This window comes from Streptomyces sp. NPDC055140, from assembly GCF_053607285.1.
On sequence record NZ_JBSGTG010000001.1, the window covers coordinates 111095 to 222700 of the forward strand.

Annotated in this window: 108 protein-coding genes and 1 pseudogene (2 of these 109 only partly in view); 44 read left to right on the forward strand and 65 right to left on the reverse strand. The window is 70.5% G+C overall.

Features of this window, described 5'->3' with window-relative positions; all coding sequences use genetic code 11:
* Window positions 1-1551, reverse strand: the 5' portion of a protein-coding gene (locus ACWFR4_RS00545; RefSeq protein ID WP_453650055.1) for a SpoIIE family protein phosphatase. 804 nt of this gene lie to the left of the window's left edge; only the first 1551 of its 2355 coding nucleotides appear in the window; its start codon is at window positions 1549-1551; the stop codon falls past the left edge of the window.
* Window positions 1552-2040: 489 nt separating this feature from the next.
* On the opposite strand from ACWFR4_RS00545, the gene ACWFR4_RS00550 reads away from it, so the two are divergent.
* Complete coding sequence (locus tag ACWFR4_RS00550; protein ID WP_399683262.1) at window positions 2041-2202, forward strand: hypothetical protein; 162 nt, start codon at window positions 2041-2043, stop codon at window positions 2200-2202.
* A 98-nt stretch (window positions 2203-2300) separates the two neighbouring features.
* Here the strand turns inward: ACWFR4_RS00550 and ACWFR4_RS00555 are convergent, their stop codons facing one another.
* The gene (locus ACWFR4_RS00555) at window positions 2301-2978 is read right to left on the reverse strand and encodes a GAP family protein (protein ID WP_453461962.1); all 678 of its coding nucleotides are present in this window, start codon (window positions 2976-2978) and stop codon (window positions 2301-2303) included.
* Window positions 2979-3759: 781 nt separating this feature from the next.
* Here ACWFR4_RS00555 and ACWFR4_RS00560 point away from each other — a divergent pair.
* The 3 genes from ACWFR4_RS00560 (at window position 3760) to ACWFR4_RS00570 (ending at window position 7007) form a co-directional block, all read left to right on the forward strand.
* Window positions 3760-4350, forward strand: coding sequence for a hypothetical protein (locus ACWFR4_RS00560; protein ID WP_372565385.1), 591 nt, complete (start codon window positions 3760-3762; stop codon window positions 4348-4350).
* 117 nt (window positions 4351-4467) lie between these two features.
* Window positions 4468-5820: a Dyp-type peroxidase gene (locus tag ACWFR4_RS00565; protein ID WP_453650057.1), complete on the forward strand. Its 1353-nt coding sequence runs from the start codon at window positions 4468-4470 to the stop codon at window positions 5818-5820.
* Between the two features lie 56 nt (window positions 5821-5876).
* Window positions 5877-7007: a catalase family protein gene (locus tag ACWFR4_RS00570; RefSeq protein WP_453650059.1), complete on the forward strand. Its 1131-nt coding sequence runs from the start codon at window positions 5877-5879 to the stop codon at window positions 7005-7007.
* A 245-nt stretch (window positions 7008-7252) separates the two neighbouring features.
* Here the strand turns inward: ACWFR4_RS00570 and dapD are convergent, their stop codons facing one another.
* The 3 genes from dapD to ACWFR4_RS00585 are packed head-to-tail and all read right to left on the reverse strand — an operon-like array spanning window position 7253 to window position 9234.
* On the reverse strand, window positions 7253-8254 hold the full coding sequence (dapD, locus tag ACWFR4_RS00575) for a 2,3,4,5-tetrahydropyridine-2,6-dicarboxylate N-succinyltransferase (RefSeq protein ID WP_116502754.1): 1002 nt from the start codon (window positions 8252-8254) through the stop codon (window positions 7253-7255).
* Between the two features lie 54 nt (window positions 8255-8308).
* Window positions 8309-8914: a TetR/AcrR family transcriptional regulator gene (locus ACWFR4_RS00580; RefSeq protein ID WP_453461969.1), complete on the reverse strand. Its 606-nt coding sequence runs from the start codon at window positions 8912-8914 to the stop codon at window positions 8309-8311.
* On the reverse strand, window positions 8914-9234 hold the full coding sequence (locus ACWFR4_RS00585) for a DMT family transporter (RefSeq protein WP_453650061.1): 321 nt from the start codon (window positions 9232-9234) through the stop codon (window positions 8914-8916). The genes ACWFR4_RS00580 and ACWFR4_RS00585 overlap by 1 nt, the downstream gene beginning before the upstream one ends.
* A gap of 112 nt (window positions 9235-9346) precedes the next feature.
* On the opposite strand from ACWFR4_RS00585, the gene ACWFR4_RS00590 reads away from it, so the two are divergent.
* On the forward strand, window positions 9347-10426 hold the full coding sequence (locus ACWFR4_RS00590) for a DUF7847 domain-containing protein (RefSeq protein WP_453461974.1): 1080 nt from the start codon (window positions 9347-9349) through the stop codon (window positions 10424-10426).
* Between the two features lie 83 nt (window positions 10427-10509).
* Here the strand turns inward: ACWFR4_RS00590 and ACWFR4_RS00595 are convergent, their stop codons facing one another.
* From ACWFR4_RS00595 to ACWFR4_RS00635, 9 genes are all read right to left on the reverse strand, one after another.
* Window positions 10510-11904 carry a hypothetical protein gene (locus ACWFR4_RS00595; protein WP_453650063.1) on the reverse strand — a complete coding sequence of 465 codons (1395 nt, stop codon included), beginning with the start codon at window positions 11902-11904 and terminating at the stop codon, window positions 10510-10512.
* A 159-nt stretch (window positions 11905-12063) separates the two neighbouring features.
* Window positions 12064-12396 (reverse strand): metal-sulfur cluster assembly factor, encoded by a 333-nt coding sequence (locus tag ACWFR4_RS00600; protein WP_100592412.1) that lies wholly within the window; start codon window positions 12394-12396, stop codon window positions 12064-12066.
* Window positions 12393-12854: a Fe-S cluster assembly sulfur transfer protein SufU gene (gene sufU / locus ACWFR4_RS00605; RefSeq protein WP_100592411.1), complete on the reverse strand. Its 462-nt coding sequence runs from the start codon at window positions 12852-12854 to the stop codon at window positions 12393-12395. Before sufU ends, ACWFR4_RS00600 begins: the two co-directional genes overlap by 4 nt.
* 16 nt (window positions 12855-12870) lie before the next feature.
* On the reverse strand, window positions 12871-14127 hold the full coding sequence (locus ACWFR4_RS00610) for a cysteine desulfurase (RefSeq protein ID WP_453461979.1): 1257 nt from the start codon (window positions 14125-14127) through the stop codon (window positions 12871-12873).
* Entirely contained in the window at window positions 14124-14888 is a 765-nt protein-coding gene (gene sufC, locus ACWFR4_RS00615; protein WP_100592409.1) for a Fe-S cluster assembly ATPase SufC, read from the reverse strand. Before sufC ends, ACWFR4_RS00610 begins: the two co-directional genes overlap by 4 nt.
* Window positions 14889-14895: 7 nt before the next feature.
* Window positions 14896-15228, reverse strand: coding sequence for a non-heme iron oxygenase ferredoxin subunit (locus ACWFR4_RS00620; RefSeq protein WP_116502749.1), 333 nt, complete (start codon window positions 15226-15228; stop codon window positions 14896-14898).
* The gene (sufD, locus tag ACWFR4_RS00625; protein WP_453650065.1) at window positions 15228-16409 is read right to left on the reverse strand and encodes a Fe-S cluster assembly protein SufD; all 1182 of its coding nucleotides are present in this window, start codon (window positions 16407-16409) and stop codon (window positions 15228-15230) included. Before sufD ends, ACWFR4_RS00620 begins: the two co-directional genes overlap by 1 nt.
* 60 nt (window positions 16410-16469) lie before the next feature.
* Window positions 16470-17894: a Fe-S cluster assembly protein SufB gene (sufB, locus tag ACWFR4_RS00630; RefSeq protein WP_453461984.1), complete on the reverse strand. Its 1425-nt coding sequence runs from the start codon at window positions 17892-17894 to the stop codon at window positions 16470-16472.
* Entirely contained in the window at window positions 17891-18652 is a 762-nt protein-coding gene (locus ACWFR4_RS00635; RefSeq protein ID WP_453461987.1) for a helix-turn-helix transcriptional regulator, read from the reverse strand. Before ACWFR4_RS00635 ends, sufB begins: the two co-directional genes overlap by 4 nt.
* Window positions 18653-18813: 161 nt before the next feature.
* On the opposite strand from ACWFR4_RS00635, the gene ACWFR4_RS00640 reads away from it, so the two are divergent.
* From ACWFR4_RS00640 to ACWFR4_RS00655, 4 genes are all read left to right on the forward strand, one after another.
* On the forward strand, window positions 18814-18966 hold the full coding sequence (locus tag ACWFR4_RS00640) for a hypothetical protein (protein WP_453461989.1): 153 nt from the start codon (window positions 18814-18816) through the stop codon (window positions 18964-18966).
* A gap of 11 nt (window positions 18967-18977) precedes the next feature.
* Window positions 18978-19901: an ABC transporter ATP-binding protein gene (locus ACWFR4_RS00645; protein ID WP_453461992.1), complete on the forward strand. Its 924-nt coding sequence runs from the start codon at window positions 18978-18980 to the stop codon at window positions 19899-19901.
* An 88-nt stretch (window positions 19902-19989) separates the two neighbouring features.
* Complete coding sequence (locus ACWFR4_RS00650) at window positions 19990-20760, forward strand: ABC transporter permease (RefSeq protein WP_453650067.1); 771 nt, start codon at window positions 19990-19992, stop codon at window positions 20758-20760.
* A 78-nt stretch (window positions 20761-20838) separates the two neighbouring features.
* A complete protein-coding gene (locus tag ACWFR4_RS00655) occupies window positions 20839-21843 on the forward strand; it encodes a COX15/CtaA family protein (RefSeq protein ID WP_453650069.1) in 1005 nt (334 codons plus the stop codon).
* A 22-nt stretch (window positions 21844-21865) separates the two neighbouring features.
* On the opposite strand, the gene ACWFR4_RS00660 is transcribed toward ACWFR4_RS00655, so the two are convergent.
* The 3 genes from ACWFR4_RS00660 to ACWFR4_RS00670 all read right to left on the reverse strand — a co-directional run bounded on the left by ACWFR4_RS00660 (window position 21866) and on the right by ACWFR4_RS00670 (window position 24488).
* Window positions 21866-22996, reverse strand: coding sequence for an amidohydrolase family protein (locus ACWFR4_RS00660; protein WP_453462000.1), 1131 nt, complete (start codon window positions 22994-22996; stop codon window positions 21866-21868).
* Window positions 22997-23091: 95 nt separating this feature from the next.
* Entirely contained in the window at window positions 23092-23439 is a 348-nt protein-coding gene (locus ACWFR4_RS00665) for a hypothetical protein (protein ID WP_266565591.1), read from the reverse strand.
* 95 nt (window positions 23440-23534) lie between these two features.
* Window positions 23535-24488: a heme o synthase gene (locus ACWFR4_RS00670; RefSeq protein WP_453462006.1), complete on the reverse strand. Its 954-nt coding sequence runs from the start codon at window positions 24486-24488 to the stop codon at window positions 23535-23537.
* 311 nt (window positions 24489-24799) lie between these two features.
* On the opposite strand from ACWFR4_RS00670, the gene tkt reads away from it, so the two are divergent.
* The 5 genes from tkt to pgl are packed head-to-tail and all read left to right on the forward strand — an operon-like array spanning window position 24800 to window position 31438.
* Complete coding sequence (gene tkt / locus ACWFR4_RS00675; RefSeq protein ID WP_453462008.1) at window positions 24800-26887, forward strand: transketolase; 2088 nt, start codon at window positions 24800-24802, stop codon at window positions 26885-26887.
* Between the two features lie 34 nt (window positions 26888-26921).
* Window positions 26922-28040 carry a transaldolase gene (gene tal / locus ACWFR4_RS00680; protein WP_453462011.1) on the forward strand — a complete coding sequence of 373 codons (1119 nt, stop codon included), beginning with the start codon at window positions 26922-26924 and terminating at the stop codon, window positions 28038-28040.
* A gap of 4 nt (window positions 28041-28044) precedes the next feature.
* Window positions 28045-29577 carry a glucose-6-phosphate dehydrogenase gene (gene zwf, locus ACWFR4_RS00685; RefSeq protein WP_453650071.1) on the forward strand — a complete coding sequence of 511 codons (1533 nt, stop codon included), beginning with the start codon at window positions 28045-28047 and terminating at the stop codon, window positions 29575-29577.
* Window positions 29574-30659, forward strand: a complete 1086-nt coding sequence (gene opcA / locus ACWFR4_RS00690) for a glucose-6-phosphate dehydrogenase assembly protein OpcA (protein ID WP_453650073.1) — start codon at window positions 29574-29576, stop codon at window positions 30657-30659. The genes zwf and opcA overlap by 4 nt, the downstream gene beginning before the upstream one ends.
* Window positions 30659-31438 carry a 6-phosphogluconolactonase gene (gene pgl, locus ACWFR4_RS00695; RefSeq protein ID WP_453462020.1) on the forward strand — a complete coding sequence of 260 codons (780 nt, stop codon included), beginning with the start codon at window positions 30659-30661 and terminating at the stop codon, window positions 31436-31438. The genes opcA and pgl overlap by 1 nt, the downstream gene beginning before the upstream one ends.
* Window positions 31439-31502: 64 nt before the next feature.
* Here the strand turns inward: pgl and ACWFR4_RS00700 are convergent, their stop codons facing one another.
* The 12 genes from ACWFR4_RS00700 to uvrC all read right to left on the reverse strand — a co-directional run bounded on the left by ACWFR4_RS00700 (window position 31503) and on the right by uvrC (window position 46516).
* Window positions 31503-31982 carry a DUF2087 domain-containing protein gene (locus ACWFR4_RS00700; protein WP_453650075.1) on the reverse strand — a complete coding sequence of 160 codons (480 nt, stop codon included), beginning with the start codon at window positions 31980-31982 and terminating at the stop codon, window positions 31503-31505.
* Window positions 31983-32069: 87 nt separating this feature from the next.
* Window positions 32070-33722 (reverse strand): glucose-6-phosphate isomerase, encoded by a 1653-nt coding sequence (pgi, locus tag ACWFR4_RS00705; RefSeq protein WP_453650077.1) that lies wholly within the window; start codon window positions 33720-33722, stop codon window positions 32070-32072.
* A 156-nt stretch (window positions 33723-33878) separates the two neighbouring features.
* Entirely contained in the window at window positions 33879-34166 is a 288-nt protein-coding gene (locus tag ACWFR4_RS00710; protein ID WP_007448238.1) for an RNA polymerase-binding protein RbpA, read from the reverse strand.
* A gap of 252 nt (window positions 34167-34418) precedes the next feature.
* Window positions 34419-34649 (reverse strand): preprotein translocase subunit SecG, encoded by a 231-nt coding sequence (gene secG, locus ACWFR4_RS00715; protein WP_100592391.1) that lies wholly within the window; start codon window positions 34647-34649, stop codon window positions 34419-34421.
* Between the two features lie 269 nt (window positions 34650-34918).
* A complete protein-coding gene (gene tpiA, locus ACWFR4_RS00720) occupies window positions 34919-35695 on the reverse strand; it encodes a triose-phosphate isomerase (protein WP_453462029.1) in 777 nt (258 codons plus the stop codon).
* Between the two features lie 5 nt (window positions 35696-35700).
* The gene (locus ACWFR4_RS00725) at window positions 35701-36912 is read right to left on the reverse strand and encodes a phosphoglycerate kinase (protein WP_453462032.1); all 1212 of its coding nucleotides are present in this window, start codon (window positions 36910-36912) and stop codon (window positions 35701-35703) included.
* A gap of 107 nt (window positions 36913-37019) precedes the next feature.
* Complete coding sequence (gap, locus tag ACWFR4_RS00730) at window positions 37020-38030, reverse strand: type I glyceraldehyde-3-phosphate dehydrogenase (RefSeq protein ID WP_266565571.1); 1011 nt, start codon at window positions 38028-38030, stop codon at window positions 37020-37022.
* 236 nt (window positions 38031-38266) lie between these two features.
* Window positions 38267-41227, reverse strand: a complete 2961-nt coding sequence (locus tag ACWFR4_RS00735; protein WP_453650079.1) for a M14 family zinc carboxypeptidase — start codon at window positions 41225-41227, stop codon at window positions 38267-38269.
* A 243-nt stretch (window positions 41228-41470) separates the two neighbouring features.
* A complete protein-coding gene (gene whiA, locus ACWFR4_RS00740; RefSeq protein ID WP_453462037.1) occupies window positions 41471-42460 on the reverse strand; it encodes a DNA-binding protein WhiA in 990 nt (329 codons plus the stop codon).
* Window positions 42451-43488: a gluconeogenesis factor YvcK family protein gene (locus ACWFR4_RS00745; protein WP_453462040.1), complete on the reverse strand. Its 1038-nt coding sequence runs from the start codon at window positions 43486-43488 to the stop codon at window positions 42451-42453. The genes whiA and ACWFR4_RS00745 overlap by 10 nt, the downstream gene beginning before the upstream one ends.
* Complete coding sequence (gene rapZ / locus ACWFR4_RS00750; RefSeq protein ID WP_453462042.1) at window positions 43485-44480, reverse strand: RNase adapter RapZ; 996 nt, start codon at window positions 44478-44480, stop codon at window positions 43485-43487. Before rapZ ends, ACWFR4_RS00745 begins: the two co-directional genes overlap by 4 nt.
* The gene (gene uvrC, locus ACWFR4_RS00755) at window positions 44477-46516 is read right to left on the reverse strand and encodes an excinuclease ABC subunit UvrC (RefSeq protein WP_453462045.1); all 2040 of its coding nucleotides are present in this window, start codon (window positions 46514-46516) and stop codon (window positions 44477-44479) included. The genes rapZ and uvrC overlap by 4 nt, the downstream gene beginning before the upstream one ends.
* Window positions 46517-46714: 198 nt before the next feature.
* Here uvrC and ACWFR4_RS00760 point away from each other — a divergent pair, with 198 nt between their 5' ends.
* Entirely contained in the window at window positions 46715-47665 is a 951-nt protein-coding gene (locus tag ACWFR4_RS00760) for a hypothetical protein (RefSeq protein WP_453462047.1), read from the forward strand.
* A gap of 35 nt (window positions 47666-47700) precedes the next feature.
* Here ACWFR4_RS00760 and ACWFR4_RS00765 read toward each other — a convergent pair whose 3' ends face one another.
* Window positions 47701-48126, reverse strand: coding sequence for a Rieske (2Fe-2S) protein (locus ACWFR4_RS00765; protein ID WP_453462049.1), 426 nt, complete (start codon window positions 48124-48126; stop codon window positions 47701-47703).
* 328 nt (window positions 48127-48454) lie between these two features.
* On the opposite strand from ACWFR4_RS00765, the pseudogene ACWFR4_RS00770 reads away from it, so the two are divergent.
* From ACWFR4_RS00770 to ACWFR4_RS00780, 3 genes and pseudogenes are all read left to right on the forward strand, one after another.
* Window positions 48455-49487 (forward strand): annotated as a pseudogene (locus ACWFR4_RS00770) (LacI family DNA-binding transcriptional regulator).
* A gap of 43 nt (window positions 49488-49530) precedes the next feature.
* Window positions 49531-50535 carry an oligosaccharide MFS transporter gene (locus ACWFR4_RS00775; protein WP_453650628.1) on the forward strand — a complete coding sequence of 335 codons (1005 nt, stop codon included), beginning with the start codon at window positions 49531-49533 and terminating at the stop codon, window positions 50533-50535.
* Between the two features lie 77 nt (window positions 50536-50612).
* Window positions 50613-51539, forward strand: a complete 927-nt coding sequence (locus ACWFR4_RS00780; protein WP_453650081.1) for a carbohydrate kinase family protein — start codon at window positions 50613-50615, stop codon at window positions 51537-51539.
* 42 nt (window positions 51540-51581) lie between these two features.
* Here ACWFR4_RS00780 and ACWFR4_RS00785 read toward each other — a convergent pair whose 3' ends face one another.
* Complete coding sequence (locus ACWFR4_RS00785; protein ID WP_453462055.1) at window positions 51582-52445, reverse strand: helix-turn-helix domain-containing protein; 864 nt, start codon at window positions 52443-52445, stop codon at window positions 51582-51584.
* Window positions 52446-52546: 101 nt separating this feature from the next.
* Here ACWFR4_RS00785 and ACWFR4_RS00790 point away from each other — a divergent pair, with 101 nt between their 5' ends.
* Window positions 52547-53128, forward strand: coding sequence for a YceI family protein (locus ACWFR4_RS00790; protein WP_453462058.1), 582 nt, complete (start codon window positions 52547-52549; stop codon window positions 53126-53128).
* 78 nt (window positions 53129-53206) lie between these two features.
* Here ACWFR4_RS00790 and uvrA read toward each other — a convergent pair whose 3' ends face one another.
* Window positions 53207-56272, reverse strand: a complete 3066-nt coding sequence (gene uvrA / locus ACWFR4_RS00795; RefSeq protein ID WP_453462061.1) for an excinuclease ABC subunit UvrA — start codon at window positions 56270-56272, stop codon at window positions 53207-53209.
* A 221-nt stretch (window positions 56273-56493) separates the two neighbouring features.
* Between uvrA and ACWFR4_RS00800 the strand changes: the two genes are divergently transcribed.
* Both ACWFR4_RS00800 and ACWFR4_RS00805 read left to right on the forward strand, forming a co-directional pair.
* A complete protein-coding gene (locus ACWFR4_RS00800; protein WP_453462064.1) occupies window positions 56494-57183 on the forward strand; it encodes a maleylpyruvate isomerase family mycothiol-dependent enzyme in 690 nt (229 codons plus the stop codon).
* Window positions 57184-57192: 9 nt separating this feature from the next.
* Entirely contained in the window at window positions 57193-57849 is a 657-nt protein-coding gene (locus tag ACWFR4_RS00805) for an MBL fold metallo-hydrolase (RefSeq protein ID WP_383992767.1), read from the forward strand.
* A 58-nt stretch (window positions 57850-57907) separates the two neighbouring features.
* Here ACWFR4_RS00805 and aroQ read toward each other — a convergent pair whose 3' ends face one another.
* The 7 genes from aroQ to ACWFR4_RS00840 all read right to left on the reverse strand — a co-directional run bounded on the left by aroQ (window position 57908) and on the right by ACWFR4_RS00840 (window position 66845).
* Window positions 57908-58381, reverse strand: a complete 474-nt coding sequence (gene aroQ / locus ACWFR4_RS00810) for a type II 3-dehydroquinate dehydratase (RefSeq protein WP_227294089.1) — start codon at window positions 58379-58381, stop codon at window positions 57908-57910.
* 85 nt (window positions 58382-58466) lie between these two features.
* The gene (locus ACWFR4_RS00815; protein ID WP_326713564.1) at window positions 58467-59567 is read right to left on the reverse strand and encodes a calcium:proton antiporter; all 1101 of its coding nucleotides are present in this window, start codon (window positions 59565-59567) and stop codon (window positions 58467-58469) included.
* A 192-nt stretch (window positions 59568-59759) separates the two neighbouring features.
* Window positions 59760-60776, reverse strand: coding sequence for a TerC family protein (locus ACWFR4_RS00820; RefSeq protein WP_453467095.1), 1017 nt, complete (start codon window positions 60774-60776; stop codon window positions 59760-59762).
* A 243-nt stretch (window positions 60777-61019) separates the two neighbouring features.
* Entirely contained in the window at window positions 61020-63020 is a 2001-nt protein-coding gene (locus ACWFR4_RS00825; protein ID WP_453650083.1) for a TerD family protein, read from the reverse strand.
* 48 nt (window positions 63021-63068) lie between these two features.
* On the reverse strand, window positions 63069-63671 hold the full coding sequence (locus ACWFR4_RS00830; protein ID WP_227294093.1) for a TerD family protein: 603 nt from the start codon (window positions 63669-63671) through the stop codon (window positions 63069-63071).
* A gap of 179 nt (window positions 63672-63850) precedes the next feature.
* On the reverse strand, window positions 63851-65998 hold the full coding sequence (uvrB, locus tag ACWFR4_RS00835; RefSeq protein ID WP_453467091.1) for an excinuclease ABC subunit UvrB: 2148 nt from the start codon (window positions 65996-65998) through the stop codon (window positions 63851-63853).
* Between the two features lie 40 nt (window positions 65999-66038).
* Window positions 66039-66845 carry an MHYT domain-containing protein gene (locus ACWFR4_RS00840; RefSeq protein ID WP_453467097.1) on the reverse strand — a complete coding sequence of 269 codons (807 nt, stop codon included), beginning with the start codon at window positions 66843-66845 and terminating at the stop codon, window positions 66039-66041.
* A gap of 267 nt (window positions 66846-67112) precedes the next feature.
* On the opposite strand from ACWFR4_RS00840, the gene ACWFR4_RS00845 reads away from it, so the two are divergent.
* The 3 genes from ACWFR4_RS00845 to ACWFR4_RS00855 all read left to right on the forward strand — a co-directional run bounded on the left by ACWFR4_RS00845 (window position 67113) and on the right by ACWFR4_RS00855 (window position 70067).
* The gene (locus ACWFR4_RS00845) at window positions 67113-67988 is read left to right on the forward strand and encodes a glycerophosphodiester phosphodiesterase (protein WP_453650085.1); all 876 of its coding nucleotides are present in this window, start codon (window positions 67113-67115) and stop codon (window positions 67986-67988) included.
* A 78-nt stretch (window positions 67989-68066) separates the two neighbouring features.
* Window positions 68067-68663 (forward strand): methylated-DNA--[protein]-cysteine S-methyltransferase, encoded by a 597-nt coding sequence (locus ACWFR4_RS00850; RefSeq protein ID WP_453467087.1) that lies wholly within the window; start codon window positions 68067-68069, stop codon window positions 68661-68663.
* 51 nt (window positions 68664-68714) lie between these two features.
* On the forward strand, window positions 68715-70067 hold the full coding sequence (locus ACWFR4_RS00855) for an MFS transporter (protein WP_453650087.1): 1353 nt from the start codon (window positions 68715-68717) through the stop codon (window positions 70065-70067).
* Window positions 70068-70115: 48 nt separating this feature from the next.
* On the opposite strand, the gene ACWFR4_RS00860 is transcribed toward ACWFR4_RS00855, so the two are convergent.
* The gene (locus tag ACWFR4_RS00860) at window positions 70116-70481 is read right to left on the reverse strand and encodes a cupin domain-containing protein (protein ID WP_382511843.1); all 366 of its coding nucleotides are present in this window, start codon (window positions 70479-70481) and stop codon (window positions 70116-70118) included.
* Window positions 70482-70631: 150 nt separating this feature from the next.
* On the opposite strand from ACWFR4_RS00860, the gene ACWFR4_RS00865 reads away from it, so the two are divergent.
* From ACWFR4_RS00865 to ACWFR4_RS00875, 3 genes are all read left to right on the forward strand, one after another.
* On the forward strand, window positions 70632-70931 hold the full coding sequence (locus ACWFR4_RS00865) for a GlsB/YeaQ/YmgE family stress response membrane protein (RefSeq protein ID WP_453467084.1): 300 nt from the start codon (window positions 70632-70634) through the stop codon (window positions 70929-70931).
* A 241-nt stretch (window positions 70932-71172) separates the two neighbouring features.
* A complete protein-coding gene (locus ACWFR4_RS00870) occupies window positions 71173-72078 on the forward strand; it encodes a pseudouridine-5'-phosphate glycosidase (RefSeq protein WP_453650089.1) in 906 nt (301 codons plus the stop codon).
* Window positions 72075-73046 carry a carbohydrate kinase family protein gene (locus ACWFR4_RS00875; RefSeq protein ID WP_453650091.1) on the forward strand — a complete coding sequence of 324 codons (972 nt, stop codon included), beginning with the start codon at window positions 72075-72077 and terminating at the stop codon, window positions 73044-73046. The genes ACWFR4_RS00870 and ACWFR4_RS00875 overlap by 4 nt, the downstream gene beginning before the upstream one ends.
* Window positions 73047-73266: 220 nt before the next feature.
* Here the strand turns inward: ACWFR4_RS00875 and ACWFR4_RS00880 are convergent, their stop codons facing one another.
* Window positions 73267-74064, reverse strand: coding sequence for a methyltransferase domain-containing protein (locus ACWFR4_RS00880; protein WP_453467077.1), 798 nt, complete (start codon window positions 74062-74064; stop codon window positions 73267-73269).
* A 165-nt stretch (window positions 74065-74229) separates the two neighbouring features.
* Here ACWFR4_RS00880 and ACWFR4_RS00885 point away from each other — a divergent pair, with 165 nt between their 5' ends.
* Window positions 74230-75375: a magnesium and cobalt transport protein CorA gene (locus tag ACWFR4_RS00885; protein WP_453467076.1), complete on the forward strand. Its 1146-nt coding sequence runs from the start codon at window positions 74230-74232 to the stop codon at window positions 75373-75375.
* An 83-nt stretch (window positions 75376-75458) separates the two neighbouring features.
* Here the strand turns inward: ACWFR4_RS00885 and ACWFR4_RS00890 are convergent, their stop codons facing one another.
* A complete protein-coding gene (locus tag ACWFR4_RS00890; protein WP_453462652.1) occupies window positions 75459-75878 on the reverse strand; it encodes a CBS domain-containing protein in 420 nt (139 codons plus the stop codon).
* Window positions 75879-76008: 130 nt separating this feature from the next.
* Window positions 76009-76659 (reverse strand): uridine kinase, encoded by a 651-nt coding sequence (locus tag ACWFR4_RS00895; RefSeq protein ID WP_453462649.1) that lies wholly within the window; start codon window positions 76657-76659, stop codon window positions 76009-76011.
* 83 nt (window positions 76660-76742) lie between these two features.
* Here ACWFR4_RS00895 and ACWFR4_RS00900 point away from each other — a divergent pair, with 83 nt between their 5' ends.
* The 3 genes from ACWFR4_RS00900 to ACWFR4_RS00910 all read left to right on the forward strand — a co-directional run bounded on the left by ACWFR4_RS00900 (window position 76743) and on the right by ACWFR4_RS00910 (window position 79627).
* Window positions 76743-77465, forward strand: coding sequence for a DUF2293 domain-containing protein (locus ACWFR4_RS00900; protein WP_453462646.1), 723 nt, complete (start codon window positions 76743-76745; stop codon window positions 77463-77465).
* A gap of 97 nt (window positions 77466-77562) precedes the next feature.
* Entirely contained in the window at window positions 77563-78042 is a 480-nt protein-coding gene (locus ACWFR4_RS00905; RefSeq protein ID WP_453462643.1) for an anthrone oxygenase family protein, read from the forward strand.
* Window positions 78043-78136: 94 nt separating this feature from the next.
* Window positions 78137-79627, forward strand: a complete 1491-nt coding sequence (locus ACWFR4_RS00910) for a glutamate synthase subunit beta (RefSeq protein ID WP_453462641.1) — start codon at window positions 78137-78139, stop codon at window positions 79625-79627.
* Window positions 79628-79653: 26 nt separating this feature from the next.
* Here ACWFR4_RS00910 and ACWFR4_RS00915 read toward each other — a convergent pair whose 3' ends face one another.
* Window positions 79654-80154 carry a carboxymuconolactone decarboxylase family protein gene (locus ACWFR4_RS00915; RefSeq protein ID WP_453462638.1) on the reverse strand — a complete coding sequence of 167 codons (501 nt, stop codon included), beginning with the start codon at window positions 80152-80154 and terminating at the stop codon, window positions 79654-79656.
* Between the two features lie 47 nt (window positions 80155-80201).
* On the opposite strand from ACWFR4_RS00915, the gene pdxR reads away from it, so the two are divergent.
* The gene (pdxR, locus tag ACWFR4_RS00920) at window positions 80202-81623 is read left to right on the forward strand and encodes a MocR-like pyridoxine biosynthesis transcription factor PdxR (protein WP_453650093.1); all 1422 of its coding nucleotides are present in this window, start codon (window positions 80202-80204) and stop codon (window positions 81621-81623) included.
* A gap of 64 nt (window positions 81624-81687) precedes the next feature.
* Here the strand turns inward: pdxR and ACWFR4_RS00925 are convergent, their stop codons facing one another.
* Both ACWFR4_RS00925 and ACWFR4_RS00930 read right to left on the reverse strand, forming a co-directional pair.
* Window positions 81688-81960 (reverse strand): DUF397 domain-containing protein, encoded by a 273-nt coding sequence (locus ACWFR4_RS00925; protein WP_405482087.1) that lies wholly within the window; start codon window positions 81958-81960, stop codon window positions 81688-81690.
* Window positions 81961-82830 (reverse strand): helix-turn-helix domain-containing protein, encoded by an 870-nt coding sequence (locus ACWFR4_RS00930; RefSeq protein ID WP_453462633.1) that lies wholly within the window; start codon window positions 82828-82830, stop codon window positions 81961-81963.
* A 342-nt stretch (window positions 82831-83172) separates the two neighbouring features.
* On the opposite strand from ACWFR4_RS00930, the gene ACWFR4_RS00935 reads away from it, so the two are divergent.
* Together ACWFR4_RS00935 and ACWFR4_RS00940 are read left to right on the forward strand one after the other, a co-directional pair.
* Window positions 83173-83820 (forward strand): ATP-binding protein, encoded by a 648-nt coding sequence (locus ACWFR4_RS00935; RefSeq protein WP_453650095.1) that lies wholly within the window; start codon window positions 83173-83175, stop codon window positions 83818-83820.
* A gap of 11 nt (window positions 83821-83831) precedes the next feature.
* Window positions 83832-84260, forward strand: a complete 429-nt coding sequence (locus tag ACWFR4_RS00940; protein WP_453650097.1) for a hypothetical protein — start codon at window positions 83832-83834, stop codon at window positions 84258-84260.
* A 17-nt stretch (window positions 84261-84277) separates the two neighbouring features.
* Here the strand turns inward: ACWFR4_RS00940 and ACWFR4_RS00945 are convergent, their stop codons facing one another.
* Together ACWFR4_RS00945 and ACWFR4_RS00950 are read right to left on the reverse strand one after the other, a co-directional pair.
* The gene (locus tag ACWFR4_RS00945; RefSeq protein WP_383085761.1) at window positions 84278-84457 is read right to left on the reverse strand and encodes a hypothetical protein; all 180 of its coding nucleotides are present in this window, start codon (window positions 84455-84457) and stop codon (window positions 84278-84280) included.
* 172 nt (window positions 84458-84629) lie between these two features.
* Complete coding sequence (locus ACWFR4_RS00950; protein WP_453462624.1) at window positions 84630-85313, reverse strand: DUF899 domain-containing protein; 684 nt, start codon at window positions 85311-85313, stop codon at window positions 84630-84632.
* Window positions 85314-85526: 213 nt separating this feature from the next.
* Here ACWFR4_RS00950 and ACWFR4_RS00955 point away from each other — a divergent pair, with 213 nt between their 5' ends.
* On the forward strand, window positions 85527-86372 hold the full coding sequence (locus ACWFR4_RS00955; protein ID WP_453650099.1) for a S1 family peptidase: 846 nt from the start codon (window positions 85527-85529) through the stop codon (window positions 86370-86372).
* Window positions 86373-86381: 9 nt separating this feature from the next.
* Here ACWFR4_RS00955 and ACWFR4_RS00960 read toward each other — a convergent pair whose 3' ends face one another.
* The gene (locus ACWFR4_RS00960) at window positions 86382-88247 is read right to left on the reverse strand and encodes an FUSC family protein (protein WP_453650101.1); all 1866 of its coding nucleotides are present in this window, start codon (window positions 88245-88247) and stop codon (window positions 86382-86384) included.
* Between the two features lie 217 nt (window positions 88248-88464).
* On the opposite strand from ACWFR4_RS00960, the gene ACWFR4_RS00965 reads away from it, so the two are divergent.
* Window positions 88465-89094, forward strand: coding sequence for a 2'-5' RNA ligase family protein (locus tag ACWFR4_RS00965; RefSeq protein WP_453462615.1), 630 nt, complete (start codon window positions 88465-88467; stop codon window positions 89092-89094).
* Here the strand turns inward: ACWFR4_RS00965 and ACWFR4_RS00970 are convergent.
* From ACWFR4_RS00970 to ACWFR4_RS00980, 3 genes are all read right to left on the reverse strand, one after another.
* Window positions 89049-89828, reverse strand: coding sequence for a nucleotidyltransferase domain-containing protein (locus tag ACWFR4_RS00970; RefSeq protein ID WP_453650103.1), 780 nt, complete (start codon window positions 89826-89828; stop codon window positions 89049-89051). The two genes, ACWFR4_RS00965 and ACWFR4_RS00970, sit on opposite strands and share 46 nt — an antisense overlap.
* A 61-nt stretch (window positions 89829-89889) precedes the next feature.
* Window positions 89890-90102: a DUF397 domain-containing protein gene (locus tag ACWFR4_RS00975; protein WP_453462609.1), complete on the reverse strand. Its 213-nt coding sequence runs from the start codon at window positions 90100-90102 to the stop codon at window positions 89890-89892.
* The gene (locus ACWFR4_RS00980) at window positions 90099-90929 is read right to left on the reverse strand and encodes a helix-turn-helix domain-containing protein (protein WP_453462606.1); all 831 of its coding nucleotides are present in this window, start codon (window positions 90927-90929) and stop codon (window positions 90099-90101) included. The genes ACWFR4_RS00975 and ACWFR4_RS00980 overlap by 4 nt, the downstream gene beginning before the upstream one ends.
* Window positions 90930-91198: 269 nt before the next feature.
* On the opposite strand from ACWFR4_RS00980, the gene ACWFR4_RS00985 reads away from it, so the two are divergent.
* Both ACWFR4_RS00985 and ACWFR4_RS00990 read left to right on the forward strand, forming a co-directional pair.
* Window positions 91199-91630, forward strand: coding sequence for an ATP-binding protein (locus tag ACWFR4_RS00985; RefSeq protein ID WP_453650105.1), 432 nt, complete (start codon window positions 91199-91201; stop codon window positions 91628-91630).
* Window positions 91631-91736: 106 nt separating this feature from the next.
* Complete coding sequence (locus ACWFR4_RS00990; RefSeq protein WP_453462600.1) at window positions 91737-92150, forward strand: (2Fe-2S) ferredoxin domain-containing protein; 414 nt, start codon at window positions 91737-91739, stop codon at window positions 92148-92150.
* Window positions 92151-92180: 30 nt separating this feature from the next.
* On the opposite strand, the gene ACWFR4_RS00995 is transcribed toward ACWFR4_RS00990, so the two are convergent.
* The gene (locus ACWFR4_RS00995; protein ID WP_453462597.1) at window positions 92181-93713 is read right to left on the reverse strand and encodes a YfcC family protein; all 1533 of its coding nucleotides are present in this window, start codon (window positions 93711-93713) and stop codon (window positions 92181-92183) included.
* Entirely contained in the window at window positions 93710-95071 is a 1362-nt protein-coding gene (locus tag ACWFR4_RS01000) for a M20/M25/M40 family metallo-hydrolase (protein ID WP_453650107.1), read from the reverse strand. The genes ACWFR4_RS00995 and ACWFR4_RS01000 overlap by 4 nt, the downstream gene beginning before the upstream one ends.
* Window positions 95072-95203: 132 nt before the next feature.
* Here ACWFR4_RS01000 and ACWFR4_RS01005 point away from each other — a divergent pair, with 132 nt between their 5' ends.
* Complete coding sequence (locus ACWFR4_RS01005; protein WP_453650109.1) at window positions 95204-95782, forward strand: RNA-binding S4 domain-containing protein; 579 nt, start codon at window positions 95204-95206, stop codon at window positions 95780-95782.
* 38 nt (window positions 95783-95820) lie between these two features.
* Here ACWFR4_RS01005 and ACWFR4_RS01010 read toward each other — a convergent pair whose 3' ends face one another.
* The 3 genes from ACWFR4_RS01010 to ACWFR4_RS01020 all read right to left on the reverse strand — a co-directional run bounded on the left by ACWFR4_RS01010 (window position 95821) and on the right by ACWFR4_RS01020 (window position 98007).
* Window positions 95821-96279, reverse strand: coding sequence for a DoxX family protein (locus ACWFR4_RS01010; RefSeq protein ID WP_453650111.1), 459 nt, complete (start codon window positions 96277-96279; stop codon window positions 95821-95823).
* Window positions 96280-96376: 97 nt separating this feature from the next.
* A complete protein-coding gene (locus tag ACWFR4_RS01015; RefSeq protein ID WP_266565484.1) occupies window positions 96377-97054 on the reverse strand; it encodes a class I SAM-dependent methyltransferase in 678 nt (225 codons plus the stop codon).
* 29 nt (window positions 97055-97083) lie between these two features.
* Complete coding sequence (locus tag ACWFR4_RS01020) at window positions 97084-98007, reverse strand: acyltransferase domain-containing protein (protein ID WP_453462657.1); 924 nt, start codon at window positions 98005-98007, stop codon at window positions 97084-97086.
* A 248-nt stretch (window positions 98008-98255) separates the two neighbouring features.
* On the opposite strand from ACWFR4_RS01020, the gene ACWFR4_RS01025 reads away from it, so the two are divergent.
* Window positions 98256-98519, forward strand: a complete 264-nt coding sequence (locus tag ACWFR4_RS01025; RefSeq protein WP_453650113.1) for a DUF6343 family protein — start codon at window positions 98256-98258, stop codon at window positions 98517-98519.
* 45 nt (window positions 98520-98564) lie between these two features.
* Here ACWFR4_RS01025 and ACWFR4_RS01030 read toward each other — a convergent pair whose 3' ends face one another.
* The 4 genes from ACWFR4_RS01030 to ACWFR4_RS01045 all read right to left on the reverse strand — a co-directional run bounded on the left by ACWFR4_RS01030 (window position 98565) and on the right by ACWFR4_RS01045 (window position 101015).
* Complete coding sequence (locus tag ACWFR4_RS01030; protein ID WP_116502684.1) at window positions 98565-98933, reverse strand: tetratricopeptide repeat protein; 369 nt, start codon at window positions 98931-98933, stop codon at window positions 98565-98567.
* A gap of 102 nt (window positions 98934-99035) precedes the next feature.
* Window positions 99036-99419, reverse strand: a complete 384-nt coding sequence (locus ACWFR4_RS01035; RefSeq protein ID WP_453650115.1) for a hypothetical protein — start codon at window positions 99417-99419, stop codon at window positions 99036-99038.
* Between the two features lie 13 nt (window positions 99420-99432).
* Complete coding sequence (gene coaE / locus ACWFR4_RS01040; protein WP_453650117.1) at window positions 99433-100035, reverse strand: dephospho-CoA kinase; 603 nt, start codon at window positions 100033-100035, stop codon at window positions 99433-99435.
* 41 nt (window positions 100036-100076) lie between these two features.
* Window positions 100077-101015: a PAC2 family protein gene (locus ACWFR4_RS01045; protein WP_453650119.1), complete on the reverse strand. Its 939-nt coding sequence runs from the start codon at window positions 101013-101015 to the stop codon at window positions 100077-100079.
* A gap of 214 nt (window positions 101016-101229) precedes the next feature.
* On the opposite strand from ACWFR4_RS01045, the gene ACWFR4_RS01050 reads away from it, so the two are divergent.
* Window positions 101230-102195 carry a right-handed parallel beta-helix repeat-containing protein gene (locus ACWFR4_RS01050; RefSeq protein ID WP_453650121.1) on the forward strand — a complete coding sequence of 322 codons (966 nt, stop codon included), beginning with the start codon at window positions 101230-101232 and terminating at the stop codon, window positions 102193-102195.
* Window positions 102196-102295: 100 nt separating this feature from the next.
* Here ACWFR4_RS01050 and rpsA read toward each other — a convergent pair whose 3' ends face one another.
* On the reverse strand, window positions 102296-103804 hold the full coding sequence (rpsA, locus tag ACWFR4_RS01055) for a 30S ribosomal protein S1 (RefSeq protein ID WP_383085710.1): 1509 nt from the start codon (window positions 103802-103804) through the stop codon (window positions 102296-102298).
* Window positions 103805-104155: 351 nt separating this feature from the next.
* Here rpsA and ACWFR4_RS01060 point away from each other — a divergent pair, with 351 nt between their 5' ends.
* Window positions 104156-104971: a class I SAM-dependent methyltransferase gene (locus ACWFR4_RS01060; protein WP_453462655.1), complete on the forward strand. Its 816-nt coding sequence runs from the start codon at window positions 104156-104158 to the stop codon at window positions 104969-104971.
* A 68-nt stretch (window positions 104972-105039) separates the two neighbouring features.
* The gene (gene hrpB / locus ACWFR4_RS01065) at window positions 105040-107559 is read left to right on the forward strand and encodes an ATP-dependent helicase HrpB (protein WP_453462574.1); all 2520 of its coding nucleotides are present in this window, start codon (window positions 105040-105042) and stop codon (window positions 107557-107559) included.
* Here hrpB and ACWFR4_RS01070 read toward each other — a convergent pair.
* The 3 genes from ACWFR4_RS01070 to ACWFR4_RS01080 all read right to left on the reverse strand — a co-directional run bounded on the left by ACWFR4_RS01070 (window position 107549) and on the right by ACWFR4_RS01080 (window position 110607).
* Entirely contained in the window at window positions 107549-108550 is a 1002-nt protein-coding gene (locus ACWFR4_RS01070; RefSeq protein ID WP_453462571.1) for a DUF3068 domain-containing protein, read from the reverse strand. The two genes, hrpB and ACWFR4_RS01070, sit on opposite strands and share 11 nt — an antisense overlap.
* A 21-nt stretch (window positions 108551-108571) precedes the next feature.
* Entirely contained in the window at window positions 108572-108706 is a 135-nt protein-coding gene (locus ACWFR4_RS01075; RefSeq protein WP_107489191.1) for an SPW_0924 family protein, read from the reverse strand.
* A gap of 173 nt (window positions 108707-108879) precedes the next feature.
* The gene (locus ACWFR4_RS01080; RefSeq protein ID WP_453650123.1) at window positions 108880-110607 is read right to left on the reverse strand and encodes a lytic transglycosylase domain-containing protein; all 1728 of its coding nucleotides are present in this window, start codon (window positions 110605-110607) and stop codon (window positions 108880-108882) included.
* Between the two features lie 215 nt (window positions 110608-110822).
* Here ACWFR4_RS01080 and ACWFR4_RS01085 point away from each other — a divergent pair, with 215 nt between their 5' ends.
* Window positions 110823-111606, forward strand: the 5' portion of a protein-coding gene (locus ACWFR4_RS01085; protein WP_453650125.1) for a DUF4184 family protein. The gene runs 92 nt beyond the window's last position; only the first 784 of its 876 coding nucleotides appear in the window; the start codon lies at window positions 110823-110825; the stop codon falls past the right edge of the window.

The window sequence follows — 111606 nt, forward strand, 5'->3', positions numbered from 1 at the left end:
CGGACCTTCCGCGCTGCCCAGGAGAGGCCCTGGGGTGCTGTCCGGGACCTCGGTGCTGCTGTCGGGGCGGATGATCACGGGTGTGGTGTGCCCGGCCCGTGCGAAGGTGCACGTGCGGGTGACCGGGTCGTAGACCGCGTAGACGCAGTTCGCGGAGAGCGGTTGCGGGTGCAGGGGGTCGCTGGGGTGAAGAGCCGCGCGCTCTGCTGCCAGGAACACCGCGGTGTCGTTGAGGCGCGCGAGGAGCTCGTCGGGTTGCAGGTCCAGCGCGGCCAGAGAACGGATGACGGTTCGCAGTTGTCCCATGGTGGTGGCGGTTTGGATGCCGCGGCCGGTGACCTCTCCGACGACCAGGGCGGTGCGGGCGCCGGACAAGGGAATCGTGTCGTACCAGCCTCCCCCGCCGCTGGCTCCGAGCACGTGCAGGTGGGCGGTTTCGACGGTGCTGTGTGAGGCGGGATAGCGGGGGAGCTGGTGGCGCTGGACTGTCGCGGCGATGGTGTACTCGCGGGTGAATCGGCGGGCGTTGTCGATGCACAGGGCGGTGTGGGTGGCCACATCGACAGCAAGGCCGGCATCGTCCTCGTCGTAGGGATCGGACCCGCCGGCGCGGATGAGGCTCAGCACTCCCAGGGCCGTTCCGCGCAGAGCCAGCGGCGCCACGATGAGTGTGTGCGCTCCGGCTGCGCGGACCCCCCTGGCCCTGGAGGCGTCGAGCCACGAGCTGTCCGGACTCAGAGCCAGGAGGCGGGGACGAAAGTCGCTCATGGCCTGCGCGTAGGGGGTCAGCAAGTTGAGACTCCGCACGTCACTCACCGGATGGTCCTGTGCTTGCAGGCCGTCGCGGGCGCGGTAGGCGGCACGGCGCAGAGCAACATCCTGAGCCAGTGTCCCTGTCGGGGACTCCTCGCCGTGTACCACGGCATCCACGATGTCCACCATGGCGATGTCGGCAAAGCCGGGCACCAAGGCCTCCACCAGCTCCTGGCAGGTGGCGATCACGTCCAGGGTCCGTCCCACACGCTCGCGCACGGTGGTCAGGACACGCTTCCGGGCACGCGCCTGTTCCTGTTCCGTGACGTCGACCACCGTGACAGCCAGTCCCAGGACCGTCCCTTGCGGGTCCTGCAGGCGGAACACCGACACCGACCCGCATTCTTCCCGCCCCTGTTCGGAAGCCATCCGCGCGCGGACCAGATACTCGCGCACGGGCACACCGCTTTCCAGCACGCCACGGAGCATTGTCTCCACCTCGTCGGGCGCGGACAGACCGGCATACGCCTCGGCGAAATGCAACCCGACCAGACCTTCGACCGACACACCATGCATGCTCCGCGCGGCGGAGTTGACCCGCACAACCCGCAGCCCCGTATCCAGAACGTGCAGCCCCACCGGCGACCGGGTGAACAAGGCATCCAAGATCGCCCCACCCACCCAGTCCACCGCGTCCCCACCCGCCGGCGTTCCGCGCATCGGGTCCTTGTCCGCCACAAAGATCACCTCCACCACCCAGATTGCCCGGCGCAGCGTGCCGATAGACGGCCACGCCACGCCGGGTACCCGAACAGCCCCCAGCACGACTGCGGACCGCCAGACGGGTGGTGTTCCTACGGCGCTTCGCTCCCGCCACCCGCGTTGATCGAAGCCACTCATGGGCTTCGACCAGGGATAACCCCAGGTGCCCAGCTGTCCGCCTGTCCGGTTTGGGCGCTGACCTGCGACAACCGCCCGGACAGTCAAAATGAGAGCTGTCCGGGGTGCCCGGTTACAGACGGGTTTACGGCCGCAGTCAGCGTCATCCCAGCCCTCACGCCGCTGATCATCGAGCTGATGTAAGCGTGCCCGCCGCGTGCCCGAACCAGAGGAACACAGCGGGGAACCACGGGGACTTGCGGGGACCTGGCAGCTCAGCCGCAGCTCAGCGTCTCCGCAGGTCAGACCCCGTCCGCATACGGGGCCTTCCGAACTGGGGCTGGTCATCCACGCGACCACCACCAGGGGTAGCCTTCCAGTCCGTTCGAAGGTCCCTGGAGGCTCCCTGTGAACACCACCGCTTTCCTGCTGCGGAGCGCGTTGGGCCTCAGTGGCGGTCTGGTGGGCATCTGGGAACTGACCCGCCAAGCTTCGGGACCGGGCTGGAGGAAGCTGCGGGTCTTCTTTGCGGTGGCGGCTTTGACGCTCGCCGGGCTGCTCGCCGTCTAGCGAGGCCGGTCGACGCGCCCTCCCGTGCCCGTTCGGTCGGAAAACAGCGGGGAACAGCGGTCGCTGGCGGACCACACCGTCACGCGTGAGCAAGCCCGTCAGGAGGTGAGGATGCCGATGCCGTCTCCGAGCAGTTTCACCCCGAGGACGAAGAACAGGACCGCCATGACGGCGACGTTGTGCTGCGCAGCCCAGTCTTTCCAGTTGCCCAGCGTGGTCTTCGCTCGCTCTCCCCCGAGCAGGAAGACTCCCAGTGGGGCCAGCAGGCCGAGAGTGGCGATCAGGACGAAGATGGCCAGCGATGCGATCTGCTGCCCGACCGGCAGTCCGGCTGAGCCAATGGAGGCGGCCGCAGCGATGGTCAGCGGGGCGTTCTTGGCGTTGAGCGCGGCCAGGGCCAGTCCGAGTCCGAGGACCTTGACCGGCGTGAGGCGGTCTATCGCGCCCATCCATTTCGGCAGCTGGGCTTGCGAGGGATCTCTCGGACGCCGGTGCCACAGCCGGGCGCCGAAGAGGACGAGGAACACGCCCAGAGCGAGCTTGACGGCTCCCACCCAGGTGGCCGGCTGATTGTGGGCGGAGGCACCAGCGGGGGAAGCGATCGCCAGCATCACCGCCCCCAGCGCCGAGAGTCCCAGAATCCAGCCGACGGTGAAGAGGAGTCCGTTGAGACGTCCCCGAGGCGTCGCCAGGATGAGGATGATTGCGATGATCGGGAGCGGGCTGATCGCGACGGCGGCCGCAAAACCCAGCACGTCACCGAGAACTGCGCCCATGGTTGCCTCCAGAGGGGGATCAGGGCGGCGATCCGGTTGAGCAACGCTTGGGTCGGTGCCCCTGACGGCCCTGCGCCCATCGTGGGCCTGCCGTGGAAGTGCCCGGGTCTGCAGACGGACCCAGGACCGTGGATCGCGGCCTCTCCCGAAGCGGCCGTTCTGAACGGCCGCTTCCCTCGGCGGTCAACGCCTGTCCGGCACCTTTCCCAGGCGTTTCACTGCTGAGCGTCTCGTTGCTCAAGTCCGCTTACGGTGCAGCTTGGACGGCGCCTGGGCGGAGCGACGGGTTGTTGTGCGTTCGACGCGCCGCTGTCTCCATGGCCACGCTGAAGCGGCTGCCCGAGAGCGTGACGGCGACGTGGTCGGCACTTCCCGATTCCATCTTCCTGCGCCTTTCCGGATCTGTCCTCGGGAGCTCCTCAGGACGAGGAGACCCTGGCCGTTGCCTGACGGCCACCGCGTTGCTGCCTTCCCGGAACTGGACGGCAAGTCGGCAGCCGAGGCGGCCTTCTTCCTCGGCATCGTGACGGACGAGGTACGGCCCTGCGATCCATCGGGCACGGACCGTAGCCCGACATTGTGGGGGGGGAATCGTGAAGTGATCAGGCTGGATCCCGCTGTGGCGGAGCGTCGCGAGAATCCGCCCACGGGTGATCACATGACCCGTGGCCGGGAGTGCGAGGCGGTGCGTGCGGAGTAAGGATTGAAGGTGAGGGCGATGGCGCCTCATGTCTGAGCGCTTGGCGACCCTCGGACCGATCCGTGGCAGGAGAATCTCACGATGACTGCGACGACAGGTGCAGCCCAATCGGCTCACCCCGAGCGCCCGGGCAGGTCGGATGGGGTCTGCAGCGAGTTCACCGTCTTTACCAAGATCAAGCCGGGCCATGCCGATGCGTTGCGCGAGGATCTCGCCGCGATGGCCGACGCGGCGGCTGACGAGAACGTCCATGCGGCGGTGCGCCAGATCGGCACCCTGCATGACGCACGGCACGTGATCTTCGACAACGACACCCGGTTCATGTTCGCCAGTGTCTTCGACGGCTCCTGGGACACCTACATCGACGACTTCGCCCAGACGGTGGTCGGGGCCCGCTTCGACAAGGTCTTCTCGCACTGTGAAGGGTTCCCCGGCGTCACTGACCCAGGGGCGAAGGACTGGTTCGTCTCCCAACAGGAGCCCGCAGGGGTCTTCGTCAGCGCCTATCCCGATCTGACCGTTCAGCAGATCTACAAGGACCAGCGCGTGGACGACGCGTTCCAGGCGGTGCTGGACACCGCCGAATTCCGGGCGATGCTGGACAACCCGGCCAACGCGGAGCTGGTGGGCACGCCGACCTTCCAGAAGCTGCTGGAGGAAGCCGCGGCCTAGAAGTCGGACACAACCAACCCTCAGAGCCGACCCAACATCGGCGGACCGCGTCGGAGGGCGCGGGCCGGCCACTGCAGGGCTGCCCAGGCGGAGACCGATGTGGAGGCACAAGCGAGCATGAACACGGCGGCAAGTAACGGCGCAGCCAGCGTTGGCGTCGAGATCGACGACGTCCAAAGCGGGGCACTGCGTCCACGGCCCGTGCCGTACGAGGGAAAGTTCGTCTTCCTGCGGGTCGATGACCGCCACGCCGGGCGCGCCCTGCTGCGGCGGCTGCTTCCGGTGACGGCGAGCGGTCTGCCCAGCGTGGACCGAAGCCAGGATGCCTGGGTGGCTGTGGCGTTCACCTACCAGGGACTGAGGGCCCTGGGGGTGCCCCAGGAGTCGCTGGACAGCTTTCCGCGGGCGTTTCGTGAGGGCATGGCCGCTCGGGCGGAGCTGATCGGCGATGCGGGCGAGAGCTCCCCGGCCCGCTGGGAGGCACCGTTTGGAACGGGCGATGTTCATATCGCGCTGAGCGCTCTCTCCTCCGATGCGGCGCAGCTGGACAAGGAGCTGGAGCGGGCCCGCGTCGCCTACGAGGACACTCCCGGTGTCCAGGTCATCTGGCAGCAGGATGTTCACCAGCTCCCGACCGGGCGCACCACCTTCGGATTCCGCGACGGCATCAGCCATCCGAACATCGAGGGCGTCGGACTGCCCGGCTCGAACCCGCAGGAAGCCCCCATCAAGGCGGGCGAGTTCATCCTCGGCTACCCCGACGAGACCGGCAATCTGCCGCCCATGCCCAGCCCCGATGTGCTGGGGCGCAACGGGACCTACGCGGCCGTTCGCAAGGTCCACACCAACGTGGCGGCCTGGCGGCAGTACCTGCGCGCGAACAGCTCCGGTGCCGAGGAGGAGGCACTCCTGGCGGCGAAGATGGTCGGGCGCTGGCCCAGCGGGGCGCCGCTGACGCTGGCGCCGGAGCACGATGATCCGGAGCTGGCGGCCGATCCGCACCGCGTCAACAATTTCCTGTACCGGGAGAACGACGATCGCGGCTTCCGGTGCCCCGCCGGTGCGCACATCCGGCGCGTCAACCCCCGCGATTCCACCATCATCGGCGACGCACGGATGCACCGCCTCATCCGCCGCGGCACCACCTACGGCCCACCGCTACCGGAGGGCGTCCTGGAGGACGACGGCGCCGACCGGGGCCTGGTCGGCGTCTTCCTGGGGGCCCACCTGGAACGGCAGTTCGAGTTCATCAAGGCCGAGTGGGTCAACGACGGCAACTTCATCGGCTATCCCGGCGAGAAGGACCCGGTGGCCGGGCATCACAGCGGAACCGGCAGCGTCACCATCCCGGAGAAGCCGGTCCGGCGCCGTCTGCAGAATCTGCCGAGCTTCGTGGTCACCCGGGGCGGTGAGTACTGCTTCGTGCCGGGTCTGCGTGCCCTGCGCTGGCTTGCCGAACTGGAGGACTGACGGCAATTGCTGCCCCCCTGAGGTCCCATCACGGTCTCCGAGGAGAGGTCGCAGTCATGGCAACACAGTTCGTCCCCTACACGCCTGATGTCGAAGACGATGACCCGAACTTCGAACGCAACCTGCACACGGTGATCGAGAAGACAGAGAGCTACATCGCCGAGTCGGTCAAGGCCGGTGGCACCGGCCGGGCCCTCCGCGACGCCCACGCCAAGGGCTACGGGCTGGTCCGAGGGGAAGTGGAGATCCTGGACGGGCTTCCGCCCGAGTACGCCCAGGGAATCTACGCGACTCCGGGAACCCACGGTGCGCTCATCCGCTTCTCCAACGGCTCGCCTCACGCGGGAGCCGACGCGCGACTGGGCGCCGCCACCGGGCTGGCGCTGAAGATCTTCGACATCCCCGGCCCGACCCTGCTGGAAGACGAACCGGACACGGGCACATTCGACTACGCCAACATCAACGGGCCGATCTTCTTCTGCAACACAATCGAGCACTACCTGTTCATCCAGGAATTGTTCCTGGACGCGCCGGCCTACTTCTCCCAGGGCCGACCCGGTGCGCGTCGCTTCTTCACCGAGTTCGTGACCGGCAAGGGAACGCTGGACCAGGACAACTGGGCGTGGGACGAGTTCCTGGCCTTCCTGCGGCTGTCGAAGACCCCTCCGGCGAACCTGCTGCTGTCGAGCTACTGGACGATGGGCGCGGTCCGGCACGGGGACTACATCGCCAAGGTACGCATCACCCCCGATCCGTCCTGCGCCGCCGCGGTGGTCCGGCGCACCATCGACCCGACCTCCGCGCAGGAGGTCTTCCGACCGGCCCTGCAAGCCGAGCTGCAGGAGCGGCCCTACGCCTTCGACATCCAGGTCCAACTCTGCACCGACCTGGAGCGCATGCCGGTGGAGGACACCACCGTGGAGTGGCCCGAGCAGCTCTCGCCCTCCGTCACCGTGGCCAGACTGCGGCTGCCGCAGCAGGACATCTCCGGCCCGGAAAACCTGGAGAAGATGGACTCACTGTCCTTCACGCCCTGGCGGGTCACCGCCGAACACGCACCCCTGGGCAACATCATGCGGGCCCGTAAGGAGGTCTACCGGCGATCCTCCATCGAGCGCCACAAGCTCAACCAGCAGCCGCGCACAGAGCCCCGCAGCGCCGACGAGGTACTCGGCCCGGCCCTATGAAGCCGACTGCTGTGACGGCACGCGCCCACGCCGGTCAGAATTCCTGCTGTACAGCACGGAAGTACAGCAACCTCGGCTACCAGACATTCTGTAGGTGTCTTCGCCCATGCGCGGAGCGCCCTCCCGGGCCGTCCTCGGGCCGTGGAAGGGCGCTCAACGATGACCAGCGTCGACAACTGCCGACAGCTCAACGGCAGGTCAGAACGGTGATCGATTAGGCAACCGCAGGTCACGGCCGCCTGTGATCAGTTGTGGCTGTGCAGAACCTCGTTCAGGCCGCCCCACACCGCGTTGTTCGGGCGGGCCTCGACGGCGCCGGTGACCGAGTTGCGGCGGAAGAGGATGTTCGAGGCGCCGGACAGGTCGCGGGCCTTGACGATCTCGCCGTCGGGCATCGTGACGCGCGTACCGGCGGTGACGTAGAGACCGGCCTCGACGACGCACTCGTCGCCGAGGGCGATGCCGACGCCCGCCTCCGCGCCGACGAGGCAGCGCTCGCCGATCGTGATGCGGACGTTGCCGCCGCCGGAGAGCGTGCCCATGGTGGAGGCGCCGCCGCCGATGTCGGAGCCGTTGCCGACGACGACACCGGCGGAGATGCGGCCCTCGACCATCGACGTGCCGAGCGTGCCGGCGTTGAAGTTGACGAAGCCCTCGTGCATGACGGTGGTGCCCTCGGCGAGGTGCGCGCCGAGGCGGACGCGGTCGGCGTCGGCGATGCGGACGCCCTTCGGCGCGACGTAGTCCGTCATGCGGGGGAACTTGTCGATGGACGTCACGGCGAGGTGCAGGCCCTCGGCGCGGGCGTTGAGGCGGACCTTCTCGACGTCGTCGACGGCGACCGGGCCGAGCGAGGTCCAGGCGACGTTGGCGAGGAGGCCGAAGACGCCGTCCAGGTTCTGCCCGTGCGGCTTGACCAGCCGGTGGGACAGCAGGTGGAGGCGCAGGTAGGCGTCGTGCGCGTCGAGCGGCTTGTCGTCGAGCGAGGCGATGACCGTGCGCACGGCGACGGTCTCCACACCGCGGCGGGCGTCGGTGCCGATGGCCTTCGCGGCGCCCTCGCCGAGCAGTTCGGCGGCGCGCTCGGCGGAGAGCCGCTCGGTGCCGGCCGGGCCCGGCTCGTCCTGGAGGGACGGGGCGGGGAACCAGGTGTCGAGGACGGTGCCGTCGGCGGTGAGCGTGGCGAGGCCTGCGGCGACGGCGCCGGTGGTGCGCTGAGCGGTGGTGCTGGCGGGAGAGTCAGACATGGGTGAAACCTAACCGGAGGTGCGCCGCGGGGGCGAACCGGTGCGGCCGGTGTCTCAGGTGCCGGGCGCGCCGCGCTCCCCCGACGGGTCGGCCGCGGCACCGTCCGGGTCGTCGCCGGGGGCTCCGTCGATGACCCGCGCTAGCATGTCGCGCGCGTACTCCTCCTCGTAGACGGCGTCCGTGAGCAGTACCTGGAGGCAGATTCCGTCCATCAGGGCGACCAGCGCGCGGGCCGTGACCGGGTCGGTGCGGCGGGCGAGTTCGTCGGCGACGTCCTCGCCCCACTCGGCGGCGACGGGCCGCAGCGCGGGCCTGCGCAGGGCGGCGAGATACAGCTCGTACTCGAGCTCGACGCCGGTGCGTTCACCGGCGAGCCACTCGCCGAGGACCGCGGCGAGCCCGGCGGCGAGCCGGGCGCGCGGCGCCTCGAAGACGGCGCTGCCGGCCAGGGCCTTCGCGAACCCCTCATTGGCCTGGCGCAGCGCGGCGACCAGCAGTTCGTCGAGGGTCTTGAAGTGGTACGTCGTCGAGCCGAGCGGCACGTCGGCCTCGGCGGCGACGCTGCGGTGGCTGAGCCCGCCGATGCCCTTCTCGCCCACCACGCGGATCGCGGCGTCGATGATGCGCTGCCGCCGTTCGGGGTCGTAGCGCCGCGCCATCAGTGGGCGCCGCCCAGGTTGAGCAGCACCACGCCGCCGATGACCAGGGCGATGCCCGCGAGCCGGGCCGCGGTCAACGCCTCGCCGAGGAAGAGCATGCCTATCCCGGCAATGACGGCCGTGCCGACGCCGGCCCAGATCGCATACGCGGTCCCGACCTGCACGGTCTTCAGCGTCTGGGCGAGCAGCGCGAACGCGATCAGATAGCCGGAGACGGTGATCAGGGAGGGCCAGAGCCTGCTGAATCCCTCGCTGTATTTCATGGCGGTGGTGGCGGCCACTTCCGCCGCGATGGCGCCGGAAAGCAGTACGTATCCCATGTGTACGAGTGTACGCAACACTGTGTACGGGCGTACATAGCGCGGTCGGGCTATGGTGTCGCGATCACTGTGGGGGGCCACAGGGACGAACTACTCCCGGGAGTGCGGCGAGATGACGGACATGTGGGGACAGGGGCCGGGTCAGGGACCCGGATACGGACCGGGCGGCTACGGCTGGGGCGGTGCGTGGACCCCGCCGCCGCCCCCGCCGCAGCCGGGCGTCATCCCGCTCGCCCCGCTCGGCGTCGACCGGATACTCGGCGGCGCCTTCACCACGATGCGCCGCCACGCGAAGCCGCTGTTCGGCACCGTCCTCATCGTGTACGCGGTGCTCGCCGCGCTCATGGCGGGCGCGCTGGCGCTCGCCTATACGGCCGTCTCCGACGACGTACGGGCACTCCTGGACCGGCACAGCGAGTTCGAGTGGAGCCACGCGCGGCCGGTGTTCACCGCGTTCGGCGTGGTGTGGGCCGTCGGCATGCTGGCGCTCACGGTCGGCACGGCGTTCATCCAGTCCGCGTGCACCGTGGTGCTGCGCGAGGCGGTGCTCGGCCGTCCCGCACGCTTCGGAGCGGTGTGGCGGCGGGCCTGGTCCCGCACCCCTTCGGTGCTCGGCGTGGGCCTGCTGATGGGCCTGATCGCGCTGATCCCGGCGAGCCTGGCCGTGGCGTTCCTGGTGTCGATCTTCGTCATGCTGCTCACACAGTCGGTCGCGCCGGTCGGCATGCTGTTCCTACTCATGGCGGTGACGGTGCCGCTCGTGGTCTGGGTCTACGTCCTGTTCCTGTTCGGCCCGGCGGCCGCCACGCTCGAGGAGGCGGGACCGATCCAGGCGCTGCGCCGCTCGGCGCGCCTGGTGCGGGGCGCCTGGTGGCGCACGTTCGGCATCTCCCTGCTGGCCGGCGTGATCATGATGGTGGTGTCGCTCGCGGTGCGGGTGCCGCTCCAGGTCGCGATGCCCGACACGACTCCGCAGGCGTACCAGCCGGGTCAGAGCGCGTCCGACGTGTTCGAGGCGATGCTGCCGAAGCTGGGCTTCGTCATGGCCCTGTCCATGATCGGCAACCTGCTTGTACAGCTGGTGAGTTCGGTGTTCCTGCCCCTGGTCACCGCGCTGCTCTACATCGACCAGCGCATCCGCAGGGAGGGACTCGCCCACACGCTGGAGCTCGCGTCCCGGTCGGACGCCTAGCCTCGGGCGGCCACAGCTTCTGTCTCTGTCGAGAGTCGGGTCGGCGAGGACGGCCCACGTCCCGTCCTCGCCGTGCCCACGGACTAGTTGGTGACGCCGAACCAGGCGGCCCTGGACTTCTTCCACTCCGGGTGCGTGAGGTCCTTGGCCTCGGTGCCGTCGCCGTAGAGGTCGGCGGAGCCGTTGTCGGTCAGGAGCTGCGCGCGGGCGCCGGACTGTGTCAGGTCGGGCACGCTCACCACGGCCTCCCAGCCGCCGGGGTCGCTGGTCGGCAGGTCCATCCGCTTGACCGGCGCATGTCCCGCCACGCCGTCCCACTGGTACAGGGCGTACGGGTCGGAGTTGTCGTCGGCGGCCCAGCTGCCGGCCACGATCAGGTACTGGTTCGCGGCGTTCTTGCGGATGTCGCGCACGGAGAGCCCGCCCAGGTCCAGCTCGATGGGCGTCCCGAACACGGGCTTCGTGCCACTCGCCACGACCTTGTCGAAGTTGGTGACGGGCACGATGAGCGCCCGGCCCCCGTCCTTCGGCGGCACGAGCGGCGCGCGGAACCCGATGTACGCGGTACTGGTCGACCCGGGCGCGAATTCGAGACCCTCGACGTTGAACCCGTCGACCTGCTTGGGCACCTGTCCGTCCTCGGTGCCGGCGGCGAACCCGTAGCGGTCCCCGTTCGCCTCGTCCCAGGCGACCAGGTCGTCCCGCAGCTTCTTGTACGCCTTGCCGTACGACAGCTGCGTCGCGGCCCCGCTGCCGCTCACGGTGGTCGTGAAGACCGTGTTCCGGGGCGACTTGTACTCGCCGTCCTTGTTGTTGCCGAGGGAGCCGGTCCAGTAGATCGTGTCGCCGACGCGCGTGGCGCCCTCGATGTCGACCTCCTTGGACACCCCGAGCTGCGAGCTGAAGTCCCAGGTCTTCACGGGCGCGCCGGAGACCGAACCGCTGTAGAGGCGAAGGACGTTGGACTCGTCGTCGGCGACCAGGACGTAGCCGCCGCCCGCGTCGACGGCGGCGGACGCGTCACTGGAGCCCGTGAAGTAGCGGGTGTCGGGGCCCTGCTGCACGGCGGCCGAGGCGGCGTAGTGGAGCGTCTTGGTGGCGGTCCTGCCGTCCACGCCGGTCACCTTGAGGGTGAGGTCGGTGTAGCCCCGGCCCTGCGCGGCGACGGACACCTGCCGGGTGGCGCCCGACCCGGTGACGGTGACGTTCCCCGTGCCGGCGACGGACGACTTGCTGCTCGCGGACGCGGCCACGGTCAGCGCCGACGCGTCGGCACCACTCTGGCCGACGGTGACGGTCACGACCGGGTCGCCCGTGGCGCCGACCGCCCCGGAGACGTACTCGGCGGAGAGTGCGATCGTCGGCGTCCCGTAACTCGCGGCGCCCGCCGGGCTGTTGAGCCCCGCGAGGGCCAGCGTGAGCACTCCGCCCGTCACGGCGACGGCCCTGCGGCGGGACGGGGAAGAGATGTGCTGCATGAGGGCCTCTCATCGGGGCGGGTGTCGACGAGAACCTTCGGCCACGTGCGCCAACTACAGGCGTACGCCCCACGACCGGGAGGCGAACAGCAAACAGCACGGCCCCCCGTGCCGGGAGCACAGGGGGCCGTACAGGTATGGCAGACCGGGGAGGACCGATCAGACGTTGAAGCCGAGCGCGCGCAACTGCTCGCGACCCTCGTCGGTGATCTTGTCCGGGCCCCACGGCGGCATCCAGACCCAGTTGATCCGGAGCTCGTTCACGATGCCGTCGGTGGCCGACTTCGCCTGGTCCTCGATGACGTCGGTCAGCGGGCAGGCCGCGGACGTCAGCGTCATGTCGATCGTGGCGATGTTGGCGTCGTCGATGTGGATGCCGTAGATCAGGCCGAGGTTGACGACGTCGATGCCCAGCTCGGGGTCGACGACGTCGTAGAGGGCCTCGCGGACCTCTTCCTCGGACGCCGGCTTGGTGGTCACAGTCTCGCTCATGCCGTCTTCCTCTCCGCGCCGTCCAGCGCCTGGGCCGTCGCGTCCTTCCACGCCATCCAGCTCAGGAGGGCGCACTTCACACGGGCCGGGTACTTGGAGACACCGGCGAACGCGACCGCGTCCTCCAGCACCTCCTCCATCGCGTCGTCGGGCTCGATCCTGCCCCGCGACTGCATCAACTCCAGGAAGGTCTCCTGGATCTTCTGCGCCTCGGCCAGGTCCTTGCCGACGAGCAGCTCGTTCAGAACAGAGGCCGAAGCCTGGCTGATCGAGCAGCCCTGGCCCTCGTACGAGACGTCACTGATCGTCGAGCCGTCGTACTTCACGCGCAGCGTGATCTCGTCGCCGCACGTCGGATTGACGTGGTGCACCTCGGCGTCGCCATCGCGCAGACCGCGCCCGTGCGGGTGCTTGTAGTGGTCCAGGATGACGTCCTGGTACATCGAATCCAGCTTCACGTTCCCAGCCAGCCCCTCAGCCGAAGAAGTTCCGTACGTGCTCCAGGCCGTCGATCAGCGCGTCGATCTCGCCGGGCGTGGAGTACAGATAGAACGACGCTCGCGTGGTCGCAGGAATTCCGTAGCGCAGGCAGACGGGGCGGGCGCAGTGGTGACCCACGCGGACCGCGATGCCTTCCTCGTCCAGGACCTGGCCCACGTCGTGCGGGTGGATGTCACCGAGCGTGAACGAGATCGCGGCGCCGCGGTCCTCGGCCGTGGTGGGGCCGATGATCCGCAGGTCCGGGACCTCGAGCAGCCGCTTCACCGCGTACTCGGTGATCGCGTGCTCGTGCTGGGCGATCTTGTCCATGCCGATCGAGGTCAGGTAGTCCACGGCCGCGCCGAGGCCGACGGCCTGGGCGATCGGGGGCGTACCCGCCTCGAACTTGTGCGGCGCCGGCGCATACGTCGACGAGTGCATGGAGACGGTCTCGATCATCTCGCCGCCGCCCAGGAAGGGCGGCAGGTCCTCGAGCAGCTCCTGGCGTCCCCACAGGACGCCGATGCCCGTCGGGCCGCACATCTTGTGGCCGGTGAAGGCCACGAAGTCGGCCTGGAGCGCCTGCACGTCGAGCACCATGTGCGGGGCGGCCTGGGACGCGTCGATGAGGACGAGGGCGCCGACCTCCTGGGCGCGGCGCACGATGGCCTCGACCGGGTTGAGGGTGCCCAGGATGTTCGAGACGAGAACGAACGAGACGATCTTCGTCTTCTCGGTGATGACCTCGTCGATGTTGGAGAGGTCGAGGCGGCCGTCGTCGGTCAGCCCGAACCACCGCAGCTTCGCGCCGGTGCGCTGCGAGAGCAGCTGCCACGGCACGATGTTGGAGTGGTGCTCCATCTCCGTGATGACGATCTCGGTCTCGTGGTCCACGCGGTAGGGCTCGTCGGCCCAGCCCAGCATGTTCGCCACGAGGTTGAGCGACTCGGAGGCGTTCTTGGTGAAGATGACCTCGTCGCGGCTCGGCGCGTTGATGAAGGCCGCGACCTTGTCACGCGCACCTTCGTACAGCGCCGTGGCCTCCTCGGCGAGCACGTGCACACCCCGGTGGACGTTGGCGTTGTGCTGTTCGTAGTACTCACTGAGCGTGTCGATGACCTGGCGCGGCGTCTGCGAGGTCGCCGCGTTGTCCAGATACACGAGCTTCTTGCCGTCGTGAAGTACCCGGTCGAGGATCGGGAAGTCCTTGCGGATCGCCTCGGTGTCGAGGAGGCCCGGCAGCTGTGTCACGCGGATGCGCCGCCCTTCGTGTATGCCTCGTAGCCCTCGGCCTCGAGCTTGTCGGCGAGCTCGGGGCCGCCGGACTCGACGATCCTGCCCTGCGAGAAGACGTGGACGAAGTCCGGCTTGATGTAGCGCAGGATGCGCGTGTAGTGCGTGATCAGCAGGGTGCCGACCTCGCCGGTCTCGCGGACGCGGTTGACGCCCTCGGAGACCTGGCGCAGCGCGTCGACGTCGAGGCCGGAGTCGGTCTCGTCGAGGATCGCGATCTTCGGCTTGAGGAGCTCCATCTGGAGGATCTCGTGCCGCTTCTTCTCACCGCCGGAGAAGCCCTCGTTCACGTTGCGCTCGGCGAAGGCAGGGTCCATCTGGAGCTGCTCCATCGCGGTCTTGACCTCCTTGACCCACGTGCGCAGCTTGGGGGCCTCGCCGCGGATCGCGGTGGCCGAGGTGCGCAGGAAGTTGGAGACCGAGACGCCGGGGACCTCGACCGGGTACTGCATGGCGAGGAACATGCCGGCGCGGGCGCGCTCGTCGACGGACATCTCGAGGACGTCCTCGCCGTCGAGGGTGACGGTGCCCTGGGTGATCGTGTACTTGGGGTGACCCGCGATGGAGTAGGCGAGGGTCGACTTGCCGGAGCCGTTCGGGCCCATGATGGCGTGCGTCTCGCCCTGCTTCACGGTCAGGTCGACGCCCTTGAGGATCTCCTTGGTGGAGTTGTCGGCCTCGACGGTGACGTGCAGGTCCTTGATTTCAAGCGTTGCCATGGGTGCCTCAGGACTCCTGGGAGAGGGAGACGAGCACGTCGTCCCCTTCGATCTTTACGGGGTAAACGGGGACGGGGCGCGTCGCGGGAAGGCCGGACGGCTTGCCGGTGCGGAGGTCGAACGCGGAGCCGTGCAGCCAGCACTCGATCTGGCAGTCCTCCACCTCGCCCTCGGAGAGCGACACGTTCGCGTGCGAGCAGATGTCGTTGATCGCGAACACCTCACCCTCGGTGTAGACGACCGAGACCGGCGTGCCGTCGAGTTCCACCCGCTTCGGGGTGTCCTCCTCCAGCTCGCTCAATCCGCAGGCCCGGGTGAACCGGGCACGGTCGAAGGCCATCAGACGGAAGCCTCCAGCTCGGCCTCGATCTTGGCGAGCAGGCGCTCCTGAACGTCCGGCAGACCGATCTTCTGGATCAGCTCGGCGAAGAAGCCGCGGACCACGAGGCGGCGGGCATCGTCGGCGGAGATGCCGCGCGAGCGCAGGTAGAAGAGCTGCTCGTCGTCGAAGCGGCCGGTCGCCGAGGCGTGGCCCGCGCCGACGATCTCGCCGGTCTCGATCTCCAGGTTCGGGACCGAGTCCACGCGGGCGCCGTCGGTCAGAACCAGGTTGCGGTTCAGCTCATACGTGTCGGTGCCCTCGGCAGTGGCCTCGATGAGGACGTCGCCGATCCACACGGCGTGCGCGTCCTGGCCCTGCAGCGCGCCCTTGTAGGCGACGTTGGACTTGCAGTGCGGGGCCGCGTGGTCGACCAGGAGGCGGTGCTCCTGGTGCTGACCCTTATCGGTGAAGTACAGGCCGAGCAGCTCGGCCTCGCCGCCGGGGCCCGCGTAGTTCACGCGCGGGTGCAGGCGGACGAGGTCACCGCCGAAGGTGACGACGACGGACTTGAAGGAGGCGTCGCGGCCGACGAGCGCGTTGTGCTGCGCGACGTGGACGGCCTTCTCGTCCCAGTCCTGGACGGAGACGACGGTGAGCTTGGCGCCGTCGCCCAGGATGTAGTCGACATTGGCGGCGAGGACCGCGTCACCGGTGTGGTCGATGACCACGACGGCCTCGGCGAACGCTCCGAGCTCGATGACCTGGTGCGCGAAGGCCGTCCCGCCCTCGCCGTGCACGGCGATGCGGATCGGCTCGGTGAGCACCGTCTCCTTGGGGACGGACACGACCGAGGCCTTCTCGAAGGACGAGAACGCCTGGGCGGCGACGCGGTCCACCGGCTTGCCGGCCTTGCCGACGCGGGCGTCGTCGCGCCCGACGGTCTCCTGGGTGACGCCCGCGGGGGCGCTCACCTCGACGCGCAGGCCGCCCCGGGCGACCGCCGTCCCGTCGTGCAGGCCGCGCAGCCGCTCGAGCGGCGTGAACCGCCACTCCTCCTCACGGCCGTGCGGGACAGGGAAGTCCGCGACGTCGTAGGACGGGGGCGCGCTCATGCGCGTGGCGACGGTCGACTCTGCGGCCACCGCGATCGAGCCGGCGGTCGTGGACCCCGCCGCCGGGATGTTCTGAGCCTCAGCCATGGCTGTCGTAGTGCTCTCTTTCTCAGTTCAAGACGTGTGCTGACGGACGGGCTTGCGGCGTTAGCCGACGGCGCCTTCCATCTGCAGCTCGATCAGCCGGTTGAGCTCGAGGGCGTACTCCATCGGCAGCTCCTTCGCGATCGGCTCGACGAAGCCGCGCACGATCATCGCCATCGCCTCGAACTCCGTCATACCGCGGCTCATCAGGTAGAAGAGCTGGTCGTCGGAGACCTTGGAGACCGTCGCCTCGTGGCCCATGGACACGTCGTCCTCGCGGACGTCGACGTACGGGTACGTGTCGGAGCGGGAGATCGTGTCGACGAGCAGCGCGTCGCACAGCACGTTCGACTTGGAGCCGGCGGCACCCTCACCGATCTCGACCAGACCGCGGTACGAGGTACGGCCGCCGCCACGGGCCACCGACTTCGACACGATGTTGGAGGAGGTGTTGGGCGCCATGTGGACCATCTTGGAGCCGGCGTCCTGGTGCTGCCCCTCGCCCGCGAAGGCGATGGACAGGGTCTCGCCCTTGGCGTGCTCGCCCATCAGGTAGACGGCCGGGTACTTCATGGTGACCTTGGAGCCGATGTTGCCGTCGATCCACTCCATGGTCGCGCCTTCGTACGCCACGGCACGCTTGGTGACCAGGTTGTAGACGTTGTTCGACCAGTTCTGGATCGTCGTGTAACGGCAGCGGGCGCCCTTCTTCACGATGATCTCGACCACCGCGGAGTGCAGGGAGTCCGACTGGTAGATCGGCGCCGTGCAGCCCTCGACGTAGTGGACGTAGGCGCCCTCGTCGACGATGATCAGCGTCCGCTCGAACTGGCCCATGTTCTCCGTGTTGATACGGAAGTAAGCCTGGAGCGGGATCTCGACCTGCACGCCCTTGGGGACGTAGATGAAGGATCCGCCGGACCACACGGCCGAGTTCAGCGACGCGAACTTGTTGTCGCCGACCGGGATGACCGTGCCGAAGTACTCCTTGAAGAGCTCCGGGTGCTCCTTCAGGGCCGTGTCGGTGTCCAGGAAGATGACGCCCTGCTCCTCCAGGTCCTCGCGGATCTGGTGGTAGACGACCTCGGACTCGTACTGGGCCGCGACACCGGCGACGAGGCGCTGCTTCTCCGCCTCGGGGATGCCGAGCTTGTCGTACGTGTTCTTGATGTCCTCGGGCAGATCCTCCCAGGACTGGGCCTGCTTCTCGGTGGACCGCACGAAGTACTTGATGTTGTCGAAGTCGATGCCCGACAGGTCCGAGCCCCAGTTCGGCATGGGCTTCTTGCCGAAGAGGCGCAGGCCCTTGAGGCGGAGCTTGGTCATCCACTCCGGCTCGGACTTCTTGGCCGAGATGTCGCGGACGACGTCCTCGTTGATGCCGCGCTTGGCAGAGGCACCGGCGGCGTCGGAGTCGGCCCAGCCGTATTCGTACTTGCCCAGACCCTCGAGCTCGGGGTGGGCAGTCTCCTCGATGGGGAGCGTCATGCGGGGTTCCTCCCGGCGGTGCTTGCAGATGCGTTTGTGTCGTTTTTTGGGGCGGTGGTCTTGGGTGCGATCTTCGGAATGAAGGTCGTACACACCCCGTCGCCGTGGGCGATGGTGGCCAGCCGCTGCACATGCGTGCCGAGCAGCTGGGAGAAGATCTCGGTCTCCGCCTCGCACAGCTGCGGGAACTGCTCGGCGACGTGTGCGACCGGGCAGTGGTGCTGACACAGCTGCTCGCCGACCGGTGCGCTTCGCGCCGTAGCAGCGTACCCGTCGGCGCTCAGCGCCTTGGCGAGGGCTTCCGTGCGCTCCTCGGGGGCGGCTGACTCGACGGCCGCCCGGTACGCCCCGGCCTGTTCGGCGATCCTGGCGCGGGCGAAGGCGATGACGGCTTCCTCCCCGCCCTCGCGCTGAGCGATCCAGCGCAGGGCGTCGGCGGCGAGCGTGTCGTACGACTGGTCGAAGGCGTCCCGGCCACAGTCCGTCAGGGCGAACACCTTGGCGGGGCGGCCGCGCGTACGCGCTCCGTAGATCTTCTGTTCACGCGCTTCGACGACCTCGTCGGCGGCCAGCGCGTCCAGGTGGCGGCGCACGGCGGCCTGAGTGAGACCGAGGCGGCCGGCCAGATCGGCGACGGTGGACGGGCCGTGGTCCAGGATGGAGCGGGCGACCCGGTTGCGCGTCGAGCGCTCACCGGTCGCGATCTCCTCCTGCGGGGCTCCCTGGGGAGCCACCTGAGCCTCGCCGACGTATTTCACAACGCCATTGTTGCGTAATTCGTCAAGGCCTGACAAGCGGGGTCCGGGACGATCTTCGGTGCACTGCATCACTTAGGCATACCTAAGATGACCTGCGGAAACGATCTTTGATCGATCAATTCGGTGGTACCCGCCACACTCGCCCGAGGAGCCTGCGAACCATGCCCGCACCCCCTCCCACCGGCCCACTTGTCACGCGCGGCACCCTCGTCACCGACCTGCGCGCACTCGGCGTCCGCCCAGGGGTGGCCGGTGAGGAACCGGTCCTGAGCGCCATGGGCCCCGCCCGCCGGGGCCGCGTGGCGCGTCCCTAGACTTGGCGCTCATGCGAAGCGAGCCCGTCGTCCGGATCCAGAGTCTGGTCAAGCGGTACGGAACCAAGACCGCGGTCGACGGCCTCGATCTGGAGGCCTCGGCCGGCATCACCGCCGTCCTCGGCCCCAACGGCGCCGGAAAGACCACCACGATCGAAACCTGCGAGGGCTACCGCCGTCCCGACGCGGGAACGGTCCGGGTCCTCGGCCTGGATCCCGTAGGCCAGTCAGGCGAACTGCGCCCCCGGATCGGCGTCATGCTCCAGTCCGGAGGTGTCTACTCCGGCGCCCGCGCGGACGAGATGCTGCGCCATGTGGCGAAGCTCCACGCGCACCCCCTGGACGTGGACGTGCTCATCGAGCGCCTCGGCCTCGGCAGCTGCGGCCGCACCACGTACCGCAGGCTCTCCGGCGGTCAGCAGCAGCGCCTCGCGCTCGCCATGGCCGTCGTCGGCCGACCCGAGCTCGTCTTCCTGGACGAGCCGACCGCCGGTCTCGACCCGCAGGCACGCCGCGCGACCTGGGACCTCGTACGGGATCTGCGGGCCGACGGCGTCTCCGTCATCCTCACCACGCACCACATGGACGAGGCGGAGGAACTCTCCGACGACGTCGCGATCATCGACGCGGGCCGCGTCATCGCGCAGGGCTCCCCCGAGCAGCTGTGCCGGGGCGGCGCCGAGAACACCCTGCGCTTCTCCGGACGCCCCGGCCTCGACGTCGCCTCGCTCCTCAAGGCCCTCCCGACGGAGTCCGCGGCCGCCGAGCTCACCCCGGGTTCGTACCGCGTGAGCGGCGAGGTCGACCCGCAGCTGCTCGCGACGGTGACGTCGTGGTGCGCGCAGCACGGTGTGATGCCGGAGAAGATCTCGGTCGAACGCCACACCCTCGAAGACGTCTTTCTGGAAATGACCGGCAGGGAGCTACGCGGATGAACAAGGCCCAGCCGGCCCCCGGCCGGGGGTCCGGGGGTTGTCCCCCGGGAAGACACAGCCTGGAAATGACCGGCAGGGAGCTGCGCGGATGAGTGTCGCCAGTACGTATACGCCGAAGCCGGGGGCCGCGCCGCTGTCCCGCATGATCGGCGCGCAGGCCGTCCTCGAGACGAAGATGCTGCTGCGCAACGGTGAGCAGCTGCTGCTCACCGTCATCATCCCCACCCTGCTGCTCGTCCTGTTCAGCGCGGTCGACATCGTCGACACGGGCGACGGGAAGGCCGTGGACTTCCTGGCCCCGGGCATCCTCGCGCTCGCCGTGATGTCGACCGCGTTCACCGGCCAGGCCATCGCGACGGGCTTCGAGCGCCGCTACGGCGTGCTCAAGCTGCTCGCGTCCTCGCCGCTGCCGCGCTGGGCCCTGATGACGGCGAAGACGCTGTCCGTGCTGGTCACCGAGGTTCTCCAGGTGATCCTCGTGACGGTGATCGCCTTCGCGCTCGGCTGGTCCCCGCAGGGAAACCCGCTCGCGGTACTGCTCCTGCTCGTCCTCGGCACGGCCGCTTTCTCCGGGCTCGGCCTGCTGATGGCGGGCACACTCAAGGCGGAGGCGACACTGGCCGCCGCGAACCTGGTCTTCCTGCTCCTGCTCGTCGGCGGCGGCGTCATCGTGCCACTCGACAAGTTCCCGGACGCGGCCCGGTCCGTCCTCGACCTGCTGCCGATCTCGGCGCTCTCCGACGGACTGCGGGATGTTCTCCAGCACGGCGCGGCGATGCCGTGGGGCGACCTCGGGATCCTCGCGGTCTGGGCGGTCCTCGGCCTGGGCGCCGCGGCGCGCTTCTTCCGCTGGGAGTAGCCCGTACGGCACGTGCGGGGCGTCACAATCGTCCCGGATCGGCCCCCTCGTGAAGACATGCACAAGCGGCGTCCTACGATGGGGCCCGTGCCAAACGTGACCCCGGCCGACGCCGCCCAAGCCGTGCGCAACCCGCTCGCCTTCATCGCCGAACGCTGGACCCCCGCTCAGCGGACGGTCCGGCGCGCCGCGCTCTCCGCCGTCGTCATGACGGTGGTCATCGTGGTCACCGGCGGCGCGGTGCGCCTGACCGGCTCGGGCCTCGGCTGCCCGACGTGGCCCAAGTGCACCGACCAGTCCCTCACCGCGACGAGCGAGATGGGCTTCCACGGAGCCATCGAGTTCGGCAACCGCATGCTGACGTACGTCCTGTGCGCCGCGGTCGGCTGGGCGATCATCGCCGCCCGTTCGCAGAAGCCGTGGCGGCGCGGCCTGACCCGGCTCGGCTGGACCCAGTTCTGGCTCGTCATGGGCAACGCCGTCCTCGGCGGCATCGTCGTCCTCGTCGGCCTCAACCCGTACACGGTCGCGGCCCACTTCCTGCTGTCCACCGCGCTGATCGCGGTCGCCACGGTGATGTGGCAGCGCACCCGTGAGGGTGACGCCGAGCCGCGCCCCCTCGTCGGCAAGGCGGTACGGCAGCTCGTCTGGATCCTGACGGCGGCCACGGTGGTGCTGATCATGGTCGGCACGGTGGTGACGGGCTCGGGCCCGCACGCCGGCGACTCCAGCGACGTGGCGCGCATGCCGCTCGACTGGGAGACCATCAGCAAGGCGCACGCGGTCCTGGCCTGGATCGTGGTGACGCTGACGTTCGCCCTGTGGTTCGTCCTCAAGGCGGTCGACGCCCCCAAGGGCCCCCTGCACCACACCCGCGACCTGTTCCTCGTACTGCTCGCGCAGGGCGTCATCGGCTACGTCCAGTACTTCACCGACCTGCCCGAGGTCCTCGTCGGCCTGCACATGCTGGGCTCGGCCCTGGTGTGGATCGCGGTCCTGCGGGTCCTGCTGTCGCTGCGGGAGCGCCCACTGGGCACGCCGGAGGTCCCGGCCCAGGCGGACCCGGCCCTCTCCAGCGTCTGAACCGAACAGCCCGTGGCCCGGGTCAGCCGCCCCGCGCGGCGCCCGTGCCGCTGAGGCCGTAGACCCGGTGGGCCGTCACCGAGCCGATCATCCCGGCGACCCGCTGCGCGTCCGCGAGCGACCACGCGCCCTCCGCGACCCAGCCACCGAGCACCCGCCCGAGCGCCTCGCGGAACAGCCGTGCCCCCACCACATGCAGCTCCGGCAGGCCGTGCGCGCCGCTGGAGAACAGCAGCTTGCCGAACGGGGCGAGTTCGAGGATCTCCGCGAGTACGGCCGCCGCGCGGGCCCCGGTACGGGCGAGCGCCGGGCCCAGATCCGCGTACACGTGCGGGAAGATGCCGGCGAGGTGCGCCGCGTGCCGGTGGTACGGGTAGCCGTGCAGCAGGATCAGGTCGGTGCCGAGTCCCGCCGTGGCGCGGGCGAAGTCGGTGAGCAGGACCGGGTCGGTGCGGTCGAGGCGCAGGCCGGGTTCGCCGAGGCCCGCGTGCAGTTGCAGCGGCCGGCCCGAGGCCACCGCGATCCACAGGAGGTGGCGCAGGAGCACGGGGTCGGTGAGGGGTCCGCCGACGCGGCGGGCGGCGAGCCAGCGCCCCGCCGCTCCCCGTACTTCGCCGGGTCCCGGCGGTTGTGGCGCGAGCGCGAGGCCGTGCCGTACGCCCGCCACGGAGGTGAACGCGACGGCGTTCGCGGCGGCGGCGTGCACGGACTCGGCGAGGTTGGCGAGGAACGACTCGACGGTGCCCGAGGTGTCGGCGACCTGCTCGGCGAGGAGTTCGAGGCGGACGATCTCGTGCGCGTCCGCGTCGCCGGCCGAGGCCATCTCGCGCGGCCCGGTGAGGTCGCCCGGCAGTCCCGTGTCGACCAGATACGTGGTGATGCCGCTGCCCCGCAGCAGTCTGCGGCCCGACTCCACGACGCCCAGCTCACGGCGGCGCGCGAGGTAGCGGGCGGGTGGGCAGTGCGGCTCGAGGCCGAGGAGCGGCGGACACCAGCGGCGTACGGCGAAGCCGGTCTGGGTGTCGAAGAAGGTGGTGCCGGCGGCGGGCGGGCGGTCGCCCCGGCCGAGATGGGCCTCGAACGTGCCGAGGCCGAGTTCCGTCCGCAGTACCCCGTGGCAGTACTGGTCCACGAGGGATGGCGTATCGATCATCCGGGCTCCCGTAGATGGACCGTGCTTCTACGGTCCTAACGGGTGAAACCCGCGTCAGGTGTTGGTCTCGTACACCTGACGCATTGGACGGGCGGCTACTTGTTGCTCGGGCCGCCGACCTGGATGCCCGCCATGCGGGTCCACTCGTACGGTCCGGTCTTCACCTTGGCGGCCATTTCGCCGTCGAAGTCCTCGCGGACGGTGATCCCGGCCTTCTCGACGGCCTTGCGGGCGATGGCGTCGGAGGGTGCCACGAGGTTGCCCCAGCCGCCGTCCTCGCCGACGAGCGCGATGCGCGTGCCGCGCTCCCCGAGGTACGCGAGCTGCCCCTCGGCCCCGCCGTGCTGCTTGGCGAACGTCCCGATCTCCCGGGCGAGCCGGGCGGCCCTGCGCTCGTCCTTCGCCGCCTGCTTCGGGTCGTCAACCGCTTGAGTGTCTGCCATGAACAGGATGCTACTGAGAGGTAGATCAACTGGCGACGGGCGGGGGGCGTGGCCTTGGCCACTCCCCCCGCCCGTCGGAAAGATTCCTGGGTGGGTCAGCGCAGGAAGGGGTCCACCGCGACCGCCACGAAGAGGATCGAGACGTAGGTGATCGACCAGTGGAACAGGCGCATCTCCTTGAGCTTCGCGCCCGCCACCTCGGCCTTGGCCCGGTTCTGCAGCCCGTGCGCCTCCCACAGCCAGAACCCTCCGGCCAGCAGGGCGACCGCGGTGTAGAACCAGCCGGTGTAGCCGAGCGGCGTCAGGAGCAGCGAGACGACGACCATCACCCAGCTGTAGATGACGATCTGCTTCGCGACCACCTTGTTCGAGGCGACCACGGGCAGCATCGGCACGCCCACGCGCGCGTAGTCGTCCTTGACCTTCATGGACAGCGGCCAGTAGTGCGGCGGCGTCCAGAAGAACATGACGAGGAAGAGGATGACCGGGGCCCACGACATCGAGTTCGTGACCGCGGACCAGCCGATGAGGACCGGCAGGCAGCCGGCGATGCCGCCCCAGACGATGTTCTGCGAGGTGCGGCGCTTCAGGATCATCGTGTAGACGACCACATAGAAGAGGAGCGCGCCGAGCGAGAGCCAGGCGGACAGCCAGTTGACGGTCAGCCCGAACAGCAGCGTGGAGATGACCGCTAGGGCGATACCGAAGGCGAGACACTCCCGGGGGCTGACCATTCCGGTGACCAGTGGACGCTGCGACGTGCGCTCCATGAGCGCGTCGATGTCACGGTCGATGTACATGTTCAGCGCGTTGGCGCCGCCCGCGGAGAGGTAGCCGCCGAGGCAGGTGAGGAACACCAGCTTCAGGTCGGGCACACCCTGCTGCGCGAGGAACATGACCGGAACCGTGGTGATCAGCAGCAGTTCGATGATCCGCGGCTTGGTCAGCGCCACGAATGCCTTGACTCGGGCCCCGAACGGCCGTTGGCTCGGGCTGATGCTCGTCCCGAGTTGCCCCGCTGGACGGGATTCGACGGCCGTCACGCACACCCCTGACAGAGACTCCCAGCAAGCCCCCGGATGTGAAGTCCCGGTAAAGGCTCGCGCGTACCACGCCACTGTAGACGTTGCCTATACCTGGCTCTTCGTGGGGGTGGGTTCGTGTTTCGGAGCACCCAGATGAGCGGTCGCGCTTTCACTTGTCGAGCGGCGCGGATGCCTGTCAGGAGGCGGATTCCGGCACGGCCCGGCAGTCTGGATTGAGTCGAAAAAATGCGCGTACTCGCAGGGGTAGGCTCGACAACAGCCGGTGAGCCCATCATCACCGGCATTCGACATGTGGAGAGGAGCCCTGACCCAGGGTGAGCACCAAGCCGACCACCACAGACCTCCAGTGGACCGAGTTGGACCAGCGGGCCGTTGACACCGCTCGTGTCCTGGCCGCGGACGCCGTACAGAAGGTCGGTAACGGCCATCCGGGTACGGCGATGAGCCTGGCACCGGCCGCGTACACCCTCTTTCAGAAGGTGATGCGGCACGACCCGGCGGACGCCGACTGGGTCGGGCGCGACCGGTTCGTGCTGTCCGCGGGACACTCGTCCCTGACCCTTTACATCCAGCTGTACCTGGCCGGTTTCGGTCTCCAGCTCGATGACCTGAAGGCGTTCCGCACCTGGGGCAGCAAGACCCCGGGGCACCCGGAGTACGGACACACCACGGGCGTGGAGACGACGACCGGGCCGCTCGGCCAGGGTGTCGCCAACGCCGTGGGCATGGCGATGGCCGCCCGCTACGAGCGCGGACTGTTCGACCCGGAGGCGGCCCCCGGCACCTCCCCGTTCGACCACCACATCTTCGCGATCGCCGGCGACGGCTGCCTCCAGGAGGGCATCTCCTCCGAGGCGTCCTCGATGGCCGGTCACCAGAAGCTCGGCAACCTCGTCCTGCTCTGGGACGACAACCACATCTCGATCGAGGGTGACACGGAGACCGCGGTCTCCGAGGACACCATGAAGCGGTACGAGGCCTACGGCTGGCACGTGCAGCGCGTGGAGCCGAAGGAGAACGGCGACCTCGACCCCGAGGCCCTGTTCGCCGCGATCGAGGCCGCGAAGGCCGAGACGGAGCGTCCTTCCTTCATCGCGATGCGCTCGATCATCGCCTGGCCCGCGCCGAACGCCCAGAACACCGAGGCCGCGCACGGCTCGGCGCTCGGCGACGACGAGGTCGCGGCCACCAAGCGCGTACTCGGCTTCGACCCGGAGAAGTCGTTCGAGGTCGCCGACGAGGTGATCGCGCACACGCGTGAGGCCCTGGACCGCGGTCGCGAGGCGAAGGCCGAGTGGGAGAAGTCGTTCGCCGCCTGGCGCACGGCCAACCCGCAGCGCGCCGCCGAGTACGACCGCATCGAGGCGACCGACCTGCCCGAGGGCTGGGAGACGCACCTGCCGACCTTCGAGACCGGCAAGGGTGTCGCCACCCGCGCCGCATCCGGCAAGGTCCTCCAGGCGCTCGGCCCGGTCATCCCCGAGCTGTGGGGCGGCTCGGCCGACCTGGCGGGCTCGAACAACACGACGATCGACAAGACGTCGTCGTTCCTGCCGGCGGACAACCCGCTGCCGGAGGCTGACCCGTACGGCCGCACGATCCACTTCGGCATCCGCGAGCACTCGATGGCCGCCGAGATGAACGGCATCGCGCTGCACGGCAACACCCGTATCTACGGCGGCACCTTCCTGGTGTTCTCCGACTACATGCGCAACTCGGTCCGTCTGTCGGCCCTGATGCACCTGCCGGTCACGTACGTGTGGACGCACGACTCGATCGGTCTGGGCGAGGACGGTCCGACGCACCAGCCGGTCGAGCACCTGGCGGCGCTGCGCGCGATCCCCGGTCTGAACGTCGTCCGCCCCGCGGACGCCAACGAGACCGTGATCGCCTGGCGCGAGATCCTCAAGCGGTACACGAAGGTGTTCGGCAAGGGCGCTCCGCACGGCCTCGTGCTGACCCGTCAGGGCGTGCCGACGTACGAGGCGAACGAGGACGCGGCCAAGGGCGGTTACGTCCTGCTCGACGCCGAGGGCGGCCGGCCGCAGGTGATCCTCATCGGTACCGGCTCCGAGGTGCAGCTCGCCGTCGAGGCGCGTGAGCAGCTTCAGGCCGAGGGGATCCCGACGCGGGTCGTGTCCATGCCGTCGGTGGAGTGGTTCGACGAGCAGGACCAGGAGTACAAGGACTCGGTCCTGTCGCCGTCGGTCAAGGCGCGCGTCGCGGTCGAGGCCGGTATCGGTCTGACGTGGCACCGCTTCGTCGGTGACGCCGGACGGATTGTTTCGCTGGAGCACTTCGGTGCTTCCGCCGACGGCAAGGTCCTCTTCCGGGAGTTCGGCTTCACTGGTGACGCCGTGGCCGCGGCCGCCAGGGAATCCCTCGCCGCAGCCCAGCGCTGACGCTCATATACGACACGTAGGAGATGCATTTTCCATGACAGACGCACTGAAGCGCCTCTCCGAAGAGGGCGTCGCGATCTGGCTGGACGACCTGTCGCGCAAGCGGATCACCTCCGGCAACCTTGCCGAGCTGATCGACCAGCAGCACGTCGTGGGCGTCACGACCAACCCGTCGATCTTCCAGAAGGCGATCTCGCACGGTGACGGTTACGAGCAGCAGCTCGCCGACCTCGCCACCCGCAAGGTCACCGTCGACGAGGCCATCCGCATGATCACGACGGCGGACGTCCGTGACGCCGCCGACATCCTGCGTCCGGTCTTCGACGCGACCGCGGGCCAGGACGGCCGCGTGTCGATCGAGGTCGACCCGCGCCTTGCCCACAACACGGCGGCCACCGTCGCCGAGGCCAAGCAGCTGGCCTGGCTGGTGGACCGTCCCAACACGCTCATCAAGATCCCGGCGACGAAGGCGGGTCTGCCCGCGATCACCGAGGTCATCGGCAAGGGCATCAGCGTGAACGTGACGCTGATCTTCTCGCTGAAGCGCTACCGCGAGGTCATGGACGCGTACGTGGCGGGTCTGGAGAAGGCGAAGGCCGCGGGCCTGGACATCTCCAAGATCCACTCGGTGGCGTCCTTCTTCGTGTCCCGTGTGGACTCGGAGATCGACAAGCGCCTGGACGCCCTCGGTACCGACGAGGCCAAGGCGCTCAAGGGCAAGGCCGCGCTGGCCAACGCCCGTCTCGCCTACGAGGCGTACGAGGAGGTCTTCTCCTCCGACCGCTGGGCCGCGCTCGACAAGGCGCAGGCCAACAAGCAGCGCCCCCTGTGGGCGTCGACCGGCGTGAAGGACCCGGCGTACAAGGACACCCTGTACGTCGTGGACCTGGTCGCGCCCGGCACCGTCAACACCATGCCGGAGGCCACGCTCGACGCGACCGCCGACCACGGTGAGATCACCGGCAACACGATCGCCGGGACGTACGACCAGTCCCGCACGGAGATCGCGGCTGTCGAGAAGCTCGGCATCTCGTACGACGACGTCGTGCAGGTGCTCGAGGACGAGGGCGTCGACAAGTTCGAGGCGTCCTGGAACGACCTGCTCAAGTCGACCGAGGCGGAGCTCCAGCGCCTCGCCCCTTCGGAGGGCTGAGATCTTGACCCCAGTTCATGGAGCGAACCCGCTCCGTGACGCCGCAGACCGACGGCTCCCGCGTATTGCGGGGCCGTCGGGCCTGGTCATCTTCGGTGTCACGGGCGATTTGTCCCGTAAAAAGCTGATGCCCGCCGTTTATGACCTCGCCAACCGGGGTCTGCTTCCGCCGGGCTTCTCACTGATCGGCTTCGCCCGACGCGAATGGGAGGACGAGGACTTCGCGCAGGAGGTGCACGACGCGGTCAAGGAACACGCGCGTACGCCGTTCCGCGAGGAGGTCTGGCAGCAGCTCGTCCAGGGCATGCGCTTCGTCCAGGGCAACTTCGACGACGACGACGCCTTCGAGCGCCTGAAGTCGACGATGCACGAGCTCGACAAGGCGCAGGGGACGGGCGGCAACTTCGCCTTCTACCTCTCCGTGCCCCCCAAGTTCTTCCCGCAGGTCGTGCAGCAGCTGAAGAAGCACGGCCTCGCGGACGCGCCCGAGGGTTCGTGGCGCCGCGCGGTCATCGAGAAGCCGTTCGGCCACGACCTCGAGTCGGCCAAGGAACTGAACGCGATCGTGCACGAGGTGTTCGCCCCGGACCAGGTGTTCCGGATCGACCACTACCTCGGCAAGGAGACCGTCCAGAACATCCTGGCCCTCCGCTTCGCCAACACCCTCTTCGAGCCGATCTGGAACCGGTCGTACGTCGACCACGTGCAGATCACGATGGCCGAGGACATCGGCATCGGCGGCCGCGCCGGCTACTACGACGGCATCGGCGCCGCCCGTGACGTCATCCAGAACCACCTCCTCCAGCTCATGGCCCTCACCGCCATGGAGGAACCCGCCTCCTTCGACGCGGACGCGCTCGTCGCCGAGAAGGCCAAGGTGCTCGGGGCGGTCCGACTGCCCAAGGAGCTCGGCGACCACACGGTCCGCGGCCAGTACGCGGCCGGGTGGCAGGGCGGCGAGCCGGCCGTCGGCTACCTCCAGGAAGACGGCATCGACCCCAAGTCGAAGACCGACACCTACGCGGCCATCAAGCTGTCGGTCGACAACCGCCGCTGGGCGGGCGTCCCCTTCTATCTGCGCACCGGCAAGCGCCTCGGCCGCCGCGTCACCGAGATCGCCGTCGTCTTCCAGCGCGCGCCCCACTCCCCCTTCGACCACACGGCGACGGAGGAGCTCGGCCAGAACGCGATCGTCATCCGCGTCCAGCCGGACGAGGGCATCACGGTCCGCTTCGGCTCCAAGGTGCCCGGCACCTCCATGGAGATCCGGGACGTGTCGATGGACTTCGCGTACGGCGAGTCGTTCACGGAGTCGAGCCCGGAGGCGTACGAGCGGCTGATCCTGGACGTCCTGCTCGGCGACTCGAACCTCTTCCCGCGCACGGAGGAGGTCGAGCTGTCCTGGAACATCCTCGACCCGATCGAGAAGTACTGGGACAAGCACGGCAAGCCGGCCCAGTACCCGGCCGGCACGTGGGGGCCCGCCGAGGCGGACGAGATGCTCGCACGAGACGGACGGAGCTGGCGCCGGCCATGAAGATCGACCTCACGGACACCACGTCCAGCAAGATCAACAAGGCGCTCATGGAGGGCCGCCGCTCCATCGGCACCCCCGCCGTCGGCATGGTGCTCACCCTCGTCATCGTGACCGACGAGGAGAACGCCTACGACGCGCTGAAGGCCGCCAACGAGGCGTCCCGCGAGCACCCCTCGCGGACCCTCGTGGTCATCAAGCGCGTCTCCCGTTCGCCGCGTGACCGCACGACGTCGAGGCTCGACGCCGAGGTGCGGGTCGGCGCGGAGGCGGGGACCGGCGAGACGGTCGTCCTGCGGCTGTACGGCGAGGTCATCAACCACGCCCAGTCGGTCGTCCTGCCGCTGCTCCTGCCGGACGCCCCGGTCGTGGCCTGGTGGCCGGTGAACGCACCGCTCGACCCCGCCAAGGACCCGCTGGGCGCGCTCGCCCAGCGCCGCGTGACGGACACGTACGCGGCGGAGCAGCCCAACGACGAGCTGGAGGCCCGCGCCGGCGCCTACACGCCCGGTGACACGGACCTGTCGTGGACCCGGATCACGCCGTGGCGCTCCATGCTCGCCGCCGCTCTCGACCAGGTGACCTGCAAGGTCAACTCGGTGGAGGTGGAGGGCGAGGAGTTCAACCCGAGCTGCGAGCTGCTCGCCATGTGGCTCGCGGGCCGGCTCTCCGTGCCGGTCAAGCGGTCGCTCTCGTCGGGCCCCGGCCTGACGGCCGTGCGCATGCAGACGGACTGCGGCGCCATCGTGCTCGACCGCCCGGACGGTTCGCTGGCCACGCTGTCGATCCAGGGCCAGCCGGACCGCGCGGTGGCGCTCAAGCGCCGCGAGACGTCCGAGCTGATCGCGGAGGAGCTGCGCCGTCTCGACCCGGACGACACATACGCGGCCGCGCTGAAGTTCGGCGTGGACCGGCTCGTCGACCCGGCGGACCGGGCGACGGCGACGGACGGGCAGGAGCCCGCGGCCGACGCGGCCGCACCGGCCACCGCTTCCGATCCCGCCCCCGCGAAGAAGGCGGCGGCCAAGAAGGCGCCCGCCAAGTCCGCCGCCAAGAAGTCCGCTTCGAAGGCGGCCGCCAAGTGATGAGCACGGCACCCCAGTTGGTGGTGCACCGCGACAAGGAGCTGATGGCGCAGGCCGCCGCGGCCCGGCTCATCACGAAGATCGTGGACGCCCAGGCCGCCCGCGGCTACGCGTCCATCGTGCTGACGGGCGGGCGCAACGGCAACGGACTCCTGGCCGCCCTCTCGGCCGCTCCCGCCCGGGACGCGGTCGACTGGGCGCGCCTCGACCTGTGGTGGGGCGACGAGCGGTTCCTGCCGGACGGCGACCCCGAGCGGAACTACACGCAGGCGCGCGAGGCGCTCCTCGACTCGGTGCCGCTGAACCCGGACCGGGTGCACCCGATGCCGGCTTCGGACGGCCCGTACGAGGTGGACGCCGCCGCGCAGGTGTACGCCGCCGAACTGGCCGCCGCAGCGGGGCCGGAGGACCACGGTCCGGTGCCGACGTTCGACGTCCTGATGCTGGGGGTCGGCCCGGACACGCATGTCGCGTCACTCTTCCCCGAGCTGCCGGCGGTCCGGGAGACCGAGCGCACCGTCGTCGGTGTGCACGGCGCACCGAAGCCGCCGCCCAACCGCATCACGCTCACGCTCCCGGCGATCCGGGCCGCGCGCGAGGTGTGGTTGCTCGCGGCGGGCGAGGACAAGGCGGAGGCCGCGGCGATCGCGCTGTCCGGCGCGGGCGAGATCCAGGCGCCGGCCGCGGGCGCGTACGGCCGCTCGCGCACGCTGTGGCTGCTCGACTCGGCGGCGGCCTCGCAGCTTCCGCCCGAGCTGTATCCGCCGCACGTCGCCTGAGGATCGCCGCGCGAGACGACACGAACACAGAGGCCCTGCACCGTAGTTGGCTGGTGCGGGGCCTCTACGTGTGCGCCCTGCGGTAGCTGCTGCCGTCGCGCTCCCGTACGAGCAGTCCGTCGTTGACGCAGTACCTGCGCAGCGCCGAGGTGTCCTCGTGGACGGTGCGGAACGCGTCGTTGACCTCGACCTCGGTGTAGGTGCGCTCGGTGTCGAAGAGCGTGTCCGTGAGGTGGACGAGGAGTTCGTGGCGCACGGTGGCGCGGACCGGGATCGAGGTGAGGCGGCCGCGGGCGAAGAACCCCGTGAGGCGGCGCGGGACGGCGGGATGGATCTCCGCCGGGCGCTCACGGCGGAACACGGAGGGGTCCGCCCGCAGCGTTCCGTCCGGCCGTCGCTCGACGAGCCCGGTGGAGACGAGTCGTCCCAGGTGCTTGCGGACGGCCGGGGAGTCCTCGTCGCGGGGCTCCAGCTCGTCCAGCACGATCCGCGCGTAGAGCTTCAGTCGTTCGGGGTCGGCGAGCGCGGACATGAGCTGGTCCATGGGGTCCTCCCGGCAGGTGACGCGACCGGAGCAGTGTCACCCGCCGGGGGCAGCGGCGCACCCCAATTAGATGCGCCCCTCAGGCACTCAACGGCCGCGCAGCTCGCGGTACTTGGCCACCAGCGCCTTGGTGGACGGGTCGAGGCCCGGCACGTCGGCGCCCTCGGCGAGGGCGGGCTCGATGCGCTTGGCGAGGACCTTGCCGAGTTCGACGCCCCACTGGTCGAAGGAGTCGATGTTCCAGACGGCGCCCTGGACGAACACCTTGTGCTCGTAGAGGGCGATGAGCTGGCCGAGGACGAACGGCGTGAGCCGCTTCGCGAGGATCGTCGTCGTCGGGTGGTTGCCCTGGAACGTCTTGTGCGGCACGAGCTCCTCGGGCACGCCCTCGGCGCGGACCTCGGCCGGGGTCTTGCCGAAGGCGAGGGCCTGCGTCTGCGCGAAGAAGTTGGCCATCAACAGGTCGTGCTGTGCGACGAGTCCCGGCAGCAGGTCCGCCACGGGCTCGGCGAACCCGATGAAGTCCGCCGGGATCAACTTCGTTCCCTGGTGGATCAGTTGGTAGTAGGCGTGCTGCCCGTTGGTGCCGGGGGTGCCCCAGACGACGGGACCCGTCTGCCAGTCGACCTCCGTGCCGTCCCGCGTGACGGACTTGCCGTTCGACTCCATGTCGAGCTGCTGGAGATACGCCGTGAACTTGGACAGGTAGTGCGAGTACGGGAGCACCGCGTGCGACTGCGCATCGTGGAAGTTGCCGTACCAGATGCCCAACAGGCCCATCAGAAGAGGGACGTTGGACTCGGCGGGGGCGGTACGGAAGTGCTCGTCGACGAGGTGGAACCCGTCGAGCATCTCCCGGAAGGCGTCCGGACCGATCGCGATCATCAGTGAGAGGCCGATGGCCGAGTCGTACGAGTAGCGCCCGCCGACCCAGTCCCAGAACTCGAACATGTTGGCCGTGTCGATGCCGAAGTCGGACACCTTCTCGGCGTTCGTCGACAGGGCCACGAAGTGCTTGGCCACGGCATCCTGGCCCGCCCTCAGACCGGTGAGGAGCCAATTGCGCGCGGAGGTCGCGTTGGTGATCGTCTCGATGGTCGTGAACGTCTTCGAGGCGATGACGAACAGCGTCTCGGCCGGGTCGAGATCACGCACGGCCTCGTGCAGGTCCGCACCGTCCACGTTCGACACGAAACGGACCGTCAGACCGCGGTCGGTGAAGGAACGAAGCACCTCGTACGCCATCGCGGGACCGAGGTCGGAGCCGCCGATGCCGATGTTCACGACGTTCTTGATCCGCTTGCCGGTGTGGCCCGTCCACTCCCCCGAACGGACCTTGTCCGCGAAGGCAGCCATCTTGTCCAGCACGGCATGCACCTGCGGGACGACATCGACACCGTCGACCTCGATCACCGCGTCACGCGGGGCCCGCAGCGCCGTGTGCAGCACGGCCCGGTCCTCCGTCGTATTGATCTTCTCGCCGCGGAACATGGCATCCCGCAGCCCGAAGACGTCGGTCGTGGCGGCGAGCTCGCGCAGGAGGCGCAGCGTCTCGTCCGTGACGAGGTGCTTGGAGTAGTCGACGTGCAGGTCGCCGACCTGGAGCGTGTAGTCGGAGCCGCGCGCCGGATCGGCGGCGAACAGCTCACGCAGCTGCACGTCTTCGAGTTCTTCCCGGTGCTTGGCGAGCGCCGTCCACTCGGGCATCTGATTGAGCCTGGCACGGCTTTCTGCGTTCATCTCGGACTTCAGCCTTCTCTCGTACCTGAGTACGTACCTTGCCCCGCTGCTTGACCAACCTAATTGATCAGGGCCCGGTATACGGCATCTGTCCGGACCGCTACGGCCGAACGAGTCCGGCCGGACACTTGGGTGTGTCCGGCCGGTGCTCAAGTCCTAGATCTCGCCCCGCAGTTTGGCGAGCGCCTCCGCGAGGATCGCCTCGCCGTCCGCGTCACTGCGCCGCTCGCGCACATACGCGAGGTGCGTCTTGTAGGGCTCGGTGCGCGGCGGGTCCGGCGGGTTGTCCCGGTCCTGCCCGGCAGGGAAGCCGCAGCGCGGACAGTCCCAGGTCTCCGGCACCTGCGCGTCGGAGGCGAAGCTCGGCTGCGTCTCGTGCCCGTTGGAGCACCAGAAGGAGATGCGCAGACGCGGCGCGGACTCGCCGCGCTCGGCCTCGCCCATCGGCCCCGCCCCGACCCGACTTCCTCGGATCGCGTTGCCACTTGCCACGGTCGTAACTCCCTGCGTGATGGTGCCGCGGAGCTTGTCGGCGTCTCGCTCCGCCGCGGGCGCCTCAGTCTACGTAAGGCCCAACGCGCGTCCAGTGATTGGAGTTACATCCCCGCCCCTAGACGCAAGCCCCATGATAGGCCGCGCCGGAGGGCGCGTACCGAACATGGGGCCTTATGTGCGCGATGTGCAGGTGCGACGGCGTCAGTTGTTGACCTTCATGAGCAGGCCGAGCACGACAATGCACGCGAACCACAGCAGACCGAGCACGATGGTGATGCGGTCCAGGTTGCGCTCGGCGACCGAAGAGCCACCGACGGACGACTGCATGCCGCCACCGAACATGTCGGAGAGACCGCCACCCTTTCCCTTGTGCATCAGCACAAGGAGCATCAGCAGCAGGCTGAAGACGATCAGGGCGATCGAGAACCCCATAACCACGGCTGGTCCCTACTTCCTGGCAATTCTCTCGGACTGAACTGATACGTACTGCGATGTATCCGTACTGCGACTTATACGTGCTGCGGGGGCCCGGTGGAAAGCCACCCGGCCCCCGCAAGGGTACGACGTAACGCCGCTACCGCATACTCGCAACCTGTTCGTTCGCCTCCGGGGCGCTCCGTGTCGGTGTCGAGTGGCCGACCGCGCTCAACCCTTCGGGCCTTTGCGCGCTCGCCCTCTCGACAAGGACGCGCCCCTGCGGCTCACTGGTCGCGGAACCGGATGATCTTGACGAACTCCTCGGCGTCGAGCGCCGCGCCGCCGACGAGGGCGCCGTCGACGTCGGGCTTCGACATGATCTCCGCGACGTTCCCGGACTTCACCGAGCCGCCGTACTGGATGCGGACCTTGTCGGCCAGCTCCTGGGAGTACAGCTCGGCGAGCTTGCCACGGATCGCCCCGCAGACCTCCTGGGCGTCGTCGGCGCCGCAGACCTTGCCGGTGCCGATCGCCCAGACCGGCTCGTACGCGATCACGACGGTCTCGGCCTGCTCGGCCGGGATGTCCTTGAGACCGCCCTCGACCTGCGACAGCGTGTGCGCGACGTGGTTGCCCGCCTCGCGGACGTGGAGCTCCTCGCCGACGCACAGGATCGGGGTCAGGCCGTGCTTGAAGGCGGCCTTCACCTTGGTGTTGCAGACCTCGTCGGTCTCGTCGTGGTACTGCCGGCGCTCGGAGTGGCCGACCGCCACGTACGTGCACTTGAGCTTGGCGAGCATCGGGCCCGAGATCTCACCGGTGTAGGCACCGGAGTCGTGGGCGGAGATGTCCTGGGCGCCGTACTTGATCTTGAGCTTGTCGCCGTCGACCAGGGTCTGTACGGAGCGCAGGTCGGTGAAGGGCGGCAGGACCGCGACCTCGACGGCGTCGTAGTCCTTGTCGGCCAGCGCGAAGGCGAGCTTCTGGACGTGGGCGATGGCCTCGAGGTGGTTGAGGTTCATCTTCCAGTTGCCCGCCATCAGCGGCGTGCGGGTGGTCATTGAGGTCAGTCCTCCAGTGCGGCAAGGCCGGGGAGCGTCTTGCCCTCAAGGTATTCGAGGGAGGCGCCGCCGCCGGTCGAGATGTGGCCGAATGCATTCTCGTCGAAGCCAAGGAGCCGGACGGCCGCGGCGGAGTCGCCACCGCCGACCACCGTGAAGGCCGGGGAGTCGAGGAGCGCCTGGGCGACCTCCTTGGTGCCCTCGGCGTAGTCGGGGTGCTCGAAGACGCCCATCGGGCCGTTCCAGAAGACGGTCCCGGCGTCGGCGAGCTTCGATGCGTACAGCTTGCGGGTCTCCGGACCGATGTCGAGACCCTCCTGGTCGGCCGGGATGGCGTCCGCGGCGACGGTGGTGGGATTGGCCGGGGCCTTGGTCTTGAGGTCGGGGAAGTCCGGCGAGACCAGGACGTCCACGGGGAGCACCAGCTCGACGCCGTTGTCCTCGGCGCGCTTGATGTACTCCTCGACGGCCGGGATCTGGTCCTCCTGGAGGAGGGAGATGCCGACCTCGTGGCCCTGAGCCTTGAGGAAGGTGTAGGCCATGCCGCCGCCGATGAGCAGGCGGTCGGCCTTGCCGAGCAGCTGGTCGATGACGGCGAGCTTGTCGGAGACCTTGGCCCCGCCGAGCGCCACGACGTACGGCCGCTTGACCTCGTCGGTGAGCTTCTTCAGGACGCCGACCTCGGTGGCGATGAGGTAGCCGGCGTAGTGCGGCAGGCGGGCCGGCAGGTCGTACACGGAGGCGTGCTTGCGGTGCACTGCGCCGAAGCCGTCGCCCACGTAGACATCGGCCAGGGCGGCCAGCTGGTCGGCGAACTCGCCGCGCTCGGTGTCGTCCTTCGACGTCTCACCGGCGTTGAAGCGGAGGTTCTCGATGACGGCGACCTGGCCGGGCTCCAGACCGTCCACCGCGTCGTGGGCGGCGGGGCCGACGGTGTCCTGGGCGAACGCGACCGGCTTACCGAGGAGCTCGGCGAGGCGCTCGGCGGCCGGGAGCAGCGAGAACGCCGGGTCCGGGGCTCCCTTGGGGCGGCCCAGGTGGGAGGCGACGATCACCTTGGCGCCCCCGTCGGCCAGGGCCTTGACGGTGGGCAGGACGGCGCGGATGCGGCCGTCGTCGGTGATCTTGCCGTCGGCGAGAGGCACGTTGAGGTCGGCGCGGACGAAGACCCGCTTGCCCTCGACCCCTTCGGCGAGAAGTTCGTCGATCGTCTTCATGGCTGGACTCCTGGGCTTCTTGGTTGGGCTGACGCACAACAGGGCCCGGACGGCGCGGCGTTGCGCGGTCCGGACCCTGTGCTCACATCGAGATGCCTGCTCTGGATTTAGAGCTGGCCGCCGACGAAGACCGTGAGGTCGACGAGACGGTTGGAGTAGCCCCACTCGTTGTCGTACCAGCCGAGGATCTTCACCGAGTTACCTTCCTGAACCATGGTCAGGGAGGAGTCGAACGTGCAGGACGCCGGGTCGCCGACGATGTCCGAGGAGACGATCGGGTCCTCGGTGTAGGACAGGTAGCCCTTGAGGTCGCCGTCCTCGGAGGCCTTCTTGAACGCGGCGTTGACCTCGTCCTTGGTGGTCTCGCGCGCCAGGGTGACGACCAGGTCGGTGGCGGAGCCGGTCGGAACCGGGACGCGCATCGCGATGCCGTCGAGCTTGCCCTTGAGCTGCGGGAGGACCAGGGCGGTCGCCTTGGCGGCACCGGTGGTGGTCGGAATGATGTTCTCGGCGGCGGCACGGGCGCGGCGCAGGTCCGAGTGCGGGAAGTCCAGGATGCGCTGGTCGTTCGTGTACGCGTGGACCGTGGTCATCAGGCCCTTGACGATGCCGAAGTTCTCGTCGAGAACCTTGGCCATCGGCGCCACACAGTTCGTGGTGCAGGACGCGTTCGAGATGACGTGGTCCGTCGCCGGGTTGTACTGGTCCTGGTTGACGCCCATCACGATGGTGATGTCCTCGTCCTTGGCCGGAGCCGAGATGAGGACCTTCTTGGCGCCGCCGGCGATGTGCTTCTCGGCGTCGGCCTTCTTCGTGAAGATGCCGGTCGACTCGATGACGATGTCGACGCCCAGCTCGCCCCACGGGATGTCGGCGGGGTTGCGCTCGGAAAGGACCTTGATGGTGTGGCCGTCGACGGTGATCGTGTCGGCAGTGTGCGTGACCTCAGCCTTCAGGCGGCCGAGGATCGTGTCGTACTTCAGAAGGTGTGCGGTGGTCGCGGTGTCACCGAGGTCGTTGACAGCCACGATCTCGATGTCTGCACCCTGCTCAAGCAGCGCGCGGAAGTAGTTACGCCCGATGCGGCCAAAGCCGTTGATGCCTACGCGGATCGTCACGAACCGATCTCCTCGTTGGTACGCCGGTTTTAGACGCCGGCGAGTTGTATGGGATGTCCCCGACCGCCTCCGACCCTACCTCTCCGAAGCCCTCCGGGTGACATTGAGTGGGCCCTTGTGCGGCCCGGCGGCCCGTACCGCCCAGTAGGGGTACGGACCGCCGGGATTCCCGCTCATCTGGCGCTTTTCACGAAAAGTGAGCGGGGTGCTTTGTCCCATTTTCGGCTCGGTGGTTTTCAGCTCCTCAGGGAGGCCAGCGCCTTCCCCACGAGCACGCTCCGCTCGGCTGCCGTGGCGACGTGTTCGAGACCGAATCCGAGGAGCACGGTGTCCTTGGTGCTGACGGCTCCGTATGTCTTGAACAGTTCACCCGCGCGGGCCCAGTCCTTGGTGACGATGGGGCTGCCCGGGGGCGGGCCCGCGACCTTCCAGGCCCCGAACGACGACTCGAAGCCCTCGGTCTCCTTGGCGGCGCCGCCGATGACGACGGACGCGTTGTCGGCGAGGACGCCGTGGCCGCCGCTGCCGGGGTCGGTGATGTAACTGAGCGAGACCTCGACCGTCTTGCCCGCGTAGGCGCTCAGGTCGAAGGTCACCGGCTTCCAGCCGTCCGAGGCGCCTGTGAGGCTGTTCCAGGAGCCGGAGGTGCCGGTGGCCGTGCAGCCCGCGCTGCCGGGCGTCAGGTAGCGCTTGAGCGCCGGGTGCTCCTTGATCAGGAATCCGGCCTCGCACTCGGCGGGGACGGCGTTCGTGGTGGCGCCGCCGGCCTCGGGCAGCGTCGTCCAGTCCTCGGCGCCCGCCGTGTGCGCCTCCAGCACCGCGTGGTCGTAGCCGGGTTCGGTGTCCCACAGGAGCTGGAACTTCAGGGACGGCTTGTCGGCAGCGGACACGCCGGTGAGGTCGATGGTGCGGGTCAGGCGCTTCCAGCCGTCGTCCGTGTGCACGGCGGCGGCCATGGAACTGCCCTCGAACGGGCTGTACGGGTTGGGGGTGCCCGCGTACTCACCGGCGCCCGCGCTCGTGAACTGCGGATAGTCGGCCTTGGACAGCACGTCGGAGGTGGCCTGGTAGGTCGCGGCGATGTTCAGCGGGTTGCCGGGAGCGTCACCGAGGCCCGCGGCCGCGCCGGTGAGCACGCCGGATCCGGCGAACTTCGTGGCGCCGGGTGTCGACGTACGCGAGTACGCGCCCAGGTAGTACTGGCTGAAGTCGTTCGTGGTCGTGTCGCCGATGGCGACGGAGCCGCCCGCCTGCTCACCGGCCTCGATCAGCTTGCCGCCCTCGTTGAGGTAGTCGCGCAGGGCGAGCTGGGTGGTGAGGCCGGGGCGGTCGGCGCCCGTGTAGTGGACGACCGTCCTGAAGTGGTCGAGTACCGCGAGTGCGTCCGGGGCGCCCTGGGTGGCGACGTTCCACACGAGCGGCGTGCGGCCGTTCGCCTTCAGCGCGTCCACGTAGGCCTTGGACTGCTGGCCTGTGGCGTCGTTCTCGGCGACGACGAGGGTGTCGGCCCTGGGCCGCTCGGCCACGGTGTACGTGAAGTGCTCGCTGGAGGTGCGCTTCCCGGACTTGCCGCGTCCGGTGAACCAGACCTCGACCTTGTCGCCCGGGTCCGCGCCCTCGATCCTCGCGCGGTACGCGTCGAAGTGGAGGTTGTCGTCGCCTCCGTAGGTCTCGCCGCCCTTCCAGGCACGCAGGTCCTCGTCGTGCGTACGGCCGCCGTCCACGCGGTAGTTGAGCTCCTTGTCGCGCACCGACTTGCGGGCGGTCACCGAGACCTCCTGGTCGGCGCCGCGCGCGTACGAGGTGCTGAAGGCGGCCGGGGTGAAGTCGGGGGCGTGGAGGCCGACCGAGGAGGACGGCTGATCCGGGTGCGCCGCGGTCTCGGCCACGGAGAGCGCGAACGGGATGTTCTTGGTGAACTCCTGCTGGATCAGCTTCTCGTCGTCCGGGAAGGTGAAGACCGACTCGCAGTCCTCGGGGCGCCACTGGTCGTCCGGGTCGACGGCCGACGCGGTCTGGCACTCGCTCATCTCCGGCGTGAACATCCCGATGCCGTTGACGTTGCCCGCGTGCCCGTCCGCCTCGCCGTTGGTGGTGTACAGCTCGGAGGAGACCTGCGGGTGGTAGCCGGGGATCGCGGAGTTCTCGGGAGTCCCGGCGAGCGCCTTGTAGAGCACGTCGTCCGGCGTCGGCGTGGCCACCTGCCAGCCCACTCCGTAGAGCAGCAGTTCGGCCGCGGAGTGGTAGTTGATGGCGTACCGGAAACCGATGCGCTTCTCGAAGGCGTCGAGGGCCTTCGTCTCGGGCTCGGAGCCGGGGCTCGCGCCGCGGTAGGTCTCACTGGCGGGGCTCGGGGACGAACCCTCGTCGTCGTAGCCCCACTTGTAGGCGAAGTTGCGGTTGAGGTCGACGCCGTCGCCCGTGGTGATCGCGCCGTCGCCGTTCACGTCCCGCATGTTCTTGCGCCACTGGCGGTCGCCGTCGGGGTTGAACGTCCAGTCGTACCCGTCGGGGTTCGCCGACAGGACGAACCACATCTCCGTGGAGTCGACGATCTTCTTGATGCGCTTGTCCTTGGAGTAGTTGTCCAAGTAGTAGTGCATCAGACGGCGGGTCATCTCGGGGGTGATCCACTCGCGGGCGTGCTGGTTGGACATGTAGAGCACGGACGGCTTCGAGCCGTCCCTGGTCGTACGGGCGCCCTTGGTGAGCTTGACCGCGAGGATGTCCTTGCCCTGGAGCGTCTTGCCGATGGAGACGACCTTGGTGAGGCCGGGGTGGGCCTGGCCCGTCCTGACGATCTCCTCCTGGAGATTGCCCTTGCCGCTGTAGGGGCGGAACACGCCGTCACCCGCGGCCGCCACACGGGCTCGCGCCTTGGCGGAGAGCGTGTGCTCGGTGAGTTCGACGCCCTTCTTCTCCAGCTGCTTCGCCTGCTTGTCGGTGAGGTAGACCTCGACCTCGGCCTTCCCCTTCTCGGGGGCCTGTTCGCCGAGTTCGTGCCCGTCCTGCCCGGCCGCGAGGAGCAGGGGTACCTGCTCCTTCGTGACCTCGGCGCGGAACACCTTGACCGGATCGGCGTCCGACCGGGGTGCACCGCCGCTCTCCGCCTGGGCGACGGGTGTCAGTCCCGCGCCTCCCAGCCCGCCCAGAATGAGTGCCGTGGTGGCGAGGATCGATCTCGCTCTTCGTCTCATGAGCCCCCCTTGCAGTTGTGTACCGCAGAAGCAGGTGAGTACCGCAGAAGCTGTGGTGTACCGCAGAAGTCGCGGTGCACCGCAGAAGCGAACAGACGCCAGACTCATGACAGTTCATGGTCAAGTCAAGGGCGCGTCGAAGGAGTTCCGTCAGACCCCGTGTGGTCCCCATGCGCAGCGAAAACGCCGGTGCCCGTGCCCCGGCAGGGCACCGGCACCGGCGTGAGTCATTCCGCTCCGGGGTCAGCCGGCGAGGTTGTCGGCCATCTCCTCGGTGATGCTCGACTCCGTGCCCGGGATGCCGATGTCCTGGGCCCGCTTGTCGGCCATCGCGAGCAGGCGGCGGATACGGCCCGCGACGGCGTCCTTCGTCAGCGGCGGGTCGGCGAGCGCGCCCAGCTCCTCCAGGGAGGCCTGCTTGTGCTCCATGCGCAGCCGCCCGGCGGCCGCGAGGTGCTCCGGCACCTCGTCGGCGAGGATCTCCAGGGCGCGCTGCACGCGGGCCCCGGCCGCGACGGCGGCGCGCGCCGAACGGCGCAGGTTCGCGTCATCGAAGTTGGCCAGGCGGTTGGCGGTGGCGCGGACCTCGCGCCGCATCCGCCGCTCCTCCCAGGCGAGCACCGACTCGTGCGCCCCCATGCGGGTGAGCAGGGCGCCGATGGCGTCCCCGTCCCGTACGACGACCCGGTCCACCCCGCGTACCTCACGGGCCTTGCCCGCGATCTGGAGCCGGCGCGCGGCACCGACCAGGGCGAGCGCGGCCTCCGGGCCCGGGCAGGTCACCTCCAGCGAGGAGGAGCGGCCCGGCTCGGTGAGCGAGCCGTGCGCCAGGAAGGCCCCGCGCCAGGCGGCCTCGGCGTCGCAGGTGGCCCCCGAGACGACCTGCGGCGGGAGACCCCGGATCGGGCGGCCGCGGCCGTCGACAAGACCGGTCTGGCGCGCCAGCTGGTCACCGCCGGCCACGACCCGCACGACGAAGCGCGAGCCCCGGCGCAGCCCGCCGGGCGCCATCACGATCAGTTCCGAGGTGTGCCCGAAGATCTCGAGGATGTCCCGCTTCAGCCGTCGTGCCGCCATCGCCGTGTCGAGCTCCGCCTCGATCACGATGCGGCCGCTCACCAGGTGGAGCCCGCCCGCGAAGCGCAGGATGGCCGAGACCTCTGCCTTTCTGCAGCAGGTCCGGGTGACGGGAAGCCGGGAAATCTCGTCCTTCACCGCTGCCGTCATCGCCATGGGCCGATCCTTCCATGCATCCGAAAAATACGGTCGTACGCGGCGGCCAACAGCTCCGGATCGTGCCTCGGAGTCCCGTCGGGCCTGGCCACAGGCGCCAGCTCGACCGCAGCGCCGAAGCCCTCCTTGGCGGCGTCGGTCAGGGACTCGCGATCGGGCACGGCGGCCTCGTCGGCCAGCACCACGTCCAGGGCGAGTTTAGGGGCGTGTCGTCCCAAAACCTCCAAATGACGCTGCGGTGAGAACCCCTCGGTTTCTCCGGGCTGCGGCGCGAGGTTCAGCGAGAGGACCCTGCGGGCCTTGGTCGCCATCAGCGCGTCGAGCAGCTCGGGGACCAGCAGGTGCGGGATGACCGAGGAGAACCAGGAGCCGGGGCCGAGCACCACCCAGTCCGCGTCGAGCACCGCGGCGACCGCCTCGGGGACGGCCGGCGGGTCGTGCGGCACGAGGTGCACGGACTGCACCTCGCCGGGGGTGAGGGCCACCGTGGCCTGGCCGCGCACCGTGTCGACGTCGTCGGGGCGCGCCGGGTCGTGCCCCTTGACCAGGGCCTGGAGCTCCAGCGGGACAGCGGACATGGGCAGTACGCGCCCCTCCGCGCCGAGGAGCTTGCCGACCAGGTCGAGGGCCTGCACATGGTCGCCGAGCTGCTCCCACAGGGCGACGATCAGCAGATTGCCGACGGCGTGCTCGTGCAGGTCGCCCTGGGACTGGAAGCGGTGCTGGATGACGCGGGCCCAGGTCTGGCCCCAGTCGTCGTCGCCGCACAGGGCCGCGAGGGCCTTACGCAGGTCGCCGGGCGGCAGGACGCCCAGCTCGTCGCGGAGGCGGCCGCTGGAGCCGCCGTCGTCGGCGACGGTCACCACGGCGGTGAGGTCGCCGGTGATGCGCCGCAGGGCCGCCAGCGACGCGGACAGGCCCATGCCGCCGCCGAGGGCGACGACCTTGGGCTGGGCGCCGCGCCGGCGGCTCGTGGGAGAGGTGACCCGGCGGAGCCTGCTGCCGAGCCGGAGTGTGCGACCGGTCATTCGCGGCCCATGTCCCGGTGGACGACCACGGTCTCCACGCCTTCCGCCGCGATGCGCGCGGCGAGCTTCTCCGACATGGCGACCGAGCGGTGCTTGCCTCCGGTGCAGCCGACGGCGATCGTCACGTACCGCTTGCCCTCGCGGCGGTATCCGGCCGCGATGAGCTGGAGCAGCTCGGTGTACCGGTCGAGGAACTCCTTGGCGCCGGGCTGGCCGAAGACGTAGTTCGCCACCTCTTCGTTCAGGCCGGTGAAGGGGCGCAGCTCGGGGACCCAGTGCGGGTTCGGCAGGAAGCGCATGTCGACGACCAGGTCGGCGTCGACGGGCAGGCCGTACTTGAAGCCGAACGACATGACCGTGGCCCGCAGCTCGGGCTCCTCGTCGCCGGCGAACTGGGCGTCCATCTTGGCCCGCAGTTCGTGCACGTTCAGGCTGGAGGTGTCGATGACCAGGTCGGCGTCGCCGCGCAGCTCGCGCAGGAGCTCGCGCTCGGCCGCGATGCCGTCGACGATGCGGCCGTCGCCCTGGAGGGGGTGCGGGCGGCGCACCGACTCGAAGCGGCGCACCAGGGCCTCGTCGGAGGACTCCAGGAACACGATGCGCCGGGTGACCTGGCGGGACTCCAGGTCGGCGAGGGACTGGTGGAGGTCGGTGAAGAACCGGCGGCCGCGTACGTCGACGACGACGGCGATCCGGGCGACGTTCCCCTGGGAGCGGGCGCCGAGTTCCACCATCGTGGGGATCAGCGCGGGCGGCAGGTTGTCGACGACGAACCAGCCGAGGTCCTCCAGACACTTGGCGGCCGTGGAACGCCCGGCGCCGGACATCCCGGAGATGATCACCAGCTCGGGGATGGCCGCGTCGGACGCCCCTGCGGTCTCGCTCGTCGTACCCGTACTCACCTGTGCTCCGTCTGTCTCCGCAGCCTCGCCTGCCCGGTCATCGGGGGCCGGCTGTGGTGCTGCCTGTTCGCCCTGCTCGTTCTCGTTCATGGCTCCTGCCCCCGTCGTCCTTCCGAGGTGGCCGCGGCCGTGGCCGTGGGGTCCTCGTCTTCAATGATCTCTCCTGTGGCCGTGTTCACGGCCGGTGCGGCGGGCTCCGCGCCTGCGAAGGCCGCCACGATCGTCTCTGCCGTCTTGCGGCCTATGCCGGGAACCTCGCAGATCTGATCGATTGTGGCCGATCGCAGGCGCTTCACCGAACCGAAGTGCTTGATCAGGGCCTGCTTGCGCGCGTCCCCGAGGCCGGGCACCTCGTCGAGCGGCCCGGCCTTGAAGCGCTTGGCCCGCTTGGTGCGCTGGTACGTGATCGCGAAACGGTGCGCCTCGTCACGTACGCGCTGCAGAAGATAGAGCCCTTCGCTGGTGCGCGGCAGGATCACCGGGTCGTCCTCGTCGGGTACCCAGACCTCTTCGAGGCGCTTGGCCAGCCCGCACACCGCGATGTCGTCGATGCCCAGCTCGTCGAGCGCCCGCTTGGCCGCCGCCACCTGCGGCTGGCCGCCGTCGACGACGACCAGCTGGGGCGGGTACGCGAACCGCTTGGGGCGGCCGTCGTCCTCGGTGAGACGGGACTCGATCGGGCCGTCCTCCTCCGCCGGCTCGGCGTCGGACCACTCCCCCGACTTCTCCTGCGCCGCCAGATAGCGCTTGAAGCGGCGCGTGATCACCTCGTGCATGGAGCGGACGTCGTCCTGCCCCTCGAAGCCCTTGATCTGGAAGCGCCGGTACTCGCTCTTCCTGGCCAGGCCGTCCTCGAAGACGACCATGGAGGCCACGACGTCGTCGCCCTGGAGATGGGAGATGTCGTAGCACTCGATGCGCAGCGGGGCGCTGTCCAGCTCGAGAGCCCCGGCGATCTCCTCGAGGGCGCGCGAGCGCGTGGTGAGGTCGGAGGCGCGCTTGGTCTTGTGGAGCGCGAGCGCCTGCTGCGCGTTCCTGTGGACCGTCTCCATGAGGGCCTTCTTGTCGCCGCGCTGCGGGATCCTCAGCGACACGTTCGACCCGCGGCGCGTGGTGAGCCACTCCTGTACGGGCTCCAGGGGCTCGGGCAGCGCGGGCACGAGGACCTCCTTGGGCACGGCGTCCCCACGCTCCTCGCCGTACAGCTGCTGGAGCGCGTGCTCCACGAGGTCACCGCTGGTGACCGCCTCGACCTTGTCCGTGACCCAGCCGCGCTGGCCGCGCACGCGCCCGCCCCGCACATGGAAGATCTGCACGGCGGCCTCCAGCTCGTCCTCGGCGAGGGCGATCAGGTCGGCGTCCGTGGCGTCGGCGAGGACGACGGCGCTCTTCTCCATCGCCTTGCGCAACGCCTCTATGTCGTCACGCAGGCGCGCGGCGCGCTCGTACTCCATCTCCTCGGCGGCGTCCGTCATGTCCTGCTCGAGACGGCGGATGTACGTGCCGGTGCGGCCGGTCATGAAGTCGCAGAAGTCCTCGGCCAGTTCGCGGTGCTCCTCGGGCGAGACGCGGCTTACGCAGGGGGCCGAGCACTTGCCGATGTAGCCGAGGAGGCAGGGGCGGCCGGTGCGGGCGGCGTTCTTGAAGACGCCGGCGGAGCAGGTGCGGACCGGGAAGACGCGCAGCAGCAGGTCGACGGTGTCGCGGATGGCCCAGGCGTGCCCGTAGGGACCGAAGTAGCGCACGCCCTTCTTCTTCTGGCCGCGCATGACCTGCACGCGCGGGAACTCCTCGTTCATCGTCACCGCGAGGTACGGATAGCTCTTGTCGTCGCGGTACTTGACGTTGAACCGGGGGTCGTACTCCTTGATCCAGGAGTACTCCAGCTGGAGCGCCTCGACCTCCGTGGACACCACGGTCCACTCCACGGACGCGGCCGTGGTGACCATGGTGCGGGTGCGGGGGTGCAGGTTCGCCAGGTCCTGGAAGTAGTTGGCCAGGCGCTGGCGCAGGCTTTTCGCCTTCCCGACGTAGATCACCCGGCGGTGCTCGTCACGGAACCTGTACACCCCTGGGGAGTCCGGGATCTGTCCCGGCTGGGGGCGGTAGCTGGAGGGGTCGGCCATGTCAGACACCCTACTTGCGGCCACCGACAGTGAGGTTGCCCCCGCGTTTCCCGGAGCGGTCCCACCGCACGCCGGACCAGACGGTTTCGCGTCGAGTCTTGTCCGGTGCAGATCAACACGCTTCAATGCCGGTTGAATTGGGGCCGCGCACGCCCCGGCCGGACGGCCGTTGTGAGGATGCACGGGGGAGGGCCCTGGATGTCGTACGGCACGCAGCACGCGGACACCGTCGCGCCCGCACTGGAGACGGCCCTGCGGGCGGGGCCCTTCCATGTCGCCCTGCGGGCCGCGATCACCGCGCGCGGGCTGCCGCTGCACCGCGTGCAGCATCATCTGACCCGCCACGGTGTCACGGTCGGCGTCACCAGTCTGAGCTACTGGCAGCAGGGGGCCAGGCGCCCGCAGCGCACCGAGTCCCTACGTGCCGTGCGCGCGCTGGAGGAGATCCTGGACCTGCCCGACGAGTCCCTGATCCGGCTGCTCGCCAAGGACGAGGAGCAAGCGGCCCGCCAGCGCCCCTCGACCCGTTCCTACCGCTCGCTCGTCGAGGCCTCGGGCGTCCTCGAAGGGCTCCTCGCCGAGCTCGGCTCGCCCCCGGACGGCGGGCTGCACACGGTCGGCCATCACGAGCGGGTGCGGATCGGGGCGCGCCGCGAACTCCTCGGCCTCGACTCCCAGCACATCGTGCGCGCCCACCAGGACGGCGTGGACCGCTACGTGGCCGTCCACCACGGAGACCCGGGATGCAGCACGGATCACGTCTCGGTGCGCGCCCTGGAGAACTGCCGCACGGGGCGGGTGCGGCGGCACCGGGGAACGGGCGTCGTCGTGGCGGAGCTGCTCTTCGACGCGCGGCTGCGGGCGGGCGACACGTTCCTCTTCCGCTACGGCTTCGAGGACGGCACGGCGGGCCCCTCGTCGGAGTACCTGCGCGGCTTCGGATTCGCGGGCGGGCAGTACGCGCTCCAGGTCAGATTCACCGAGGGTGTCCTGCCCGTGCGCTGTCACCGCTTCACCCAGCACTCGGCGGCGGCCCCGCGCGGCGGCCGTCAGGACCTGCCGCTCAGCGCCGGCCACCGCGCGGTCCACGTGGTGGAGCCACAGGTGCGGGCCGGGATCCTGGGGATCGGGTGGGACTGGGAGGGCTGATCGCCGAGGTGGGGGCGATCGGGGTCCAGGCCCGGTCAGGCCGCCGGGCCCGCGACGATCTTGCCGTTCTTCACCTCGACCGGCACCTTCGCCAGCGGCTGGGTCGCCGGGTCGTGCAGCACCTTGCCGTTCGTTGCGTCGAACTTGCTGCCGTGGCAGGAGCACGTGAGTTCCGTGCCCTCCAACATGCTGATGGGGCACCCCGCGTGCGTGCAGATGGTGCTGAACGCGGCGTACTTGTCGGCCGCCGGACGGCTGACCACCATGTTCTCGTCCCGGTACAGCTTGACGCCGCCCACGGGCACCTCGTCGGCCTTGCCGAGGTCGACCGGTGCCGTCGGCGCCGACTCCGCGCGGCCCCCCGACCCGCCCGGCGAGCAGGCGGTGATCCCTAGCCCCGCGGTCCCGGCGAGGGCGGCACCCCGCAGCACGGTTCGGCGGGCGGGCGACGTGCCGGGCATGGGGACTCCAGGGGTCGGTCGGGGCGGGGCAGGGTGGGCCACTGCACGCCAAGGCGCACATCGGTGACAGATCCGACGATACCGGTGGGGCGGATGACGCCTCGTGGGACCCTGGTGCCGGCCACACCCGTACGCTTCTGGGCCGCCTTCTTCTGCACCATGGCCGTCCTACTTCCGCACCATCCCGGCCGCCCTACTTCCGCACCATCCCGGCCGTCCTACTTCCGCACCATCCCGGCCGCCCTACTTCACTTTCCTGGCCGTCCCGCTTCCGCGGCGCCCGGTACGGACGTCAGACGTCATCCGCCGCCCCGGGAGAGAGCACCGCGTGAACCGTCCCACCGCCCGCGACGTGGCCGAACTGGCCGGCGTCTCACGTGCCGCCGTGTCCTTCGTCTTCAGCGGCCGGGCCCAGGGCAACCTCTCCGCCGGGACCCAGGCGAGGATCAGGGCGGCTGCCGACGAGCTCGGCTACCGCCCGGACGAGGTCGCCCGTTCCCTGCGCACCCGCCGCAGCGCGGTCATCGGCATGCTCAGCGACGAGATCGCGACCAGCCCCTTCGCCGGGCGCATGGTGCTCGGCGCCATGGAGGCGGCACGCGCGCGTGGCCACCAGATACTGCTCCTGGAATCCCGCAAGGACCCCGCCCTGGAGGCCGAGGCGGTCGCCGAACTGCGGGCCCGCCGGGTCGACGGAATCGTCTACGCCGCGATGTCGATGCGCAGCACGAGCGTGCCGGCGGCCCTGGCGCCCGAGCGGTGCGTGCTCGCCAACTGCGTGGCGCGCGAGCCCGGTTCGTACGCCTCGGTGGTCGCGGACGAGCGCGGGGGCGGCCGGTCGGTGGTCGACGTGCTGATCCGGGCGGGCCACCGCGACATCGCGCTGCTCGGCGGCGAGACGGACAACATCGCGGCGTCCGACCGGGCCCGCGGCTTCGGCGACAGGCTGCGCGCCGCCGGGCTGAAGGCCCGCCCCAAGTGGACGCTGCGGGTGGGCTGGCAGATCGACGAGGGCTACGCGGGCGCGCTGCGCGTCCTGGACACGCAGGATCCGGACGCGCGCCCCACGGGCATCGTCTGAGCCAACGACCGTATGGCCACAGACGTGTTGCTCGCCGCGGCCGGCCTCGGCATCTCCGTACCGGACGACCTGTCGGTGGTCGGCTACGACGACCAGGACCAGATGGCCGACCACCTCCCCGGCGCTCACGACGATCGCGCTGCCGCACCACGCGATGGGCGCGGCGGCGGTGGACCTGCTCCTGGACTCGGTGGCCGCGGACCAGGACGTCGACCCCTCGACCCAGCGCGTCCTGGACTGCCCCGTGGTCGAGCGGGCGTCGGTGGTGGCACCGGGGTGACGGGGATGACGGAGGCCGTGGGGTCACGGGCACGCGACCCCTCATCTATGTCTACGGGCCCCTGCTCAAGACCCACTTCGCGCTCGGCCTCGTCGTCGGCTCCGTCTGTCTGGCCATGGCCTTCGCGGTCGCCGTCGCCACCCTGGAGAGCTACACCGAGCGGCTCGGCCGCTTCCACGGCTTCGAGTTCGGCCGGGCCCGCATGTTCGGCTCGCTGGGCTGGGCCGCCGCGACGTTCTTCGCCGGGCGACTGTTCAACATCGACCCCAAGCTCACCTTCTGGGCGGCCTCCGTCTCCGCCGCCGTGTTCGTCGCCCTCATCGCCGCGATCCGTGTCACGGACGGCCGTCGCTCCGCCGCCGTGGACGCCGCCGCCTCATCGGTCTCGCTCGCCGACGTGCGTTCCTTGCTGCGCTATCCGGCGTTCTGGGGGCTGCTGCTCTTCGTGGTCGCGGTGACGGCGACGTACAACACGTACGACCAGATGTTCCCCTCGCACTTCTCGTCGCTCTTCAGCACCAAGGCCGAGGGCAACCGGATGTACAGCGACCTGAACTCTTTCCAGGTCTTCCTGGAGGCCGGCGGCATGGCCCTCGCGCCGTTCCTCGTCGACCGGCTCGGCCCGAAGCGGTCACTGCTCCTGTCCGGCTTCGTCATGGCCACCCGCATCGGCCTCTCCGGCCTGGCCACCGACCCCATGGCGATCTCGGCGGTCAAACTGATGCGCGCGGCCGAGCTGCCGATCATGCTGATCGCGATCTTCAAGTACATCAACCGGCACTTCGAGTCCCGCCTGTCGTCCTCGATCTACCTGGTCGGCTTCCAGCTCGCGGCGCAGCTCGGCGCGGCGATCATCTCCCCGCTGGCCGGCATCGGCTACGACGGCCTCGGTTTCGCGCCCACCCACCTGCTCATGGCGGCGATGGTCGCCGCGTTCACCGCCGTCTCCGTGGCCACGCTGCGTCCCGACGCGAAGGGTCTGCCCGAGTCGGTCCCGGACGTGCCCGCTTCCGGCCGGAGCGCTGTGCCAGAGCCCGCGAGCCTCTAGCCTGTGCCTCGCCCCCTGCACCTCCGCTCCACCGCACTCCAGCACCGCTCCACAGTTCAGCCCGAAAGGAACCACCCGTGATAGTCGTCGCCGGAGAGGCCCTGATCGACCTCGTGCCGCAGGGCGGGGCCGCCGATGACGGTGGCGACCTGCCCGCGCTCGCGCCCCGGCTCGGCGGCGGCCCCTTCAACACCGCGGTGGCCGTCGGCCGGCTCGGCTCCCCCGTGGCCTTCTGCTCACGGCTCTCCCGCGACGCGTTCGGCGAGGCACTGCTCGGCGGGCTCGCGCGGGCCGGCGTGGACGTGTCGTACGTCCAGCGGGGCGACGAACCGACGACGCTGGCCGTCGCGTCGATCGCCGCGGACGGCTCGGCCGGTTACTCGTTCTACGTCGAGGGCACGGCCGACCGGCTCTTCTCGGTGCCCGACCGACTTCCGCCGGGCACGCGCGCGGTGTCGTTCGGCACGTGCTCGCTGGTTCTGGAGCCGGGTGCGAGCGCGTACGAGGAATTGATGCGATCGGCCTCGGCCCAGGGCGTGTTCACCGCGCTCGACCCGAACATCCGGGCCGGCCTCATCCCCGACCCGGACGCGTACCGGGCGCGCTTCAAGAACTGGCTCCCCTCGACCGGCCTGCTCAAGCTGTCCGAGGAGGACGCGCAGTGGCTGGGCGGCACCCCACAGGAGTGGCTGGCCTCGGGCCCCGCGGCCGTCGTGATCACGCGGGGCGGCGACGGGCTGACGGTCTTCACGCGGGGCGGCGCGCGGTACGACGTACCGGGTGAGCGCGTCGACGTCGTCGACACGATCGGCGCGGGCGACACCGTGAACGCGGCGCTGCTGCACGGTCTGGCCGCGTGGGACGCGCTGTCCGTGGAGGCGGTGGAGGGCCTCGCCGAGGACGCGTGGCACCGGCTGCTGCGGTTCGCCGCGCGCGCCGCCGCGGTCACCTGCTCGCGGGCCGGCGCCGAACCGCCGTACGCGTCCGAACTCCCGTCGCTGTAGCCGCCGTTCACCTGCCCCGGTCAGCCGTGCACGCCCCGCCGGTCACCCGTTGACCGCACGCAGCGCCCCCGGTCTGCGGCCGTAGAGGCGGTCGAGGGCGGCCGCCGTGGCGTCGTCGGCCGGGAGGTGGACCACGAGGCGCTGACCGTCGGCCTCGGGCATGGCCAGCGTCTCGTACGCCAGGCGGAGTGTGCCGGCCTCGGGGTGCGCGACGACGTCCACGCCGGTGCGCCGCGGCAGGGAGGGGACGGCGGCGAGCCGGTCGGCGAAGGGCGCCCCCGCGGTGACGGTCAGTTCGTCGACGAGCGCGGCGACGTGCGGGTCGTGGATCGATGCCCCGTGCCGGAGGTGGGAGACCTGCTCGTCGGCCACGCGGTCCCATTCGGGGTACGCGGTGCGGGCGCGCTCGTCGGTGAAGACGTACCGCACGACGTTCGGCTGTCGGGCGTCGAGGATGCCGAGCGGGCGGGCGTATCGCTCGTAGGCGTCGGTGTACGCGATGACGTCGCCGATCCAGTTGACCAGGACCGCCGGGGTGGGTTCGAGGCGGTCGAGGAGGGCTCGCACTGTGGGGCGGATCGTGCGTGAGGGGGGAGCGGCCGTCGCACCCGCGCAGCACATGGCGTCCCCGTCGGACTCCTTCACGAGGCGGCGGAGCAGAAAGCGCTCGTCGACGGGCAGGAGCAGCGCGTCGGCGAGGGCGCCGAGGACCGGGGGTGACGGGTTGCGGTCGCGGCCCTGTTCGAGGCGGGTGAGGTATTCGACGCTGATGCCGGCGAGCGTGGCCAGTTCGGAGCGGCGCAGGCCCGGGGTGCGCCGCCGCGCGCCGGTGGGGAGCCCCACCTCGGCGGGTGTGACGGCTTCTCGCCGGGTGCGCAGATAGGTGCCCAACTCGTTGTCGCTCACCCGTCGAACGTATCAACGTCAGGGGTCGCTGATCGTGGCCCTGTCACTACCAGTCTTGGCTCGGCCTTCCTCCGGTCCGCCGGTGACCGCAAGGTGGGCGCATGACCTACGACGACAACTCCGCCACTACTGCTACGACTTCGGCCACCGCACTGCCCCTGGCGGCCGGCGACTGGACGCTCGACCCGCTGCACTCGGCAGTGAACTTCACCATCCGGCATCTCGGGATCGCGAAGGTGCGGGGGCGCTTCGCGCAGGTGGAGGCCGCGCTGTACGTCGGCGAGAGGGTGGACGACATCAGGGTGAGCGCCACCATCGCACTGGCCTCGATCGACACGGGCAACGCCGACCGTGACGCGCACGTCCGCCAGGCCGATCTGCTGGACGTGGAGCGCCGTCCGACGATGGCGTACGTCTCGCACGGGGTGTCGGGGAAGGACGACGACTGGTCCCTGGAGGGCGAGTTGACCATCGGTGACGTGACGCGGCCGGTGGCGCTCGCCGTGGAGTTCGGCGGGGTGGTGGACGTGCCGCTGGACGGGAGCCGGCATGCGGGGTTCGAGGCGACGGGCGAAATCCGCCGGAGCGACTTCGGCCTGGACTTCGGGGCCGGTCTTCTTGGTGATGTTGTCAAGATTCAGCTGGACATGCAGTTCGTCGAGCCGCAGGGCCAGGGTGGCTGACAGATGAACGCCCGGCGCCCCACGGGGAGTTCCCGTGGGGCGCCAGTTGTTTTCCGTGCGGTCGCGGACCGCCCGCGCTCAGGCCTTGCGGGCCCGCGTGGACTTCGTCGCGGTCTTCTTCGCGGCCGGCTTCTTCGCCGCGGCCTTCGTGGCCGGCTTCCCGACCGCCGTGGTGTTGGCCGTGGCCACCTTCTTCGCCGGGGCCTTCGCCGTCGCCGAGACGGTCTTCCTCGCGGCCGCGGCCTTCTTCGCCGCCACCGTCTTCTTCGTACGCGCCGCGGGCACCGTCGCGTCGCTGAACCGGTCGGCGCCGAGGATGTCGCGCAGGAACTTGCCGGTGTGGCTGGACGGTTCGCCCGCGACCTCTTCGGGGGTGCCCTCGGCGACGACGAGGCCACCGCCGTTACCGCCCTCGGGGCCCATGTCGATGACCCAGTCGGCGGTCTTGATGACGTCGAGGTTGTGCTCGATGACGATCACCGAGTTCCCCTTGTCGACAAGACCCGACAGGACGGTGATGAGCTTGCTGATGTCCTCGAAGTGCAGACCGGTGGTCGGCTCGTCGAGGACGTAGACGGTGCGTCCCGTGGACCGCTTCTGCAGCTCGCTCGCCAGCTTCACGCGCTGTGCCTCGCCTCCGGAGAGGGTCGGCGCGGACTGGCCGAGCCGGACGTAGCCGAGGCCGACGTCGTTCAGCGTGCGCAGGTGGCGGGCGATGCCCGGGACCGCCTCGAAGAAGCCGAGAGCCTCCTCGATGGGCATGTCCAGGACCTCGGCGATGGACTTGCCCTTGTAGTGGACGTCCAGGGTCTCGCGGTTGTAGCGCGCTCCGTGGCAGACCTCGCACGGGACGTAGACGTCCGGCAGGAAGTTCATCTCGATCTTGATCGTGCCGTCGCCGGAGCAGTTCTCGCAGCGGCCGCCCTTGACGTTGAAGGAGAAGCGTCCCGGCAGGTAGCCGCGGACCTTCGCCTCGGTGGTCTCGGCGAACAGCTTGCGGACGTGGTCGAAGACTCCGGTGTACGTCGCCGGGTTCGAGCGCGGGGTGCGGCCGATCGGCGACTGGTCGACGTGCACGACCTTGTCGACGAGGTCGTCGCCCTCCACGCGCGTGTGCCGCCCGGGAACGCTCCGCGCCCCGTTCAGCTCGCGGGCGAGGTGCGTGTACAGGATGTCGTTGACCAGGGTCGACTTGCCGGAACCGGAGACACCGGTGACCGCGGTCAGGACGCCGAGCGGGAACGACACGTCGATGTCGCGCAGGTTGTTCTCACGGGCGCCGTGCACGGTCAGCCTGCGCGTCGGGTCCACGGGGCGCCGGATGTCCGGCAGCGGGATGGACTTCTTGCCCGACAGGTACTGGCCGGTCATCGACTCGGCGTTGGTGAGCAGCTCCTTCAAGGGACCGCTGTGGACGACCTTGCCGCCGTGCTCACCCGCGCCGGGGCCGATGTCGACGACCCAGTCGGCGACCTTGATGGTGTCCTCGTCGTGCTCGACGACGATGAGCGTGTTGCCCATGTCGCGCAGCCGTACGAGGGTCTCGATCAGGCGGTGGTTGTCGCGCTGGTGCAGGCCGATCGAGGGCTCGTCCAGGACGTAGAGCACGCCTACGAGGCCGGAGCCGATCTGCGTGGCGAGACGGATGCGCTGGGCCTCGCCACCGGAGAGGGTGCCGGCCGCGCGGTTGAGCGAGAGGTAGTCGAGGCCGACGTCGACGAGGAACCGCAGCCGCTCGTTGACCTCCTTGAGGACCCGCTCGGCGATCTTCTTGTCGCGCGCGTTGAGCTTCAGCTCGCCCAGGAAGTCCGCACAGTCGCTGATGGACATCGCGGCGACCTCGGCGATCGACTTCTCCATCACCGTGACGGCGAGGACGATCGGCTTGAGGCGCGTGCCCTCGCAGGTGGGGCAGTGCACCTCGCGCATGTAGCCCTCGAAGCGCTCGCGACTGGAGTCGCTCTCGGCCTCGCTGTGGCGCCGCTTGACGAACGGGACGGCACCTTCGAAGGGGGTCGTGTAGACCCGCTCGCGGCCGTACCGGTTGCGGTAGCGGACCTCGATCTGCGTCTTGTGGCCGTACAGGAGGGCCTTCTTGGCGCGCTGCGGCAGGCCCGCGAAGGGGATGTCGGTCCGGAATCCCAACGCGTCCGCGAGGGCGCCGATGAGACGTCCGAAGTAGTCCTTGGTGTGCCCGTGCGACCAGGGGTGGATGGCGCCCTCGTCGAGGGACTTGTCCTCGTCCGGGATGATCAGCTCGGGGTCGACCTCCATGCGCGTGCCGATGCCGGAGCAGTCCGGGCAGGCGCCGAAGGGCGAGTTGAAGGAGAAGGAGCGGGGCTCCAGCTCCTCGAAGGACAGGTCGTCGTACGGGCAGTACAGGTGCTCCGAGTACATGCGCTCGCGCTCGGGGTCGTCCTCGGGGAGGTCGACGAAGTCGAGCACGACCATGCCGCCGGCGAGGCCGAGCGCGGTCTCCACGGAGTCGGTCAGGCGGCGCTTGGCGGATTCCTTCACCGTGAGGCGGTCGACGACCACCTCGATGGTGTGCTTCTCCTGCTTCTTCAGGGTGGGCGGTTCCGACAGCTGGATCGTCTGTCCGTCGACCCGGGCACGGCTGTACCCCTTGGTCTGAAGGTCGGCGAAGAGATCGACGAACTCGCCCTTGCGCTCGCGCACGAGCGGCGAGAGGACCTGGAAGCGGCTGCCCTCGGGCAGGTCGAGGACCTTGTCGACGATGGCCTGCGGCGACTGGCGCGAGATGGGGCGGCCGCACTCGGGACAGTGCGGCTTGCCGATGCGCGCGAAGAGCAGGCGCAGGTAGTCGTAGACCTCGGTGATGGTGCCGACCGTGGAGCGCGGGTTGCGCGAGGTCGACTTCTGGTCGATCGAGACGGCCGGGGAGAGGCCCTCGATGAAGTCGACGTCCGGCTTGTCCATCTGGCCGAGGAACTGACGTGCGTACGAGGAGAGCGATTCGACGTACCGCCGCTGCCCCTCGGCGAAGATCGTGTCGAAGGCGAGCGACGACTTGCCGGACCCCGACAGACCCGTGAAGACGATGAGCGAGTCGCGCGGAAGGTCGAGCGAGACGTTACGGAGATTGTGCTCGCGCGCGCCACGGACGATGAGACGGTCGGCCACGCCGGTCCGCACCTTTCTTGAGAGAAGCAACAGGGGCGGGGCCCCTGTCTTTCGAGACTAGGGGGGCCACCGTCAGCGATGGACTGTTTTCCATGGTTGGTAACAAACCCGGACCACCAAGAATGCCCGATGCCGCTCCCGAGCTTATAGCACGTACATTCGATTTCCGGACTCGGTCGGCCGCCTTCACCCGATCGAGTGGCGCCGCTATCGTCTGCGTCATGAGCGATCATGTGCGCGACCTGGCCTCTGTACGTGAAGCGACCGACCGACTCCTCACCGCTGTCGGCACGCTGGACAACGCGGCTGTGGCCGAGTCGTCACGGCTTCCCGGCTGGACCCGGGCCCACGTCCTCGCCCACCTCGCCCGTAACGCGGACGCACTCGCGAACGTGCTCGCGGGCCGGCCCATGTACCCGAGCGCCGAGGCGCGCGACGCGGACATCGAGCGGGACGCACCGCGCGACCTCCGCGAGCAGCTCGCCGACCTGCGGACCAGCGCCGCCGGATTCGAGGCCCAGGCCGAAGTTCCGGCCGACTGGGCGCGCACGGTCGAGCTGCGCAACGGCGTCAAGGACTCCGCCTCCCGGATTCCCTTCCGGCGCTGGGGCGAGGTCGACCTGCACCACGTCGACCTCGGGATCGGGTACGACCTGGAGGATCTGCCGGCGGAGTTCGTCGAGCGGGAGATCGACTTCCTCGCCGAGCGCTTCGCGGGGCACCAGGACATGCCGTCGACCGCTCTGAAGTCGGACGGCGGCCGGGTGTGGACGACGGGCGGCGGCGCCGGGACGGCGCCGGTCGGTGTCGCGGGCCCCGCCCCGGAGCTGCTCGGCTGGCTCTCCGGGCGGCGCGACGGCTCCGGGCTCACCGTCGAAGGCGGACGGCTGCCTGTCGTACCCCCGCTATAGGCTGAGTCCATGACGTACAGCGGAGCGGTGAAGGTCGGCGGCCCGGCAGATGTGCACGAGCTGCAGAACCTGATGATCTCCAAGGTCGCGGTCGGCGCGATGAACAACAACGCATATCTGCTGCGTTGCCGCGCCACCGGCGAGCAGCTCCTCATCGACGCGGCCGCCGACGCGGAGACGCTGCTGACCCTGATCGGGGACGACGGCATCGCGTCCGTCGTCACGACGCATCAGCACGGGGACCACTGGCAGGCGCTCGCCCGGATCGTGGAGGTCACGGGCCCGCGTACGTACGCGGGCCGTTACGACGCGGAGGGCATCCCGGTCCCCACCGACGTGCTCGTCGAGGACGGGGACACGATCACCGTGGGCCGGGTCTCGCTGACCGCCCGGCACCTGGTCGGCCACACGCCCGGCTCGATCGCCCTCGTCTACGACGACCCGCACGGCCACCCCCATGTCTTCACCGGGGACTGCCTGTTCCCGGGCGGCGTGGGGAACACATGGAAGGACCCGAAGGCCTTCGCGAGCCTGATCGACGACGTCGAGTCGAAGATCTTCGGCCGGCTCCCCGACGAGACATGGGTCTACCCCGGGCACGGGAACGACACGACGCTCGGCGCCGAGCGGCCGCATCTGCCGGAGTGGCGCGAGCGCGGCTGGTGAGTCAACGCCCGGCCGCGCCGGGCGTGTTCACTCCACAGAGCATGAGAGTCCGGCGGTACTAGACCGTGGCCACGCCGGGCTCGGCCAGGGCGGCCACCCGCTCCACCGCGAACGCGTATCCCTGGACCCCGCATCCGGCGATCACTCCGTCGGCCCTGAGGGACACGTAGGAGTGGTGCCGGAACTCCTCGCGCTGGTGGATGTTGGAGATGTGGACCTCGATGACGGGCAGGCCGTCGCACGCCTTGAGGGCGTCCAGGATCGCCACCGACGTGTGCGAGTAGGCGGCCGGGTTGATCACGATGCCCACGTGGTTCTGGCGCGCCTCGTGGATCCAGTCCACCAGCTCGCCCTCGTGGTTGGACTGCCGGAAGTCGACGCTCCCGCCGTGCACGGCCGCGGCCTTGGCACACAGGGCCTCGACGTCCGCGAGGGTGTCGGACCCGTAGATCTCCGGCTGCCGGCGGCCGAGGAGGTTCAGGTTCGGACCGTTCAGAACCATGATCGGGGCGTTGGCAAGGGTGCGGGGCACAGGGGACCTCCGTGCGTCGGGCGGCTGCTCACCCAGGGTCTATCACGAGGCGTCACTGCGCTGCCCGGCCGTATCACCGTGACCGTCACGGCGTGACGGCGAGCTCCACATACGCGGCGAACACCACGAGGTGAACTCCGCCCTGGAGCGGGGTGGCGCGGCCCGGGACGACGGTCAGCGTGCTCACCAGCATCGTCAGGACAAGCAGCACCATCTGCGTGGCACCGAGCCCGAGGACGAGGGGCCCCGACAGCCAGAACGACGCGATGGCGACGGCCGGGATGGTCAGTCCGATGCTGGCCATCGCGGAGCCCAGCGCGAGGTTGAGGCTCGTCTGGACGCGGTCACGACGGGCCGCGCGCAGAGCCGCGATCGTCTCGGGCAGCAGTACGAGGAGCGCGATGATCACGCCGACGACGGAGTGCGGCATCCCGGCTGCTTCGACGCCCGACTCGATCGTCGGGGACACGCCTTTGGCGAGACCGACGACGGCGACGAGGGCGAGTCCGAGGAAGCCGAGGCTGATCAGGGCGGTGCGGGTGGTGGGCGCGTCCGCGTGGTCGTCGCCGTCGATGACGTTGCCCTGCTTGGTGATCGGCAGGAAGTAGTCGCGGTGCCGCACGGTCTGGGTCGCCACGAAGATCCCGTACAGGACGAGCGCGGCGGAGGCCGCGAAGATCAGCTGCGAGGTGGAGAACTCCGGGCCCGGCTTGCTCGTGGTGAACGTCGGCAGGACCAGGCAGAGCGTGGCCAGGGTGGCGACCGTGGCGAGCGCGCCGCCGGTGCCCTCGGACTGGAAGACGGCGACGCGGTGCCGGAACGCGGCGGCGAGCAGGCTCAGTCCGACGATGCCGTTGCAGGTGATCATGACTGCGGCGAAGACCGTGTCGCGGGCGAGCGTGGCGCCCTTCTCGCCGCCATCGACCATGAGGGTGACGATCAGCGCCACTTCGATGACGGTGACGGCGACGGCAAGTACGAGGGAGCCGAAGGGTTCGCCGACGCGGTGGGCCACCACCTCGGCGTGGTGGACGGCCGCGAGTACGGACGCGGCGAGCACGACGGAGACGACGGCCACGACGGCGCCCGGCAGCGAGCGACCCCAGGTGAACACCAGCAGGACGACCGCGAGGACGGGGACGACGGCCGTCCATTGCGTGACCAGTCTCCGAAGCCCAGCGATCATGCCTTCGATGGTGCACCGACGGTGCGGGGGCCGCGACTTCGGGACGGGCACGTGCGCGAGGGCCCGAACGAGTGAAGGAGCGCGCGGCTGCCGGCCGCGCGCTCCTTCTCTGTGCCGGGCTCCGAGCCGGGCCGACCGGGCCTTGTGTCAGGCTCCGTGTCGGGCTCTATGTCGGGCTCCGTGCCGGGCGGGTCAGGCCTTGATGCTGTCCTTGCGGGCGCCGTCGGTCGCGTCGCCGTCCTGGTCGCCGTCGTCCCCGCCGTCGAGGGCCTGCTTCTGCGCCTGCTTCTTGGAGGCGATGAGGCTGGCGATGGTGGTGATCGCCAGGACGCCGCAGATGACGGCCAGGGAGACCGGGATGGAGATCTCCGGCACGTGCACCCCGGACTCGTGCAGCGCGTGCAGGACGAGCTTCACGCCGATGAAGCCGAGGATCACCGACAGGCCGTAGCTGAGGTAGACCAGCTTCCTGAGGAGTCCGCCGATGAGGAAGTACAGCTGGCGCAGACCCATCAGCGCGAACGCGTTGGCCGTGAAGACGATGTACGGGTCCTGAGTCAGGCCGAAGATCGCCGGGATCGAGTCCATCGCGAACAGCACGTCGGTCGTGCCGATCGCCAGCATGACGACCATGAGCGGCGTCAGGATCCGCTTGCCGTTGACCCGGATGAACAGCTTCGTGCCGTGGTACCGGTCGGCGACGCCGAACTTCTTCTCGATGGACTTGAGGAGGCGGTTCTCCTCGAACTCGTCTTCCTCGTCGTCCGACATCGCTTCCTGGATGAGCTTCCAGGCGGTGTAGATGAGGAACGCGCCGAAGATGTAGAAGACCCACGAGAAGTTGGCGATGACCGCGGCACCGGCCGCGATGAAGATGGCGCGCAGCACCAGGGCGATCAGCACACCGAACAGCAGGACGCGCTGCTGGAGCTGGGACGGCACCGAGAACTTCGCCATGATCAGGATGAAGACGAAGAGGTTGTCGACGCTCAGCGACTTCTCGGTGATGAAGCCGGCGAAGAACTCGCCCGAAGCCTGTGAGCTCCCCCAGATCAGCAGACCGACCCCGAAGAGGGCGGCCAGCACGATCCAGACGACCGTCCAGATTCCGGCTTCCTTGATCGATACGTCGTGGGGCTTGCGCCCGATGAAGAAGTCGACCGCGATCAGGGCGACCAGACCAAGAATGGTCAGCACCCAAAGGGTCATCGATACGTCCACTGCGCCTCCGGCGTCGTACGGCTACTGATCAGCGTCGTCGCTGCCGGAGGTCTCTTCCACCCGGGCGGCCTCAGCTCGCCTCGGGCCGACGCCCCGGGACCGGTGTCGGTCCGTATTGACGGGAACGCCGCGTTCGGGAGTACTCCCCTCCGCTCGTCGGAGCCTACGGGAAACACCCATGAAACGTAAAGGGTTCGGTAAAGATAAGTTCAAAAGCAGTGCTCAGGGGAGTCAGATGCCCTGCTCTCGTCGTGCTCTGGCGACCTCTTCGAGGACCTGCTCCAGGATCCGGCTGCCGGACGGGACATTCGGCGGCTCGTACGTCCACGCGTGCCCCACCCATGGGTCGGCGAGGTGGTCGTCGGGCACCGGAGTGAGCCTGAGCAGCGCCCGCCAGAGCGGGTCGAGGACCGGTCCGTACTCGGCGGCGTCCTCGCGGTCGGCGACCATCAGGAGGTGGACGCCGACGGCGGGGCCCTCGTCGGCGAGGTAACGCAGCCGGGTCACCGCGCGGTCGTCGAAGCCGTGCGGGAAGTCGTTGACGATCAGCAGCTGCTCGGCGGTGTCCAGGTCGGGTGGCAGCGCGTCGGCCGCTCCGCCGCGGACCGCCATCTGTACGAGGTCCACGCGCTGGGTGAGCCGGGCGAGCAGCTCGGAGACACCGGCCACCCCGGCGGCCGGCGGCGCGGCGAGCACTCCGGCCCGCACGAGCGGGGCGAGCGCTCCCGCAGCCGATCCGGCCGGGTCGATGACATGCACGGCGAACTCGCCCGCCGGGTAGACGGCGAGGAGGCGCGCGGCTAGCTCGACGGCGCTGCGCATGGCGCGGCGGCGCAGCTCGTCGGACTCGGTGAGCGCGTCCGCACCGGAGCGGCCGCTGTCGATCCACATGCCGCGCTCCAGGGGCAGCCGCACGAGCATCGGGATGCGCAGGCCCACGCTGCGGGACTCGGGCAGCTGGAGGTCGCCCAGGCGCAGGGCCATCGGGATCTCCATAGGGCTGCGGTACGCGTGCCAGACCGGGTTGTCCCAGCCCGCGTAGGCCGGGGGCAGGGCGGGCTCGACGACGGCGGACTCGGCGGCCAGCTGGGCGAGGTCACGGTCGAGGACCTCCCTCGCCCGGTCGACGAGCTGTGCGTGCTTGGCCCGGGCGGCCTCGCGCGCGACGTCCCCCTGGCCGCCGATCCGGCTGCGCGGGTCGGACAGGGCCTTGTCGAGCTCCTGCTCCATACGGGAGTCCGCGAAGTCGACGGCGCTGCGGTACGCGGCGACGCAGCGGGCCAGGTCCTCGAACATGCCCCACACCTGGTTGTAGAGCCGCTCGTCCATGGACCAGCCGGTCGCGTCACCGGCGACGGGGAGGGCGGGCTGCCCCGGCTCTCCGGGGGGCGCGGTGGGCGCGGGGGCGGGTGGTGCGGGGGCCTGTCGGCCGGGGTGCGTGTAGTTGACCGGGCCCGTGCCACCCGTCCGGCCGGAGGCGTGGGCCTGCGGCTGGGGCTCGTGCGTCGGCTGGGGGTCGTGGGGTGACTGGGGCTCGGGGGGTGACTGAGGCTGGCTGGAGCGGGGCGGGGTGGTACTCGGCATCGCGGCGCCGGCGACGGACGCCCCTGCTCCGGTGTCCGCCATGGCGCTCGCCCCTGAGGCCGCCGTCCGGGGCGGAGGCGGCGCCACCGTACGGGCAAGCCCTCGCGCCACCGCTTCACCGATCTCGCCCGCGAGAGCCCCCGCGTCGGGAAACCCCTGGTCGGTCAGGAGTGCGCCGAGGCCGCCCGCGTACCCCTGGCCCACCGCGCGCACCTTCCATGCTCCCTGGCGGCGGTACAGCTCCAGGGCTACGACGGCGGACTCGGCGTCGAGGTCGGTGATGGTGTAGCTGGCGACCTCGGAGCCGTCGAGTCCGGTGACGGCGACGAAGGGGGCCGCGACGGCGCCGAAGCGGTCGGGACCGCCGGGCCCGGTGGGCAGCGCGAGCAGCACGCTCACGCGGTGGGCGGCCTCGGGCACGGCGTCCAGATCGACGGCGAGACGGTGGTCGGCCGCCGCCTGCCGGGGGACCTCGAGCCCAGGCAGCGCGGGGGCGCCGGGGTGCGCGACCCAGTCGCGGCCGTGCACTCTGCCCTGGTCGTCGCTGAGCGTCGCGCCCGCCACGACCGGTGCTCCCGCCGACACGCGGATCTCCAGACGGGTCTGGGTGAGGGGGTGGTTCTGCCCCCGGACCAGCTCGGCCGTCATCGCCTTCTCCCCCTCGTCCCGTCCGTCTGTTCCTGTGTTCCCGCTACCTCACAGGCCCGGCAGGATCGCCGGCATGAGGTCCTGGAACGTGCGGCCGTTGGCAGGCGAGCCCAGGGCGGTCATCTGCCAGCCGGCGCCCGCACGGTGCACCTTCGCCATGATCTGGGCGGTGTACTGGCCGCCGCCGTCGAGCGTGTAGCGGGCCAGCTCCTGGCCGTTGGTCTCGTCGACCAGGCGGCAGAACGCGTTCTGCACCTCCTGGAAGGTCTGGCCGGTGAAGGAGTTCACCGTGAAGACGATCTGGTCGATGTGGACCGGGACGCGCTGGAGGTCGACGAGGATCGCCTCGTCGTCGCCGCCCTGGCCGGCGCCGCCGACCAGGTTGTCACCGGTGTGGCGCACGGAGCCGTCGTCGCTGACGAGGTGGCGGAAGAAGACGACGTCCACCGGCTGCTTGTCCGCGAACAGGACAGCCGAGGCGTCGAGGTCGATCTCGCGCGTGCGGGACCCGAAGAGGCCGCGGCGCGGGGCGGCCTGCCAGCCGAGTCCCATCCGGACGGCCGTCAGGGTGCCCCCGTCCTGCTTCTGCAGGCTGATCGCCTGGCCCTTGCTCAGGTTGACACCAGGACCCTTGGAAAAGTTGGCCGTCACGCGTCCGTCCCCTCTCGAACTGTGCTCTTCACCGCCCGTCCGAACGGTTGAGGGAACCCTACGCAGGGCCACTGACAACGCCGCACGCCGGCAAGGACTTTGTGTCGGTGTTGCAACACACCGTGCGGCATGCCGGATCCGTCCGGCATGCCGTGGGGCCTGCGGTGTGCGGGGGGGCGTCAGGCCAGCCCGGCCTCCTTCATCTGGCGCAGCTCCTTCTTCATCTCCGACACCTCGTCACGCAGCCTCGCGGCGATCTCGAACTGGAGGTCCGCGGCGGACGCCCGCATCCGGTCGGTCAACTCTTCGATCTGCTCGGCGAGTTCGGCCGCGGGACGGTCGGTGGGGACCGGCTGTGCCGCCTTGCCCTTTGTGGCCTTGCCGCCGGTCTTCTTGGCGCCCGCCTTGGCGAGCGCGGGCACGGGCGCCTTGGCACCCTTGCCGTCCTTCGCGCCCTTGCGGTAGCCGGAGCCGAGGAGTTCCTCGGTGTCGACGTCCTCGCGCGCGATGGACGCGACGATGTCGTTGATCTTCTTGCGGAGCGGCTGGGGGTCGATCCCCTTTTCCTTGTTGTACGCGATCTGCTTCTCCCGGCGGCGGTTGGTCTCGTCGATGGCCTTCTCCATCGCCGGAGTGATCTTGTCCGCGTACATATGGACCTGGCCCGACACGTTGCGCGCGGCGCGGCCGATGGTCTGGATCAGGGAGGTGCCGGAGCGCAGGAAGCCCTCCTTGTCGGCGTCGAGGATCGCCACCAGGGAGACCTCGGGCAGGTCGAGGCCCTCACGGAGCAGGTTGATGCCGACGAGGACGTCGTACTCACCCGCGCGCAGTTCGCGCAGCAGCTCGACGCGGCGCAGTGTGTCGACGTCGCTGTGCAGGTAGCGCACCTGGATGCCGAGCTCCAGGAAGTACTCGGTGAGGTCCTCGGCCATCTTCTTGGTGAGCGTGGTGACGAGGACGCGCTCGTCCTTCTCGGTGCGCTTGCGGATCTCGTGCACCAGGTCGTCGATCTGGCCCTCGGTGGGCTTGACCACGACCTCGGGGTCGATGAGGCCCGTGGGGCGGATGATCTGCTCCACGAAGCCGTCGCCCCGCGCGAGCTCGTACTTGCCCGGGGTGGCCGACAGGTAGACGGTCTGGCCGATGCGCTCCTGGAACTCCTCCCACTTCAGGGGGCGGTTGTCCAGGGCGGACGGGAGCCGGAAGCCGTGGTCGACGAGGGTGCGCTTGCGGGAGGCGTCGCCCTCGTACATGGCGCCGATCTGCGGCACGGTGACATGCGACTCGTCGATGACGAGGAGGAAGTCGTCCGGGAAGTAGTCGAGCAGCGTGTTCGGCGGGGAGCCGGGCGAGCGGCCGTCGAAGTGCATCGAGTAGTTCTCCACGCCGGAGCAGGAGCCGATCTGACGGAGCATCTCGAGGTCGTACGTGGTGCGCATGCGCAGCCGCTGGGCCTCGAGCATCTTGCCCTGCTTCTCCAACTCCGCGAGGCGCTCCCCGAGCTCCTTCTCGATGTCGTTCGCCGCGCGCTCCAGGCGCTCGGGGCCCGCCACGTAGTGCGTGGCCGGGAAGACGTACAGCGACTCGTCGTCGCTGATGACCTCGCCGGTGAGGGGGTGGAGGGTGGAGAGGGACTCGATCTCGTCCCCGAACATCTCGATGCGGACGGCGAGCTCCTCGTAGACCGGGAAGATCTCGATGGTGTCGCCGCGGACGCGGAACGTGCCACGGCTGAAGGCCACGTCGTTGCGCGTGTACTGGATGTCGACGAAGCGGCGCAGCAGCTCGTCCCGGTCGATCTCGTCGCCGACCTTGAGCGACACCATGCGGTCGACGTACTCCTGCGGCGTGCCCAGGCCGTAGATGCACGAGACGGAGGCGACCACGACGACGTCCCGCCGGGTGATCAGCGAGTTCGTCGCGGAGTGGCGCAGGCGCTCCACTTCCTCGTTGATCGAGGAGTCCTTCTCGATGTAGGTGTCCGACTGCGGGACGTACGCCTCGGGCTGGTAGTAGTCGTAGTACGAGACGAAGTACTCGACCGCATTGTTCGGCAGCAGCTCGCGGAACTCGTTGGCCAGCTGGGCGGCCAGCGTCTTGTTCGGCGCCATCACGAGGGTGGGGCGCTGAAGTTTCTCGATCATCCACGCGGTGGTGGCGGACTTACCTGTTCCGGTCGCACCGAGGAGGACGACATCCTTCTCACCTGCGGTGATGCGCCGCTCCAGGTCGGCGATGGCCGCCGGCTGGTCGCCGCTTGGCTGGTAGGGACTGACGACCTCGAAAGGCGCCACCGTGCGTTCGATCTTGGATACGGGCCGCATGGAATCCACCGTACGACCCCGCACTGACAACGGGGCCGGATCAGCCTGCCCGCCGCAGCGGGCGCACCGTCCGGCCCGCCCTACTCGCGGCCTCGACGGCGTCCAGCCGGTCGGGCCTGCCCGTCATCATCATCGGGTCGAACACCACCACGACGCCGGCCAGGAGCAGGAAGCACAGGGGGCCGATCATCAGGGGCGCGAGGAGTTCGGCGGGGGTGTCACCGGCAGGGGTGCCGCCGCTTCCGTTCACGTGGACGCTGAGGGCGGCCATTCCGGTGTAGTGCATGCCGGTCACCGCGAGACCCATGACGAGGCTCGCGCCGACGCTCCAGACGAACCCCCTGACCTGGACCGCGGCCCAGAGTGCGGCGGTGGCGGCGGCCATGGCGATCACCACGGAGACGCCGACGGTGAAGGTGTTGTACTGAAGCGTCCCATGTAGGCGCATACCGGCCATACCGAGGTAGTGCATCGACGCGACACCCAGACCGGTGACCGTGCCGCCGGTGAACAGGGCCGCTCCTGTCGCGCCCCGGTAACCGACGATGAAGATCCCGACCCCGACCATGACCATGGCGACGCCCAGGCTCGCGAACGTCGTCAGTTTGTCGTAGTGGATCGGGGTGCCCTGCACGCGGAAGCCCATCATCGCGATGAAGTGCATCGTCCAGATTCCGGACCCGATCGCCGCCGAGCCGAGCGCGAGCCAGCCGGGCCGCCAGGACTGGGTGACGAGCAGCGATCTGGTGGTGCAGCGCAGACCCAGCGCCCCGCCGAGGCAGGCCATGAAGAACGCCACCAGCGGCGTGACCAGTCCATAGCTGAATCCGTCGACCGTGCCCTGCATCCGCCGCAGCCCTTCCGCCCTGATGTTCCTGATGCGTTCCGTTTGCACCCCTGGCAGCGACTGCCGGAGCGACCGCGATTGGAGCAGAGATTAAGGCTCCCCCGGGAACGTCTGACCGATTTTCCGGCAAAGCCTCACGACACCCACCCGCGGGGTGCACGTCCTCCCACCACTCCGTTCAGTGTGTGGCCATCCTTCACCTGTCTTCCGTTGGCAACCGACTGTCACTCTCGTCCAGTCCTTGATCCCTCGACGCGAGGAGTACACGTGTCCGCACACGCAACCACCGCGGCCGCCGCCCTGGCGGGATTCGTCGGCGTCCTGGTCCTCCCCACCGCCGCCGAGGCGGCCCAGCAGCACGACGCACCCGTCGTCATCGCACACCGCGGCGCCTCCGGGTACGCGCCCGAGAACACCCTCCAGGCCATCGACAAGGCCGACAAGCTCGGCTTCGACTGGGTCGAGAACGACGTGCAGCGCACCAAGGACGGCCGGCTCGTCGTCATCCACGACACGAATCTGGCGCGCACCACGAACGTCGAACAGGTCTTCCCCGGCCGCGCCCCGTACAAGGTCGGCGACTTCACCGCGGCGGAGATCGCCAAGCTCGACGCCGGCAGCTGGAAGGGCGCCGAGTTCACCGGCGCCCGCGTGCCGACCCTCACCCAGTACCTGGATCGGGTCGACCACAACCACCAGAAACTCCTCATGGAGATCAAGGCCCCGGAACTCTACCCGGGCATCGAGAAGGACGTCCTGCGCGTGCTCGGCAAGGAGGGCTGGCTCAACCGCGATCACGTCAGGAACCGCCTGGTGATCCAGAGCTTCAGCGCCGACAGTGTACGGACCCTGCACGTGCGCCGCCCGGACATCACAACGGGCTTCCTCGGCACCCCCGCCGTGAGCGACCTGCCCCGGTACGCCCAGTTCGCAGATCAGATCAACCCCAGCAACGGGACGATCTCGGACTGGTACGTCGCATCGGTGCACGCCTTCAAGGGCCCGCACGGCAAGCGCCTCCAGCTCTTCACCTGGCCCGTGAACGACGCGGCGACCGCGCGGCGCGCGGCCGGTCTCGGCGTGGACGGCATCATCACGAACGTCCCCGATGTCGTGCGTAAGGCAGTGGGCGGCCGCGAGTAGAGCGGACGACGGGCAGGGGGAGGCGAGGCCGGCGGACGGCGCGGCCCGTTGTCAGTGGCTCCCCGTACGGTGGTCGGCATGAACGCCAATGGGCAGAAAGCCACTGGGGACAGCGCCGGGAACAGTGCCGCACACAGTGCCGGGCTCACGGTTGTCTGGGCCGTCGTCGGCACGGACATCGGGCCGCTGCTCCTCGCCGCGACGGACGCCGGGCTGGTGAATGTCGTCTTCCACGCCTCCCCCGCCGTGCGGGACCCGGCGGTCGAGCGGCTCGGTTCCCGGCTCGGGACCGAGCCGGTGGAGGCCCCGGACTCGCCGCTCCTGGCCGAGCCCATACGTCAGCTGAAGGCCTACTTCGCCGGTGAGCGGCGCGATTTCGAGCTGCCGCTCGACTGGTCGCTGATCGCCGGGTTCAACCGGCAGGTCCTGCGCGAGCTCGCGTCCGGTGTCCCGTTCGGCACGGTCGTCGGCTACGGGGATCTGGCGGGCCGCGTCGGGCAGCCGGGGGCTGCGCAGGCGGTGGGCGTGGCCATGGGGGCCAATCCGCTACCGGTCGTGGTGCCGTGCCACCGCGTCGTGGAGAGCGACGGCGGCATCGGCGGATTCGGCGGCGGCCTGGAGACGAAGCGGCAGCTGCTCGCGCTGGAAGGGGTCCTTCCGCAGCCGCTGTTCTGAGGCACGGGAGCCGCTGTTCCGAGACACGGGAGCCGCCGTTTTGACCCCCAGATGCCTGGGGGTGCCGGGCCGCGCGGGGACGCCCTGTGTTCGCGGGTGGGTGCCGACTGGCACACTGCGCCGGTGCTCATACCCGATTCCGCCGCGCGCCGCCGGCCCTCCGTCCCCGTGACGCCCGAGGACCTGGCCGGGCTGCGCCGTCGTGTCACCGCCGTGCTCGTCGCGAGCCAGATACTCGGCGGGCTCGGTGTCGCCACCGGCATCGCGCTCGCCGCCGTGCTCGCCAAGCAGGTCAGCGGGGACGAGGCGCTGTCCGGGCTCGCGCCGACCGCGACGGTCGCCGGGACCGCCCTGCTGTCCGTCCCGCTCGCCGCCCTGATGACGGCACGGGGGCGGCGGCCCGGGCTCGTCCTCGCCTATCTGATCGGCGCACTGGGGGCCGGGGTCGTCGTGCTGGCCGCCGCGGTGGGGAGCTTCCCGCTGCTGCTCGTCGGCATGGCCGGGTTCGGCGCCGCCTCGTCGGCGAATCTCCAGGCGCGGTTCGCGGCGGCCGATCTGGCCGAGCCACAGCGCCGGGCGCGGGCGATCTCGAACGTCGTGTGGGCCACCACGATCGGCGCGGTGCTCGGGCCCAACATCGCGGCGCCCGCGGGCCGCAGCGTCGCCGGGCTCGGCATCCCCGCGGCGGCGGGGCCCTTCCTCTGGGCGGCCGGAGTCTTCCTCGTCTCGGCCGTCATGGTGCAGGTCCTGCTGCGTCCCGACCCGCTCCTGACCGCCCGCGCCCTGGCTCCCGAGGAGGAGAAGTCGGCCGGAGCGCGGTCGATCAGGGCCGGGTTCGCCGCGGTCGCCGCGTCGCCGCGTGCCCGGCTCGCCCTCGTGACCGTCGCCGTCTCGCACACCGCGATGGTCTCCATCATGTCGATGACGCCGGTCGACCTCGGCCATCACGGTGCGAGCATCGATCTCATCGGCCTGGTCATCAGCGGGCACATCGCGGGCATGTACGCGTTCTCGCCGGTGATGGGACGGCTGTCGGACCGGCTCGGGCGGCTCTCCGTTATCGGCCTCGCCGTGGGCCTGCTCGCCTGTGCGGCGCTGCTCGCGGGCACGGCGGGCGGCAACCACGGGCAGACCGCCGCGGGCCTGTTCGTTCTGGGGCTCGGCTGGTCCGCCGGCCTCGTCTCCGGTTCGGCCCTGTTGACCGACTCGGTGCCGCAGGCCGCGCGGGCCGCCGCACAGGGCCTGTCCGACCTGACCATGAACACGGCGGCCGGCGTCGGCGGCGCGGCCGCGGGCCTGGTCGTCGCGACGGCGAGCTACGCCTGGCTCAACCTGGCCGCGGCCTGCCTCCTGCTGCCGCTCGCCGCGCTCACCCTCTTCAGCCGGCGGCCCGCGACCAGGTGATCAGGGCGGCGTGACCGCGGCCGGTCACCGCGGTCGATATGACGCCGGTCAGGGCAGCGTGATGTGGTACGCCTTCCGCAGGGTCTCGTGCACGGTCCACGTCGTACGGTCGCCCTCGCGCAGTACCGCCGCGTCGCCGGGGCCCACCTCCAGGGTCTGCCCGCCCTCGACCTCGACCGTGGCGCGGCCGGAGACGACCACGAACAGCTCGTTCGCCTCGGTGTCCGTGACCACGCCCGGCGTGATCTGCCAGATGCCCCGCAGCTGCTTGCCGTCGGCGGACTCCCAGAGCACCTTGCCCGTGACGACGGGGTCGCCCGAGACGATCTGCTCCGGATCGAGGGGCTCCGGTTCGAGTGCGACGTCCGGGATGTGTACGGCAAAAGAAGCAGTGGCCTGATCGTTCGTGGTCATGAACGGTCACTCTAGGCAGCGTGGCCCCCTCTGTTCACTGGACGACCCGTACCTCGGTCGCGGCCCGGACTGGACGGCTCGTCAAGGGGAAGAGACCTGGGGACAACGTCCCGGGCGCCGCGTGCCCGGGTTCTAGGGAGTCGTGGGGACATGGAGATTTCCGGCGTCATCAGCGCGATCGTGATCGGCATCGTCATCGGCGTCCTGGGCCGGCTCGCGCTGCCCGGCCGTCAGCGCATCGGCATCCTGGCGACGGTCGTCGTCGGCATCGTGGCCGCGCTGCTCGGCTCGGCCATCGCCGCGGGCATCGGTGTCGCGGACACCAAGGGGATCGACTGGGTGGAGTGGCTGATCCAGATCGGCCTGGCCGCCCTGGGTGTGGCCCTGCTCGACCGCGGCCGGACGAGCGGCCGGTCACGCGGCCGCTCATGGAGCCGTACCCGCCACTGAACCTCGACGCCCGTACAACCAAGCCCCGTACGAGTGGCGGCCGTGGGGTCCGAGACCGGCACCTCGCGGGACATGATCGAGGCGCGTCGTGTGTCCGTCATGCGCACAGATGTGTCCGTCCTGCGCACAGGCTGCTCGGCCTACCGTCGCGCCACAAGTGTCTACCGACATGCCGCAGGGTTTGGGCGTGCGCGCCGCTCGCCATGGATGAGGGGAGACCCGACAGACAGGAGGCAGGCGCGTGGTGCTGGTGTCCGATGAGGTGCGGGAAGCGGTGGTCGCGGGCCGGCCGGTCGTGGCCCTGGAGTCGACGATCATCGCGCACGGGCTGCCGCGCCCGCGCAATCTGCGGGTGGCGCTCGAACTCGAAGAGCTGGTGCGCGCCGAGGGCGCGGTGCCCGCGACGATCGCCGTTCTGGACGGGCAGCCCCATGTCGGCCTGGACAAGGGCCAGTTGGAGCGGGTCGCGACGGAGGACGGCATCCGCAAGCTGAGCCACCGTGATCTCCCGCTCGCCGTGGCGACGGGGGCGAGCGGGGCGACGACCGTGTCGGCGACAGCGCTGCTCGCGGCGCGCGCGGGGGTACGGGTGTTCGCGACGGGTGGGCTCGGCGGCGTGCACCGGCGGTGGACCGAGACGCAGGACGAGTCGGCGGACCTCGGGCTGCTCGCGCGGACGCGGATCACCGTGGTGTGCGCGGGCGTCAAGTCGATCCTGGACGTACCGGCGACCCTTCAGCGGCTGGAGACCCTGGGTGTGTCGGTGGCCGGGTACGGGACCGGCCGCTTCCCGGGCTTCTACCTCTCCGACTCGGGCCATCCGGTCGACTGGACGCTGGGCGAACCGGCCGAGGTGGCCGGGGTGATGCGGGCTCAGGACGCGCTGGGCGGGCCCGAGGCCGCGCTGATCGTGGCGAACCCGGTACCCGAGGCGGACCAGCTCGATCCCGCGCTCCACGCGCGCGTGCTCGACGATGCGCTGCGGGCGTGCGACGCGGAGGGCATCACGGGGCAGGCGGTCACGCCGTTCCTCCTTGACTACCTGGTTCGGCACACGGACGGCGCCTCGCTGGAGGCCAACCTCGCGGCGGTACGCGGCAACGCACGGCTCGCGGCACGCATCGCGGCGGCCTGGGCGCGGCCGTGAGCGGAGCCCTCCTGGTCGTCGGGGACGTCGTCACGGACATCGTGGCCCGGCACGACGCCCCGCTCGCGGCGGGCACGGACACGGCGGCGGAGATTCGTACGCTGCCGGGCGGCGCGGGGGCGAACGTGGCGTGCTGGGCAGCCTGTTCGGGCTGTTCCGATGTGGCGATGCTAGGGCGGGTCGGCGCCGACTCGGTGGCCTGGCACGAGGAGGCGCTCACGCGCGCGGGGGTGCGTCCCCGGCTCGTCGTCGACCCGGAGGCGGCGACCGGCACCGTGATCTCACTGGTCGACACGGGGGCCGGCGCCGAGCGGACGTTCCTGACGGACAGCGGGGCCTCGCTGCGCCTCTCCCCCGCCGACTGGTCCGCGGACCTGCTCGGCGGGGTCGCGTGGCTGCATCTGTCCGGGTATCTGTTCTTCTCCGCCGAGGGTCGCGCACTGGTCGCGGCGGCGCTGGGCTCGGCACGCGCGCGTGGGGTGCCGGTGAGTGTCGATCCCGCGTCGGCCGGCTTCCTCACCGGGCTGGGACCCGACCGGTTCCTGGCACTCGCGGAGGGCGTGGAGGTCCTGCTGCCCAGCCGGGACGAGGCGGAGCTGCTGAGTGGCGCCGGGGACGCGGAGGACGCGGCGGCGAAGCTCAGCGGACGGTTCCCGCTGGTCGTCGTCACGTCGGGGGTCGCGGGAGCGGTGGTGGCGCAGGCCGGGGCGGTACGCGCGCGTGTGCCGTCGGTGTCGGCGGTGGCGCGGGACTCCACCGGGGCGGGCGACGCGTTCACCGGCGCGTTCCTCGCCGCGTGGCTGCGGGGCGCGGGGCCACGGGAGGCGGCGACTGAGGGGTGCCGCGCGGGGGCCCTGGCGGTGGCACGGGTGGGCGGCCGACCTCCGCCGCTCCGAGAGCGACCCGGACCCGTACTCCCCACGGGAGAAGACCCGGACCCGTCCGCCGAGAGCGACCCGGCCCCGTAACCCCTGCCAAGGACAGAAGCCCTAGGGCCTTCGCTTGGATCAGGCTGGATCAGGGAGCGGGGTGTGGTGCGTGCAGCTGCAAGGCGAGGGAGGGAAGCGACGCGATGGGGGTCCCCCCTGCTCGAGCGAAGCCGAGAGCTTGGGGAGTCGTTGACCGACGACAACGCCGCAGATGTGCGTGCCACGCCCACCGAGCCCAGCATGATCCAGACGAAAGGCCCTAGGCCCGCTTCCGTCCCCACGCCGAGATCAGCGGTGCCGTCGCCAGGTCCATCGTGCCGGTCGCGACGTCGGCCAGGTGGCGGTCGATCTCCTCGTCCGTGGCGTGGCCCGCGCGGACCAGGGACTCGCGGATCTGCTGGAACGTGGCCGTCTCCAGGACCCCGCACGCCTCGGACGTCAGCGGGAAGTACGCGTCGGCCTCCACCTGGTGCAGGCCGGCCTCCCGCAGCAGCCTCGGCAGCCTGCGGCCGTACGACAGGTCGGCGCCGCGCTCCGCGAGCAGCTCGCGGAAGCCGCGGCGCAGCCGGTTCGCCAGCTCCTCGGCGGGGCCGTGCTCGTCGGGGCAGGCCAGCGGCTGGAGTGCGGGGTCGGCGTCCTCGACGAGCAGCCGTCCGCCGGGCCGCAGCGCGCGCAGCATGGACGTCAACGCCCGCTCCCTGTCGGGCACATGGACCAGGACGAGCCGGGCGTGGACCAGGTCGAATCCCTCGGTGGGCGGCTCGTCGGCGGCCACGTCGTGGCGGAGGACCTCGACGGGGGAACGGGCGGCGGACGTCTGCCACGAGGTGTCGATGTCGGTCGCGAGGACCTTCCCGGTGGGGCCGACCTTCTTGGCGAGCCAGGAAACCACGGAGGTGCCGCCCGCGCCGACCTCCCAGCAGCGCCAGCCGGGGCCGATGCCGAGCTGTTCGATGTGCCGGAAGGTCGTGGGGTCGAAGAGGGTCGAGAAGGCGTCGAAGCGCCGGCCTGCCTCTTGCTGCCGGTTGTCCAGGAGATAGCCCTCGGGTCGCGTCATGCCGCGATCATCCCAGTTGTCCGGCCCGGCCCCGGGAGGCGGTTCCGCGCGTTCCGAAGGGGAGCATTCCGTTCCCCCAGGGGCCGTGGGCGTTGTCGCCGTGAGCTGGCAGACTGGCCCGCCGAGTCACCGAAACACGACGTCGAGCCGCGCGAGGAGCCCCGCATGTCGATGGCAGGCAACCTGCGGAAGGTCGGAGACCTCCGGAAGGTGTCCGACCTGCGCAAGGTCGGAGGCCTGAGAAGAGTGGCGCGCCTGGCACGTCGGCACCCCCGCGTCGACCTCAGCCACCCCTCCCGCTCGCCGCTGGGTTCGGCGGTCGTCAAGTGCGTGACGTACCGGGACGGGGTCCGCGAGCAGGCCGGGCGCGACCTGGTGGACGCGGTCGACCGGGTCCGCAAGTCCGACGACGGCTTCGTCTGGCTGGGGCTGCACGAGCCGACGGAGCTGGAGTTCGCGGACATCGCCGAGCTGTTCGACCTGCACCCGCTGGCCGTCGAGGACGCGGTGCACGCGCACCAGCGGCCGAAGGTCGAGCGGTACGGGCAGACGCTGTTCGCCGTGTTCAAGACCGTCTGTTACGTGGAGCACGCAGAACTGACCGCGACCAGCGAGGTCGTCGACACCGGCGAGATCATGGTGTTCATCGGCCGGGACTTCGTGATCACCGTGCGGCACGGGAGGCACGGCTCGCTCGGCCCGGTGCGCGAGGGTCTGGAGGCGGACCCAGGGCAGCTCACCAAGGGCCCGGCCGCCGTGCTGCACGCGATCGCCGACCACGTGGTGGACGACTATCTCACCGTGATCGACGCCGTCCAGTCGGACATCGACCAGGTCGAGACGGATGTGTTCGCCGAGGACGGGGCGCGCGCCGACCCGGGCCGGATCTACCAGCTCAAGCGCGAGTTGCTCGAACTGAAGCGGGCCGTGGTGCCGCTCGCCCGGCCGATAGAGGAGCTCGCGGGCCGCCCCTTCCAGGTGGTGGCGCCGGAGATACAGGCGTACTTCCGGGACGTCTCCGACCATCTGCTGAGGGCCGCCGAACAGATAGCGGCCTTCGACGAGTTGCTGAACTCGATCCTTCAGGCCCATCTCGCGCAGGTGACGGTCGCTCAGAACGAGGACATGCGCAAGATCACGGCCTGGGCCGCGGTCGTGGCCGTGCCGACGATGGGCTGCGGCGTGTACGGGATGAACTTCGACCATATGCCGGAGCTGCACTGGCAGTTCGGGTACCCGCTGTTCCTGGGCGTGATCGCGAGCATCTGTTTCGTCCTGCACCGCGCCTTCCGGCGCAACGGGTGGCTCTGAGCCCGCAGGACGAACGGCGGGCCGCACTACGCGGTGGCGGGCCGCTTCTAGGGAAGCGGCCCGCCGGATCCTGACCTCAGGGGTCAGCTCCTGGCGTAGACGCTCCCGACCCAGGACGACATCTGGTCCTCGGACAGATGCGCCGCGAGGTCGGCCTCGCTGATCATGCCGACGAGGCGCTTGTCCTCTATGACGGGGAGGCGGCGGATCTGGTGGTCCTGCATCTCGTGGAGGACCTCGTCGACGTCGGCGCCCGAGTCGATCCAGCGGGGCGTCCCCTGCGCGAGGTCACCCGCGGTGATCTTGGAGGGGTCGTGGCCCATGGCCACGCAGCCGATCACGATGTCGCGGTCCGTGAGGATCCCGCAGAGGCGTTCGTTCTCGTCGCTGATGGGCAGCGCGCCCACGTTCAGCTGGCGCATGAGCTGGGCGGCGCGGTCCAGGGTCTCGTGAGCGGGGATCCACTGCGCACCGCGGTGCATGATGTCTCCGGCGGTGGTCATGGGGTACCTCCCGGTGCCGGTGGCCGGCGCAGCACGGGTCGCGCCGCAGGTCCCGGCGCAATTCATTCTTCCCGCCCTGCCTTGGGCCCGCACCTGGGAGCGGGCCCGCACCGACACGTAGGCGCGCCCGTCACGAGGGCAGCCCGCCCCAGGCCGGATGCCGGGGGTCGTCGGCCCGTACGACCACGTCCGCCGTGCCGGCCGGGTCCGTCTCGCTCTCGTAGCGCTCGAAGGCCGGCAGCGTCCACTGCTCGTCCTCGGGCGTACGCCGTCGCAGCGCGCCCGGCGACAGCTTCAGGTGCACGGTCAGGTCGAACGGGAACCAGTGCCCCATGAGCAACGGCCCGTGCAGCAACAGAACGCCGCCGGGCGGCAGTTCGACGTAGGCGCTGCGTGTCGCGCGGTCGGCCGCCGGGTCCCACAGGTCCGGCAGGACGCGTCCCGTGCCGCCGGGTTCGAGCGGCCCGAAGACCTCGCGCCACAGCGCGGCCGTGTCGAACCAGCCGCTGTAGTACGCCTCCACGTCCTCGCGCCCGTACTCGAAGCGCAGCGAGGCGGGCCGCAGGAACCCGCCCGTGTCCACGACAAGTGAGGGGCGTCCGCGCACCCGTAGAGCCTCCCCGACCAGTGCGGCGAGGTCACCGGGCCGGGCGGCCGGCGGGCCGTCGACGGCGATACGGGGCCACGGACTCCCGTCGCCCGGCTTCAGTTCGAGCAGCCGCTCGGCGAGGGCGTCGCCGAGCCGTTCCCAGGTGATCGCTTCGAGTCGCACGCGCCTCATGATGCCTCGCACCCAGGACGGGATCCGACGGGACCCGTACCCCCGCGACGCGTTCTCGCCCGCACGCGGGGAATGAACCGCGTATGACCGCGAAGGCCCGGCCCCACCGCGCTGCTCACCGCCGGACTCCCCCGCCGCACACCGAACTCGGCGGGCCGGTCGTCGTGCAGCCGCTCAAGCGCCGGCAGTGCGCGGAGTGCCGCCGCGAGCCACTGGACCTGCTGACCCTGGAGGACGGGGCGCCGCGGTGCCTGGACTGCGCCGACCTCGGGCATCTCGTGTATCTGCCGCGCGGCGACTGGGCGCTCACCCGCCGCGCCAGGGAAGGCAGTTCGCTGTGGGCTGTGGTCGTGCGCTTCCATCGGCGGCGCGGCCGTTACGAGCGCCAGGGCGTCCTCGTGGAGGAGGAGGCGCTGGCCCGCGCCGAGGAGCGGTGCCTTGCGGACGCGGACGCGCGGGCCAGGCGCCGGGCGCGGGACGCGGCGCGCAGGGCGGCGCAGGACGCGTCGTTCACGGCCGCGTTCGCCCGGGAGATCCTGCGGCTCTTCCCCGGCTGCCCGCCGGAACGGGCGGAGGCGATCGCGGCCCACGCGTCACTGCGCGGCAGCGGCCGGGTGGGGCGCAGCGCGGCGGGCCGCGCCCTGTCGCGGGCCGCGGTGACGGCGGCGGTGCGGGCGGCGGTGCGGCACACGGAGACCGCGTACGACGCGTTGCTGATGAGCGGGGTACAGCGGGGCGAGGCCAGGCGGAGAATCGAGGTACCGGTGGAGGCCGTTCTGGTTGCGTGGCGCGCCCGGGAATCGTGAGAAGCGTGTACGCCGCACGGTGGCGGCTGCCCCCTCCGTGCGGCAGGATCTCGATCGGACCGCGACGCCAACGGCATCGCCGGCAGGGGGAGTTGTGATGATCGATGGACCGTACTTCGTGCTCACCGTCCTGGGCGCGCTCGCCTGCGGGGTGTCGGCGGGCGTCTTCATCGCGTTCTCGACCTTCGTGATGAAGGGGCTCGCGGCACTGCCGCCCGCGCAGGGTATTGCGGCGATGCAGGCGATCAACGTGGCCGCGGTCAGCCCGGCGTTCATGGTGGTGTTCCTGGGGGCCGCGGCGCTGTGCGTGGTGCTGGCCGTCGTGACGTTCGTGCTCTGGCCGGAGCAGGGCACCGTGGAGCTGCTGCTCGGCAGCGCGCTCCAGCTGGTCGGCGTGTTCGGCGTGACCGTCGCCGCGAACGTCCCGCGCAACGACGCGCTCGCGAAGCTCGACCCCCAGGCGCCGGACAGCGCGGGACCGTGGCGTACGTACGTGTCCGAGTGGCTGATGTGGAACCACATCAGGGGTGGTGCGTCGCTGGCCGCGTCGGCCTCGTTCATCCTCGCCCTGACCTGAGCCTTCGCGTCCTGCCGCACCCCCCGCCGGCGCCGCTGCACACCGGGGGAAACGGACGTATCGTGGCGAGAAGGACACGGCAAGGGAGACGGCCATGGCCGACCCCAAGGGCTTTCTCACCACCCCCCGGCAGGAGTGGCCGCGCCGCCCTGTCGAGGAGCGGGTCCATGACTGGGCCGAGGTGTACGTCCCCGGGGCGCTCCTCCCGATCGTCGAGGCGCAGGCCGACCGCTGCATGGACTGCGGCGTCCCGTTCTGTCACGAGGCGTGTCCGCTCGGGAACCTGATCCCGGAGTGGAACGAACTCGTGTCGCGGGACGACTGGCGGGCGGCGAGCGACCGGCTGCACGCCACGAACAACTTTCCCGAGTTCACCGGGCGCCTGTGCCCCGCCCCGTGCGAGGCGGGCTGTGTCCTGGCGATCAACCAGCCGGCCGTGACCATCAAGAACGTGGAGGTCGCCATCGCCGACCGCGCCTGGCAGGACGGCCTCGCCCCGCCCAAGCCGCCCGACCGGCTGTCCGGCGCCACGGTCGCCGTGGTCGGCTCGGGCCCGGCGGGGCTCGCGGCCGCCCAGCAGCTCACGCGCGCGGGACACACGGTCGCCGTCTTCGAGCGGGACGACCGGCCGGGCGGCCTGATGCGCTACGGCATCCCGGCTTTCAAGATGGAGAAGCGCCATCTGGACCGCAGGCTGGCGCAGTTGAGGGACGAGGGGGTGCGTTTTCGTACGTCGACGGAGGTCGGTCGGGACATCGGCGCGGCCGAGCTGCGGTCACGCTACGACGCGGTGGTCCTCGCGGTCGGCGCCACGGCCTGGCGCGAACTGGACGTGCCGGGACGGGAGTTGACCGGGATCGTGCAGGCGATGGAGTATCTGCCGCTGGCCAACCGCGTGTGCGAGGGCGACATCGACGCCTCCCCCCTGTCGGCCGCGGGCAAGCACGTCGTGATCGTCGGCGGCGGCGACACCGGCGCCGACTGCCTGGGCACGGCGGTGCGCGAGGGCGCCGCGTCGGTCACGCAGCTGGACATCTACGGGCAGCCGGGCTCCGATCGCGACGAGCTGGCCGAGCCCTGGCCGACGTATCCGAAGATCTACCGGCTGTCCGCCGCCCACGAGGAGGCCGGGGAGCTGCGGACCGCGCCCGCGGCGGACGCCGACGCGCGCCTGTTCGCGGCGTCCACGCTGCGTTTCGAAGGGGACGAGTGGGGCCGGGTGAGGGCGCTGCATCTCGTCGAGGTCGACGAGGCGCGGCGGCCCCGGGAGGGCACGTCCCGGGAGCTGCCCGCCGATCTGGTGCTGCTCGCCCTCGGCTTCTCGGGGCCCGAGCGCGGCGCCGGCGGCCCGGTCGGCCAGCTGGGCCTGGCCGTGGAGGACCGCGGCACGCTCGCCCGCGACGCGCGGTTCACGACCTCGGTGCCCGGCGTGTTCGCGGCCGGGGACGCGGCCCGCGGCCAGTCGCTCATCGTGTGGGCTATCGCCGAGGGCCGCTCGGCCGCGGCCGCGGTCGACCACTGGCTGACCGGCTCGACGCGGCTGCCCGCGCCGATCGGGCCGTACGACCGTCCGATGACGGCCTGAGCCCGTCGCCGGTCGGCGCTCGTCGTTCATTTGCGCTCGTCGGTTCCCGCGACCTTGCCGGTCGACAGGGCAATCCGGTTCCAGGTGTTGATCGTGAGGATCAGGGACAGGACGTGCGCCAGCTCCTGCTCGTCGAACTGGGCCGCGGCCTCGGCGTAGACGTCGTCGGGGACTCCGCCGTCGGCGACGAGCGTGACGGCCTCGGTGAGTGCGAGTGCCGCGCACTCCCGGGCGCTGAAGAAGTGCCGGGCCTCGCGCCACACGGCCACCATGTGCAGCCGGTCCTCGCTCTCGCCGGCCTTGCGCGCGTCGTTGGTGTGCATGTGGAGGCAGTACGCGCAGTGGTTGAGGTGCGAGGCGCGGATCTGGATCAGCTCGACCAGGGCCGGGTCGAGGCCCTCGCGGGCGGCGGCGTCGAAGCCGATCAGTGAGCGGAAGACCTTCGGCGCGGCCTTCGCGAAGTCGATGCGGCCGGCCGAGTGGGCGTGGGAGTGGGTGTTCGCCGTGGTGATCGTGTTCGTCGTCATGACCATGAATCTACGGGCCGGATAGACCTCTTGTAGAGTGCATTTCCATGGCAGATTCTTGGGTCAATTCCGCTGAGCGCATCGGCGCCGACCTGCATCTGGACCTGTCCGGTGCGGGCAGCCGCAGGGCCGCTCTCATGGGGGCGTTGCGTGATGCCGTGCGCTCGGGGCGGCTCGCTCCGGGCACCCGGCTGCCGCCCTACCGTTCGCTCGCCGCCGACCTGGGCGTCGCGCGTAACACGGTCGCCGACGCGTACGCGGAGCTCGTCGCCGAGGGCTGGCTGACCGCACGGCAGGGTTCGGGGACGCGGGTCGCCGAACGCGCGGGGCCGCCCGCGCCCGGCCGCGTCCCGAAGAAGGGTCCGGCCCGCACGCACGGGCCACGCCACGACCTCCGCCAGGGCACACCCGACGCGTCGTCCTTCCCGCGCGCGGAGTGGGCGGCCGCGTACCGGCGTGCGCTGCAGGCCGCGCCGAACGAGGCGTTCGGGCCGGGCGATCCGCAGGGCCGCATCGAGCTGCGTGAGGCGCTCACGGAGTATCTGGCCCGCGCGCGGGGGGTACGGGCGGAGCCGGACCGCATCGTGATCTGCTCCGGCTTCGCGCACGCCCTGCGGATTCTGTTCGACGGCCGGGTGCTGCGCGGACCGCTCGCCGTGGAGTCGTACGGACTCGGCTTCCACCGCGAGATCCTGACGACGGCCGGCGTACCGACGCTGCCCCTGACGCTCGACGAACACGGCGCGCGCGTGGGGGAGTTGACGGCCGGAGCGAGCCGGGCGAGGGCCGCGCTGCTCACACCGGCGCACCAGTTCCCCACGGGCGGCCCGTTGCACGCGGAGCGGCGTACGGCGGCCGTCGACTGGGCACGCGCGCGTAGCGGGCTGATCGTGGAGGACGACTACGACGGCGAGTTCCGCTACGACCGCAGGCCTGTCGGCGCGGTACAGGGCCTCGACCCCGAACGGGTGGTCTATGTCGGCTCGGTCAGCAAGAGCCTGTCGCCGGCGCTGCGGCTCGGCTGGATGGTGCTCCCGCAGGGGCTGGTGGGGGATGTCGTCGCGGCGAAGGGCGAGCGGGAGGCGTGGGCGAGCGTGCCGGACCAGCTGGCGCTCGCGGACTTCCTGGTCTCGGGGGCCTACGACCGGCATGTGCGGCGGATGCGGCAGCGGTACCGGGGGCGGCGGGACCGCCTGGTGGAGGCACTCGCCGAGCGGGCGCCCGAGGTGACGGCCACCGGGATCGCTGCGGGGCTGCACGCGGTGCTGCGGCTGCCCCCGGGGACCGAGCGGTCGGTGGTCAAGGCCGCCGCGTGGGGCGGTGTCGCCCTGGACGGCCTCGCCGAGTTCCGCCACCCGGAGGCGACGATGCCGCACACGGACGGCCTGGTGGTGGGGTACTCGACGCCGTCGGACCTCGCCTACGGCGCCGCGCTGGACGCCCTGTGTGGGGTGCTGCCGCCGGGCTGAGACCCCGACAGCGGCTGCCGGGTCCACCGGAAGGGCAGGCCCACGGCTCGCGCATCCCGTCCGCTCACGAGAGCAGGAAGTCCGCCGCCCCGGCCTTCGCGCCCTCGATGAATGCGGTGATCTCGCCTGGGGTGTAGATCAGGGCGGGGCCGTCCGGGTCGGCCGACTGACGCATCGCGACCCGGCCGTCGGCCAGCTTCATCGCTTCCACGCAGTTGCCCCCGTTGCCGCCGCTCCAGGGCTTGTGCCAGCCCTCGGTGCCGAGGTCTCGGGCGGGCATCCCGTTGTAGATGACCTCCCCGTCGACACCTCGTATGCGGGCCTTGATCCGATCCATTCACAGCTCCTTGCGGAGATCCCGGAGGATGTCCTTTGTGCGATGTGCCGTCGCGGCATGTGCCGCCATGCGGTCCATGACCTCGAGGTGGGTGGCCACCTCGGGGCGCGCGTCGAGGTAGACCGCGCCGGTCAGGTACTCGCTGTAGACCATGTCCGGCAGTTCTGACATGGCAAATCGGAACAACACGAAGGGGCCGTACGTGCCGGGGTGCGGGCCGGCTGCGAACTCGGCGATCTGCAGCGTCACGTTGGCCAGCTCCGTGGTCTCGAGGAGCCGGTCGATCTGGCCGCGCATCACGTCGGGGCCGCCGGCCGGGCGCCGCAGCGCGGTCTCGTCCATGACCATCCACAGGCGCGGGGCGTCCTCGCGGGTGATCAGCTCCTGGCGCTGCATCCGCAGCGCGACATGCCGCTCGACGACATCGGGGTCCTCGGCGAGGGCGCGGCCGACCGCTCCGGAGCGCAGCACTCCACGCGCGTAGTCCTCGGTCTGCAGAAGCCCGGGAACGAAGTGGGGCTCGTACGACCGGATGAGGCTGGCGGCGCCCTCCAGGCTCACGTACATCGAGAACCAGCCGGGCAGGATGTCGTGGAACCGCTGCCACCAGCCGGGTTTGTTGGCCTCTTCGGCGAGCGCGACGAAGGCTTCCGCCTCTTCGTCGGTGACGCCGTAGGACTTCAGGAGGAGCTGGAGGTACGGGATCTTCAGGCCGACCTCGGCCATCTCCATGCGGCGGACCGTGGCGGGGGCGACGCGCAGGACCTTCGCGGCCTCCTCGCGCTTGAGCCCGGCGCGTTCGCGCAGGTCCTGGAGGCGCCTGCCGAGGACGACCTGGCCAACGGTCGGAGCGGACCGCGGTTCGCTCACGCCCCCTACCTCCCAGTCGTCCCTGTGGTCCTGTTGCGGTCGCGCGTGTGGTCGCGCTCCCAGAGGGAAGCCGGACTGCCCCGACGCCCGGTCATTCCGGGCAACTTCCCTGAAATCGTCGGCATTTTCGCCATGATGGGCGCCGTACGGCACACCGCCGTCAGCAGTGTGCCATGGCTCGGCACCCGAGCACACTGCACTCTGCACTTTTCAGAGTGGCTCTTGCCAAGTGTTCACGACGGGGAGATAGTGGCAGGCGTGACTCCGTCCGTGCCGTTAGGAACAGAAGTCGGCGAAGCTACGCTCGGTGACGAAACCGATGCGTGCTCCGGCGCCGCGTCCGTGCGCCGCAGCAGCTTCGAACTGGCTCCCCACCCGGGTTCTGCCGCTCAGGCCCGGAAGCTGACGCGCGCCCACCTCAGCGGCTGGGCAGTGTGCGATGACACCTGCGACGCGGCCGCCCTGGTGATCTCCGAACTGGTCACGAACGCGATCGTCCACACGGCGAGCAGCCGCATAGTGTGCGAGCTCCACGACAGTGACGACCGGGTCCGGATAGCTGTGCGTGACGAGGGCTGGGCCCCCGGCGAGCCGCATCCCGCCCGCCGCATCGCGCCGGAGGAGGAGCACGGGCGTGGCCTGCTGCTCGTGGCGGCGGTGAGTACCGCGTGGGGCGCGCAGGAGACCGGCCCCGGACTTCTCGTGTGGGCCGAGCTCGCACGCGACGCGGACAGCGCGGAGGACGCGAGCGCCGCCCAAGGACACTCGCCCGTCGCGGGACCCCATGGGATTCCCCGGCCGCACCGCGGCGGTGAAGCGCACACCGGCGGAGCACCTCACTCCCCCGACATGGGACCGGGCACCGAATCGGGCCCTGCCTTCGACACGCAGCAGTTCGAGTCAGAGTTCGAGACGGGATGCGGCACCGGCTTCGGCCCGGCCGCCGGCCCCGGTACAGGGACGGGGGCGGGAGCCGGATGGGTGTGGTGACGACGTGCACAATGGATCTCGACTCGCTGGTCCGGTTCTCCCGGCAGCGGCAGATCCTGCGGACCGCCCCGCTCAGACTCACCGTCCCCGACGGTATGACCGCCCCGCTCGGCTGCGACGCCGTCGCGGTCCCCGAGGCCTGCGGGCGCGCCATGGTCGCGCGGCTGCCGCGCATGGGGTGCGTGTACGCCGACGGTGACCGCTGGTGGTGGATCGTCCCCTCGGACTCGGACGTCGCCCTGGAGTGGCCGGCCCCGGCCAGTTACACGACCGGCGCGCTGGTTCCGGACGCGCGGCGCGCGCCCGGACTCATCCACCGGCCCGACGGCAGCGTCCCGTACACCCCGCCGATCCCGCTCTATCTCGCGCTGTGCCGGGTCACCGGCACGACGCCCGCCTGGTCCCGCTCGATCGGCGCGGGCGCGGCCGACGCCGCCTGAACCGCAGCTCCACCGGATCAGCCCGCGACAGCCTCCGCGCGCGGCACGATCACCAGGAAGGCGTCCGTCGCGAGGTCCATGACGACCTCCGCGGACTGACCCTCCAGACGCCGGTCGCGCGCGAACTCCTCGGCCGGCCACGACCCGCGCGGTCCCCCCGCGGGAAAGCGTTCAAGTACCACTCGTCCGTCGATCATCGTGCACCCCTGCCCCCGTCGTCGTACGTGCGCTGTCGCGCGTTCTTACGGAGAAGAACGCCCGCGAGACGCCCGAGGGCTCGCAACGTGACGACAATGACACCGAGTTGAGACGCGTGACGCCGCTACGGCAGACCGGAGGACCGCTTCGACGGTCCAACTTGCCGCCGCGTCAGTCCAGATACTCGTCGTGATAGCGGACGCGCGTGCCGCCCGCCGGGGCCCCGAGCGCCGACGCCCGCCCCGCCGGCTCCTCCCACTCCTCCTGCCGGCCGAGTGCGGTCAGGTCGAGCAGGCTCGTGATGGAGCCGATGCCGTCGAGGCCCCGGCCCGTCGTGGAGTACGTGTGGTGGACCCGGTCGCCGTCGCGCAGGAAGCAGCTGAGGCCGGGCAGGTCGCGGGGCTCCTCGTCCGCCACGAAGCCGAAGTCCTGGTTGAAGTCGCTCGTGGCCGACGAGTACCAGGGCACCGTCCAGCCCATGCGTGCCTTGAACGGCAGGAGTTTGGTGAACGGGGCGCGCGACACGGCCGCGAACTCCGTTCCCCTGGCGCGCAGATGGGACAGGTGCCCGATCTGGTCGAGGAACGCGGAGCAGTTGGGGCAGCCCGCGTCCTGGTCCGGGCCGAACATGAAGTGGTAGACGATGAGCTGGGAGCGGCCCTCGAACAGGTCGAGCAGCTCCGCCTTGCCGTCGGGCCCCTCGAACACGTACAGCTTCTCGATCTCCACCATGGGCAGTTCGCGGCGCTGCGCGTTGAGCGCGTCGCGGGCGCGGGTCGCCGCCTTCTCCTTGGCGAGCAGTTCTTGGCGCGCGCCGAGCCACTCCTCGCGGGTGACGACGTTCGGCAGCCCCATGGGTCCTCCTCGGGTCGGTACTCCTCAGGTGGTTGACCGGGCGTCTTCTCGGAACTCATCGCTCGGCGGCAGAAAAACTTTCGCACTTCTTCCGGGGGATCCGTTGTGTTCGCTGAGCATGCACTGTTGTCCGCTGACACCGACACCACCACAATGCACATGTCAAAACCGGTAGTTGTCGGTTTCAGCAATCAACGGGAGAGGACCCCCCACATGAACAAGCCTCTCGTCGGTGCGGTGTTCGGCCTGCTCCTCATAGGAGCAACAGCCGCGCCTGCCACGGCAGTCGGAGCCCAGCACGAGGCCAACGTCAAAGCCAAGGCCAAGGCGGTCACCTTCGCCGGGACAGTGGCGCTCAGCAACTGCTCCGGGTCGGTCGTCCGCGTGCCGGACTCCCAGCCCACGGACCCGGCCCTGGTCATGTCCAACGGGCACTGCCTCGAGAGCGGATTCCCCGGCCCGGGCGAGGTCGTCGTCGACCAGCCGTCGTCCCGCACCTTCAGCCTGCTCAACTCCGCGGGCAGCAAGGTCGCGACGCTGCGCGCAGACAAGATCGCGTACGGGACGATGACGGACACGGACGTCTCGCTCTACCAACTCACCAGCACCTACGAGCAGATCGAGAGCTCGTACGGCATCAAGTCCCTCGAACTGTCGGCCTCGCACCCCACGGCGGGCACGGCCATCACGGTCGTCTCCGGCTACTGGAAGAAGACCTACAGCTGCAGCATCGACGGCTTCGCGTACCGCCTCAAGGAGGGCGAGTGGACCTGGAAGGACTCGGTCCGCTACACCTCGACGTGCAACACGATCGGCGGCACCTCGGGCTCCCCCGTCGTCGACCAGGCGTCCGGCAAGGTCGTCGCGGTCAACAACACGGGCAACGAGGACGGCGCCCGCTGCACGGACAACAACCCGTGCGAGGTCGACGAGAACGGCACCGTCACGGTCCGCAAGGGCATCAACTACGCGCAGGAGACGTACGGGATCGTGCCGTGCGTCGGGATCGGCAACAAGATCGACCTGAGCGCGGCGGGCTGTGAGCTGCCGAAGCCGTAGCTCTCTTCCTTAGGCGGTGAGTTCCGCGAGCAGCGCGTCGATCCGTTCGGCGTGCTGCTCCGGGACGCGGCCCGTGTCGTCGAGGTGCACGGCGCAGGACGTGGTCGTGTCGACGAGGGCTTCGAGGGTGACGGCTACGTCCTCCGTGCCGGCCGTGTGCCGGGCGAGCGGGGGAAGTTCGGCGGCGGCGAGGTCGATCGCGGTGCGCGCCTCGGCGAGTGCGCGGTACGCCTCGCGGCGCAGCGTCCACCGGCCGGCGCGGTCGTCGGATCCGCTGAGCACATGGAGCACGTAGGCCTGCGCGGCCTCGCCGGCGGTGGTCAGCCGCGTACGGACGGCGCCGCCGCCGCGGCCCGGCGCAGGCAGCGGCAGGTGGCCCACGCAGAGCACGATCGCGCACGCGAGCAGCGTTTCCCCGATCCGGGCCAGGGCCATCTGCGGTTCTCCGCCCACCATCACGAGGGACAGCACGAAGACGGTCACAACGGCGGTCTGGGCGGCGAAGTGCCGTGTGGCCACGGGAATCAGCGCGCCGCCGAGCACCACGAGCGCGACGGGCCCCGCGGGGCCCGGCAGCAGCGCAGCGAGCCCCGCGAAGAGCGCCGCTCCGAACACCGTCCCGAACGCCCGGCACAGCACGCGCGAGGCGAGGGGCCCGAGGTCCGGCTTGACGAGGAAGACGGCGGTCGCGGGCAGCCAGTACCAGTGGGCGTTGTGGAGGAGCTGGGCGACGGCGGCACCGGTCCCGAAGCAGAGCGCCACCCGGATCCCGTACTCGCGCCCGGCGGAGCCGACGGCTCTGCGCAGGGCGGTGACGGGGGTGCGGGGGCGGGTGTGCAGCGGCTTGGGCCCGGCGGCGCACGGCTGGTCGTCGAGGCCGGTGGCACTCACGGTGCCAGGGACCGGGGCGATACGGGTCCGGCCACGTACGGGTCCGTCGAAGGCCACGGCCGCGTGCAGCAGTGCCTCGTCCAGCGCGCGCAGGGCCGCGCCGGAGCGGGCGGGCGCGGGCAGCGGCCCGCACGGCTGCGCGGTGCGGACGGCGTCGGCGAGACGCCACAGGCCCTCCGACGCGCGGGCCGGGAGGGCGCTTCCCGCCCAGGCGAGGGCGGTGGCCGCCTCGGCGAGCGGCAGGGCGGCGGCGTACTGCGCGTGCAGGTGGCGTTCTTCGCGGGAGCCGGCGTACCGGCGCAGGCGCGGTCCGGACAGGGCGTCCTGCGCGTGGTCGAGGGCCGCTGTCAGGGCGGCGCGGCGCGCGGTGGCCCGGGGTGTGCCCGCCGCGTCGACGAGTCCGGCCACGGCCGCGTACACCTGGGCGACGGCGGCGCGTTCGCCGTCGAACCGGAACGCCCCGCGCCCGCCGGGCGACGGCAGCACGGCCCGCAGCACGAGCAGCCAGCCGGCGCCCGCGAGGAACAGCAGGGCGCGCTCCCCGCCGGTCTCGGGCAGCGGCATGCCGGCGCCGATCGCGACGGCGACGAGGAGTTGTGTTCCGCAGGCGGACGCGATCGGCCCGACGGCGCTGACGGCGCCGCCCGCGAACCCGAGCAGCGCGAACACGCCGATCAGCACGGCGGGACCGGTATGCGCGCCGACCCACGTACCGAGGGCGAGTCCGCCCGCGCCGACCAGGGCGGGGACTCCGATCCGGGGCACCGCGGCGCGACGGCTGCCGGGCCTGTCGTTGATTCCCGCGAACATGGCGCCGAGCGCGGCGAGCACCCCGGCGGAGGGACGGCCTGCGAGCAGGGCCGCGCCGAGGAGCGGCCCGGCGGCGAGTGCGCCGCGCACGACGGCGCTCCATGGGACGGGGCCGCGCTGGGCGCGCAGCGCGTGGCCGAGCCAGGGCGGAAGGGGGCGGGAGGTGGTGCGCACGGTGCTCCTGTCGGCGGGTCCGGGGCGGGCGTGTGCCGCGGGACGACGTCGGCCTGGGCTGATGCGTCAACGGTAGGTGGCGTATTTGGAGGGAAAGGTACGTGCGCGTTTCCACGATGTGACGATGTGCGGGACTTCGTGCGGACCTTTGTGCAGGGCGTCTCGGACCGGGCCCTCCGCAGGTCACCCGGGTGGCGCCGTGGCAGGATGGCGCGCCGTGAGCAGCGAGGACGGCTGGCCGGACGTGCCCGGCGACACGGCCCTGACGATTCGGATCCCGGAGGCGGACGCCTTCGTGCGGGCGCCGTTCCCGGCCCACATCACGGTGCTGTACCCCTTTCTCCCCGCCGCGCGGATCACGCCGGAGGTCCACGCCGAGCTGTCGGCGCTGTTCGCGGACCGGGACCCGTTCGACCTGACGTTCGCGGAGTTCCGCCGCTACCCGGGTGTCCTCCATCTCCCGCCCGCTCCCGAGGACCCCGTCCACGCCCTCACGAAGTCGTTGCGGGAGCGCTGGCCGGAGGCGGTCCCGTACCGGGGCGTGTTCGGGCCGGAGGGTCTGGACCCCCACCTCACGCTCGCGAACGACGAGGGACCGGAGACATACGAGGCGGCGTACGACGCGCTGGAGCGGGAACTGCGACCGATGCTTCCGGTGACGGCGCGCGTCGGTTCGGTGCGCCTGATCGTGACGGACGGGCGGGTGTGGGCGGACAGGGCGGTGTACGAGCTGGGGCGCTCGCCCGTGCGGCCTGCACCCCTGATGCCGCCTGCCCGGCCTGTACGGCCGGCTTCGCCCGCTCAGCTCCTGCGCGCGGAGTCGACGGCGCTCCCCAGGAGGAGCTGAGTCCGGTCGACCACGTCCGTCAGGTCGCCCGATGCCCCCGCGAGCAGGCTGTGGACGCCCAGCAGGCCCGCGCGCTCCAGGAGCCGCTTCTCGTTGGTGACCCAGGCGCCGCGTGCGGCGAGGACCGCGTGCGCGGCCGACATCGCGGCCACGGCGACCGCTCCGTGGACCTCGGTCCTGCCGCCCTGGGGCGCGTTGTTGGCCTTGGCATAGTGCAGCGTGCCGACGGCCCGCCCCCACCACATCTCGGGGGCCGCCTCGCGCAGGGCCTCGGGATAGCGGTCCGGGCGGGGCACCGTACCGCGCAGCACCTGATTGACGGCGAGCTCGGCGACGACGAGATAGGTCGCGATCCCGGCCAGATGGAACATCAGGGGCTCCCAGCGGACGCGCCCCTTCTCGGCCTCGGCCAACTCCCGTTCCACCACGTCGAGATCGCGGTAGTGGACGTCGACACGCCGCCCGTCGACGGTCAGCCAGGCCCCACCGTTGAAGACCCCACCGCCCCACCCGCCGATCTCACAGACCTCACCCTCCCACCCGACGTCCCGCAGGTCGTCCGGCCGGAAATCACCCCGGTAGTAGATCGCGAAGTCCCAGTCACTGTCGGGCCGTTGAGTGCCCTGGGCCCGCGACCCGCCGAGCGCGACGGCCCGCACCCCGGGAAGCGCGGCGAGCCTCTCGGCGACATGATCGGGGAAGACGTCATCGGTCATGGCAGGAGCGACAGACATGAGGGCACGCTAGCGAAGGCCCGGGCAGCCGGGCGACTGAGTAAAACGACGTAGAGCCGCCTTACGCGGTGTGCCGGGCGGCAAACCCGACGAACTCGGTCCAGGCGGTCGCCGTAAGGCTCACTATGGGGCCCGCCTTGTCCTTCGAGTCACGGACGTGTGTGAGGCCCAGCCGGGACGCGACCTCGACACACTCGCCCCCTTCCCCACTGCTGTAACTGCTCTTGACCCAGGCCGACTCAGGCACGGTCCCGACAGAGTCTTCGACGCTCATCTCTCCCCTAGCAACTTCTCAATGAAGGCCAGCGATTCGCGCGGAGTGAGTGCCTCGGCACGCAGGATCCCGTACTGCTCTTCGAGTTCCCGGACCGCCCCCCGCTCCGTGTAGAGGCGGCTGTCCTTGTGCACCTCTGCATACGCGATCCTCCGCCCTTCCCTGGTCTCGATCAAGGTGAACGGACCTGCCAGTCCGGCGTGGTCCTCGCGTTCCGTGGGCATCACCTGGATCTCGACGTTACGCCGATGGCCGTGAAGCAGCATCTGCTCCAACTGGCCACGCATCACCGCCCTGCCGCCCAGTGGACGCCGCAGAACGGACTCCTCGATCACAAAGCTGATGGTGGGCAACGGCACCCGGGAGAAGATCTCCTGCCGGGCCAGGCGCGCCGCAACACGCCGATCAACGATCACCTCGTCCAGCAGAGGGCGCCTCATGGTGAACACGGCCCGCGCATACTCATCCGTCTGCAAGAGGCCAGGTACCACCTGGCTCGCGTACACGTGAAGCTCAACCGCGCCCGCTTCCAACCTGGCCGCATCCCTGAAGAACGCCGGATACTGCGCCCGAGCCACCTCCTCCTTCCCCGCCCTCAACACCCCACCCGCGTCCAGCACTTCATCAGCGAGGTCGATGAACTTGGGTGGCGGAATCCTCCTCCCCTGCTCGAACGACGCGATCGTCGACGCCGAGTACCCCGTCCGCGCCCCCAACTCCGCCCGGTCAAGCCCCGCCCGCTCCCGGCACAGCTTCAGCTGACGCCCGAACACATGCAGAATCCCCGCCCCGAACTCGTACTCCCCCTCAGCCTGCCGCTCCTCCACGCCCGGCACCTCCCGTACGTTCCACTGCCGCCACCGAACACCCCGCAACCCGCGAGCAGGCACCGCTCCCGCTCCCAACGCGCCGCACAGAAGGCCGGTCACGCCTCACCGCGCGTACAACGGCTCGCCAGCCGCGTACAACGGCCACCGGTCAGCGCGTCGCGCCTGTTCAAAGCTACGCACGGGCCAGGACCGTTGAGGCCATGAAGGCCGTAACTCCTCCACAAGGGCACACGCCCCAACGCGCCACGTCCGTACACGAGTTCGCCATGCGGTTCACTTCGACCCCACGCGGCGCACGACTCGCCCGCCGTCTCGTCTCCCACCGCCTGAACGACTGGGGCCACCCCTACACCTCGCCCACCAACGAGACCGTCACCCTCATCACCGCGGAGCTGACCGCGAACGCGGTCCGGCACGGCCACGTCCCCGGCCGCGACTTCCACCTCCGCCTCGCCGAGGCCGAGGACGCCTTACGGGTCGAAGTCACCGACACCCGCGCCGACAGGCTCCCCGTCACGGGAACGCCGGATCCGGACGGCGAGTCGGGCCGCGGCCTCCTCCTCGTCGACGCGCTCGCGGACGACTGGGGCGTCACTCCTCGCCCGTCCGCCCCCGGCAAGACGGTCTGGGCCGAACTCCATCTGCGCAGCTCGGAGCGGCCTTCTGCGAGCTGCGGGTCTCATCCTTCATCACCCTGACGGCCGTGGCGGACACACATGACGGAGAATCTCTTCCGTACCCGTACCCGTACCCGTACCCGTACCCGTACGCGGGAGTTCTCTGCCCGCCCGGACAAGGAGTTCTGTGCCCACCCGGACACCGATAGGCGCCGCCCGCATCCGCCCCTGCACCCTCGTGGTGTGCCGGGGCTGCTGCTGCGGCAACACGGCGAAGTACCCCGGTTACGACCACGCTTGGCAGTTGGAGCGGCTGCAGGCCGCGGCCGCCTCGTCCGGCGGGCGGGTCGCGGTGCGGGTGACGGACTGTCTGGGCCCGTGCGACCAGGCGAACGTCATGGTCGTGCAGCCCTCGGGCGAGGGCCGGCGGCGGGGCGGACGCCCCGCATGGGTGGGCTGGTCGATGGGCGACGACGCCACGGACGAGATCCTGCGCTGGGCCGAGGCGGGCGGCCCCGGGATCGCCGCGGCCCCGGCCGCCCTGGAGCTCCAGTTCATCGAGACCCCCGGCGAACGGACCCGCCGCCGCACGCGCCGCTGACGGCCGAAGGCCCGCTGGAACGCGTACCCGTCACGTCCACGCCGCCCCCGCCGCCACGAACCCGCAGATCAGCACGAACAGGATGGCCAGCAGCGGCCAGATGAAGCGCAGGTACTTGTCGTAGCCGACCTTGGCGAGGGCCACGCCGCCGATCGTCACGGCCGTGGTCGGCACCCACAGGTTCATCCAGCCGCTGGCGGCCTGCCACGCGGTGACGACGAGCGCGCGCGAGACGCCCGCGAAGTCGGCGAGCGGCGCGAGGATCGGCATGGCGAGGGTGGCGTGGCCCGAGGTCGAGGGGATGAGGAAGGCGAGCGGCAGGTTCACGACGAAGACGATGATCGCGAAGACACCGGACGAGGTGCCCTTCACGACACCCTCGATGGAGTGCAGGACCGTGTCGGTGATCTTCGAGTTGTTCATGATCACGGTGACCCCGCGGGCGAGCAGGATGACGAGCGCGGGTGAGATGAAGTCGGCCGCGCCCTGAATGATCGTCGAGCTGAGTCTCTGCTCCCCCAGATGCGCCACGACGCCGACGAGCACGGCCGCGACGAGGAACAGCGCCGCCAACTCCGGGAAGGACCAGCCGAGTTCGAAGCCGTACGGGGTCGCGTCGGCCTTCCCGGTGAGGGCACTCGACCACGGCACAACCGAGAAGATCATGAAGGCGAACACGAGGGCGGTGACGGTGAGGACCGCCTTGTGCAGGCCGGTCAGCTCCGGCACCTCGACCGCGTGGGCCTCGGCCTCCTCCTGGTCGCGGTCCCCGGGCAGGAACCCCGACAGGGACCTTTCGGGGTCCTTCTGTACGCGCTTCGCATAGCGGATGACGTAGGTGACGGTGACGGCGGTCAGCACGATCCACATGATGAAGCGCAAAATGATGCCGTCGCCGAGCGAGATGTCGGCGGCGGAGGAGGCGACACCGGTGGCGAACGGGTTGACCGTCGAGCACAGCACCCCGATGCCCGCGCCGAGGATGATCGCGCCGACGGCGGTCATGCGGTCGTAGCCGAGTGCGAGCATCAACGGCACCATCAGGCCGTAGAACCCGAGGGTCTCCTCGGCGAAGCCCTCGACGGTGCCGAGGACCGAGAAGACCACCATGACGCCCGCGATGAGCAGCGCGCCCCGGTCGCGCAGCCGGTGGGCGAGCCGGCCGATGCCGCGGTCGAGGGCCCCGGTCGCGAAGACGACGGTGATGAAGGAGCCGATGGCGAGCACGAAGAGGAAGACGCCCGCGCTGCCGTACAGGTCACCGGTGTTGTCCGGGGCCACCAGGGACGTCTTGGTGTCCTGGATGCCGTAGAGGCCGTTGACCGGGGACAGGAACAGATCGTTGAGGCGGTCGACGAAGGACTGCCCGGAGTCGACGCGGTGGTACGTGCCCTGGACGGGGGCGCCCGAGTCGTCGCGGTTGTACTGGCCCGAGGGGATGAGGAAGGCGAGCGCCCAGACGGCGATCGTGACGATCGCGAGGACGGTCAGGGCGCTCGGGAAGGTGAACTTGCGTTTCGGCTGCGGCCGTTGGGGTGCCTCCGTGTCGGTCGGCGCACTCATGAGGCGGTTCCGGCGTGGAAGTCGGCGGCGTACTCGCGGACGAACGCGCACATCGCGACGACGGTGCTGCGCAGCTCGGAGAACAGGACGCGCTCGTTCGGGGCGTGCAGGTTGCACATGCTGTCCTGGGCGCCGAAGAGGAGTACCTCGGCGCCGGGTGCGGCCTTCGCCAGGCCGTTGACCAGCGGGATCGAGCCGCCGGTCGCGACGTAGGAGGCGTCCGTGCCCCAGGCCTCCTTGAGTGCGGTGAGCGCGGCGCGGTAGGCGGGGCCGCCGGTCGTGGCCTCGTAGCCGGGGCCGGTGTCGCCGGGGGTGACGGTGAGCTGGACGCCGAAGGGCGTGAGGGAGCGCAGGTGCTCGACGAGCCTGGCCTGTGCCTCCTTCGGGTCCTGGAGCGGGTGGAAGCGAAGGTTGAGCTTCGCGCGCGCGTACGGCACGACGGCGGACGCGGCGTGTGCGACGGCGGGGGCGTCGAGACCGATGACGGTGATCGCGGGGCCGCTCCACAGGCGCTCGCCGAGGGTGCCGCTGCCGATCAGCGGCACGCCGTCCTCGACGCCGGCGAGGGAGCGGAACTCGCCCTCCGTGTAGCTCGTGCCGGTCCACTCCTCGCGGCGCAGGCCCTCGACGGCGACATCTCCGTGCACGTCGTGCAGGGTGGCGAGGGCCTTGAGCAGGACGAGCAGGGCGTCGGGGGCGGCGCCGCCGAACTCGCCGCTGTGGCGGGGCTCTTCGAGGGTGCGGACCTCGACGACGACCTCGGACGCGCCGCGCAGACCCGTGGTGAGGGTCGGGGTGCCGGGGCGGAGGTTGCCGAGGTCGGCGATGACCATGGCGTCGCAGGCGAACCGCTCGGGGTCGGTGGGCGGGTAGTCGTCGAACGGGCTGCCGTACTCCTCCTGTCCCTCGAAGACGATCTTGACGCCGACGGGCGGGCGGCCCTTGAAGGCCCGCAGCATGCCCAGGTGCGCGATGACGTTCGACTTGTCGTCGGCGATGCCGCGCGCCCGCAGTCCGCCCTCGACGGGGGTCGGCTCGAAGGGCGGGGACTTCCAGAGCTTCTCGTCACCGGCGGGCTGGACGTCGTAGTGCGAGTAGAGCAGGACGGTCGGCGCGTCCGGCGTCGGTGGCTGGATCTCGCCGAAGATGACGGGGGCGGTGTCGGGCAGGTCGATCCGCTCGACGCGCTCGACACCGGCGTCCTCGAGCAGCCCGACCAGCAGGTCGTGCGCCTCCCGCACGGGTTCGGCCGGGAAGCCGGGGAAGGCGATGGACGGGATCGCGGCGAGCCGCTCCAGATCGGCGCGCAGTCCGTCCATCAGGCCGTCGACTTCGGCTTGCAGGTCCCTGGCGTCCATGGCGTCCCTACCCCTCGCTGTCCGGTGACCGCCCTTGAGATACATGGCGTTTTGTCCGGATTATCTGTCGGGGTGGCGTGTGGCGTCCGGGTGACTCGCCGGATCAGGGCAATCCGGGACTAAGGTCGAGGCATGGCTTCGGATACTGCTTCGGATACCGCCTCGGATTCCGGTTCGGGTACTGGTTCGGATTCCGGTTCGGGTACTGGTTCGGATTCCGGTTCGGGTGCTGGTTCGGATACGGCTTCGAACGCGGCGGCTGCGGCGCGGGCGGCCGGTCCCGGCGCTGGTGAGAGCGTGCGGATCGACAGCTGGATCTGGTCCGTACGGCTGGCCAAGACGCGCTCGGCGGGCGCGACGGCGTGCCGGGGCGGGCATGTGAGGGTCAACGGTGAGCGCGTGAAGGCCGCCTACAACGTGCGCGTGGGCGACGAGGTGCGGGTGCGGCAGGCCGGCGGGCACGAGCGGGTCGTGATCGTGAAGCGCCTGATCCGCAAGCGCGTGGGCGCCCCTGTGGCCGTCGAGTGTTACGTGGACAACAGCCCGCCGCCCCCGCCGCGCGCCGCCGTCGCCCCCGTGGCCATCCGCGACCGCGGCGCGGGCCGCCCGACGAAGCGGGACCGCAGGGACATGGACCGGTTGCGCGCGACGTTCGGCGCGGGCCCCGTACCCCCGGCGCAGGATCACGCGGACGGACGCGAAAAAGGCTGACCCCGTACGTCGTCGGGGTCAGCCTCCGGCCGCGCGGGTCACGCCCGGCGCTTGACGAGGCGGACCAGATCCGCGTTGCTCCGGCGCCGTGTCCACGCGAGGAGCGCCAGCGGGACGATCAGGATGAGCGGCGTCGCCGCGTTCTCCCCGTCGAAGTAGGACATCTGCACGACGAACGCGCCGGCCATCAGCGCGCTCAGCGCGATCGGGGCAACCCCGGAGAGCACCGGCACCAACAGGGCGATTCCTCCGGCCAGTTCGAGGGCGCCGATGATGTACATCGGCGCGCTCCCCCACCCGATCGTGTCGAACGCCTCGACCGCCGACGGGTGCGCGATCAGCTTGGGCAGGGCGCTCGCGACGCCGTAGAACAGCGCGAGCAGCACCGTGAGCGTGCGCAGCGCGATGCGGGCGGCGCGTGCCCTGCCGGCGGCCGGGGCGGCGGTGACGGAGGCGGCGGAAGCGGCGGTCGCGACGGGGACGGTGGTCTCGGACATGGGGTGCTCCTCGGTGAGTCGGCGCCGGGCCTCGCTGTCCGGCTGTCACAGAGGTAGACGGCGGCACCCCAGGCAACTCATCGGTCGCCCGGCACCTTTATGCAGGAACCGCCCGCACCCACACCTGGTCGTCCGTGAGGTACCGGTCGACCTTCAACCCGGCCTGGGCGAGAGCCTCTTCGAACTGCTCCCGCGTCAGGGGCCGCGCCAGGAACGTGTGCGTCCAGGCCGCGTCGGGGAACTCGTACTCCGCACGCACCGAGTTCACCCCGTCCCCGACGGGCTCCGCGGACACGATGCGGACCGTGAAACCGCTCGGGTCCACGCGCTCGCGCGGCAGGTTCGTGTGGTAGTCCGGGCCCTCGCGCTGGATCAGTACGCAGCCCCCGTCCGCGACATGGCGCCGGCACGTGTCGAGCATCCCCTGCCGCACCGCCACGTCCCCGGCGTGCACGAGGAACGACGCGAGCAGCACCACGTCGAACGTCCCGCCCGCGTCCAGCGCCTCGACCGGCGAGCAGATCGTCCGCGCCCCGCGCACGCGCTCCAGCATCTCGGCGGACTCGTCCACGGCCGTGACCGTGAAGCCGCGCTCGATGAGGGGGTGCGTCATCCGGCCGACGCCACTGCCCAGTTCGAGGATGCTCGCTCCCGCGGGCACGGCCGCGGCGATGATGTCGGGCTCTTCCCTTACGGGCAGGCGCGCGTACAGATCGACCGCGCAACCGTCCGGCGTGATGGCGCCGGGTCCCGTCCCTCCGTATCCCTCACGCATCTCAAGGCTCATGCCCCTTCAACGAGCCGTCACGAGGCGACAGTTCCCGACCACGGCAACGGGAACCAGCCATGCCCCCCGTACCAGTGCCCGCCGCGCCGCAGATGGTCGCCGACGGCCCGCTCGACGCTCGTGCGGCGCGGCAGTTCACCGATGGGGAGGCAGGGGTCGCCGAAGACGAAGCCGACCGGACCCTCGTCGTCCGGTTCCGTGTCCTCCCAGGACGTACGGAATCGCTCCTGGAAGCGCACCAGGTTGGAGTCCTTCGGCAGATGGTCCTTCAGCTGGGCGTCGAGGAGCCAGGAGTGGCAGACGGCGGTTCCATAGCGCTCCTCGGGGTAGTGGCGCGCGAAGAACTCCCTGGCCAGAGCGAGGGACCGGTCGCACGCGCGCGGGGACAGCGGGCCCCGGAAGTCGGGGATATGGAGGTTCATGCACAGGTCGTCCGCCGTCGCCGGCAGGCCCGCGGCGGCGGCCGCGCCGGCCGAGCGCCCGCCGAGCAGTGACCGCTGGTACTGGAGCCGGCCCAGTTGGTAGAGCTCCCCATGGAAGTGCAGGCCGAGCCAGGCGACCGCGTGAATGCCGCAACTGCCGTACCGCCTGCGGTGGACGGCCATGTGGCGCCCCAGGTCGGCGAGGGTGCGCCGCGAGACGTCGTCCGGCACCCCGAGACCGCGGTGGTACGCGCGCGTGGCGGGCAGCGCCGCCACGTAGACGTACACGGAGAAACAGCGTTCGAGGAGGTCGCCGCCGTCGGGCGGGGCCGGGAAGCGAGGGCTTCCGCCGACCGTGCCCATGTCCCGGGTGACGGCATCGACGGCCCGCTCCAAGAGATCGCGCACCCCGGGATCGTCGGCCACTCGGGGGCGCAGCGCGACGAGTTCGTTGATGTCCTCGTGGGCGACCCCGAGGTCGAGGAGGGCCTCGGGCAGATCCTCCGCGTCGGGGATCACCGCCTCCGCCCGCCCTTGTCCGTCGAGCGCCTCCACCCATCCCGCGAGCCGCTCGCCGCTCTTCCGCCCGTCCAGCACGCGTCCTCCCCTCCGCCGGCCGAACCCCGGCGACCGAACTCCGCCGACCGGAAACCACCTCACCTTTTCAGGGAACGGTGCGCCGCGCGAGGGTGCGGACGCATCCGACGCCTGCGCCCGTGAAGAGGCACCCTTGAGGGGGTACCTCTTCACGGGCGGAGGTGGTGACGATGCGTACGGGCAGTGAACCGATGACCGCGCGCAGTGCCCTGCGCGCCCGCCTGTGGCTCAGCATCTGGGGCCTGGCCTGGACGATCTTCGGCACGGTCGCGTTCATCCTCACGGACCGCCCGTGGTGGGCGCTCGCCTGCGGGGTGCTGTGGCTGATCGTGACCGTCGACCTGTTCGTGATCACCCGCCACATCCGGCAGGGCCCGCACTACCAGCCGGGCCCCGACGTACCGCCCTACGTTCCCCCGGACGACAAGCCCTAGACCGCCCGGGAACTCCCTGGGGACCTCACCTTACGGAGCTTCGCCTTACGGAGCGTCGTCGAAAGCGGCCGCCGCCACGTAGTCCGGCTGCGGATCGAGCGCCGCGGCGAGCCGGAAGTGGCGTCTCGCCTGGTCGGGCCGCGCGGCGCGCTGGTAGGTGCGGGCGAGCGCGAAGTGCGCGAACGCGTTGTCCGGCTCGCGCTCCAGAACGATGGTGAACTCGAGTTCGGCCGCGCGCAGTTGGGCCGCGGCGAAGAACGCGCGGGCCCGCAGCAGCCGCGCCGCCGTGTTCTCGGGGTGGGCCGCGATGACCGGGTCGAGCAGTTTCACCGCGCCTCGCGGGTCACGCGCCGCGAGCAGTTGCTCAGCGGCGCGGAAGTCGATGACGTGCGTCTCCGGGTTGGAGTGGGGCACAACGGTCTCCCTCCTTCGTCATCCACGTCAACGGCGTGGACTGTCGGCCCTATTCCTCCCCCATAACACCCTGACGTACGTACGTCCGACCGAATCGAAGGCTCAGCGACCGGTCACCGCGAGTACCGCGCCGAGCACGGCCAGCGCCACGCCCGCGGCCACGAACACCCAGTCGAGGACGGGCCGCTCGCCGCCGATGAGCACGGTCTCGCGCGGGTCGTCGACGTCGTACGCGATACCGACCAGGCCGCCCGTCGGCAGCGGCAGCCTCCGGGTGGGCGGCGCGGGGGACGGCACCTCGACGACGCGGCCGTCGTGCGTCTCGAACTGCAGCAGGGGCCGCTCGGAACCCGCCGGCGGGGGTTTCACGAGTGCCTGGGTGACACGTCCGGCCTCGCTGATCCGCCGGGTCCGCCGCAGCCCGTACGCCCCGGCGAGGATCGCCACCAGGCCGCCGAGGAAGGTGAACGCCGCCAGTACGACCACGCCCGTCCCCCTTCTAGGCCGCGGCCGCCCGCTGCGCGAGGTCCGCCCAGACGGCGTCGACCCGTCGGTGCAGCTCGTCGAGCGGTACGTCGTTGTCGATCACGATGTCGGCGATGTCCAGGCGCTTGTCGCGGGTGGCCTGGGCGGCCATGCGGGCGCGGGCGTCCTCCTCGCTCATGCCGCGCAGGCGCACGAGGCGGTCGAGCTGGGTCTCGGGGCTCGCGTCGACGACGACCACGACGTCGTACAGCGGCGCCAGGCCGTTCTCGGCGAGCAACGGTACGTCGTGCACGACGACGGAGTCACCGGTGGCGGCGGCTTCGAGTTCTGCGGAGCGGGCGCCGACGAGCGGGTGCACGATCGAGTTGAGGACGGCGAGGCGGTCCGCGTCGGCGAAGACGATCGAGCCGAGCGCCGGCCGGTCCAGCGAGCCGTCCGGGGCGAGCACGTCACTCCCGAACGCCTCGACGACCGCGGCGAGTCCGGGAGTTCCGGGCTTCACGACCTCCCGCGCGATCCGGTCCGCGTCGATCAGTACGGCCCCGCGCTCCACGAGCAGCCGGGACACCTCGCTCTTGCCGGCGCCGATTCCGCCGGTCAGACCCACCTTCAGCATGCGGGCAGCATAGGCGAGGGCCCCATGGCTGACCACAGCCCTTATGCGTCGCCCTCGCGTTCGGCCAGGAACTTCTCGAACTCGAGGCCGATCTCGTCGGCGGACGGAATGTCGGTCGGTTCGGCCAGCATGTTCCCGCGGCTCTCGGCGCCCGCGGCCGCGTCGTACTGGTGCTCAAGTCCCTGGACGAGCGAGACGAGTTCCTCGTCGCCCTCCTGGATCTGCCGGTCGATCTCCGTCTGCGTGCGGTACGCCTCCGTGCGCAGCCCGTGCGCCACCGAGGGCAGCACCAGGCCGGTCGCCGCCGTGATGGCTTCGAGGACGGTCAACGCGGCGTCGGGGTACGGCGAGCGCGCGATGTAGTGCGGGACGTGCGCGGCGACACCGAGTACGTCGTGTCCGGCCTCCATGAGGCGGTACTCCACGAGGGACTCCGCGCTGCCGGGGACCTGCGCCTCGTCGAAGGGGCTGCGGTGGCCGGGGACGAGCTCGGTCCGGTTGCCGTGCGGCGTGAGGCCGACGGGCCGTGTGTGCGGGACGCCCATCGGGATTCCGTGGAAGTTGACCGCGAGGCGCACGCCGAGCCGCTCGACGATGTTCTTCACGGCGGCCGCGAAACGCTCCCACTCGACGTCGGGCTCGGGGCCGGAGAGCAGCAGGAAGGGCGCACCCGTGGCGTCCTGGACGAGCCGCACCTCAAGGGCGGGCGTGTCGTAGTCCGTCCAGCGGTCGCGCCGGAAGGTGAGCAGCGGGCGGCGGGCCCGGTAGTCGACGAGCCGGTCGTGGTCGAACCGCGCCACGACCTGGTGGGGCAGCGAGTCGAGGACCCGGTCCACGATCTGGTCGCCGGTCTCACCCGCGTCGATGTATCCGTCGAAGTGGTAGAGCATGACCAGTCCGGCCGACTCCTGGGCGAGCGCCATGTCCACCACGGCCAGGCCCTTCGGCTCCCATGCGTACAAACCCTGCGGATCAAGCACTGTGACCGCTCCTCCTCGTGTTCCTTACCCAGAACGCCTGTTGGGGCGCGGGCATTCCCTCTCCGCGCCCCTCCCAGGCAGCTTTTGACGGCCGAGGGCGCCCCTCTGGTACGGACCTTGACGCAGTCATGCCACGCCTCTACGTTCATATGTGCACCCAGAGTTCAGGTACAAGAACACTCCCTTGCACGAACCGACGGGAAGGCACCCCCACATGCGCATGCGTTCCGCACTCCTGCCCGCCCTGACCGCCTCCGTGCTCGTCGCCGGAGCCGCCACGGCCCTCGCGACGCCCGCCGCCGGAGCCGCTCAGGTCATCGAGGTCTCCACCGCGGCCCAGCTCAAGTCGGCGCTCACGGCGGCCGCGCCCGGCGACACGATCCATCTCGCCGACGGTACGTACACGGGCAACTTCAAGACGTCGATCGCCGCGAGTTCCGGCTCGCGCATCACCCTGACCGGCTCCGCGAAAGCGGTCCTCACGGCGGGCGGCGGCTACGGCCTGCATCTGAACGGCGCCTCGTACTGGACAGTCCAGGGCATCACCGTCACCGGCGGCCAGAAGGGCATCATGATCGACTCGGCGAAGGGCGTCGTCGTCGACACGGTCACCGTCCGCGGGCTCGACATGGAGGGCGTCCACTTCCGCAACTCCAGCACGGACGGGACGATCAAGAACTCGCGGATCTACGACACCGGCAACGACGGCCGCGGCATGGGCGAGGGCGTCTACGTCGGTACGGCCGGCGGAACCTCCGACAAGAGCGACCGCATCCAGATCACCGGCAACACGATCGGCCCGGACGTCGGCGGCGAGAACGTCGACATCAAGGAGGGCACGACGGACGCGCGGATCGTCGGCAACACGTTCGACGGCAGCGGCCTGACCGGGGCCAACTTCGACGACTCATGGGTCGACGTTAAGGGCAACGACGTCCTGGTCGAGAACAACAAGGGCAGCGCCACCACGAACAACGGCTACGAGACCCACACCCAGCAGTCCGGCTGGGGCTGCGGCACGGTCTTCCGCTCCAACACGTCGGACCTGCGCGGCGCGACCGGCGACAAGCAGCTGGCGATCAACGTGACGAACTCCGGCGAAAGCTGCGGGACGACGGTCTACAGCAGCAACACGGTCACGGGCGGCAAGGGCCTGACGAACGTACCGGTCACGCCGTAGGAAACGTCGCCGGACACAGAGAACCAGACACAGAGAAGCGGGCCCGCACCCAGAGGGTGCGAGCCCGCTCAACTACTTACCGAACCCCGGAGGGTTCAGATCAGCTCTGACCACCGGCCAGCTTCTCACGCAGCGCGGCGAGCGCCTCGTCCGAAGCAAGCGCGCCGGAGTTGTCGTCCGACTCCGAGGAGTACGAACCGCCGCCGCCGCCACCGGAGGCAGCCGGGGCGCCGGCCGGGGCGGCAGCACCCTCGGCCTCGGCCTGGGCGTCCGCCTCGCGGGACTTGATGACCTGAGCCTGGTGCTGCTCGAAGCGCGTCTGCGCCTCGGCGTACTGGTTCTCCCACACCTCGCGCTGGCTCTCGAAGCCCTCGAGCCAGTCGTTGGTCTCGGGGTCGAAGCCCTCGGGGTAGATGTAGTTGCCCTGGTCGTCGTACGACGCGGCCATGCCGTACAGGGTCGGGTCGAACTCGACCGTCGACGGGTCGGCACCGAAGGCCTCGTTGGCCTGCTTCAGCGAGAGGCTGATGCGGCGACGCTCGAGGTCGATGTCGATGACCTTGACGAAGATCTCGTCGTTGACCTGGACGACCTGCTCCGGGATCTCCACGTGGCGCTCGGCCAGCTCGGAGATGTGGACCAGACCCTCGATGCCCTCGTCCACGCGGACGAACGCACCGAACGGAACCAGCTTCGTGACCTTGCCGGGGACGACCTGGCCGATCTGGTGCGTACGGGCGAACTGCTGCCACGGGTCTTCCTGCGTCGCCTTCAGCGACAGGGAGACACGCTCGCGGTCCATGTCGACGTCGAGGACCTCGACGGTGACTTCCTGGCCGACCTCGACAACCTCGGACGGGTGGTCGATGTGCTTCCAGGACAGCTCGGAGACGTGCACGAGACCGTCGACGCCACCCAGATCCACGAAGGCACCGAAGTTGACGATCGAGGAAACGACGCCGGAGCGGACCTGACCCTTCTGCAGGGTCGTGAGGAACGTCTGGCGGACCTCGGACTGAGTCTGCTCGAGCCAGGCACGGCGGGACAGGACCACGTTGTTGCGGTTCTTGTCCAGCTCGATGATCTTGGCCTCGAGCTCCTTGCCCACGTAGGGCTGGAGGTCGCGGACGCGGCGCATCTCGACGAGGGAGGCCGGCAGGAAGCCACGGAGGCCGATGTCGAGGATGAGTCCACCCTTGACGACCTCGATGACGGTACCGGTGACGATGCCGTCTTCTTCCTTGATCTTCTCGATCGTGCCCCAGGCGCGCTCGTACTGCGCACGCTTCTTGGACAGGATGAGACGGCCTTCCTTGTCCTCCTTCTGGAGAACCAGGGCCTCGATCTCGTCGCCGACCTTGACGACCTCGTTCGGGTCGACATCGTGCTTGATCGAGAGCTCGCGGCTCGGGATCACGCCTTCGGTCTTGTAACCGATGTCGAGGAGAACCTCGTCCCGGTCTACCTTGACGATGACGCCATCGACGATGTCACCGTCGTTGAAGTACTTGATCGTCTCGTCGATCGCGGCGAGGAATGCTTCCTCGTCACCGATGTCGTTGACCGCAACCTGCGGAGTGGTGGCGGTGGTCTCGGTGCTGCTCGTCATGTGGGTAAGGGCTCCGGTACGGACATTGAAGTCGTAGGTACTGCTACGCCGGGAGCCCGTGATCGCACTGCAGAAGGCCGGACAGCTCAGGAAGCGCCACTCCCGAAGGGAGCGCCTCGATAACCGAGGGGACATACATACAGATGCGAGCGCAGCCTGCTATGTCTGAGGAGCGCAGGCTCGCAGCGCAACTTGTAGCATACGGGGGCAGCCGGACAGGGTCAATGCGCGAACACGCACACCCGGGGCGGAACACCGCATACCCGGCACAAAACCTGTCGCACGAGGCCACATGGGCCGCTCGGCACTCCGCCGCGACGGGTTGAACGGAAGAGTACGACTAGGGAGCCCATCATCCAAGAGCCCGAACCGTCCGAACATGAGGCAACCCGCCGTGATGCCGGTGTCACGGAGAGTTCCCACGCCAATCGCAGCTGGTGGGACAGGAACGCGGACGACTATCAGGTCGAGCACGGCACCTTCCTCGGGGACGACCGTTTCGTATGGGGGCCCGAGGGCCTCGACGAGGTGGAGGCCGAGCTGCTCGGCCCGCCGGAGGACCTGAAGGACAAGGTGATCCTGGAGATCGGCGCGGGCGCGGCGCAGTGCTCGCGCTGGCTCGCCGCGCAGGGCGCGCACCCCGTCGCCCTCGACCTCTCCCACCGGCAGCTCCAGCACGCCCTGCGCATCGACGGCGGCGCGGTGCCGCTGGTGGAGGCGGACGCGGGCGCCCTGCCGTTCGCGGACGGCTCGTTCGACCTGGCCTGCTCGGCGTACGGCGCGCTCCCCTTTGTCGCCGATTCCGTGCGGGTGCTCCGGGATGTGCACCGGGTGCTGCGGCCCGGCGGCCGGTTCGTTTTCTCGGTGACGCATCCGATCCGCTGGGCGTTCCCGGACGAGCCGGGCCCGGAGGGCCTGTCCGTAGCGGCCTCCTACTTCGACCGCACCCCTTACGTGGAGCAGGACGACGAGGGACGCGCCGTATATGTGGAGCACCACAGGACGGTCGGTGACCGGGTGCGCGACATCGTGGCCGGCGGTTTCCGACTGGTGGACCTCGTCGAGCCGCAGTGGCCCGCGTGGAACACGCAGGAGTGGGGCGGCTGGTCCCCGCTGCGCGGAAACCTGATCCCGGGCACGGCGATCTTCGTCTGCGAGCGGAGCTAGATGGGGGCACCCCCGGCCGAAGTCCCCCAGCCTTCGGCCGGGGGTGCCCCCGGGGAGAGACTGAGCATGTGATCCGTAACGACGCTCTGGACCTGCCTGTACGCAGTGCGCTGCCCGGCCTGCGCGACGCCCTCGACGGGCCCGCGGCGCCGGGCAGCGCCGTTCTCGTGGCGCCGCCCGGGACCGGCAAGACGACCTTGGTGCCGCTGGTGCTCGCCGGGCTCGTCGGTGACGGGCCGGCGCGGCGGGTCGTCGTCGCCGAGCCGCGGCGGATCGCGGCGCGGGCCGCGGCGCGGCGGATGGCGTGGCTGCTCGGCGAGAAGGCCGGCGAGAGCGTCGGCTACACGGTGCGCGGCGAGCGGGTGATGGGGCGCCACGCGCGCGTGGAGGTCGTCACGACGGGTGTGCTCCTGCAACGGCTCCAGCGCGACCAGGAGCTGGCGGGCGTGGATGTCGTGATGCTCGACGAGGTCCACGAGCGGCATCTGGACGCGGACACCGTCGCGGCGTTCCTGTGCGACGTGCGCGAGGCGCTGCGGCCCGAGCTTCGGCTGGTGGCGGCGTCGGCGACGACGGACGCGCAGGGGTGGGCGCGGCTCCTCGGTGGGGCTCCCGTGGTCGAGGCCGAGGGAATCTCGTATCCCGTGGAGACGGTGTGGGCGCCGCCCGCGCGTCCCGTGCGGCCGCCGCACGGGATGCGGGTGGATCCGGCGTTGCTCACGCACGTGGCGTCGGTGGTGCGGCGCGCGCTGCGGGAGCAGGGCGGGGATGTGCTGTGTTTCCTGCCGGGGGTCGGTGAGATCGGGCGCGTGGCCGGGCAGCTGGGCGAGCTGGGTGACGTCGACGTGCTTCAGGTGCACGGGCGGGCGCCCGCCGCGGTGCAGGACGCGGTGCTCTCGGCGGGCACGCGGCGGCGGGTGGTGCTCGCTACGTCCGTCGCCGAGTCGTCGCTGACGGTGCCGGGTGTGCGGGTCGTCGTGGACTCGGGCCTTGCGCGGGAGCCTCGGGTGGACCACGCGCGCGGGCTGAGCGCCCTGACGACCGTACGGGCCTCGCAGGCGGCGGGGCGGCAGCGGGCGGGGCGTGCCGGGCGCGAGGCTCCCGGGGTGGTGTACCGGTGCTGGACGGAAGCGGAGGACGTACGGCTGGCGCGGTTCCCTGCGCCGGAGATCAAGGTTGCGGACCTGACGGCGTTCGCGTTGCAGGCGGCGTGCTGGGGCGATCCGGACGCCTCGGGCCTCGCGCTCCTGGACGCTCCGCCGGCCGGGGCGATGGCGGCGGCACGGTCCGTCCTGACGGCGATCGGGGCGGTCGAGGCGCACTCGGGCCGGGCCACGGAGCGCGGCGCCCGCCTCGCGGGCCTCGGCCTGCATCCGCGCCTGGCCCGCGCCCTCCTGGACGCGACCCCTGTGGTGGGTGCGCGCCGCGCGGCCGAGGTGGTCGCCCTCCTGAGCGAGGAGCCGCCCCGCGACTACGGCGACGACCTGGCCGCCGCGTGGCGCACCGCGCGCCGGGGCGCCGACGCGTACGCCGCGCGCTGGAAGACGGAGGTGCGGCGGCTCACGGGGGCGGCCGGGCAGACCCCGGCGCGGGACGACGCACCCGGGGACCTGTCCGAGGACCGGGTCGCCGGAATCGTCGCCGCGCTCGCCTTTCCGGAGCGGGTGGGGCGTGGGCGCGACGGCGAGTATCTGATGGTGTCCGGGACGCGGGCCGCGCTCGCGGACGGGTCACGGCTGCGGGGCGCGCCCTGGATCGCCGTCGCGGTCGCCGACCGGCCCGTGGGCGCCGGGCACGCGCGCGTACGGCTCGCCGCGGTCGTGGACGAGGAGGTCGCGCTGCGGGCCGCCGCTCCGCTGCGCACCGAGGGGGACGAAGTGGCGTGGGCCGACGGGGAGTTGGTGGCGCGGCACGTCGAGCGTCTCGGCGCGGTGGAGCTCGCCGTGCGCCCCTTGAAGGAGGCCGCCCCCGCTCTCGTGCGGGAGGCGTTGAAGGAGGGGCTGCGGCGGGAGGGGTTCGGGCTGCTGCGGTGGTCACGGGAGGCTGGGGAGCAGCGGGAGCGGCTCGCGTTCCTGCACCGCACGCTGGGCGCGCCGTGGCCCGACGTGTCGGACGACGCGCTGCACGCGCGCGTGGACGAGTGGCTGGAGCCGGAGCTCGGCAAGGCGCGGCGCCGGTCCGATCTGGGCCGGATCGACGCGGGGCAGGCGCTGCGGCGGCTGCTTCCCTGGGCGAGCGGTGACGCGGCCCGCCTCGACGAGCTCGCCCCGGAGCGGCTGGAGGTGCCGAGCGGGTCCAGGATCCGGATCGACTACGCGAACCCCGAACAGCCCGTACTGGCCGTGAAGTTGCAGGAGATGTTCGGGCTGCACGAGTCGCCGCGTGTGGCCGGTGTGCCGGTCCTGGTGCATCTGCTGTCACCCGCGGGGCGTCCCGCGGCGGTGACGGCGGATCTGGCCTCCTTCTGGCGCGAGGGGTACCGGGCGGTGCGGGCCGAGCTGCGCGGCCGGTACCCGAAGCATCCGTGGCCCGAGGATCCGGCGGGGGCGGTCGCGACGCGGCACACGAGTGCGCGGCTCAGGCGCTGACGGGTTCCGGTTCGTGCTCCGGGGCGGCCTCGGGCTCGCCCGGGCGGCGGCTGCGGGCTTCGAGCCACAGGGAGAGCGCCAGCAGGAGCAGGCCGAGGGTCAGGAAGCCCCACGGCAGGTACGAGGTGAGCAGGACGACCAGGACGCGGTTGGACTTGACGAGGGCGACCGTCGACCTGATGTAGTCCTCGCGCATCTTCACGTGCCCGGCGAAGACCGTCACCCTGTCGCGGCCTCCCAGGAGCGTGCCGCCGCGGAGTTCGTTGTGCTGGATCTCCTCGCCGTAGACGGGGGCGCCGGTGACCGGCTCGACCCAGAACTTGCGGACCGTGGTGTACCAGCGGGTGGTGCCGGTCTTGGCGACGGACTCAGGTGTGATGCCCTTGACCGGCATCGTCTTGGGGAGGGGGACCTTCATCCACGGGATGGTCTGTTCGAAGTAGTAGACCTTCAGGCCGCGGAACGTCTGGGTCCCCTTGTAGTGGATGGGCCGGGTGACGCGGGCCTGGGCGTCGTAGTACTCGTAGTCCCGCTTCTCGGTCAGGAAGGGCCACTTGAACTCGATGCCGTCGCGCCTGACCTGGTCGCCGTCGACGGTCTCGGCGTACTTGCCCGTGGTGTGGACGGGTGCCTGGCTGTGGGCGTCGAAGACGTAGCGCTCGGGGACCTGGGAGACCATCTTGCCGTCGGGTCCGACGATGTAGGAGAGGGAGTCCCAGACGACGACGTCGCGGCCCGCGCTCTTCTCGACCTGCTCGGAGGCCTCCACGTTGCCCTTGAGCGTCTGGACGACGGTGACCTTGGGGACCTTCTTCGACTGCATCGAGCCGTAGTCGAGGAGGGTCGGGTTCTTGGCCTCCAGGACGGCGTTCTGGTACTGACCGGCCGGGATCTTCGCGAGGCGCGGGAACGCGTACCAGCGCATCAGCGGGGACATCGCCGTGCAGAACACGGCGAGGGCGAGCAGGATCAGGCTGGCCTTGCGGCGCATCGCGGCGGCCTCCTCGGCGGGTCAGGGGTGCTTGGGGACGGTGGTCAGCAGCGGTTTGGGCGAGGTCTCGCCGGGCGGGGAGCCGATCGCCGAGATCGTGATGACGAGGGCGAGCGCCACGGCCAGACCGGTCGCGGCGGCGATCAGGGCACGCATGCAACCTCCCGGCGGATCACCGGATCTGGAATCTGATAGAGCGTCAGGGCTGGGGCACCGTAGCAACGCGCGGCCGAGATGAGAACACGTTGCACAACAGCGCCGCCCCCTCGGCCGGTGAACGGCGAGGGGGCGGCGCGGGTGCTGCTGATACGGCTTGTGCCGTACGGGAGTTACGTCGCCGAGGGCGAGGCAGACGGGGACGGGGATGCCGTGGCGCCGGCCGCGGTGACCTTCAGTTCGACGGTGAGGGTCGCGCCGCCGGTGGTGTTGATGCGGAGCAGGAACGTGCCCGTGGCGTCGTCCGCGTAGATCCTCGGCAGCTGGAGGCGGCCGTCGCCGTCGGTCTCGAGGCCCTTGAGGGTGCGGGTCGCCTTGCCGTCCGCGTCCTTGAAGTAGGGGCCCTTGTCGTTCTCGGTCGCGTCGTCCTTGGACTTGATCAGCGTGGCCGTGGTGGCGACCCCGTCGGCGGCGTCGCCCTTGTACGTGGCCCTGACCTGGACCGGGTCGGCGAACTGGCCGCCGGCCTCGCAGGTCAGTTCCGTGTCGCCGGTCCTGGTGAGGGCGTCGGCCTGGCGCGCGGAGACGGTCGCCGTGTAGTCGAGGCCGGGCAGCTTCCGGTCGACGACGGTGGCGCGGACGGTGAACTCGCCGGTGTCCTCACCCGCCCGCAGCGGCGGCGCGGTGGCCTTGCCGGTGCTGTCGGTGACGACGGTGACGGTCTTGAACCCGCCGCTGAAGGCCAGGTCCGTGTCGCCGACGACGGTGAGCTTCACCTTGACCGTACCGACGCCCTTGCCCGCGGCGTTCTCCGTGCGGACGGCGACACGTTCGGCGAAGGCGTCACCGGCGGTCGCACCGAGCGTGCCCGTACCGGCGTCCTCGATGCGCGTGACCGTCTCGGCGGCCGTGGGCGGTGTGGGGCTCGTGGAACCTCCGCCGCCCGGCTTCGACGGGCCGGTGCTCGGGCTGCCGCCGGACTTGGACGGCTTGGGCGGCTTGGAGGTGCCCGGGGACGGGCTGGTCGTGCCTGGGCTGCTCGGCGAGGGCGAGGGGCTGGGGCCGGTGCCGCCGTCGCTGCGGTCGCCGGGCTGGACACCGGTGCCGTCCGGGACCTCGTGGGTGCCCTTGCGGTAGAACTCGAGCCACTTCAGGACCGTCTTGAGGTACTCCTGCGAGTGGTTGTAGCTCAGGATCGCCGCGTGCAGGCCGCCGCTCTGGGAGAGGTCGCGGTCGCCGCGGCACAGGTAGTGGCCGGCGGCGAGGGCGGCGTCATAGATGTTGTTGGGGTCCTTCTTGCCGTCGCCGTTGCCGTCGCGGCCGGACCACTCCCAGGTCGACGGGATGAACTGCATGGGGCCGACGGCCCGGTCGTGCGTCGTGTCGTTGTCGTAGGCGCCGTTGTCGGTGTCGGTGATCCTCGCGAAGCCGTTGCCGTCGAGGGGCGGGCCGAGGATCCGCTTGAGCGTCGTGCCGTTCGCGTCGACGTTGCCGCCGCGTGCCTGGCCCGACTCGACCTTGCCGATCGCGGCGAGGAGTTGCCAGGGGAGGTTGCAGCCCGGCTTGGTCGCGGCGAGCTCCGCCTCGGCCTTCTTGTAGGCGTCGAGGACGGTGGCCGGGATACCGGCCTCGTTCGCGCCGGTACCCGTGCCACCCGGGCTGCCGGGACCCGTACTGGGCGGCGCGGTGGGGCTGTTGAGGTCCGGCAGATCGGTGTAGTAAGGGGAGTTGCCGGTCGCCGAGTCGCCGGGCGAGGGCGCCGCGTCGGCGGTGGACTGTCTGCCGTTCTGCGTGTCGGTGAGGCCGGGCGCCTGGGACGCGGAGAGCGCCGCCACGGCGGCAGCCGCCACAGCGGTCGTCATCGCGGACCTGCGCAACCGCTTTCCGAATAGCGCCGCCATACCGTGAGCCCCTCCGATTGCCGACCGTTTACGGGTCAGTCCGCGCTCCCCGGCGTGGAGTGACCCAGGCGACACTACGACAACTTCCAGCGCGCAGACACCCGTTCGTGCCCGATTTTTGCCGGTTGGCCATGTACGCGTTACCGCGATCGCCACGGGCCATACTGAGCGGCACCGCGTACGCACCGCATCAGGAACCGTCCGAGGGGGTCCACTTGCCGTTCACGATCAGCCACGCCGCGGCCGTGCTGCCGGCCGTCCGCCGCGACGGCACGGGGCGCGGCGCGCTCGTGCCCTCGCTGCTGGTGGCGGGCTCGTTCGCGCCCGACGTGACGTACTTCGCGGCGAGTGCGGTGCCGGGGGCGATGGAGTTCGGGGACTTCACCCACTCCTTCCCGGGCGTCTTCACGATCGACGTGGCCGTCGCCGCGGTACTGGTCGGCCTGTGGCGCCTGCTGCGGGAGCCGGTGATCGCGCTGCTGCCGGGGCGGGCGCGGGGGCCGGTCCTCGTCGTGGCGCGGGGTGCGGGCTCCGGACGTCCGGCCGACGCTTTCGCGTGGGAGCGGCGGCCGGTGGCCGCGGTGTGGTGGTGGTACGTGTCCGCCGTCCTGGGCGCGACGACGCACGTGGTGTGGGACGCGTTCACGCATCTCGACCGGTGGGGCATGCGTGTCTTCCCGGTCCTCGGCGAGAAGATCGCCGGCTCCCCTCTCTACTGGTACGCGCAGTACGGGGGTTCGGCGGTCGCGCTCGTCGTGATGGTGCTCTTCGTGGTGTCGGCGGTGCGCCGTGTCCCCTCGGCGGCCGCCGCCGACGCCCGCGCCGCGCTGCCTCAGCTCTCCGTGAGTGAGCGGTGGGTGGCGGCGTTCGTGATCGGCGGGTGCGTGGCGGTGGCCGCGGGGGTGCGGACGGTGCGCTGGTGGACGTACTGGGGCGCTGTCGCCAAGCCGTGGGAGATCATCCCGACCCTCTGCTTCGGCGGGGGCGCGGGCCTCGTAC

What these genes read in the sequence shown, in the direction of transcription:
- ACWFR4_RS00555 (WP_453461962.1), bottom strand. Translation starts at nt 2,978, where the DNA reads ATGGGCGCAGTTCTCGGTGACGTGCTGGGTTTTGCGGCCGCCGTCGCG.
- ACWFR4_RS00560 (WP_372565385.1), top strand. Translation starts at nt 3,760, where the DNA reads ATGACTGCGACGACAGGTGCAGCCCAATCGGCTCACCCCGAGCGCCCG.
- ACWFR4_RS00565 (WP_453650057.1), top strand. Translation starts at nt 4,468, where the DNA reads ATGAACACGGCGGCAAGTAACGGCGCAGCCAGCGTTGGCGTCGAGATC.
- ACWFR4_RS00570 (WP_453650059.1), top strand. Translation starts at nt 5,877, where the DNA reads ATGGCAACACAGTTCGTCCCCTACACGCCTGATGTCGAAGACGATGAC.
- dapD (WP_116502754.1), bottom strand. Translation starts at nt 8,254, where the DNA reads ATGTCTGACTCTCCCGCCAGCACCACCGCTCAGCGCACCACCGGCGCC.
- ACWFR4_RS00580 (WP_453461969.1), bottom strand. Translation starts at nt 8,914, where the DNA reads ATGGCGCGGCGCTACGACCCCGAACGGCGGCAGCGCATCATCGACGCC.
- ACWFR4_RS00585 (WP_453650061.1), bottom strand. Translation starts at nt 9,234, where the DNA reads ATGGGATACGTACTGCTTTCCGGCGCCATCGCGGCGGAAGTGGCCGCC.
- ACWFR4_RS00590 (WP_453461974.1), top strand. Translation starts at nt 9,347, where the DNA reads ATGACGGACATGTGGGGACAGGGGCCGGGTCAGGGACCCGGATACGGA.
- ACWFR4_RS00595 (WP_453650063.1), bottom strand. Translation starts at nt 11,904, where the DNA reads ATGCAGCACATCTCTTCCCCGTCCCGCCGCAGGGCCGTCGCCGTGACG.
- ACWFR4_RS00600 (WP_100592412.1), bottom strand. Translation starts at nt 12,396, where the DNA reads ATGAGCGAGACTGTGACCACCAAGCCGGCGTCCGAGGAAGAGGTCCGC.
- sufC (WP_100592409.1), bottom strand. Translation starts at nt 14,888, where the DNA reads ATGGCAACGCTTGAAATCAAGGACCTGCACGTCACCGTCGAGGCCGAC.
- ACWFR4_RS00620 (WP_116502749.1), bottom strand. Translation starts at nt 15,228, where the DNA reads ATGGCCTTCGACCGTGCCCGGTTCACCCGGGCCTGCGGATTGAGCGAG.
- sufD (WP_453650065.1), bottom strand. Translation starts at nt 16,409, where the DNA reads ATGGCTGAGGCTCAGAACATCCCGGCGGCGGGGTCCACGACCGCCGGC.
- sufB (WP_453461984.1), bottom strand. Translation starts at nt 17,894, where the DNA reads ATGACGCTCCCCATCGAGGAGACTGCCCACCCCGAGCTCGAGGGTCTG.
- ACWFR4_RS00640 (WP_453461989.1), top strand. Translation starts at nt 18,814, where the DNA reads ATGCCCGCACCCCCTCCCACCGGCCCACTTGTCACGCGCGGCACCCTC.
- ACWFR4_RS00645 (WP_453461992.1), top strand. Translation starts at nt 18,978, where the DNA reads ATGCGAAGCGAGCCCGTCGTCCGGATCCAGAGTCTGGTCAAGCGGTAC.
- ACWFR4_RS00650 (WP_453650067.1), top strand. Translation starts at nt 19,990, where the DNA reads ATGAGTGTCGCCAGTACGTATACGCCGAAGCCGGGGGCCGCGCCGCTG.
- ACWFR4_RS00655 (WP_453650069.1), top strand. Translation starts at nt 20,839, where the DNA reads ATGGGGCCCGTGCCAAACGTGACCCCGGCCGACGCCGCCCAAGCCGTG.
- ACWFR4_RS00660 (WP_453462000.1), bottom strand. Translation starts at nt 22,996, where the DNA reads ATGATCGATACGCCATCCCTCGTGGACCAGTACTGCCACGGGGTACTG.
- ACWFR4_RS00665 (WP_266565591.1), bottom strand. Translation starts at nt 23,439, where the DNA reads ATGGCAGACACTCAAGCGGTTGACGACCCGAAGCAGGCGGCGAAGGAC.
- tal (WP_453462011.1), top strand. Translation starts at nt 26,922, where the DNA reads ATGACAGACGCACTGAAGCGCCTCTCCGAAGAGGGCGTCGCGATCTGG.
- opcA (WP_453650073.1), top strand. Translation starts at nt 29,574, where the DNA reads ATGAAGATCGACCTCACGGACACCACGTCCAGCAAGATCAACAAGGCG.
- pgl (WP_453462020.1), top strand. Translation starts at nt 30,659, where the DNA reads ATGAGCACGGCACCCCAGTTGGTGGTGCACCGCGACAAGGAGCTGATG.
- ACWFR4_RS00700 (WP_453650075.1), bottom strand. Translation starts at nt 31,982, where the DNA reads ATGGACCAGCTCATGTCCGCGCTCGCCGACCCCGAACGACTGAAGCTC.
- pgi (WP_453650077.1), bottom strand. Translation starts at nt 33,722, where the DNA reads ATGAACGCAGAAAGCCGTGCCAGGCTCAATCAGATGCCCGAGTGGACG.
- ACWFR4_RS00710 (WP_007448238.1), bottom strand. Translation starts at nt 34,166, where the DNA reads ATGGGCGAGGCCGAGCGCGGCGAGTCCGCGCCGCGTCTGCGCATCTCC.
- secG (WP_100592391.1), bottom strand. Translation starts at nt 34,649, where the DNA reads ATGGGGTTCTCGATCGCCCTGATCGTCTTCAGCCTGCTGCTGATGCTC.
- tpiA (WP_453462029.1), bottom strand. Translation starts at nt 35,695, where the DNA reads ATGACCACCCGCACGCCGCTGATGGCGGGCAACTGGAAGATGAACCTC.
- ACWFR4_RS00725 (WP_453462032.1), bottom strand. Translation starts at nt 36,912, where the DNA reads ATGAAGACGATCGACGAACTTCTCGCCGAAGGGGTCGAGGGCAAGCGG.
- ACWFR4_RS00735 (WP_453650079.1), bottom strand. Translation starts at nt 41,227, where the DNA reads ATGAGACGAAGAGCGAGATCGATCCTCGCCACCACGGCACTCATTCTG.
- whiA (WP_453462037.1), bottom strand. Translation starts at nt 42,460, where the DNA reads ATGGCGATGACGGCAGCGGTGAAGGACGAGATTTCCCGGCTTCCCGTC.
- ACWFR4_RS00745 (WP_453462040.1), bottom strand. Translation starts at nt 43,488, where the DNA reads ATGACCGGTCGCACACTCCGGCTCGGCAGCAGGCTCCGCCGGGTCACC.
- rapZ (WP_453462042.1), bottom strand. Translation starts at nt 44,480, where the DNA reads ATGAACGAGAACGAGCAGGGCGAACAGGCAGCACCACAGCCGGCCCCC.
- uvrC (WP_453462045.1), bottom strand. Translation starts at nt 46,516, where the DNA reads ATGGCCGACCCCTCCAGCTACCGCCCCCAGCCGGGACAGATCCCGGAC.
- ACWFR4_RS00760 (WP_453462047.1), top strand. Translation starts at nt 46,715, where the DNA reads ATGTCGTACGGCACGCAGCACGCGGACACCGTCGCGCCCGCACTGGAG.
- ACWFR4_RS00765 (WP_453462049.1), bottom strand. Translation starts at nt 48,126, where the DNA reads ATGCCCGGCACGTCGCCCGCCCGCCGAACCGTGCTGCGGGGTGCCGCC.
- ACWFR4_RS00790 (WP_453462058.1), top strand. Translation starts at nt 52,547, where the DNA reads ATGACCTACGACGACAACTCCGCCACTACTGCTACGACTTCGGCCACC.
- ACWFR4_RS00800 (WP_453462064.1), top strand. Translation starts at nt 56,494, where the DNA reads ATGAGCGATCATGTGCGCGACCTGGCCTCTGTACGTGAAGCGACCGAC.
- ACWFR4_RS00805 (WP_383992767.1), top strand. Translation starts at nt 57,193, where the DNA reads ATGACGTACAGCGGAGCGGTGAAGGTCGGCGGCCCGGCAGATGTGCAC.
- ACWFR4_RS00815 (WP_326713564.1), bottom strand. Translation starts at nt 59,567, where the DNA reads ATGATCGCTGGGCTTCGGAGACTGGTCACGCAATGGACGGCCGTCGTC.
- ACWFR4_RS00820 (WP_453467095.1), bottom strand. Translation starts at nt 60,776, where the DNA reads ATGACCCTTTGGGTGCTGACCATTCTTGGTCTGGTCGCCCTGATCGCG.
- ACWFR4_RS00825 (WP_453650083.1), bottom strand. Translation starts at nt 63,020, where the DNA reads ATGACGGCCGAGCTGGTCCGGGGGCAGAACCACCCCCTCACCCAGACC.
- uvrB (WP_453467091.1), bottom strand. Translation starts at nt 65,998, where the DNA reads ATGCGGCCCGTATCCAAGATCGAACGCACGGTGGCGCCTTTCGAGGTC.
- ACWFR4_RS00840 (WP_453467097.1), bottom strand. Translation starts at nt 66,845, where the DNA reads ATGCAGGGCACGGTCGACGGATTCAGCTATGGACTGGTCACGCCGCTG.
- ACWFR4_RS00850 (WP_453467087.1), top strand. Translation starts at nt 68,067, where the DNA reads ATGAACGCCAATGGGCAGAAAGCCACTGGGGACAGCGCCGGGAACAGT.
- ACWFR4_RS00855 (WP_453650087.1), top strand. Translation starts at nt 68,715, where the DNA reads ATGCCTGGGGGTGCCGGGCCGCGCGGGGACGCCCTGTGTTCGCGGGTG.
- ACWFR4_RS00860 (WP_382511843.1), bottom strand. Translation starts at nt 70,481, where the DNA reads ATGACCACGAACGATCAGGCCACTGCTTCTTTTGCCGTACACATCCCG.
- ACWFR4_RS00865 (WP_453467084.1), top strand. Translation starts at nt 70,632, where the DNA reads ATGGAGATTTCCGGCGTCATCAGCGCGATCGTGATCGGCATCGTCATC.
- ACWFR4_RS00880 (WP_453467077.1), bottom strand. Translation starts at nt 74,064, where the DNA reads ATGACGCGACCCGAGGGCTATCTCCTGGACAACCGGCAGCAAGAGGCA.
- ACWFR4_RS00885 (WP_453467076.1), top strand. Translation starts at nt 74,230, where the DNA reads ATGTCGATGGCAGGCAACCTGCGGAAGGTCGGAGACCTCCGGAAGGTG.
- ACWFR4_RS00890 (WP_453462652.1), bottom strand. Translation starts at nt 75,878, where the DNA reads ATGACCACCGCCGGAGACATCATGCACCGCGGTGCGCAGTGGATCCCC.
- ACWFR4_RS00895 (WP_453462649.1), bottom strand. Translation starts at nt 76,659, where the DNA reads ATGAGGCGCGTGCGACTCGAAGCGATCACCTGGGAACGGCTCGGCGAC.
- ACWFR4_RS00900 (WP_453462646.1), top strand. Translation starts at nt 76,743, where the DNA reads ATGACCGCGAAGGCCCGGCCCCACCGCGCTGCTCACCGCCGGACTCCC.
- ACWFR4_RS00905 (WP_453462643.1), top strand. Translation starts at nt 77,563, where the DNA reads ATGATCGATGGACCGTACTTCGTGCTCACCGTCCTGGGCGCGCTCGCC.
- ACWFR4_RS00910 (WP_453462641.1), top strand. Translation starts at nt 78,137, where the DNA reads ATGGCCGACCCCAAGGGCTTTCTCACCACCCCCCGGCAGGAGTGGCCG.
- ACWFR4_RS00915 (WP_453462638.1), bottom strand. Translation starts at nt 80,154, where the DNA reads ATGACGACGAACACGATCACCACGGCGAACACCCACTCCCACGCCCAC.
- pdxR (WP_453650093.1), top strand. Translation starts at nt 80,202, where the DNA reads ATGGCAGATTCTTGGGTCAATTCCGCTGAGCGCATCGGCGCCGACCTG.
- ACWFR4_RS00925 (WP_405482087.1), bottom strand. Translation starts at nt 81,960, where the DNA reads ATGGATCGGATCAAGGCCCGCATACGAGGTGTCGACGGGGAGGTCATC.
- ACWFR4_RS00940 (WP_453650097.1), top strand. Translation starts at nt 83,832, where the DNA reads ATGGATCTCGACTCGCTGGTCCGGTTCTCCCGGCAGCGGCAGATCCTG.
- ACWFR4_RS00945 (WP_383085761.1), bottom strand. Translation starts at nt 84,457, where the DNA reads ATGATCGACGGACGAGTGGTACTTGAACGCTTTCCCGCGGGGGGACCG.
- ACWFR4_RS00950 (WP_453462624.1), bottom strand. Translation starts at nt 85,313, where the DNA reads ATGGGGCTGCCGAACGTCGTCACCCGCGAGGAGTGGCTCGGCGCGCGC.
- ACWFR4_RS00955 (WP_453650099.1), top strand. Translation starts at nt 85,527, where the DNA reads ATGAACAAGCCTCTCGTCGGTGCGGTGTTCGGCCTGCTCCTCATAGGA.
- ACWFR4_RS00970 (WP_453650103.1), bottom strand. Translation starts at nt 89,828, where the DNA reads ATGTCTGTCGCTCCTGCCATGACCGATGACGTCTTCCCCGATCATGTC.
- ACWFR4_RS00975 (WP_453462609.1), bottom strand. Translation starts at nt 90,102, where the DNA reads ATGAGCGTCGAAGACTCTGTCGGGACCGTGCCTGAGTCGGCCTGGGTC.
- ACWFR4_RS00985 (WP_453650105.1), top strand. Translation starts at nt 91,199, where the DNA reads ATGCGGTTCACTTCGACCCCACGCGGCGCACGACTCGCCCGCCGTCTC.
- ACWFR4_RS00995 (WP_453462597.1), bottom strand. Translation starts at nt 93,713, where the DNA reads ATGAGTGCGCCGACCGACACGGAGGCACCCCAACGGCCGCAGCCGAAA.
- ACWFR4_RS01000 (WP_453650107.1), bottom strand. Translation starts at nt 95,071, where the DNA reads ATGGACGCCAGGGACCTGCAAGCCGAAGTCGACGGCCTGATGGACGGA.
- ACWFR4_RS01005 (WP_453650109.1), top strand. Translation starts at nt 95,204, where the DNA reads ATGGCTTCGGATACTGCTTCGGATACCGCCTCGGATTCCGGTTCGGGT.
- ACWFR4_RS01010 (WP_453650111.1), bottom strand. Translation starts at nt 96,279, where the DNA reads ATGTCCGAGACCACCGTCCCCGTCGCGACCGCCGCTTCCGCCGCCTCC.
- ACWFR4_RS01015 (WP_266565484.1), bottom strand. Translation starts at nt 97,054, where the DNA reads ATGCGTGAGGGATACGGAGGGACGGGACCCGGCGCCATCACGCCGGAC.
- ACWFR4_RS01025 (WP_453650113.1), top strand. Translation starts at nt 98,256, where the DNA reads ATGCGTACGGGCAGTGAACCGATGACCGCGCGCAGTGCCCTGCGCGCC.
- coaE (WP_453650117.1), bottom strand. Translation starts at nt 100,035, where the DNA reads ATGCTGAAGGTGGGTCTGACCGGCGGAATCGGCGCCGGCAAGAGCGAG.
- ACWFR4_RS01050 (WP_453650121.1), top strand. Translation starts at nt 101,230, where the DNA reads ATGCGCATGCGTTCCGCACTCCTGCCCGCCCTGACCGCCTCCGTGCTC.
- rpsA (WP_383085710.1), bottom strand. Translation starts at nt 103,804, where the DNA reads ATGACGAGCAGCACCGAGACCACCGCCACCACTCCGCAGGTTGCGGTC.
- ACWFR4_RS01070 (WP_453462571.1), bottom strand. Translation starts at nt 108,550, where the DNA reads ATGCGCCGCAAGGCCAGCCTGATCCTGCTCGCCCTCGCCGTGTTCTGC.
- ACWFR4_RS01075 (WP_107489191.1), bottom strand. Translation starts at nt 108,706, where the DNA reads ATGCGTGCCCTGATCGCCGCCGCGACCGGTCTGGCCGTGGCGCTCGCC.
- ACWFR4_RS01080 (WP_453650123.1), bottom strand. Translation starts at nt 110,607, where the DNA reads ATGGCGGCGCTATTCGGAAAGCGGTTGCGCAGGTCCGCGATGACGACC.